This is a genomic window from Mesorhizobium sp. M0598 (genome assembly GCF_040320865.1).
Classification (GTDB): domain Bacteria; phylum Pseudomonadota; class Alphaproteobacteria; order Rhizobiales; family Rhizobiaceae; genus Mesorhizobium.
This window is the reverse complement of sequence record NZ_JAMYQL010000009.1, coordinates 1-114135: the sequence shown is the minus strand read 5'-3', so window position 1 is coordinate 114135 and position 114135 is coordinate 1. Positions and strand designations below refer to the sequence as shown.

Sequence of the window (114135 nt, the reverse complement as noted above, 5' to 3'; positions counted from 1 at the left end):
ACGCCTGATGCGATCAAAGGCATTCCAATCGGGCCGGCGGTGCGCGAGGGACTATCGGAACTGAAGTCGACGCTGGCCGAAGTGCGCAAGCGCAGCGGTATTTTTCGCTTTCTCGTCGCCCGTATGATCTATCAGGACGGCGTCAACGCACTGCTGGCGCTAGGCGGAACGTTTGCGGCGGCAATGTTCCATTGGTCGATTACCGAGATCGGCCTGTTCGGCATCATCCTCAACGTCGTTGCCATCGTCGGCTGCCTGGTTGCCGCACGCCTCGACACAGCGCTGGGTTCCAAGACCATAGTGATGATTTCGCTGGTCATGCTGAGCATTGCCACGATCGGCATCGTTTCTACCGGGCCGGGCTATACGCTGTTCGGCGCCTGGGTGATGCCCGGACTGGATGGTGGCGGATTGTTCGGCACGGCGGCGGAAAAAGCCTACATTTTCTACGGCCTGCTGATCGGGCTTGCCTTCGGGCCGGTGCAGGCATCGTCGCGCTCCTACATGGCGCGCAGCGTCTCCGCTGCCGAATCGGGCCGCTATTTCGGCATCTATGCGCTGGCCGGCCGGGCAACCAGTTTTGCCGCACCCTTCATGGTGGCCACGATCACCCTGGCTAGCGGCTCGGCGCGGCTCGGCATGGCGGCGATCGTGCTGTTCCTTGGCGCCGGCATGGCGATCCTGATCGGCACGCCCTATCCGGCGGATCGGCCGGCGGAGTGAGCTGCTCTTGCCTTCTCCCACAGCGGGAGGGTAACGCGTTCAATGCCGGAAATGCCTGACTCCGGTGAAGACCATGGCAATGCCGTGAGCGTCGGCGGCGGCGATGACATCGTCGTCGCGCATCGAGCCGCCGGGCTGGATGACGGCTGTGGCGCCGGCTTCGATTGCCGACAAAAGCCCATCCGCGAACGGGAAAAAGGCATCCGAGGCGACGACCGAGCCCCTGGTCAAAGGCTCCGTCAGGCCGGCAGCCTCGGCCGCGTCGAGCGCCTTGCGCGCCGCGATGCGCGAGGAATCGACCCGGCTCATCTGGCCGGCGCCGATGCCGACTGTAGCGCCATCCCTGGCGTAGACGATGGCGTTCGACTTGACGTGCTTTGCCACGCGAAAAGCGAATTTCAGATCGGCCAATTCGGCCGGCGTCGGAGCGCGCCTGGTCACCACTTTCAGCTCGAGGTCATCCACCACCGCGTTGTCGCGGCCCTGGACCAGCAAACCGCCAGCAACCGATTTCAAGCCAAGGCCCGCCGCGCGCGGGTCGGGCAGGCCGCCGGTGACCAGCAGGCGTAGGTTCTTCTTGGCGGCAATGATGCGCACTGCTTCTTCGGACGCCTCCGGTGCGATGATCACTTCGGTAAAGGTCTTGACGATCTCTTCGGCGGTTCCGGCATCGAGGACGCGGTTCATGGCGACGATGCCGCCGAAGGCCGAGACCGGGTCGCAGGCCAGCGCCTTGGCATAGGCCGCCTGCAGCGAAGCGTCCTCAGCGACGCCGCACGGGTTGGCGTGCTTGATGATGGCAATTGCTGCGGAGCGCGACGGGTCGAACTCGCCGACCAGCTCGAAGGCAGCGTCGGTGTCGTTGATGTTGTTGTAGGAAAGCTGCTTGCCCTGAAGCTGGCGCGCCGTGGCGACGCCCGGCCGCCTGTCGCCGTTGACATAGAAGCCGGCGCCCTGATGCGGGTTTTCGCCATAGCGCATTACCGACTGCAGCTTGCCGCCGAAGGCGCGCCATGTCGGATGCTCGATCTCAAGCGCCTCGGCGAACCATCCCGAGATCGCCGCATCGTAGGTGGCGGTGCGGGCAAAGGCCTTGGCTGCCAGCTTCTTGCGGAAATCCAGCGACAACGAGCCGAAATTCATCTCCAGCGCGTTGAGCACCGAGGCATAGTCATCGGGATCGGTGACGATGCCGACATAGGCGTGGTTCTTGGCCGAGGCACGGATCATCGCCGGGCCGCCGATGTCGATGTTCTCGACGATCGCCGCGTAGTCGGCGCCGGAGCGACGCACCTCTTCGAACGGATAGAGATTGGAGACGACGAGATCGATCGGCTCGATGCCGTGGTCGCGCATCGCTGCGGCGTGCTCGGGATCGTCGCGCACGCCAAGCAGTGCGCCATGCACCGACGGGTGCAGCGTCTTGACGCGGCCGTCCATGATCTCGGGAAAGCCGGTGAGCTCGGACACGTCGCGCACCGCCATGCCTGCCTCGGCAAGGGCCCTTGCGGTGCCGCCGGTCGAGACTAGCTCGACGCCGACCGAAGCCAGCGCCCTGGCGAAATCGATCAGGCCGGTCTTATCAAAGACGGAAAGGAGCGCGCGACGGATGGGTACAAGGTCGGGCGCGGGAATGTTCTTGGCGGCGACGGCCATGGGCTGGCGGCCTTTCCAGTTTCTGGTTGGAGAGCGTCCGCGGGCCGTAGCATATGAGGCCCGGAAATCAAGCCGCAAGACTTGATCAGTGTCTGCCGTTGCCACCGGCTTCAGCTTTTTCCGGACGGCCGGCGATGATGGTGCGCGTCAATTGCCAGTGGACCTCCGAAATTTCCGAGGCCTTGAACGCAAGCACGATCTGGCGGCTGCGGCGCGGGCCGCCAAGCCCTGCGAAATAGATCGATTCCTCGACCTCGGGCACCACTTCGGTAGAGGTAAACACCCAGGTGTCGGCATGGTCGGCGGCCAGCACCAGACGGTCATGCTCATCCTGGAGCAGGCTTATATCGGGATGGACATGGAAACGCACCGTGACGAAGTCACGGCCATTGTTGCGGATAGAAGCGCCGCCCGGTCGCAGGAAACGGTCCCTGCCGGCAAGCACATTGCCTTCGGTCGATAATTTCAGCTCGCGCTCATGCAGGAAGCTGAAGCGCGCCCCATAGCCGTCATGGCGGGCGATGAAGCCCTGGCTGCCCTTCTGGTCGGTGCGCTTGCAAGGCACATGCTGAGGCCCGCCGATCAAAGGCGTGCCGAGCAGGTCGTTGACGCGCAAGGAGTGATTGAAGCGCGCCGACGACGTGTCGTTGATGGTGGCGGTCGAGTGGGCGGCGGTGGCTCGGGCAAGCGGCCGGAACTCGGCGGCGCCATAAGTGTCTATTCCGGCGTTGACGATATAGTGCTGGCGGCCCGACGACAATTCGAAGGCGAGGCATCCGGCGTGAGCGGCATTGGATACGTCGACGGGGGGCGGCGGGCCGGTATCGGCGATCACAGTGACACCGCCCATCGACAGGCGCTCATAACCCGAATGCGGCGCGTGCAGCAACGGTGCGCCGGCGGTGTCGTCGTGATGCAGGATGCTGGCGATACGGTCGTGAATGGTGGCGCCCATGCCGTTGAAGCGGGCAAGGCTGCCGTCCTGATGGCGAAAGAAGCGCAGTGCCGGCAGCATCCGGTCGATGGCGCCGATCAGGGCGGCCGGCGGCGTCTCGGCCTGATTGGCGTATGTCTGGCGCAACGGGAGAAGGTCGGCGAGGATTTCAAGCACGGTCATCGGATTACGCGAGATATGGCCGCCGTCAGGCAGGATCTGGCGGTCGAGCTCCTCGGCGAGATTGCGGGTAGCACCGCGTAGCGCCGAGGCCGGCGCCGGCAGCGACAAAGCGGCAAAGGCCAGCGCAATGCGGGCGCGCAGCCTGTCCTTGCCGTCCGGCATCTCGCGCACCATGGCGCGCAGATAGCGGATCTGGACGGCGAGCGATTTCAAGAACGCGCGGTAGAACGGAAATTCGGCGCCCTGCAACACGATCGAGGAATGCTGCAGCCAGGCAATGACACGCTTGGCCGTCGTGCCGGGCTCCCACGCGACGCCGGAAATATGGCTGCCATGGATTGCAATCCAGTCGGAAACCAACGCCCGGGCGTTGGCGGCGGCGAGCTCGGTACCGGCGGCACGCATATGGCGCAGCCAGCGAAAGCCATGCAGCGTTTTTTGCCAGCCGGGATTGGGCACGTCGATCTGGAAGGGCGATTTGCCGCCGGTCTCGACCAGATGCCCCGAAAGCGGATAGCGGCCGTAATAGATCTCGAGCGCGATCTGAGGATCGGCGAGCCGCAGGTCCGGTGGGGCGATCAGGACGCGCTCCGGCGTGCGGCCTGAGTAGCGCCAGCGATAGAGTGGCCCGGCGCGCAAGCGCCGGCGCGTCTTGCGCCAGAACTCCCTCGCGACAAGCGTCCACAGACGCGTCGTGTTACCGGCAGCGATTGCCAAAACCCCTCCTGATCGTCCTCACCCAAGCACAAGTTTATATGATTCAAGAACTTGTGCGAAGGCGAATTCCGCGGCAGTGGGGCCGTTCAGCCTGTTTTCCATGCCTCCTCGCCCCAAGAAGCCGGACGGCGCTTCAGGATCGGCCCTTAGCCGGCTCTGCGCATGCGGGCGGCGAAGAAGCCGTCCAGCCCGGAGCGGCCCGGCGAGCCTAGCTCCAGATCGGCAGGCGTGGTGCGCAACGTGCCTTGCGGCGTCAGAAACGGGTCGATGCCGGCGATCTCACCCGGCCGAAGCGGGTCGTCGACAATCTCCGCATTGCCGGCGAGAAAGTCGCGATAGAGCTCTTCGCCTTCCAGCGGATCGAGCGAACAGTTGGAAAAGACGATGCGTCCACCAGGCTTGACCAGGGTGACGGCGCGGGCAAGCAGCCGGCGTTGCAGGTCGGCCAGTTTTTCGACGTCGGCCACCGTCTTCGTCCAGGGGACGTCGGGATGCCGCCGCACCGTGCCGGTCGAAGAGCAAGGTGCGTCGAGGAGGACGGCGTCGAAGAGGTCCTTCGGCTCGTATTTGAGCAGATCGGCCTGGACGATCTCGGCGGCCAGACCGAGCCGTTCGAGGTTCTGCGTCAGCCGTGCCAGCCGCGTTTTGGACATGTCGAGCGCGGTGACGTGGGCGCCGGCGAGGATCAGCTGGGCGGTCTTGCCGCCCGGCGCGGCGCAGAGGTCGGCGATTCGCAAACCATTGATGTCGCCGAACAGCCGGGCCGGCAGGCTGGCCGCTGCATCCTGAACCCACCAGGCGCCTTCCCCAAAGCCGGGCAGTTCGGTCACGGAAGCGCTGAGCTTTTCCACCCGCACCGTGCCGGTCGGCAAGACAAAGCCGCCGAGCCGTTCGGCCCACAGCGCCGGGTCCGACTTGACCGAGAAATCGACCGGTGCCTCATGGCGATGGGCGAGCAGTATCTGCCTGGCCTTGTCGAGGCCGTAGACCGTTTTCAAACGGTCGGAAAACCATTTTGGCGCCTCGTCGTTAGCGGCAAGTGCTGCCGCGAGCTCGTCCTGCTTGGCCCGCGCCAGCGTGCGCAGCACGCCGTTGACGAGGCCGGAAAAGCGCGCCGTGCGCGGATCGGACTTGGCGTGTGTCACGGCGAGGTCGACGGCGGCGCTGTCGGGAACATCGAGGAACAGGATCTGCGCTGCCGCCACATGCAAAATGTGCGAAAGCGCCGTGGCGTTGGGCGGCAGCGGCTTTCCCAGGCGACGGGCCAAAAGGCCTGATATGGTGATGCGGTAGCGCAGGGCGGTGACCAGAATGGCGCGCACCAAAGCGCGGTCGCGCAGGTCGAGCGCCTTGTATTGTGGATGGCCGTTTTCATGGTCGGTCAGCCCGTCGAGCGGCGTTTTCGCGTCAATGACGGCGGCAAGCAGGCGCGCGGCTGCCTTGCGCGCGGCGAGACCGCGAGCTTCTGAAGCCTCACTGTGAGTTGGCCTCATTGTATCGGCGATCGGTTGACTAGTTTAAATATGGCGCTGACAAAATCTTCTTTGCTTCCTAGGGGGGAGATCACCTGAATGTAGTCTTTCTCAACCGTGCCGACATAGTCCGCGACTTGCTTTGGAGATGCACCATCCCCGACAAGTCGGACGATGTGGCGGAGATAGGTGTCATATTCATCTTCAGGAAGTGGGCGAAAGCCCAGGTCACCTGATGTTGCTATGCTCGCCATCGGTATGCCGACAGGGTTCCAGTGCCTTGCACAAAGATCGCGCATTTCCGCCAGCGAGATCCCGCCTTTTTTGTCTGTCGCGCTCGTCACGACCACGGACCTTTGGGTCCGGTCGGATTGCGTCCCCAGGGATTGGGTCTCGGCTTGGCCGGCTCAGCCGGCCTCTCGGGCCGGGCGGCCCTGTCCCACGGACCAGACGGCTGCTGCCCGGTCCCTTCCGGCGCCGGCCTTGGCGTCGCGGCCGCTTCGGGTGCGCCGGCCATTTCGCTCGCCATCCTCTGCAACGCGGCGATGCGGTTTTCTGTGCTCGGGTGAGTGGAAAACAAACTGTCCATGCGCTCGCCGGAAAGAGGATTGATGATGAAGAGATGGGCGGTTGCCGGATTGCGCTCGGCATCCGGGTTGCGGATGCGTTCGGCGCCCCGCGCGATCTTGTCAAGTGCCGAGGCGAGCCACAGCGGGTGTCCACAGATTTCGGCACCGCGCCGGTCGGCCTCGTATTCGCGGGTGCGGCTCACCGCCATCTGCACGATCATGGCGGCCAGGGGCGCAACGATCATCGCCACCAGCACGCCGACGATGCCAAAGGAATTGTTATTGTCGCGGTTGCCGCCGAAAAAGAAGGCGAAATTGCCGAGCATCGAAATTGCGCCGGCAAAGGTGGCGACGATCGTCATGGTCAGCGTATCGCGGTGCTGCACATGGGCGAGCTCGTGTGCCATCACCGCCGCGACTTCTTCATGCGATAGCCGCTCGAGCAGGCCGGTGCTGGCGGCGACAGCGGCATTTTGCGGATTGCGGCCGGTGGCGAAGGCATTGGGCTGCGGATTGTCGATGAGATAGGTTCTCGGCATCGGCAGGCCGGCACGTTGCGCGAGACCCTTCACGATGGCGTAATATTCAGGCGCGTTGCGTTCGTCGACTTCGATCGCACGGTGCATCGACAGCACCATCTTGTCGGCGTTCCAATAGCTGAACAAATTGGTGCCGGCGGCGATCAGCAAGGCAATCATCATGCCGCCGGATCCGCCGACCAGATAGCCGACGCCCATGAACAGGGCCGTCATTGCGGCCAAAAGCATGGCGGTGCGAAGGGTGTTCATCGTCTGCTCCATTTTGGCCCGACAAAGGGGTCGATCCTTGTGGGCCCATCGCTATATGATGGGAAACAGCGGTTCCCGTTTCAATCGGGGCCTGTTTCAATCTAGCGGAAGATCGCATGATCGACAAAACCAGCCAAACGTATGCTAACGGCTCGCCGCAAAAGCCGCTGACCCCGGCAGCCAGGCGCGCCTTGGTCGAGGCCGAGGCCCGGCGGGAGAAATATCGCGAGCAGGAAGCCACACTGCCGAGGGAGATCGGCGGGCGCGGCGGCAAGGAGCCTGGCCGCTATGGCGACTGGGAGGTCAAGGGCCTGACCAGCGACTTTTAGCGCAAGCAGGGTGCTAGTTAAGCAGGCTGTGCGGTCCGTTCCGCTTCGATGGCAATCCAGCCGTTGTCATCGACGACGATGCCGATCGCGCCATAGCCGGTGATGGCGGCATGCGGCGTCTCCAACGGATGCCGGTGCGTGGCGCTGATCACCACGACCGCAGCGCCCGCGGCTTCGGCCGCCGCTATGCCGGCCGGCGCGTCCTCGAAGACGAGGCAGTCGCCCACATCGACGCCGAGCCGTTCGGCCGCCAGCCGGAAGCAGTCGGGCGCCGGCTTGCCGCGCGATACATCCTCCGCCGCAACAATCACGGCGGGAGCCGGAATACCCGCGGCCTGCAGGCGCAGCAGGGCGAGCTCGCGCGGTGCCGAAGTGGCGATCGCCCAGCTTCCAGGCGGCAGCGACGCCAGGAAGGCCGCGGCGCCGGCAATCGGGCGAATGCCCTCGACATCGGCCGCCTCGGCCTGCAAAAGCGAATCGGCTTCGCGGGCAGGATCGACGCCTGGGAGCGCCAGCCGGCCGATGGTCTCGATCGCCCGCACGCCGTGGATGGTCGGCAGGAATGCGGCGACGTCAAGACCTTGCCGATGCGCCCACGCTGCCCAGACCCTTTCCGCAGCTGCGATCGAATTGAGAATCGTGCCGTCCATATCGAACAGGAAGGCCGCGAATTTTCTGCCTGCAAACATCGGTTTCCCGGGGTTATCTTGGAGGGATTATTTCGAAAGACGCGTGTCAATCGACCGTAACGTTGCCGCGTCCGTATGGGAAGCCGCGAGGCGTCGTTTTTGACGACCACAAGGAACCGCCACGCACTGTCCCGCGTTGATCGGCACTATCTTCCATGACGATCGTAGGGGAGGGCGATGCTGATTCGGCTCGGCTATGAAATTGCCATTGAATGCGTTGCAGCAACGCCGGTCGTTTCATTGCTCGATATCCACAGGGATCGCCAGGCCGACATCAAGCGGCAGACGCGCGTGCTGACCTCGCCGTCGGTCCCGACCAGGGTCTACCACGACCTTTTCGGCAATAGCTGCCGCCGCTTCACGGCGCCGGCCGGAAGCTTTCGGATCCTTTATGACGCGGTGGTCGAGGACAGCGGCGAGACGGACGAAGTCAACACGCTGGCGAGAGAAGTCCCGGTTGCCGAATTGCCGGACGAGGTGCTCGGCTATCTGCTCGGCAGCCGTTACTGCGAAACCGACCATCTCGGCGACCTGGCCTGGCAACTTTTCGGCCAGCTTCCGCCGGGCTGGGCGCGGGCGCAGGCCATCGTCGACTATGTCCACAACCGCCTGTCCTTCGGCTACGGCTATGCGCGCTCGACCCGCACGGCGGCGCAGGCGCATGAGGAACGCGTCGGCGTCTGCCGCGACTTTGCCCATCTGGCGATCACGCTCTGCCGCTGCATGAACATCCCGGCCCGCTACGTGAACGGCTATCTCGGCGATATCGGCGTGCCCGCCGATCCGGCGCCGATGGATTTCTCGGCGTGGGTGGAAGTGTTCCTCGACGGCAGGTGGTACACTTTCGATCCTCGCCACAATGTGCCGAGGATCGGCCGCGTCGTCATCGCCCGCGGCCGCGACGCCACCGACGTGCCGCTGCTGCACAGTTTTGGCCCGCATCGGCTCACCCTGTTCAAGGTCTGGACGCACGAGCAGGAAGGTAATCTGTTCAAGCCGCCTTATCGTGGCGTCGACAAGACGGTCAGCGCACGGATGCTGAGCTAGTCTTTCGGGACACATTCACAGTCCGTGTTTCCATTTCCCGCCACCGCGATCGTGCTGAACCGGTTCGATACATCTCGTCTGTACCGGATTGGGACGCAGTCCAGTCGTCCTGAATTGCGAGCCTGTTCGTGGTAAGCGCTTTGTCAACAAAGCCGTGCCGGCGCAGCTTTCGTTTACCCGCTGTTTACTCTGCCGCCGTTCGAAACCGTTTGGAAACAATGACCTGATCGCGGGCCGGTCGCTTTCCCGGGCCTGGCGGCGCGATCCGGCCGGATTCCTGCAATGCGCGTTCGGACAGCTGCAGGCTGTAGCGAATGGAGGCGGAAGGAATGCGGCGTTTCGGGGGTCTTGTTCAGACGATCGGCGGCTTTGCCGCCGATCGCAGCGGAAATTTCGCGGTCCTGTTTGGGATAATCGGCTCAGTGCTGGCACTGAGTGTCGGCTTTGCGGTCAACGTGTCCCAACTCTACAATGTAAAATCGAGCCTGCAAGGCGTGGTCGATGCAGCGGTCACCTCGACGGCCCGCGACCTGACAACCGGCGTCATCAGCGAGGCCGACGCCAGCAAATCGGTGCAGGCCTTTCTCGATGCCAACAGCACGGCGGGTATCCTCCAGGACAACCAGATCGTCCTCGACAATCTGGTTGTCGACAGGACAGCCAAGACTGTCCAGGCGGACGTCCATGTCAACGTCAACTACTATTTCCCGCTTTTCAGCACGGGTGGCATGCAACGCGTCCCCGCATCGACGACGGCGCTCTATTCGGACAAGCAGATCGAAGTCGCTATGATGCTGGACGTGACCGGGTCGATGGCCGGCCAGAAAATCATCGATCTACGGGCGGCCGCGGCGAATGCCGTCGACAGTTTCCTGGGCGGCCAGGACCCTGCCAAGCCACGTGTGCGGGTTGCCATCGTGCCTTACGCGAATTCGGTGAATGCCGGCGCGCTTGCCGCCAGCAGCGTCTATGTGGAAACCACCGCCAGTCAACGCAAACAGGCGCCGGCCAATGACGCCGTGCAGTATGTCTCGGGCCTCATCCGTCCTGACAATTGCGCCACCGAACGCAAGGGGACCTACCAATATTCGGACGCAGGCCCCGACGCCAGCATGGTCAACCGCGACTACCTGCTGTCGTCCTTCGCCTGGCAAACCGGCACCGCCGCCTGCCCGGCCGCCACGCTGATGCCGCTGACGGCGGATGCGACGGCGCTCAAGACGGTCATCAAGAATTTCGTCGCCTCCGGCGGCACCGCCGGCCATATCGGCGTGCAGTGGACCTGGTACATGCTCTCGGAGAACTGGGGGAGCATAATGAGGACTTCGCAGCGGCCGGCCAAGATGGATCCAAAAAAGGTCGCCAAAATCGCGATCCTGATGACCGACGGCGAATTCAACCTGTCCTACTTCGATGCGAGCACGGTGAGCGACGTCTACAATGACGCCGGTAAGGAGCCGACCCGCACGGCCGCCAAGAAACTTTGCGCTGCCATGCGCGACAACGACATCGAGATCTTCACTATTGGGTTTGACCTGAACGAAACGAATGCCAAGGCGACGCTCCAGGATTGCGCGAGCCCGGACACCGCCAAGATCAAGCACTTCTACCAAGCTGCCAATGGAACCGAACTCAACCAGGCTTTCCAGGACATAGCGCGCAACGTCGAGATGTTGACCGTAACCAAATAAGGGACAACAGCCCAAAAAGGAAAAGGCCGCCGCTTCTTGCGAAGTCGGCGGCCTTCCGTGTTTCCGTCCATGGCGCGGCTCCTGGCGGCGACGGTTGGTCGCCAGCCGCGCATCTCGCGCCTTAACGGGAAGACTGCTTCCCGAAAGTGCGATCCGCTGAGGCCACGTTCTGGAAAACGAAATCACTCGACATCGGATCACCTCCTTTCGATTTGTTGAACACTTCCTCATGATGGGGTGTCATCCAGCAAATGGCAAGGCGCGGCACTCGAAAATCCTGAACAAGCGTGCTTGTGCACCCGGGCGGCTTGCGGCCGGCCGATCGGGCAGGCAAGATCGAGCCGCGATTGTTCCGGGCCGTTATTTGCCGGGTAAGGGAGGACGGGGATGGAGGCAGCCGAGAGAGCGGCCCGGATTGTCCGGACGGTCATCGAGACGCTGAAGCCGGGTTTCGCGGTGAGGCTGTGGACAGGCGAGCGGATCGGCCCGGCTACCGGCCCGGTGCTCACTATCAACGACCAGGACATCGTCTGGCAGATCGTACGTCGGCCCTCCTTATCGACGCTGATCGAGATGTGGATTGCCAAGGCGGTCGACGTCGAAGACGGATCGCTGTTCGATTTCTACGCCTTGCCCACGCACGGCAAGCTCAGGACGAAGCTCAAGACATTGCCGAAGCTGGCGATCCTGCGCGACCTGCCGGCGGTGCTGTTTTCGCGAAAACAGATGACGACGCGAACCGATCTTTCCGGCCGCAATCCTTTCGTCAGCGGTTCGAGCAAGGAGGCGATCCAGCATCATTACGACATTTCCAACGCATTCTACCGGCTCTTCCTCGACGAGCGCTTGGTCTATAGCTGCGGCTACTTCAAGGATTTCGCCAACGATATCGATCAGGCCCAGAGAGACAAGCTCGACCATATCTGCCGCAAGCTTCGGCTGAAGCCCGGCGACAGATTGCTCGACATCGGCTGCGGCTGGGGAGCGATGCTAATCCATGCGGTGAAGAATTATGGCGTCGTCGGCCACGGCGTTTCGCTATCGGAAGCACAGACCGAGCTCGCCCGTGAACGCATCCGCGCCGCGGGGCTGGAGGACCGCATCACCATCGAGATCAAGTCCTATGCCGAGCTGTCCGGCTCCTTCGACAAGATCTCGTCGATCGGCATGTTCGAGCATCTGGGGCTTGCCAACCATGCGGCCTATTTCTCGAGGATCCATCGCCTGCTCAAGCCGGGCGGCATTTATCTGCACCACGCCATCACCCGGCGCGACAAGGGCAGCTTGAAGAAGACGCTGCGCAAGGGGCCGGAATTCAAGGCGCTGATCAAATACATTTTTCCGGGCGGCGAACTCGATACGATCGGCATGACGCTCGGCAATCTCGAGGCGCACGGCTTCCTCGTCTACGACGTCGAAAATTTGCGCGAGCACTATGCGCGCACCTGCAGGCTATGGGCCGAGCGCCTCCGCGCACGCTTCGACGAAGCTATCGCCGAGGTCGGCGAAGCCAAGGCGCGGCTCTGGCTGCTTTATCTCACCGGCTGCTCGATTACCTTCGAACGCGCCTCGGCGCAGGTTTTCCAGACCGTCGCCACAAGGCGCGCGCGTGGGCCGAGCGGCCTGCCGCCGACGCGGGCGGATTTGTACCGATAGCTACAGGAGGCGCATCGTGGCGCCGATCTCGACGCGGGCCGGTCGATCGACGGTGCAGTAGACGCCGAGGTTATGGGCGTTGTGGCGGACCAGGCTGCGCAGGATTGCCGGGTCGTGGTCGAACCCGTCCTGGCCAATGATGGTGAAGCCGCAGCGGCGGCACGGCTCGGAGATGGTCAGGAGCAGGTCGCCAATCGCCAGCTTGCGCCCGATCCATTCCGTCTCGGGGAACGATCCCTCGACCTCCGGCATATCGACGACGATGTTGGGGCGGAAGCGGCGCGCGTCGGCGGTGCCCTCTGGATGCAGCACTTTCAAACGCGCCAGTGAGGCGGTGGTCAGCAGATGAATAGGGGCTTTGACGTAGCGTTCCGTCAGCAGAGGGCCGGCGTAATCCGGAGCCGCATTTTCCCGACGGAACGGCCGGATGGAAGCCGCAAAGCCGAGATAGGCGCAAATGGCGCGATCACTTTGCGCGCCAGGTGCCGAAAGCCAGCGTCCGTCGGGGATGGCGACCTCCAGCCTGCCGGCCTGCGACAGCCGGGTGCGGATGCGGGGCACCTTGTGCCATTTCGCTTCGCGGTCGGGCCGTGCGATTTCATCGGTCGAGGTATCGACAAGACCAAACAGGCGGTCGCCTTCGACGGTATGCCAGTCGACGGAGATCGCCTGCTGAAACTCGCCGGCGAGCGAGCTCGCGGGATAGCGCCAAAGCTCGGTGACGGCGCCCAATGCGGGTTGCATCAGCCCTTCTTGTTTTGCCGGTTGGCGATAAGGTCGTCGACGACCGCCGGATCGGCCAGCGTCGAGGTATCGCCGAGCGCGGCAAAATCATCCTCGGCGATCTTGCGCAGGATGCGTCGCATGATCTTGCCGGAACGCGTCTTCGGCAGGCCGGGCGCGAACTGGATCTTGTCGGGCGAAGCGATGGCGCCGATCTCCTTGCGGACATGGGCGACGAGCTCCTGGCGCAATTCCTCGCTTGGCGTCTCGCCGGCCATCAGCGTGACATAGCAGTAGATGCCCTGGCCCTTGATATCGTGCGGGTAGCCGACGACGGCGGCCTCCGAGACCTTCCCATGCGAAACCAGCGCCGATTCGACCTCGGCGGTGCCCATGCGGTGGCCGGAGACGTTGATGACGTCGTCGACGCGGCCGGTGATCCAGTAGTAGCCGTCAGCATCGCGGCGGCAGCCGTCGCCGGTGAAGTATCTGCCCTTGTAGGTCGAGAAATAGGTCTGCACGAAGCGGTCGTGATCGCCATAGACGGTGCGCGTCTGGCCCGGCCATGAGTCGGCAATACAAAGATTGCCGCTGGCTTCGCCTTCGAGCACCTTGCCGTCGGTATCGACTAGCTGCGGCTTGACTCCAAAGAAGGGCCGCGTCGCCGAACCCGCCTTGAGGTGGGTGGCGCCCGGAACCGGCGTGATCATGATGCCGCCGGTCTCGGTCTGCCACCAGGTATCGACGATCGGCACCTTGCCGTTGCCGACGACGTTGAAATACCACTCCCAGGCTTCCGGATTGATCGGCTCGCCGACGGTGCCGAGCACGCGCAGCGACTTGCGCGACGTTTTGGTGACATGGGCATCGCCGGCGCCCATCAGCGCGCGCAACGCCGTCGGCGCCGTGTAGAAGATGTTGACCTTGTGCTTGTCGATCACGTCCCAGAAACGCGACTGCGACGGGTAGTTCGGCACGCCTTCGAATATCAGCGTGGTGGCGCCGTTGGCGAGCGGCCCGTAGACGATATAGCTGTGGCCGGTGACCCAGCCGACATCGGCGGTGCACCAGTAGATATCGCCGTCATGATAGTCGAAGACATATTGGTGGGTCATCGAGACATAGACGAGATAGCCGGCGGTGGTGTGCAGCACGCCCTTCGGCTTGCCGGTCGAGCCGGATGTGTAGAGGATGAACAGCGGGTCCTCGGCGTTCATCTTCTCGGGCTTGCATTCGGCCTTAACCGTGGCGACCTCGTCATGGTACCAGACGTCGCGCCCGGCGGCCCAGCCGGTCTTGCCGCCGGTCCGGCGCACGACCAAGACCTTTTCGACTTTCGTTCCGGCCTTGGCGGCGATCTCGATCGCCTTGTCGGTGTTCTCCTTCAGCGGGATAGGCTTGCCGCCCCGCAGGCCTTCGTCAGCGGTGATGACGAAGGTCGACTTGCAGTCATCGATGCGTCCGGCCAGCGCATCCGGCGAAAAGCCGCCGAAGACGACCGAATGAATGGCGCCGATGCGCGTGCAGGCGAGCATCGCATAAGCGGCCTCCGGGATCATCGGCATGTAGATGGTTACGCGGTCGCCCTTCTTGACGCCCTGCTTTTTCATCACATTGGCGAGGCGGCAGACATGCGCGTAAAGCTCGTTATAGGTGATCTTCCTGTCGTCGTAGGGATTGTCGCCTTCCCAGATGATGGCGGTCTGTTCGCCGCGCTTCTTCAGATGCCGGTCGATGCAGTTCCAGGAAACGTTGGTCTGGCCATCCTCGAACCATTTGATCGAGACCTGGCCGTCGAAGGACGTGTTCTTGACCTTGCTGTACGGCTTGAACCAGTCGATGCGCTTGCCGTGCTTGCCCCAGAACTTGTCCGGGTTCTTGACGCTGTCGGCGTACCATTTCAGGTAGGTGTCATTGTCAATCAGCGCGTTCTTCTTCCACGCCGGCTGGACGCGATGGACATGAACATCGGACATTTCTTCGCCTTCCTCCCCAAAACCAAAACCGCCGGCTTGACTGCCGGCAGGATCGCGGCGATGCGGCCGCGAATTCGCGCGCATTATTAACAGTTCGGCGGTGACGGCAACATTAGACGTTGGATTCGCGCGGCGGGATGCCACAGGTGCCTTGCCGGGCGGTGTCAGCACTCTCGTGAGGCGGCTGCTAAGCGCATGTTTTTGCGGGAGGAATCTAGTTTGATCGCAGAAATATCAATAGACGAATAAGTAAATGGGGTGCACAATTTCAGGCTGGGAGGAAGGAGAATCAACCAGGGGACCGCAATGCGCGACCATTCAGAAATGGACCTGATGCTCAAGGGCTATGGCTTGACCACGGCCAAGATTCTTTATCACTTTCCAGATCATCCGCATCTGCTGCAGAGCTTCATCTGGCAGGATTACGACATCGCCCCGAAATTCCCGGTGCTGATCCGCTTCATCGAGTTCTGGAAGGCCAAGCTCGAAGGCCCGCTGCATTCGGTCAGCTACACGCACCAGAAGCTGATCGCGCCGAACGAATGGCGCAAGGTCGACGGCGAGTTCGTTCTGCATTAGCCGGGCGGGCGGCAGCCTGGGAGCCGCCGCCCAGCTTTTGGAGCGTCAGACTGCGGGCGGGTTCAGCCGGGCAAAACCCTCCTGCCGGCGATAGGGAAAATACGGATAGGGTGCGGTGACCTCACTTGCCGTGTCGAGCTTCTTCATCTGCTCGGCTGTCAACGACCAGCCGACGGCGCCGAGATTCTGGCGCAACTGCTCCTCGTTGCGCGCGCCGACGATGACGGAGGCGACGGTCGGCCGCTGTAGCAGCCAATTGATGGCGATCTGCGGTATGGTCTTGCCGGTTTCCTCGGCGACAACATCAAGCGCGTCGACGACCCGATAGAGATGCTCATCCTCGACGGGCGGTCCGAAGCTTGCCGTGTCGTGCAGCCGGCTTTTCTCAGGCAGCTTCTGGCCACGGCGGATCTTGCCGGTCAGGCGGCCCCAGCCGAGCGGGCTCCACACCAGCGCACCGACACCCTGGTCGAGGCCGAGCGGCATCAACTCCCATTCATAGTCGCGTCCGACCAGCGAGTAATAGACCTGATGGGCGACGTATCGGGGATAGCCGTATCTGCCCGCCAGGCCGAGCGATTTCATCACTTGCCAGCCGGAAAAATTGGAGACGCCGACATAACGCAGTTTGCCGGCGCGCACGAGACTGTCCAGTATCGACAGCACCTCCTCGATCGGTGTTGCAGCGTCGAAGGCGTGCAGTTGCAGCAGGTCGATGTAGTCGGTGCCAAGGCGCCCCAGCGCGTCTTCGACGGCCTTGATCAGGCGTGAACGTGACGAGCCGGCATCGTTGGGACCGTCGCCCATCGGCAGCGAGGTCTTGGTCGAGATCAGCACGGCGTCGCGGCGGCCCTTGATGGCAGCGCCGAGCACTTGTTCGGAAGCGCCATTCGAATAGACATCGGCGGTGTCGAACAGGTTGACGCCGGCCTCAAGGCAGATGTCGACCAGCCGCCGTGCTTCCGTCGCATCGCTGTTGCCCCAGGCGCCGAACAGCGGGCCTGAACCGCCGAAGGTTCCAGCGCCGAACGAGAGCGCCGGGACCTTCAGGCCTGATGCGCCAAGATTTCGATAATCCATGGGTTTGCTCCTTGTGGAAGGATGGCTGTTTCAAAGATTGGTTGAGGTTTGCCGTTCTATGACCGTGCGATTTCCGGTGTGGCGAGGACAGGATCTCGGTCGAGGCGTAGCGCAAACGCCGCCACGGCAAGCGCTGAAAGCGGCAACAGGGCCGCGACCCAGGTGACGGCATCGAGGCCGGGACCATGGGCGATGACCACGCCGCCGAGCCAGGCGCCGGCAGCATTGCCGAGGTTGAAGGCGGCGATGTTGAAGGATGAGGCGAGGCTCTGGCCGGCGCCTTGCGCCTTTTCCAGTACCCACATCTGCAGCGGCGCCACGGTGGCGAAGGCGGCGGCGCCGAGCAGGCCGACATAGATAACGGCCATGACCTGGCTGTGCAGGGCGAAGGTCATGGTGCCGAGCACCATCGCCAGCACGACGAGACTGCCGAGAACGGACGGTACCAACCAGCGGTCGGCGAACTTGCCGCCGGCGAGGTTGCCGGCGATGAGGCCGCCGCCGAAGACCAGCAGGATCGGCGACACCGCTGCTTCGTCAAAACCGGTGATCTCGGTCAGCAACGGGGCGATGTAGGTGAAGACGGCGAAGACGCCGGCATAGCCAAGCACGGTGGTAGCAAAGCCAAGCAGGACCGGCGTGCGGCCGAGCACGGCGAGATCGGCGCGCAAATTGCTCTTCTCAGGCTCTGTTCGGCTGCGCGGCACCAGCAGCAGAATGATGGTAAAGGCGGCGATGCCGACCAGGGTCACCGCCCAGAAGGTCGCGCGCCAGCCGAAGGCTTGGCCGAGCCATGTGCCGAAGGGCACGCCGAGGATGTTGGCGATGGTCAGGCCGGTGAACATCAGGGCGATCGCCGAGGCTTTCTTGTTGGGCGCCACCAGTCCGGTCGCCACGACCGAGCCGACGCCGAAGAAGGTGCCGTGGGCGAAGGCGGTCAGCACGCGCGCACCCATCAGCGTCCAGTAGTCTGGGGCAAGCGCACAAGCGAGGTTGCCCAGCGTGAAGATCGCCATCAGCGCCAGAAGCACGGTTTTGCGCGGCCAACGGCCGGTTGCGATCGTCAGCAGCGGCGCGCCGATGACAACGCCGAGCGCATAGCCGGAAATCAGCTGGCCGGCAGCTGAGATCGAGACGCCGAGATCGGTGCTGACGTCGAGCAGCAGGCCCATGATGACGAATTCGGTGACGCCGATGCCAAAGGCACCGGCGGCAAGAGCGTAAAGAGCAAGGGGCATGGCGGTTCCCACTTCGATGACGACCAGTTTTGACGACGGGCGCCGTGTCCTCCCACGCCCCGATCCGGAAGATCGTGCCGCGATGTGCTGTGAACCAGCCTTGCATCGGGCACATCGTCTGTGAAATAGATTCACCAATGGCCAGGCCCGACATCAATCGCTCCGGCGAGATCGAAGTGTTCGTCCGCGTCGTCGAGGCGGGCAGCTTTTCAGCCGCTGCCCGCGCGTTGCGGATGACGCCGTCGGCGGTGAGCAAGCTGATCGCGCGGCTGGAGGCGCGGCTTGGTGCGCGGCTGGTCAGCCGTTCGACGCGCAAGCTGCAACTGACGCCGGAGGGGGCGGCGTTCTTCGACAGCGGCGTGCGCGTCCTTGCCGACATGGCGGCGGCCGAGCGCGAGGCAGCGGCGGGTGCCGCGCCACGTGGCCGGCTGCGGATCAACAGCTACGTGCCTTTCGGGCAGCATCGGCTGATCCCGCTTTTGCCGCGTTTCCTAGAGCGCTACCCCGAAATCTCGGTCGATCTGGTGTTGACCGACGATGTCATCGACCTGATGGAGGAGCGCGCTGACGTCGCCATCCGCGCCGGGCCACTCGGCGAATCACGGCTGGTGGCGCGCAAGCTCGGGCAGAGCCGGGTGGTCGTCGTTGCGGCGCCATCGTATCTCGAAGCGCGTGGCACGCCCAAGACGCCCGCCGACCTCGATCGTCACAACCGGATGGGATTCCGTTTCGTTCGTCACCTCGAGGGCTGGCCTTTTATCGACGCGGCCGGCAAACCGATCACCCTGTCGATCATCGGAAATACGCTGGTCAGCGACGGCGAGGCGATGCGGCTGATGGCGCTCTCGGGGGCGGGCATCGCCCGGCTGGCACGCTGGCATGTGGAGGCCGACATTGCCGCCGGCCGGCTTCTGCCGCTGCTGGAAGATTTCAATCCCGGCGACGAGGAACTCACCCACGCCGTCTATGTCGGCCAAGGCAAGTATCTGCCGGCGCGGGTGCGGGCGTTTTTGGACTTTTTGGTCGAGACTGTTCGGCTGACTTGAGCCCAAAAAAGATAGGGAGCCTGCCGGCTCCCGAAGCATCAAATCGAAGGTAAATTGAACTACTTTTTCGGCACAAAGGGCGCCGGCCGCCGGCCGGCCGCCTGACGCTCCAGCATCCAGCCCGGGTATTCGGCGGGCAGGGCACTGACTTCGTCGAGGCGAACAAGATCATCGGCATCGAGCTGCAACTCGGTGGCTGCAAGGTTCTGTTCCAGCTGCTCCATGCGGCTGGCGCCGATGATGACGCTCATCACGAATGGCTTGGCCAGGACATAGCCGAGCGCCACCGTGGCGACGCTGACGCCGTGCTTGACGGCGATCTCGCGCATGACAGCGACCGCTGCCCAGGCACGGTCCTCATTGACCGGCGGGAAATTGAAGCTGGCGCGACGGCCCTCGCCATTGCCGGGGGCGCCCGGTCCGTATTTGCCGGAGAGCAGGCCGCCAGCCATCGGCGACCAGACCATCAGCCCGAGTTTCTCCTCGTTGAGCAGCGGCACGATTTCGCGCTCGAGATCGCGGCCGGCGATCGAATAATACGACTGCACGGTCTCGAAGCGGGCAAAGCCTTTGCGCTCCGCAATACCCAGCGCCTTGGCGATGCGCCAGGCCTGCCAGTTCGAGACGCCGACATAGCGGACCTTGCCGGCGGCAACCAGGTCGTCGAGCGCCCGCAGCGTTTCGTCGATCGGCGTCACCGTGTCGGTGCCGTGCAGCTGGTAGAGATCGATGTGATCGAGCTGTAGCCGCTCGAGGCTGCTCTCGACCGAATCCATGATGTGGCCGCGCGAGGAACCGCGCTGGTTCGGGCCGCCGCCCATGGCGCCATGAACCTTGGTGGCGATGATCACGTCCTGACGGTTGACGCCAAGGTTCCTGAGCGACTGGCCGAGAAGCCGTTCCGAGGCGCCGAAGGAATAGACATCCGCCGTGTCGAAGAAATTGACGCCGGCGGCGAGGGAGCGGGCAACGATCTCGTCGACGCCCTTCTGGTCGAGGCTGGCGATCAGGCCCCATTGGGCATTCTCGCCGGCCGCGCCGAACGTCATCGTGCCGAGGCAAAGTTCGGAGACGAACATCCCCGTATTTCCAAGTTGATTGTAACGCATGGTGGCTCCAGACGGGTTGAGAATAACTCGACCCATATAGGAACGAAACGTTCCGTTTCTATACGCTGGCTTAGTCAATGTCAGCCTGTGGCCTAAGGTCGGCTGCGCCTCATCTGGCGCCGAAAATCGCCGATCCAACCCTGACACTGGTCGCGCCGAAGGCGATCGCGGTTTCGTAGTCGCCGGACATGCCCATGGAGAGCTTGTCGACGCAGGCCTCGAGCCCAAGCTTTTCCAGCAGCGCGAAATGCGGACCGGGGTTCTCGTCGGCCGGCGGAATGCACATCAGCCCTTCGATGGCGAGGGCGTGAACCGAGCGGCAGCGGGCGACGAAGGCGACAGCCTCGCGTGGCTCGATGCCGGCCTTTTGCGGCTCGGAGCCGGTGTTGACCTGGACATAGAGCCTTGGCGTCCTGCCCTGCCTGGCGATTTCCTTGGCCAGCTCTGCGGCGATCTTTTCACGGTCGATGGTTTCGATGACGTCGAACAATGCCACCGCTTCCTTGGCCTTGTTCGATTGCAGCGGACCGATCAGATGCAGCTCGACGTCGGGAAACGCCGTCCGCAGTGCCGGCCATTTGGCTTGTGCTTCCTGGACGCGGTTTTCGCCGAAGACGCGCTGGCCGGCCTCGATGACGGGGCGGATATCGGCGGCGTCGAAGGTTTTCGAGACCGCGACCAGCGTCACCGCTCCGGCCTCACGGCCTGCCTCGCGCTCGGCGGCAGCGATCCTTGCCTTGACCGTGAAAAGCTGTTCGGCGGCGCTCGCCATGCCTATATCCTGCCTGTGTTTGGCTTTTCGCCGGATCGCCGCAGTTGACGGGTCCGGCAATCCATGGTGAACACCGCGACGACATTTCCTGAGCCGCCCGGGCATTGTCCGGCGGCTCGCGCATGCTTTTAAGTGAAAAACACCCGATGGCAACCGAACGATACAATCCGCGCGCGTCAGAGCCCAAATGGCAGAAGGCCTGGGACGCCAAGAAGCTGTTCGAAGCCGACAATGACGACCCGCGCCCGAAATACTACGTGCTGGAGATGTTCCCCTATCCGTCGGGGCGCATCCATATCGGCCATACCCGCAACTATACGATGGGCGATGTGGTGGCGCGCTACAAGCGGGCCAAGGGTTTCAATGTGCTGCACCCGATGGGCTGGGACGCCTTTGGCATGCCAGCCGAAAACGCGGCGATGCAGAACAAGGTCCATCCCAAGGACTGGACCTATCAGAACATCGCCGCCATGCGCGAGCAGCTCAAGGTCATGGGCCTGTCGCTCGATTGGGCGCGCGAGTTCGCCACCTGCGATGTCGACTACTATCACCGCCAGCAGATGCTGTTCCTCGATTTCGTCGAGAAGGGGCTGGTGACGCGCAAATCCTCCAAGGTCAACTGGGATCCGGAGGACATGACGGTGCTTGCCAACGAGCAGGTCATCGACGGACGCGGCTGGCGCTCAGGCGCGCTGGTGGAACAGCGCGAGCTGACGCAGTGGTTCTTCAAGATCACCGATTATGCGCAGGATCTGCTGGATTCGCTCGATCAGCTCGACGACTGGCCGGAGAAAGTGAAGCTGATGCAGGCGAACTGGATCGGCCGTTCAGAAGGGCTGCTGATCCGCTGGCCGCTGGTCAAGCCAATCGCCGGCGAGCATGAGCTCGAAGTCTATACGACAAGGCCCGACACGATCTTCGGCGCGTCCTTCATGGCGATTGCGGCCGACCATCCGCTGGCCAAAAAGGCCGCCGAAGACAATCCGGCACTGGCAAAGTTCATCGACGAAGTCCGCCATATGGGCACTTCGGCGGCGGCCTTGGAGACGGCCGAGAAGAAGGGTTTCGATACCGGCACTCGCGTCGTCCATCCGTTCGACGAGAGGTGGACGCTACCCGTCTACGTCGCCAATTTCGTGCTGATGGACTATGGCACCGGCGCCATCTTCGGCTGCCCGGCACATGACCAGCGCGACCTCGACTTCGCCAACAGATACGGCCTTCCGGTCATTCCGGTGGTGATGCCGGAAGGCGAGAATCAAGGAAGCTTCCAGGTCATCGACGAGGCTTACGTCGATGATGGCGCGATGATCAATTCGCGCTTCCTCGACGGCATGAAGCCGGATCAGGCATTCGACGAGGTGGCGAAGCTGCTGGAACAAAGGACCATCGGCAACCGGCCGATGGCCGAGCGCAAGGTGAATTTCCGCCTGCGCGACTGGGGCATTTCGCGCCAGCGCTATTGGGGCTGCCCGATCCCGATGATCCATTGCGAGGATTGCGGCGTGGTGCCGGTGCCGAAAGCCGACCTGCCGGTCAAGCTGCCGGACGACATCGAGTTCGACCGGCCGGGCAATCCGCTCGATCGCCATCCGACATGGCGGCACGTCAAATGCCCGCGTTGCGGCAAGGATGCGCGGCGCGAAACCGACACGATGGACACATTTGTCGATTCTTCGTGGTATTTCGCGCGCTTCACCGCGCCGTGGGCAAACGATCCGACCGATCCCGAGGCCGCGACTGAATGGCTGCCGGTCGACCAGTATATTGGCGGTATTGAGCATGCGATCCTGCATTTGCTCTATTCGCGCTTTTTCACCCGCGCCATGCGCGAGACCGGCCATGTCGATCTCGCCGAGCCGTTCAGGGGCCTGTTCACGCAAGGCATGGTGGTACACGAGACCTATCGGGTTGGCGGCGCCTCGAACGGCCGCTGGCTTGCGCCAAGCGAGGTCAGGCTGGAAGACGCCGACGGCAAGCGCCGCGCCTTCGAAATCGCCACCGGCGAAGAGGCGGTGATCGGTCCGCTCGAAAAAATGTCGAAGTCGAAGAAGAATACGGTGAGTCCGGAAGAGATCACCGACGGCTACGGCGCCGATACGGCGCGCTGGTTCATGCTGTCGGACTCGCCGCCCGAGCGCGATGTCGAATGGACCGACGAGGGTGCGGCCGGCGCGCATCGCTTCATCCAGCGCATCTGGCGCCTGGTGTCGACGGCTGCCGAATCGCTCGCCGGAGTCCGGCCAGAGGCGGCGAAGGACGGCGAGGCCGGGACAGTGTCCAAGGCCGCGCACAAGATCCTGAAGTTGGTCGGCGAGGATATCGAAAAGCTCGCCTTCAACCGCGCCATCGCCCGCATCTATGAGCTCGCCAATGCCTTGACCGTACCGCTCAACGAGGCGGCAGAGGGCAAGGCCGGTCCGGCCCTGCAAGCGGCCTGCCGTGAGGCCGTCGAGATCCTGGTGCACCTGATCGCGCCGGTCATGCCGCATCTGGCCGAGGAGTGCTGGCAGACGCTCGGCGGCACCGACCTTGTCGCCGAACGGCCCTGGCCGGACTACGATGCCTCGCTTGTCGTCGACGCCGAGATCGTGCTGCCGGTCCAGGTCAACGGCAAGAAGCGCGGTGATTTGACAATTGCCCGCGACGCGGACCAAGGTGCGGTCGAAAAAGCGGTTCTGGCTCTCGAGTTCGTGCAGAAAGCGCTCGAAGGTAAGGCGCCGCGCAAGGTGATCATCGTGCCGCAGAGGATCGTCAATGTCGTTGCCTGATCCGAAAAAAGCGGAGCTGACGCTGCGCCGTGTCGTGCTTTACGGGCTGCTCGCCTCGGTGGCGCTGGTTTCCGCCTGCACGGTGCGGCCGCTCTATTCGAGCGCGCCGCTGATCGCCGGCTCGCAGGTCGGCGCCGCTGCCGAGCTGGCATCGATCTCGGTCAAGCCGGTCAAGACCCGCTACGCCCAGCAGGTCCGCAACAATTTGATCTTCGCGCTTGGCCAGGGCGCCGGCGAGCCGGCTTCGCCGGTCTATTCGCTTGATCTCGGCGTCTCCGAACTCGTCGAATCGGCGGCAATCGAGCAGGTCACGACCGACGAGGACGAGCCGACCGCCGGCACTGTGACGCTGACTGCCAACTATGTGCTCAGCGATGCCAAGACGGGCACGGTCATAGCGAGGGGCAAGCGCTCGATTCCGTCGTCATACGACAGGCCGCGCCAGGAATTCGCGTCATACCGGGCCCAGATCGACGCCGAGAACCGTGCGGCGCGCGAGCTGGCAGATGTGCTGCGGCTGTCGATTGCCCAGGATCTGATCAAGCACGGCAGGCCGGCGGCAAGCTAGGTCTTTCCAGAGTGCGCAATCTGCAAAAAAAGGCCGATTGCTCGGCCTTTTTTGTTCGTAGGACAGTCGCTTCAGCCGATCTTCTGCCCGGTCTTTGCCCAGTCGGCGAGGAACAGTTCCAGGCCCTTGTCGGTCAGCGGGTGCTTGACCAGCGCCTTGAGCGTCGCCGGCGGCGCGGTGATGACATCGGCACCGATCAGCGCCGCCTGCTTGACATGGTTCACGGTACGCACCGAAGCGGTCAGGATTTCAGTCTGGAAGTCATAATTGTCGTAGATGGTGCGGATATCGGCAATCAGCTCCATGCCGTCCCAGCCGCTGTCGTCGATGCGGCCGACGAAGGGCGAGATGAAGGAGGCGCCGGCCTTGGCGGCGAGCAGCGCCTGGGTGGCCGAGAAGCACAGCGTGACGTTGACCATGCGGCCGTCCGACCGGATGTCCTTGCAGGCTCTCAGGCCGTCGAGCGTCAGCGGCACCTTGATGCAGACATTGTCGGCGATCCTGGCCAGGATCTTGGCCTCCGCCATCATGTCCTTGTATTCGGTGGCGACGACTTCGGCCGAGACTGGGCCCTTGACGATCTCGCAGATCTCTCTTGTGACGTCGGCGATCTTGCCGCCGGATTTCAGGATCAGCGACGGATTGGTGGTTACGCCGTCGAGCAGCCCCAAATCGTTCAGCTCGCGGATTTCCTTGACATCGGCGGTGTCGACAAAAAATTTCATGGCGGTCTCCTGAAGATTTTTCATGTGCACGTCATGCACATTTGGGGTCGGACTTTGATCTAGACCAAAGTCGGGGCAAGGTCACGCCTCATGATCGAAGATTCGCCCTTTGTCGCGGCCGCACCGGTGCTGGTGCCGATGCCCGCCGAGCGCCCCTACACCTATGCCGTGCCGGCTGGCATGCGCGTCGTGCCGGGCTCGATCGTGCGCGTTCCGCTTGGGCCCCGCCAGGTCGCCGGCATCGTCTGGGACGGCGCCGTCGAAAAGGTTGACGCGAAGAAATTGCGGCCGATCGAGCAGGTTTTCGACTGCCCGCCGATCGACCGCGCGATGCGGCGTTTTGTCGATTGGGTGGCGCAGTACACACTGTCGCCGCCCGGCATGGTGGCGCGCATGCTGCTCAGGGCGCCGGAGGCGTTCGACCCGGAGCCGTGGATCGAAGGGCTGCAGCGCACCTTCGCCAAGCCCGACCGGATGACGGAGGCGAGGACGCGCGTGCTGGAGACGGCCGAAGGCGGACTTGCCTGGACGCGATCCGGCCTGGCGCATGCGGCAGGCGTGTCGTCGTCGGTGGTGGACGGGCTGCGGGCGCAGGGCGTATTCCAGACGGTGATGATCCCGCCGCGGCCGGTGGTCGCAGCACCCGATCCCGGCTACGCCGTGCCTTCACTGATGCCCGACCAGAGCGATGCCGCCGAGACGCTGCGCGCCAATGTCGCGACCGGTACATTCGGGGTCACCCTGCTCGACGGTGTAACCGGATCCGGCAAGACGGAGGTCTATTTCGAGGCGGTCGCGGCCGCGCTCGATCGTGGCAAGCAGGTGCTGATCCTGCTGCCGGAAATTGCGCTGACCCACGCTTTCCTCGAACGCTTCCAGGAGCGGTTCGGTGCCAAGCCGGCGGAGTGGCACTCGGACCTGCCGCCAAGAATGCGCGAAAAGGTCTGGCGACAGGTGGCGGAAGGCGGCGTGCGGGTCGTCGCCGGCGCGCGCTCGGCGCTGTTCCTGCCGTTCAGGGAGCTTGGACTGATCGTCGTCGACGAAGAGCACGATCCCGCCTACAAGCAGGAGGATCGCGTCTTTTACAACGCGCGCGACATGGCCGTGGTGCGCGGCCATATCGGCGGCTTTCCGGTCGTGCTCGCCTCGGCGACACCGTCGGTCGAAAGCCGGGTCAATGCCAGCCAGGGCCGCTACAGCAGGGCGGTGCTTTCGGCGCGCTTTGCCGAGGCGGCACTTCCCGATCTCAAGACGATCGACATGCGCCGCGCGCCGCCGGCACGCGGCGGCTTCCTGTCGCCGGTGCTGCTCGGCCATATGCGGCAGACGCTGGAAAGAAAGGAACAGTCGCTGCTGTTCCTCAACCGGCGCGGCTATGCGCCGCTGACGCTCTGCCGGGTCTGCGGCCACCGCTTCGGCTGTCCGGTCTGCTCGGCCTGGCTGGTCGAGCACCGCTTTCGCGGCCAGCTCGTCTGCCACCACTGCGGGCACAATGAACGCCGGCCCGAAGCCTGTCCGGAATGCGGTACGCTCGATCATCTGGTCGCCTGCGGGCCGGGCGTCGAGCGCATCGCCGAGGAGGTCGTCGCGCATTTCCCCGATGCCCGCACTATCGTACTGTCGTCCGACCTGATGGGCGGCGTGCGCCGGCTGCGGCTCGAGCTTGAAGCCATCGCCAATGGCGAGGCCGACATCGTCATCGGCACGCAACTCGTCGCCAAGGGCCATAATTTCCCCAACATGACGCTGGTCGGTGTGGTCGATGCCGATCTCGGCCTTGCCAATGGCGATCCGCGCGCCGCCGAGCGCACTTTCCAACTGCTCAGCCAGGTGACCGGCCGCGCCGGCCGCACCGGCAAGAAGAGCCTTGGCCTGCTGCAGACTTTCCAGCCCGACCATCCCGTAATGCGGGCGATCGTCTCCGGCGATGCCGAGGCCTTCTACGAACGTGAGATCGCCGAACGCGAGCGGGCGGGGCTGCCGCCCTTCGGCCGGCTGGCCGGCGTCATCGTCAGCGCGGCGACACGGGCGGAAGCCGAAGGGCACGCCCGCGGCCTGCGCCGAGCCGCGCCGCAGGCCAGCGACCTGTTCGTGCTCGGCCCGGCCGAGGCGCCGCTATCATTGATCGGCGGGCGCCATCGCTTTCGCCTGCTGATCCAGGGCGAACGGCGCGCCGACATGCAAGGATTCATCCGCACCATGCTGGCTGAGGGACCGAAGATACGGGGTTCGGTACGCGTCCAGGTCGACATCGACCCGCAGAGCTTTTTGTGAAGGGGCTCAGAGGATAGGCTTCCGTAAATTGCCGATGCCCATCTGGCGTATGTCTCTTGCTTCGTTAGAATGCCCGAAATTTTGAATATCCATTTACGAGGGGAAACATGGAATTTGCGTTTCCGTGGCCGATGAGCCAGGGCGAGTGGCTGGCATGGTCGAGCGCCGTGGTGACCTTGCTGTTCGGCCTGCTGCTGTTCCTGGCGCCAGGGTTGGCCTTCCGGATCCTGCGGCTGCAGGTCAGACCGGAGAAGGCAGCGGCGATCGCCGAGGGGCGCGGCCGGATGTCGGGCTTCTATCTCGGCCTCAGCCTGTGCTGCATCCTCCTGGCGCAGCCGCTGCTCTATATGGCGCTCGGCTTCTCCTGGCTGTTCACCGCCTTCGGCCGTCTGCTGTCGATGATGTCGGACGGCGCCAACACGCCGTTCAACTGGGCATCCATCGTCGTCGAGCTGGTGCTGGCGGCGCTGCCTCTGGCCTTCGCCTTCGGCTTTTTGCCCTGAATCAGGGATCAATCCGGGGTTGGTTGCTGAACTCGGCCACCGGATGCGACAATAGTGCCTGAAAACCATGCCGGACGACGCATTGCGGTCTGAAAATGCCTGTGCTAGACGGCAATCGACTTTCGACCGGGGATAGCGGAAGCCGCGCCTCCGTGCTTGGAAAAATGCAGTAAGGTCAAAGATTTAGCCAGAGTTTTTGCTCGCGCCAACAATCTGCGGCCTGTCAGACAAGAGAAAAGACGGTCCGTGGCCCAATCGTCATCGCCAATCTCAGGTGTCGCAGAACGCTATGCGGGTTCGCTGTTCGAACTCGCGCTGCAGACCAATTCGGTCGCCAGCGTCGAGGCCGACCTCAACAGTTTCGAAGCGATGCTCGAAGGCAGCGCTGACCTTTCGCGGCTGATCAGGAGCCCTGTCTTCTCCAGCGAGGACCAGGCCAAGGCGATCGCCGCGATCGCCGACAAAGCGGGGATCACCGGCCTCACCGGCAATTTCCTGCGCGTCGTTGCCCAGAATCGCCGGCTGTTTGCCGTGCCCGGCATGATCAAGGCGTTCCGCCAGATCGCCGCCGAACACCGCGGCGAGACCGCCGCCGAGGTCACCTCGGCGCATGCGCTGACGCCTGCCCAGGAAACCGAGCTGAAAGCAGCGCTGAAAAGCGTCGCCGGCAAGGACGTGGCGATCACGGTCACCGTTGATCCGTCGCTGCTCGGCGGACTGGTGGTCAAGATCGGCTCGCGCCAGATCGATACGTCGCTCAAAACCAAACTCAATTCGCTCAAGCTTGCACTGAAAGAGGTCGGCTGATGGACATCCGCGCCGCGGAAATTTCCGCAATTCTGAAAGACCAGATCAAGAATTTCGGCAAGGAGGCCGAGGTCTCCGAAGTCGGCCAGGTGCTGTCAGTCGGTGACGGTATCGCCCGCGTCTACGGCCTCGACAATGTCCAGGCCGGCGAGATGGTCGAGTTCCCCGGCGGCATCCGCGGCATGGCGCTCAACCTCGAAGCCGACAATGTCGGCGTTGTCATCTTCGGCGCCGACCGCGACATCAAGGAAGGCGACACCGTCAAGCGCACCGGCGCCATCGTCGATGCGCCCGTCGGCATGGGCTTGCTCGGCCGCGTCGTCGACGCGCTCGGCAACCCGATTGACGGCAAAGGCCCGATCCAGGCCACCGAACGCAAGCGCGTCGACGTCAAGGCGCCCGGCATCATCCCGCGCAAATCGGTGAACGAGCCGATGTCGACCGGCCTCAAGGCCATCGACGCGCTGATCCCGGTCGGCCGCGGCCAGCGCGAGCTGGTCATCGGCGACCGCCAGACCGGCAAGACCGCGATCATCCTCGACACCATGCTCAACCAGAAATCGGTGCACGACAACGGCCCTGAGAAGGAAAAGCTGTACTGCGTCTATGTCGCCGTCGGCCAGAAGCGCTCGACGGTGGCGCAGTTCGTCAAGGTCCTGGAAGAGCGCGGCGCGCTCGACTATTCGATCATCATCGCCGCGACCGCCTCCGATCCGGCGCCAATGCAGTTCCTGGCGCCGTTCACCGCCTGCACCATGGGCGAATATTTCCGTGACAACGGCATGCACGCGCTGATCAGCTACGACGACCTGTCGAAGCAGGCCGTCGCCTATCGCCAGATGTCGCTGCTGCTGCGCCGTCCGCCGGGCCGCGAAGCCTATCCCGGCGACGTTTTCTACCTGCACTCGCGCCTGCTCGAGCGCGCCGCCAAGCTCAACGACGAAAACGGCGGCGGGTCTCTGACGGCGCTGCCGATCATCGAAACGCAGGCCAACGACGTTTCGGCCTATATCCCGACCAACGTCATCTCGATCACCGACGGCCAGATCTTCCTGGAAACCAATCTGTTCTTCCAGGGCGTCCGTCCGGCGGTCAATGTCGGCCTTTCGGTGTCGCGCGTCGGCTCCTCGGCGCAGATCAAGGCGATGAAGCAGGTTGCCGGGTCGATCAAGGGCGAGCTCGCGCAGTACCGCGAAATGGCTGCTTTCGCGCAGTTCGGCTCCGATCTCGATGCCGCCACGCAACGCCTGCTCAACCGCGGCTCGCGTCTGACCGAGCTGTTGAAGCAGCCGCAATTCTCGCCGCTCAAAGTCGAGGAGCAGGTCGCGGTGATCTTCGCCGGCGTCAACGGCTATCTCGACAAGCTGGCGGTCAACCAGGTCGGCAAGTTCGAGCATGGTCTGTTGTCGCATATGCGCTCGGCCGGTAAGGACGTGCTCGACGGCATCCGCAAGGAGAAGGCGCTGTCCGACGATCTGCGCGCCAGGCTGAAGGCAGAAATCGACGCCTTCGCCAAGACCTTTGCTTGAGCAGGACGGACGGGATCAGGTTTGAAGCATGCCTTCGTTAAAAGACCTTCGTAACCGTATCGCCTCGGTCAAGGCGACGCAGAAGATCACCAAGGCGATGCAGATGGTCGCCGCGGCGAAGCTGCGTCGCGCGCAGGAAGCGGCGGAAGCGGCGCGTCCCTATTCGGAGCGCATGGGCGCGGTGCTGGCCAACATCACCCAGGCGATCGGCGGCGGCGGCGATGCCCCGGCACTGATGACCGGCACCGGCAAGGACGACGTGCATCTGCTTGTCGTCTGCACGGCCGAACGCGGTCTGTGCGGCGGGTTCAATTCGCAGATCGCCCGCTTTGCCCGCGACCACATCCGCAAGCTTCTGGCCGACGGCAAGCAGGTCAAGATCATCTGCGTCGGCAAGAAGGGGTTCGACATATTGCGCCGCGACTACGGGGCGCTGATCATCGAGCGTGTCGACCTGCGCGAGGTCAAGACGCTGGGCTTCGTCAATGCCGATGCCATCGCCAAGAAGGTGATCCACCTGTTCAACGAAGGCGGCTTCGACATCTGCACGCTATTCTATTCGCAGTTCAAGTCGGTGATCAGCCAGATCCCGACGGCGCAGCAAATTGTCCCGGCGGGCGCGCCTTCGGCTGCCGCGGAAGTGAAGGACGGCGGCAGCGCCGTCTACGAATACGAGCCGGAGCCGGGCGAAATCCTCTCCGATCTCATCCCGCGCAACATTTCCGTGCAGGTTTTTCGCGCGCTGCTCGAGAATGCCGCCGGCGAGATGGGCGCCAAGATGAGCGCCATGGACAATGCGACGCGCAACGCCGGCGACATGATCAACAAATTGTCGATCACCTACAACCGCCAGCGGCAGGCGCAGATCACCAAGGAATTGATCGAAATCATTTCGGGCGCCGAGGCGCTCTAGGCACGCCCACAAGGAGGTCATCGACCTCAAGCGTGTGAGAAACAAAGAGACGAAAAGGGTAAAGACGATGGCGAAAGCAGCGACCCCCAAGACGGCAGCCCCTAAGGCCGCGGCACCAGCGAAGGCTCCGGCAGCAGCAAAGGCCGCTCCGGCCAAGAAGGCGGCAGCAACCAAGGCCGCCGCTGTGAATACGCCGGCCGCCACCATCAAGAAAACCGGCCTGGCAGGCAAGGTTCGCCAGGTCATCGGCGCCGTTGTCGACGTCCAGTTCGGCGAACATCTGCCGGCGATCCTGAACGCGCTTGAGACGATCAACGTCGGCAATCGCCTCGTGCTCGAAGTGGCCCAGCATCTGGGCGAGAACACCGTGCGCTGCATCGCCATGGACTCGACCGAAGGTCTGGTCCGCGGCCAGGACGTCTATGACACCGGTGCACCGATTACCGTGCCGGTCGGCCCGGGCATGCTCGGCCGCATCATCAACGTCATCGGCGAGCCGGTCGACGAGGCAGGCCCGGTCGACGGCATCGAGATGCGCTCGATCCACCAGCCGGCGCCGACCTATGTCGAGCAGTCGACGGAAGCGCAGATCCTGGTCACCGGCATCAAGGTGCTCGACCTGCTGGCCCCCTATGCCCGCGGCGGCAAGATCGGCCTGTTCGGCGGCGCCGGCGTCGGCAAAACGGTGCTAATCCAGGAACTGATCAACAACGTCGCCAAGGCGCATGGCGGCTTCTCGGTGTTCGCCGGCGTCGGCGAGCGCACCCGCGAAGGCAACGACCTCTATCACGAGTTCATCGAGTCCGGCGTCAACAAGAAGGGCGGCGGCGAAGGCTCCAAGGCCGCGCTCGTCTATGGCCAGATGAACGAGCCGCCGGGCGCGCGCGCTCGCGTCGGCCTGACCGGCCTGACGGTTGCCGAGTATTTCCGCGACCAGGGCCAGGATGTGCTGTTCTTCGTAGACAACATCTTCCGCTTCACGCAGGCGGGCTCGGAAGTGTCGGCGCTGCTCGGCCGCATTCCTTCGGCCGTGGGCTACCAGCCGACACTTGCCACCGACATGGGCGCGCTGCAGGAGCGTATCACCACAACGACCAAGGGCTCGATCACCTCGGTGCAGGCGATCTATGTGCCGGCCGACGACCTGACCGACCCGGCACCGGCGACCTCGTTCGCCCACCTCGACGCGACGACCGTGCTCAACCGCGCGATTTCGGAAAAGGGCATCTATCCGGCCGTCGATCCGCTCGATTCGACCTCGCGCATGCTTGACCCGATGGTTGTCGGCGAAGAGCATTACCAGGTCGCCCGCCAGGTGCAGTCGATCCTTCAGCGCTACAAGTCGCTGCAGGACATCATCGCCATCCTGGGCATGGACGAGCTGTCGGAAGAGGATAAGCAGACCGTGGCCCGCGCCCGCAAGATCGAGCGCTTCCTGTCGCAGCCCTTCTTCGTCGCCGAAGTGTTCACCGGCGCACCGGGCAAGCTGGTCGACCTCGCCGACACCATCAAGGGCTTCAAGGGCCTTTGCAACGGCGATTACGACCATCTGCCGGAGGCCGCCTTCTACATGGTCGGCGGCATCGAGGAAGCGGTCGAGAAGGCACAGCGCCTGGCCGCTGAAGCGGCCTGATGGTGAATGGTCAATAGTGAATTGTGAATGGGGAGTAGCGGATAGGAAATCGGGGCTGAGTGAAGGTCATTCTTTCTGACCGTTCACCATTCACCATTCACCAGTCGCTAAATTGATCATGCCTGAAGCTTTCAAATTCGAACTGGTCTCGCCGGAGCGCCTCTTGGTTTCCGAGCAGGTCGAATCCGTCGTCATCCCGGGCGCCGAAGGCGAGATGACTGTCATGGCGCATCACGCGCCGGTCATGACCACAATCAAGCCGGGCGTCGTTACGCTGAAGACCGCGCAAGGCAAGGAAGAGCGCTATGTGGTGTTCGGCGGCTTTGCCGACATCGTTCCGGCCGGCTGCACGCTTCTCGCGGAATCGGCTGTGGCCGTCGGCGACATCGACCGCGCCGACCTTGCCCGCCGCATCCAGGAGGCGAGGGAAGACGCCGCCGACGCCAAGGACGACCAGACCCGCAGCAAGGCCGAGCAGTTCCTCAACCAGCTCACCACGCTCGAAGGCGCCATCCTGCCGGCGTGAGTTCCGCTCAAATGACTAACTGAAAAAGCGGGCTTGCCCCGCTTTTTTGTTTGGTGGACAGTCTGGCTGGCTTGGCGTGGGGGGTGGCCGATGACAGAACAAGCAGTGCAACAAGAAACTATCTCGCGATCCAGATGGTCGACGGCCCTCGTTTCGGCCTTTGGCGGCCCGTTTGGCGGGTTCCTCTGGATCGGCAGCGGCAAACTGGCGGTCGCCAGCCTGGTGGTGATCAGCGTCGTCGTTTTCGCGCTTGTTTACATTGGCTTTCCGGTATTGCCTGGCGTCGATCTTGCTTGGTGGGCCAATTTTTCAGGGATCGGTTTGATGGCCCTGTGGGCATCGATCGTTGTTCCCTTCGCGCACCGGTTCAAGCCGGACAGATGGTACGCGCGTGGGCTTTCGGTGCTGGTGCTCGTCTTTCTGACCTCGTATCCGGCTGCATTCGCAATACGCGCGTTCCTGCTCCAGCCTTTTTCGATTCCCTCCAGCAGCATGGTGCCGACGTTGCAGGAAGGCGACTATCTCTTCGTCTCCAAAATGGCATACGGCTACAGCCGCTACAGCGAGCCGTTCAACTTGCTTCCCGTTGATGGACGTATATTCGGCGCGGAACCCAAAAGGGGAGATGTGGTTGTCTTCAAGTTCCCGCCCGATCCGAGCGTGGACTACATCCAGCGGATCGTCGGCCTTCCCGGCGAGAAGATCCAGATCATCGACGGGGTGCTTCACATCAACGATGTCGCGGTGGGACTCGACGATACCGGCACTTTTTCGTCCGAAGAGTTCTCGAAAGCCAAACTTCAACGCGAAACTCTGCCGGGGGGCGTCACCCATTCCGTCCTCAACCTCACCGACAACTCGATCGGCGACAATACGCGCGTGTTTGAGGTGCCCGAAGGTCACTACTTCGTGCTTGGTGACAATCGCGACAATGCCTCCGACAGCCGGTTCAGTGTCGGGTTTGTCCCCTATGAAAATCTGGTCGGCAAGGCCGTGCGGCTGTTCTGGAATTCCAAAGGCGTCGACTATTCGTCCCGACAAATATTGGATCCGTCAGGCAAATAGCTCAAACTGTCAGTGCCTCTACTGCTCGCATGACGCCGCGCAGTTCGGCGAGGCCCTTCAGCCGTCCGATGCAGGAATAGCCGGGGTTCACCTTCTTGCCGATGTCGTCGACGATGGCATGGCCATGGTCGGGACGCATCGGCATCTGCCAGTCCGCCCTGCCTGCCGCCTTGCGCCGCCGCTCTTCGCCAATCAGCGCCGACACGACCGCCACCATGTCGGTGTCGCCGTCGAGGTGCTCGGCTTCGTGGAAAGAGCCGTCTGGCTCCTTGGTGACATTGCGCAGATGGGCGAAATGGATGTTTTCGGCGAAGGCCTTGGCCATCGTCGGCAGATCGTTCTGCGCGCCCGCGCCGTAGGAGCCGGTGCACAGTGTCAGCCCGTTGGCCGGCGAAGCGACCGCGTCGAGCAGCGCGCGGGCATCGGCTGCCTTGGAAACGATGCGCGGCAGGCCAAACAACGAAAAAGGCGGATCGTCGGGGTGGATCGCCATCCTGACGCCGGCCTCTTCGGCCACCGGCACGATCTCGCGCAGGAAGGCAAACAGGTTTTCGCGCAGGCCTTCGGTGGAGACGTCCTTGTAGAGGTCGAGGGCGCGGCGGAAGCTTGCCCGATCGAAGATGAATTCGCGCGCCGGGACCCAGCCGATCAGGTTGCGCTCCAGCCTTGCCTTGTCGCTGTCGCTCATCCCTTGCAGTCGCACACGCGCGGCCTCGATACGGGCCGGTGGGTGATCGGCCTCCGCCCCTTCTCGCTCGAGGATGAAGACGTCATAGGCGCAGAGCTCGACGACATCGAAGCGCAGCGCCGTGCCACCATGCGGCATGGGATAATCGAGGTCTGTGCGCGTCCAGTCGGTGATCGCCATGAAATTATAGCAGACGGTGTTGATACCGGCGGCGGCGACGGCGCGGATCGAGGCCTTGTAATTGTCGATCAGGCTGCGCCAGTCGCCGCTGCGGGTCTTGATGTCCTCGTGCACGACGATGCTCTCGACCACGTCCCAGGTCAGGCCTGCTGCCTCGATGTCGGCCTTGCGCCTGGCGGTCTCGTCCGCCGGCCAGGCGCGGCCGTCATTGAGGTGATGCAGCGCGCTGACGATGCCGACGGCGCCGGCTTGACGGACATGGGCAAGCGTCACCGGATCGTCCGGCCCGAACCAGCGCCAGGTTTGTCTCATGGCTTCTCACTCCCTATGCCAAGCGCCGCGAAGGCAGCGGCAGGTCCGCCCCGCCGCAGGCGCTCGAGATGGGCTGCCGTCAGATCGATCAGTGTCATGCGGTGGGAATGGTCCTTGGCGAAGCCGGCGAGATCGAATATCGCTGTCACCGTTTCATCAGCCGGCCGGCTGCCGAGCGCCGTAAGCCGAGCGTCGATCGGGTCGGTAAAATGGGCTTCCGGCAAGGTTTTGCCGCGCGCTTCGCAAGCGGTGATCCAGGCCGCCACCACCAGCATGAGATGCGCGGGCGGGTCACCGGCACCCAGCCGATCGAGGGCCGAGGCGACGATGCGCTGCGGCAGCTTCTGGCTGCCGTCATTGGCGATCTGCGCAGTGCGATGGGCGAGCGCGGTGTTCGAATAGCGTTCGGCGAGCTGGGCCGTGTAGCCGGCCGTATCGAGCCCGGCGTCCTGCGGCAGTGTCGGGATGGCCTCGGCCCATAGTCCGTCGACGAATTGCCGGATCGCCGGATTGGCAAAGGCGCGGTCGACCGTGTCGTAGCCGCTGAGCAGGCCGAGATAGGCGATTGCCGAATGCGAACCGTTGAGCAGCCGCAGCTTCATGTCCTCGAAGGGCCCGACGTCGCCGACCATGGTGACGCCGAACTTTTCCCAGGCCGGCCTGCCTGCCGGGAAATCGTCTTCGACCACCCATTGGCAGAACGGCTCGGTCATCACCGGCCAGGCATCCTCGGCGCCGAGCTCGACGGCGATACGCGCCCGGTCGGCATCGGTGGTCGCCGGCACGATGCGGTCGACCATGCTCGACGGAAAGGCGACGCCGTCGGCGATGTGTGCGGCGAGCCTGGCATCCCCTGAAGTGGCGAGCCTGGCATCGCCTGAAGTGGCGAGCCTGGCATCGCGCAGCGCGGCGAATTCGACCAGCAGGCGGTGCAGCGTGGCGCCATTGGCCGGAAGGTTGTCGCAGCAGAGCACGGTGAAAGGCTGGATGTCGGCGGCACGGCGGCGCGACAGCGCCTCGGTCAGGAAACCATGCGCCGTCCGTGGCATTTGCGGGTTGGCCAGATCATGGACGATGTCGGGGTGGGTATTGTCGAGGCCGCCGCCGGCTGCCCTCAAATAGGCCTTTTCGGTGATCGTCAGCGTGACGATGCGGGTGCGCGGATCGGTCAGGGCGGCGAGCACCGCAGCCGGATCTTCCGGCGCCACCAGCAGCGACAGGATCGAGCCGACGACGCGCAGCTCTTCGCCGATGCTGCTCCTGATCGCCAGCGTATAGAGGCCATCCTGCGGCTCCAGTGCGTCGCGCGTGTCAGGACTGCGCAAGGACACGCCGACAATGCCCCAGTCCGCCTCGCCCGCCGCCAGGCAGTCGTCGACATAGGCCGCCTGGTGGGCGCGATGGAAGGCACCGACGCCGAGATGGACGATGCCAGGTGCGACGCCGCCGCGGGCGTAGCGCGGGACCGCGACCGAAGCCGGCAGTGCCTTCAGCGTGCTGTTGGAAAGGCGTCTATTGGTCATTGCGCCACGTGTCTGATCGAGATTGTTGTGTCACTGCTGGCAGGCGGCGTAACACCCGATGCCGTCACGCACAATGGGCAATGGCCGACGAAAAGTCATCATACAACAACCCAGTTTTTGTATGTTGACATTATTTCTTTCCAACCCTACCGATGTCCGGATTGGGAGGATTTACGTGGCCGCATTGACGGATCCGGATTTGCTGTTTGCCGCCGAGGCGCGCCCGCTTTCGCTGGCCCGCGATCTCTACGCCACGGTCAAGGACCTGCCGATCGTCAGCCCGCACGGCCACACCGATCCGCGCTGGTATGCGCTCAACGAGGCGTTTCCCGATCCGGCGCAGTTGCTGATCGTGCCGGACCACTACATTTTCCGCATGCTGTTCAGCCAGGGCGTTCGGCTTGAGGAGCTTGGTGTGCCGACGCTTGACGGCTCGCCGGTGGAAACCGACGGCAGAACGATCTGGCGGTGCTTCGCCGAGCATTATTACCTGTTCCGCGGCACGCCGACCCGGCTGTGGTTCGACCATGTGCTTGCCCATCTGTTCGGCATCGACGAGCCGCTGACGGCAGCAACCGCCGACCGCCATTACGATATGATCTCGACCTTGCTGCAGTGGGAGAATTTTCGCCCGCGAGCGCTGTTCGAGCGCTTCAACATTGAAGTCATCGCAACGACCGAAGGCGCGCTCGACGATCTCAGATGGCACCAGATGATCCGCGACAGCGGCTGGGAGGGCCGCGTCGTCACCGCCTATCGGCCGGATGCGATCGTCGATCCCGACTTCGAAGGGTTCTCGGCCAATCTCGACCGGCTTGGCGAGATCACCGGCTGCGACACCGGCAATTGGGCCGGCTATCTCGATGCGCACCGCCAGCGGCGCGCCTTCTTCAAGAGCTTTGGCGCGACTTCCTCCGATCACGGCCATCCGACGGCCGAAACCGCCAATCTCTCGGATGCCGCCGCGCAGGAGCTGTTCAACCGCATCCGCCGGGGCTCGGACGACGAGCGCGAGCGAAAACTGTTCCGCGCCCAGATGCTGACCGAGATGGCCAAGATGAGCCGCGACGACGGGCTGGTCCTGCAGATCCATCCCGGCTCCTGGCGCAATCATTCGCCTTCTATCTTTCACAAGTTCGGCAGGGACAAAGGCTTCGATATTCCGACCCGAACCGACTATGTGACGGCGCTGAAGCCGCTACTCGACTGCGTCGGGCTGGAGCGCGACCTCACCATCATCCTCTTCACCCTCGACGAGACCAGCTATGCGCGTGAGCTGGCGCCGCTCGCCGGCGTCTACCCGGCATTGAAGCTCGGGCCGGCCTGGTGGTTCCACGACAGCCCCGAAGGCATGCGCAGATTCCGTGAGATGACCACCGAAACGGCCGGTTTCTACAACACCGTCGGTTTTAACGACGACACCCGCGCCTTTCCATCCATACCGGCCCGCCATGATGTGGCGCGCCGGGTCGATTGCGCTTTTCTGGCGCGTCTCGTCGCCGAGCATCGGCTCGGCGAAGACGAGGCGCACGAGCTGGCGCAGGAACTTGCCTATACGCTCGCGAAAAAGGCGTACCGGCTCTAACGGCGCTTGCCGCCATCGTTCAAAAAGGGAGGAAACCAATGCTGCATTTTTCGAGACTGGCGGGAGCTACGCTACTTGCCGCCGCACTGCTGGCCGGCTCGGCAAGCGCCCAGACGGTCCTGCGGTCGTCCGACACCCACCCGGATGGCTATCCGACGGTCGAGGCGGTCAAATATTTCGGCGAGCTGGTGAAGGAGCGCACGGCTGGCCGCTATGTGGTCGAGATCTATCCTTCCGCGCAACTCGGCGAGGAAAAGGACACGATCGAGCAGGTGCGTACCGGCGTGATCGATCTCAACCGCGTCTCGATGGCGCCGTTCAACGGGCTCATCCCGGAGACCACCGTGCCCTCGCTGCCCTACATCTTCCGTTCGGAAGAGCATATGCACAAGGTCATGGACGGGGCGATCGGCGACCAGATCGCGGCGGCGTTCGACCAGGTCGGGCTGGTGCTGCTCGCCTTTTACGACGGCGGCTCGCGCTCCTTCTACAATTCGAAGAAGCCGATCAACACCGTGGCCGACATGGCCGGGATGAAGTTCCGCGTCATCCAGTCCGACATCTTCGTCGACATGGTGGCGGCACTCGGCGCCAACGCGACGCCGATGCCGTATGGCGAGGTGTATTCGGCGATCGAGACCGGAGTGATCGACGGCGCGGAGAACAACTTTCCGAGCTACGACACCGCCAAGCATGCGGAAGTCGCCAAGTACTATTCGCTCGACGAGCATACGATGGTGCCGGAAGCCTTCGTCATGGCGAAGTCGAGCTGGGACAAGCTGACGCCGGAAGACCAGGCGATCTTCAAGGCGGCCGCCAAGGAGAGCGTCGCCAAGCAGCGCGAGCTGTGGACCGCCAAGGTCAAGGAATCGCGCGCCAAGGTCGAGGCGGCCGGTTCGCAGATCACGACGCCGGACAAGCAGCCCTTCATCGACGCGATGGGGCCGGTCTACGAGAAGCACGTCAAGGACGACAAGCTGAAGGCCATGGTCGAAGCCATCAAGGCCGTGCAGTGATAAAGCGGCGGCGCGGACATTCCGCGCCGCCATCCTCCTGGGGAGAAAACCGGTGACTTCCAGCCCAAAACCAAGACCGCTTCTGTCCGGCGTCGCGCAAGTGATGTCGCGCGTCAGCACGGCGGCGCTGTCGATCGCCGGCATCGGGCTGGTGCTGATGACCGCCTTCGTCGCCTGGCAGGTGTTCGGCCGCTATGTTCTGAACCGTTCGCCGAGCTGGACCGAGCCGGGCTCGGTGATGCTGATGAGCTGGTTCATTTTCCTCGGCGCTGCCGTCGGCGTTCGCGAGAACTACCATCTTGGCTTCGACGTCCTGCTCTACGTGCTGCCGAAAGGCGGCAAGCGCTGGCTGCGGATGATTTCGGATCTTGTCGCGCTCGCCTTCGGCATCGGCATGATCTGGTATGGCAGCCAGCTGGTCGCATTGACCTGGGGCTCCGTCTTGCCGTCACTCGGCATATCGGGGGGCTGGGACTATGTCCCGCTTGTCGCGGGAGGCGCGCTCATCGTGCTCTTCACGCTGGAGCGCATCGTGCTTCGCCTCTCCGGCGCGCCGATCGACGATGCCCTCGATGAACTGCCGCCGGCCGAAGTCGCGGCCGAACTCGACACCGCCAACGTAAAGGTCTGACGCCATGGAACTGTGGATTCTCTTCGGCGTCTTCACCCTGCTGATGCTTATCGGCACGCCGATCGCTTTCTGCCTGGGCGTCGCAAGCCTCGCCACCGTCCTCTATATGGGCCTGCCGCCGCTGATCGTGTTCCAGCGCCTGAATTCCGGCATGAGCGTCTTTTCGCTGCTGGCCATTCCGTTTTTCATCTACGCCGGCGACTTGATGGTGCGCGGCGGCATCGCCAGCAAGATCGTTGCATTCGCCGGCTCGCTCGTCGGCCATTTGCGCGGCGGCCTCGGCCAGGTCAACATTGCAACCGCTACACTGTTCGGCGGCATTTCGGGCTCCGCGGTGGCGGAGGCAGCGGCGGTAGGCGGCCTGATGATCCCGCAGATGAAGGCGCGTGGATATGGAGCGGACTACGCCGTCAACGTCACGTCGATGGCGGCACTGATCGCGCTGCTGCTGCCGCCGTCGCACAACATGATCATCTACTCGATCTCGGCAGGCGGAAAGATCTCGATCGCCGATCTGTTCACGGCCGGTATCATCCCGGGCCTGCTACTGGCCCTGTCGCTGATGGTCACCGCCTATATCGTGGCGCGCTCCCGCGGCTATCCGACCGAGGCGTTTCCGGGCTTCACCGCGGTCGCGCATCTTTTCGCCGTCGCCGTGCCCGGCCTGCTGCTGATCGCGATCATCTTCGGCGGCGTGCGATCGGGCGTCTTCACCGCCACCGAGAGTTCCTGTATCGCCGTCATCTATGCGCTGCTCGTGACCGTCTTCGTTTACCGGCAGATGACCTGGGAAGGGTTCGTTCATGCTACCCATGGCGCCGTGCGCACCACGGCCATGGTGCTGCTCATCATCGGCATGGCGGCGGCGTTCTCGTGGCTGATGGCCTTCCTGAAAGTGCCGGCAGCGTTGATAGCCTCCATGAACGCGATCTCGGACGATCCGCTGGTTGTGCTTCTCCTGCTCAACCTCTTGATGCTGTTCCTCGGCACGTTCATGGACATGGGGCCGACGATCATAATTTGCACGCCGATCTTCCTGCCCGTGGCGCAGGCCTACGGCGTCGATCCGGTGCATTTCGGCGTCATCATGATCCTCAATTTCGGCATCGGGCTGAACACGCCGCCGGTGGGCGCAGTGCAGTTCGTGGCGTGTGCCGTGGGCAAGATATCCGTCTGGGAATCGATGCGCTCGATCTGGCCATTCTATGGCGCAGGCCTCGTGGTGCTGGCGCTCGTCACTTACATTCCGGCCATTTCGCTATGGCTGCCGAGCGTCTTCAAGTAGGGGGTGCGACATGGCATCGGACACTGCAGTCGGGCTCCGCGTCGAACGAAGACCGAAGCTTTCGGAAACCGTTGTCACGGCGATCCGCAAACAGCTGCAGGCGGGCGAGATCCAGCCGGGGCAAAAGCTGCCGACCGAGGGCCAGCTGACTGAAACCTTCGGGGTCAGCCGCACCGTAATACGCGAGGCGCTGGCCAAGCTTGCCGCGGACGGCCTGGTCGAGCCGCGCCAAGGCGCCGGCGTTTTCGTCACCGAACATATCTCGACAGCGTTCGGTGCTCTGGCAGCGGAGATGGGCAGCAAGGATTCGATTGCCCTCAACGTGCTCGAAGTCAGGTTGGCGATCGAGATCGAATCCGCCGGGCTCGCCGCCATCCGGCGCAACGCCGCGCAGGAAGCGGCAATCCAGGAAGCCTTCTTCGAGTTCGAACGGCTGCTCCTCAACAGCGAGCCGACTGGACCGGCAGACCTTGCCTTCCACCGCGCAATCGCCAGCGCCACCAACAATCCGTTCTATGTCGAGATGCTCGACGTGCTCGGCCGGCGCGCTATTCCTTGCGATGTGACCTCGCCCTGGTCGACCGAGTTCGCACAGTCCGACGCCTACCAGCGCGGCCTTCAGCGCGAACACCTGATGATCCTCAATGCCATCTCGGCAGGCGATGCCGAAGCGGCGCGGGAGGCGATGCGCGCGCATCTCGGTGCCAGCCAGCAGCGCTATCGCGAGCGCCTGCACGCGCGCCAGGTTTTTTATGCCGACTCGGTCAAGGCCGCGGCAACTGAATAAGCAATTGAGGCAGCCCCATGGGACAGCAATGAATCACACTGACAGTCATACGGATTTCACCTCCCGCTTCGCCATCGATCCTGTTTCTGCCGCAGCCATGGGAACGGACGAGCTGCGACACAATTTCCTGATCGAGGACTTGTTCCAGCCCGGCCGCATCGGCCTGACCTACACCCATTACGACCGCATGATCGTCGGCGGCGCCATGCCCGCCGGTACACCGCTGCCGCTGCAGGCGATCAAGCCGACCGGGACCAAGAATTTTCTCGACCGCCGTGAGATGATCATCGTCAACATCGCCGGTGCAGGCGTCGTCAAAGCCGGCGGCCAATCCTACGAGCTGCAGGCACGCGACATGCTCTATCTCGGCATGGGCACCGATGAGGTGTCGTTCGCTGCGACCAATCTGGCTGAGCCGGCTAAGTTCTACCTGCTCAGCGCGCCGGCGCATCAGAGCCATCCCAACCGGCTGATCCGCATCGGCGATGCCAAGCGGCTCGATCTCGGCAGCCAGGCAACCTCCAACGAGCGCTCGATCTTCCAGTTCATCCATGCCGATGGGGTAAAGACCTGTCAGCTTGTCGTCGGCATGACGCAGCTTGCCTCCGGTTCGGTCTGGAACACCATGCCATGCCATGTGCATGACCGGCGCATGGAAGCCTATCTTTATTTCGATCTGCCGGAGGCGGCGCGGGTGTTTCATTTCATGGGCGAGCCGGACGAAACGCGCCATCTCGTCATGCGCAACGAGGAGGCGGTGCTGTCGCCGGGATGGTCGATCCATTCGGGCGCCGGCACCTCCAACTACGCCTTCATCTGGGCGATGGCCGGCGATAATGTCGACTACACCGATGTCGACCTGGTGGCGATGGAGGAGCTCAAGTGAGCGATCTCTCGGCCTTCAGCCTTGCCGGCAAGCGCATCCTCGTCACCGGCGCCAATACCGGCATCGGCCAAGGCATCGCCGTGTCGATCGCGCGCGCAGGCGGCGCGGTCGTCGGCGTCGGCCGGTCGGCGATGGACGAGACGGCGGGGAAGATTGCGGCTGTCGGCGGCCGCTTCGAGGCGGTCCGCTGCGATCTTGGTGATGATGCAGCTGCCCAGGCGATGCTTGACCGCGTCTGGGACGGCACCGGACCGCTCGATGGCCTGGTCAACAATGCGGGCATCATCCGGCGTGCCGATGCGGTCGACCTGACCGAAGCCGACTGGGATGACGTCTTGGGCGTCAATCTGAAGACGGTGTTCTTCCTCAGCCAGAGTTTTGCCAGGCGCGTGCTTGCCGAATCTGGACGGCGTGGCAAGATCGTCAACATCGCTTCGGTGCTGAGCTTTCAGGGCGGCATTCGCGTCGCCTCCTACACCGCCTCCAAACACGGCGTGCTCGGCATCACCCGCCTGCTGGCATGTGAATGGGCGGCAAAGGGCATCAACGTCAACGGCATTGCGCCGGGCTATATCGAGACCAACAACACCGAGGCGCTGCGCACCGATCCCGACCGCAGCGCTTCGATCCTGGCGCGCATTCCGGCCGGCCGCTGGGGCGCGCCGGAAGACATCGGCGACGCAGCCGTCTTCCTGCTGGCGCCGGCGTCCAACTACATGCACGGCGCGGTGGTGCCGGTGGACGGCGGCTGGCTGGCACGATGAACAACAAAAGGTGAGAGTTTGGCGATGACCGGAACCAAAATCTTCTCGCATGCCGGCGAGGCTGCGTGGACGCCGACGCCGGATGGCAACCGCAGGCGCGTGCTCCTGCACACGGATGAGCTGATGATGGTCGAATTCGATTTCGACAAGGGTGGCGTCGGCGCGCTACACTCGCACCCGCACGTCCAGGCGAGCTATGTCGCCGAAGGCCGCTTCGAAGTCACCATCGACGGCAGGACCGAAATCCTAGAGACCGGAAGCAGCTTCATCGTCCCGTCCAACCTTGTCCATGGCGTCAAGGCGCTGGAGGCGGGACGACTGGTCGACAGCTTTACGCCGCACCGCGCCGATTTCCTCGACTGAGCTGCGGGCCCGAAGATCAGGCAGCCGGTTTTCAGAACGAAAAAACCCGCGCCTCCGGAGAGACGCGGGCGTGTTGCCTGGGCGCTTGTGGCGCCGCGGTACTCAAAACATCACCGCAGAACCTGAACCTGCCGAATGATGGTGAAGATAGGATTAACCGAGGCGGTGCGATATTCACAGCCAAAGCGAATAGGGGCTGGAACGACGGTCTGATATCGGCCAATGAGAGAGAAGTTCGCCTCAGGCGGTGCCGCGGACAAGACCAGAGGGGTCGATAAATGTTCGAATCTGCTGTCCAGGCAATCACCTGGCGATTCGCCGGGGAATTTCGGCAGGTCGTATCCCCGAAAGTTCTGTAATGCAGGTAGCAGCGAGCATCCCGACAGAGGATTCCAAGCGGCGCGTCCTGAAGGATGTATTCGGCTTCGATGACTTTCGTCTCGGCCAGGCGGCCGTGATGGAGGCGCTGCTGGCCGGGCATCATGTGCTGGCTGTCATGCCGACCGGCGCCGGCAAATCGCTCTGCTACCAGGTCCCGGCGCTGGTGCTGGGCGGGCTCACCATTGTCGTTTCGCCGCTGGTGGCCCTGATGCAGGATCAGGTCGCCGCATTGCGCCTTGCCGGCGTGGCGGCCGATACGATCAATTCCTCGCTCGACCGCGATGCCAATGTCGCTGGATGGCGCCGTGTCGCGGCAGGCCAGACGCGCCTGCTCTATCTTGCACCGGAGCGGCTAATGACGGTGCGAATGCTCGAGGCGTTGACCAAGCTCGATGTCCGGCTGATCGCCATCGACGAGGCACATTGCATCTCGCAATGGGGACCGGCGTTCCGGCGCGAATACGAAGAATTGTCGAGACTACGTGATATCTTCCCGAAAGTGCCGATCATTGCGCTGACGGCGACGGCGGACGAGACGACGCGCACCGACATTGCCGCGCAACTGTTCGACGGGCGCGTCGATACCGTGGTGCTCGGCTTCGACCGGCCGAACATCAAGCTAGGCATTGAGCCCAAGCAGGACAGCAAGCGCCAATTACTAAACTTCGTGCAGCGCCATGCGGGCCGCAGCGGGATCGTCTATTGCCTGTCACGCAAAAAGACCGAAGAGATGGCGGCGTTCCTCGAGCGGAACGGCGTACGCGCGCTCGCCTATCACGCCGGCATGAGCAAGGACGCGCGTGAAGCGAATCAAAACGCTTTCATGACCTTGTCCGGCGTGGTGATGGTGGCGACCATCGCCTTCGGCATGGGGATCGACAAGCCGGACGTCGCCTATGTCTTCCACACCGACCTGCCGGGCAGCTTGGAGGCCTATTATCAGGAAATCGGGCGGGCGGGCCGCGACGGGCGGGCGGCCGAGGCACATATGCTCTTCGGTCTCGGCGATATACGCATGCGCCGGCTTTTCATCGAAGACGAGGATGCGCCGGCTGAGCACAAAAGGCGCGCGCATGGCCGGCTCGAAACGCTGATCGATTATTGCGAGACGACGCAGTGCCGGCGCCAGATCCTGCTTGGCTATTTCGGCGAAAACGCCTCGCCTTGCGGCAATTGCGATAATTGCCTTGATCAGGCGCCGCATGCGGATGGCGAGGCGGAGGCGCGGATCATCCTGGCGGCGATCGCACAGACCGGCGAGCGCTTTGGTGCTGCCCATGTCGTCGATGTGCTGCTCGGCCATGAAACCGAGAAGGTCCTGGCCAGGAACCACCACAGGCTTGCCAGCTTCGGCACCGGTGTGGCGCATAAGAAGAATCTCTTGCTGTCGTTGCTCCGCCAACTCGTCGCGGGAGGGTTCCTGACATTGGACTCAGCCGGCCATGGCGGCCTCGCCATTGCCGAGAAGGGCCGTGCGTTGGCCCGGGGCGAGGCTTCGTTCCGGTATCGCGTGGACGCGCGCCAGTCATCGCGAGGCAAGATACGTCCTGAGGATACCGCAGCAGGCATGGAAGGTCTGGATTCGGCGCTGCTGGCCGCGCTCAAGGCTGTACGGCTGCGTCTTGCCCGGGAACGCCAGGTGCCGGCCTTCGTGATCTTCTCCGATCGCACGCTGATCGATATGGCCGAACGCTGCCCGCGTGATCTGGACGCCTTCGCAGCGGTCAACGGCGTCGGCGCCGCCAAGCTCAAGGATTTCGGCGAGATATTCCTCGGCGCGATCGCTGCGCATCAGCCCGGTGGATCGGCGTGAGGGTAGCCAAAAATCAAACTCGCAATTGAGCGACACTGCAACAGGTTAGTTTGCCAGGCAGCATTTCTTTGCTTTCTTGCCGCTTCCACAGGGACACGGATCATTGCGTCCGACATGGCGCCAAGGATTTGTGACCGGCGCTGTCAATCTCGACAACTCGTCGAGCCAAGTTTGTTCCGGCAAGGGCGATTGCCAATCTTCCTCGCCAAAATACTCAAGGTGGCTGGTCCATTCCAACGCTTCAAGCACGTCGTCGATATAGCCGAGAGCGGCGCGCTCGAATCGATCCATGTCGTTTGGGCTTTGCTCGGCGGCCAGGAGATCGTCTTCGAAATCGCGGCGCTCGATTACCCCTTCGGGGATGCGGCCGTCGTCCCATGCGCTGTGAACAAGTGACGCCAGATCGCGCAAGCCAAGCAGGGCGATCGCCCCCAGCCAGGCGATCCAGGCGAAATCGTCGTCATCGGCCAGCCTCTCGGTGTGGAATTGCTCGAGAAAATCTCGCATTCGATCACGCTCGATGCGGCCTTCCCAGGTCAGGAAGGTCGCTGCGCCCAAAACTGCATCGCGGACGAATTCATCGACGGAGCGGTCGCTGATCAAGCTGAACAAAGCGTCGGCGTCGCCATCAAATACGCCGGCGACGATACGCGCCATGCTCTCGGTCACCACGTCGCCGAGCAGGTCATCAAGGTCGCGTCCCGGCCGGCGCAGCAGGCGCAACAAGGGCCCGAACGTTCTAGTGTCGCGAGCGCCGCCCAGAATGTAGATGCCTCGCAAGAGCAGCATCTGATCATCCCGCGACAGAGCCTCTCCTTCGGCCGCTCTTGTGACGACGGCACGCAGCGCGGGAGCCGATTCTTCAATCCTCGCTATGCAGTGAATGATTGCGACATCCGGCAATTGCTGCTCGTTTGCCACGTCATGTAGTTGATCTTCTATCGGACCGAGATCGAAGCCGGGCTTGCCCCGGCCAAGGACGGAGTCCAGTTCTTCCTTCTTCATGGCATCCTCGCTGCCGTTCGCGCTTGCCAAATCTACGACAGGCCGGCCGCCTTTCAACGGTTCATCCGCACAAACGGCAAATTCCTGTGCAGAAAATACCAGACGGGGCGAGTTCGATCTCGACACAGCTCTATCCTGAACTGACCTGTGGGACGAGGATCGGCCAGCAGCCAAGCAACCATGAGCGAATATCAATACTACGAGTTTCGGGCGGTCGACCGCCCACTCAGCGAAGCGGATCGCCGGGACTTGCGCGATGTGTCGACGCGGGCGCGGATTACGGCCACGAGCTTCACGAATTTCTACGAGTGGGGCGACTTCAAAGGCGATCCGCTCGCGTTGATGCGGCGTTGGTTCGATCTTCATCTCTATTTGGCGAATTGGGGCACCCACCGGCTGATGATCCGGTTTCCAGCGCGATTAATCGACCGGCAGCGTCTCGAGGGATTCCTGCATGCGGTCGATTGCCTCGAGATCAGCACGTCCGGCGAGAACCTGATCGTCGACATCCTGTGCGAAGAACTGGAACCTGCGGACGATTGGAATAATTGGGACGACGACTCGCACTGGCTCGAAGCACTGGCGCCGCTGCGCGCCGACGTGCTCGGCGGCGATCTGAGGCTTTTCTACCTGCTGTGGCTGAAGGCGGCCGAGATCGGTTCCGTCAAGCCGGACGAGGCGGAGCCTTTGCCGGGGATCGGCCCGATGACGCCCGCGCTCGACGCTTTCGCGCGCTTCTTTCAGCTCGACGCCGACTTCGTCGCTGCGGCGGCCGAGCGTCCCGCCGGCACGACAACGGAATTGTCGCCGGATATGGTCCGGCGTTCAGTCGGCGCCTTGTCCGATCATGAAAAGACGACGCTGCTCGTTCGTCTTGTCGACGGCGATCGGCATGTTGAAAACGAGCTTCGGGCGTTCGTCCGGAATCGCTCGATGTTGAAAGTCTCTGTTGGAAGCCCCATGGCCACTGTTCCGCGCTCGGCCGGCGAACTGCGAGCCCGTGCCGAGGCGATCCGTCAGGCCCGCGAGCGCGCGCAGGAGGAGCAACGAGAGGCTGAAAGAAAACGGCAGGCGGCGGAAGAGGCGCGCGCCCGCCGTATTCGGCTCGATGCGCTCTCGCGGCGCGGCGAGAGCGTCTGGCGTGAGGTGGAGAGCGAGATCGAACGCCGCAACCCTCCCGGCTACGATGAGGCCGCCAGCCTTCTGCTCGACCTCAAGGCAATCGCCGAGGAATGTGGCACGACCCACGATTTTGCTCGCAGGCTGCAGGCGATCCGCGATCGGCATATCCATAAGAGGCGTTTTATCGAACGGCTAAGAGACGATTAGCACCGGCTTCGTCTCGCCGCGGCAATCGCAGCCTCCTGCTGCCGCAAGCGCTCGATCTTCGCACTCTGGCGGGCAGCCACGGTCGAGGCGACACGCTGCCCTCCCAACAGCCAGCCCGGAATGTTGGTGTGGACGACTTTGCCACGAGCGATGGCTGTCGCCGACATTTCGTCGGCGACCGCGCCTATCGCCACGTTGAGCTCGACGCAACTCATCTTGTCGTATTTCGCAGCATCAAAGGATGCCGGCAAAGGCGATGCGCAACTTCCGACAAACATGAGGCTGCATATCAGAGGCGTGGCCGTGGAGATCGCCTTCATTCCCTTATCAAGCACGTTGATGCCGGACAGGCGGATTTCCGGAGGGTTCTCGATCTAGGCCGCGAAGCACTCGCGAGGTTCCGCGTAACTGAAGCATGTGACCTCTACAATACTCTGTGCTGACCGACCTGTTTGTCTTCCAAGAATTCCGAGAGAGCCGCTGCCGTCTTGTCGGGGTGCTCTTCCGGGAAAAAGTGCCCGCCTTGGACAGCGCGTCCTGCCACTCTGTCGGCCCATTTCCTCCAGATGGCCAGCGGCCCGCCTTCTTGCGCATACCAGTTCTCCAGGGCGCCTTCGCCACTCCATAGCGCCAGTAGCGGACAGTCGATGCGACGACCGTTTGCGTGGTCCAGCGCGTCATGTTCACGATCGATCGTCGCAGCGGCGCGATACTCTTCGCAGATGGCATGAATATGCGCGGGATCGCGAAGCGCATCAACATAGGCGTTCCTGACCTCTTTGGAGACCGTTTTCGCCGACGATCCCCACTGCGTTATTGCATCGTCGACGACAGCATCGGGAGCCGCGCCGATCAGACGCTCCGGCAGTGGCTCCGGCTGGGCAAGAAGGCTCCAGGGCCAGAAGCCAAGCGCCAGTCTGGCATCCGCCCGATCCCATGTTGCGGCGGTGGGGATGATGTCGAGGACGGCGATTTTGAGCACGTTGTCGGGATGGTCGAGCGCCAGGCGATAGGCAACCCGCCCGCCACGATCATGCCCGGCAACCATGAACCGCTCAAACCCCACTTGCTTCATGGCCTGAACCATGTCGCCGGCCATGGCGCGCTTGGCGTATGGGCTATGATCGGCAGAGGAAACCGGACATCCGCTTTGCCCATAGCCCCGAAGGTCGGCGGCGACCACCGTGAAGCGGGGCGCCAAGGCTGCGGCTATATCCCTCCACATCAGATGCGTTTCTGGAAAACCGTGAAGAAGCAGCAGCGGCGGACCGGTGCCTCCGACCTTTGCGAAAATCGTCGTATCGTCCAGTCGTAGGCTGGTGGCTCTGAAACCTGCAAACACCGTCAGCCTCCTCCGCGCCCTTAGGAAAGCTCCCTAAGGGCGCTAACGGCCGCCTGAGGCGAAAACCCCGGCCGCGATGGCCAGGGTTCAAGCCGGCCAGTTGCTAGAATCGAAACCAGACCCAAACGCGCCTGCGGAAGCACCGCCTGCGCCGATAGCCATTTCGCCAGTAAACGCGACAGACCCTTCTCCAAGCGCGCCGGCGGCGCCGGCGCGGCCGGTGCCACCGGCGATGATAGACTGGTTGCAACTCTGCTTGAGTTTCGTCGTCGTCGAAGGTCTCGACATCCGGCGCCTCGAGTTCATCGAGAATGCCGCTTCTGGCAGTTGGAACGCCGGCCACTGCGTTGATTGGCCGAACTGTGCTTGCAAGGGCCGCGGCCCCGGCAATGCCAAACATTCCTGTCAAAAATAGTCGCCGATCCATGGAAACCTCCCAGTCTTCAACCAGCGATAGAACAAGCTAACGATGGGGAGATAGCGCAGTCGGTGCAAAACGCCTAGTGCCGCACGGCGATTAGCGGTGGTCCGGTCGGCCGGAGGGTGTTGCCTCGTCCTCGAAGTGGGATGGCTACCTCGATCGACAAACACCCGGAGCTTTTTGAATTGGACGGCCGTGAACGACGAAGATGGGACCTACGTCTACGCCATAGCTACCTAATTCCACGCTACTGCTCTCTGTTCGTCGCTCGCGTTGCAATAAGGCTTGACTGCCATCCTACCAGAAGGTAGGTAAAGGCATGAGCAACTTGTCTACCACCTCTGATGACATCCTGGCTTGTGCACGTTCACTGATCGTCGCTGGCGGCTACAACGGTTTCAGTTATGCCGACATTGCTGATGTGGTCGGGATCCGTAAGGCGAGCATCCATCACCATTTCCCAAGCAAGGTCGATCTGGTTCGGACGCTGGTTGCGCGGTACCGCGAAGAAACTGAAGCGGGGATGGCAAATGTCGAACTTCACGAATCCGATCCGCTCGAACAGTTGCGGATCTATGCCGGGTATTGGGAAGCCTGCATCGCGAACGCCAGCGCCCCATTTTGTATCTGCGCGCTGCTGGCAAGCGAGCTCCCCGTGCTGCCCGAGGAAGTTGGCCTTGAGGTCCGGGCGCATTTCCGCTCGCTGTCGGCTTGGCTGACGTCGGTGCTGGAGCGCGGTGCGCGGCACGGCCAATTTCGACTGATGAGTACCCCTCGTGCCGAGGCTGAAGCGTTCATGGCGACCGTTCACGGCGCGATGCTTTCGGCACGGGCCTATGGCGATCCGAAGGCATTCGCCGTCGTGACGGGCCCGCTCCTGGAGCGGCTCCGCGCTTCCCCCCGGATGCGGGCCTAGATCTCAACTAACCATAATAGCAATCACTCTGCGACGTTCGTCGAGAGTCCCTACCTACTAGTCGAAAGGATGATCCAATGACGATTCACAGTGGCGATCTTTCCCGCTCCAGCCAGGAACAATGGCTCAAGCTCTATTACTTCGCTCGGACGGCATTCTCGGCTGTCTGGGTGGCGGCTGCCTTTACGGTGGGACAGCATTCCGGGGTGGTCGCGGCGGTTTTGCTCGTGGCTTATCCTGCATGGGATGCCCTGGCCAATTTTGTCGACGCATCGCGCAGCGGAGGATTGGGACAGAATCGCACCCAGACCATCAACGTCGTGGTCAGTGTGGCGACAACGCTCGCGGTCATTGTTGCGCTGAAGATGAGCATGAATTGGGTGCTCGGCGTGTTCGGCCTATGGGCGATCCTGTCCGGCCTGCTTCAACTCGGCACCGCCGTCCGCCGTTGGAAGAGCTCTGGTGCGCAGTGGGCGATGATCCTGAGCGGAGGGCAATCAGCACTGGCAGGCACGTTTTTCATCGCGCAGACGCGGATGCCGATGCCGCCATCGATCTCCAACGTGGCCGGCTATGCCGCAGTAGGCGCCCTGTATTTCCTGGTTTCGGCGGTGTGGCTGAGCGTGAGCCAATTGCGGCGGAAGGCTGCATAGCGTGCCATCTTAAGCCATTACCGGCGCGATGAGAGATGCTGTTACCTATGGGTCCGGAATGGACACATTCCGAAGTGGCGGAGAGGGAGACCTTCGCTGGCAATAGGATGCTAATGATTTCAATGACTTAGCTGTTTTATAAGAGCTAAAACCAGAGCTAAAACCAGAGCTAAAACCAGAGCAAGGGTTGGCTCACAACCTCGCGCTTTGCTTGGTGTGACGCCGGTTCCTGTACGTTTGGTGCTAACAGCCGTGTAGTCAACTGTCCCGCAGCGACTTGCCCCGGAATGCCAAGCTCTTGCGCGGTTGGCCGCTTTTTTGTTCGCTGGTGCCGCAGTTTGGTTAATTGGGGGGCTTCGTGGTTTAGATCGATGCCGCCCGTTCCCCCAAAACGGTTGTCTCATGCGGGGGGCGGGTGCGTGCAGGTCTGTAGCAAAATTTCGGAGCAAGCCGGATTTCGCTGAGCCGGCGCCACAAGCGCTCGCGATGGGCGGTCAGCACTCATGCGGCTCAGGCAGACATTTCGCCGTCATCCTCATCCTTGTCGGCGTGATCTTTTCTGTTTCCTCACGAAAATGTCGTGGCATAACCAGTGCGGAGAAGCTTCCTCCTAATCGACAGGCGGAGCGGTGCCGAAGCTTCGAATAGGCTCCACCACCCCACCGTCGTCTTCAGAGTGTTCCGCCAGAGACTTCGCTGCCACGAGGACATTCATCGGCAACATAGTGCGACGGACTAGCCGGCTAAGATCAAGCGCACCGCCTGTTCGCGTGCTCTGTTTAACTGCCTCACGCATGTAACTCACCACCCAGTCAGGAATGCTGAGAATTGTGTTGGCCTGACTGGCGGCATCGAAATTTCGGGGACGGTGACCTTCCGGGCGTATTGCCCGAAGCTTGCGCAAGCTGCCAGCCTGCGTCGATTCCACTACAAAGCCATCTCTGCGCCACAGTTTCTCGATCGCTTTCACCCTGCCAATCGATTCGCTTTCCAAATGGAAGGTAGTGTGTGGTGTCGGATAGAGGCTCCAACTCGCGGAAACGCTGCTGGTCCTTGCAGGCCGCCACAACGTCCATGGCGAATTCCCGTCGAGGCCAAGCGCGACGTCGTCGAGCCTGCTGTCCATCGCTGCGTCAGACGATGCCGTCGCCTCTATGAAAGCTTGGAAACCGACATTGAACAGCGGCAAGTGCCCAGCTAAAGGTTCCCTCGGCCACTCTTTGGAGATCAGTTGCCTCCAAAGGCGCAGAGCAACGACGTCGGGCGCATCCGCACCAAGCAGCTCACCCAAATTTTCGACCACGATCGCGAGACGTTGGAGATCGTTGGGATCCGGTTTGGGATCGCGTCGAAGCTTGCGAATCAAAAAGTGCGCGCCTAGCAAGCCGAACAGTGGGTTTCGATATTTGCCCCAGAGCAAATAGTCGAGAATTTCAGGGTCGGGTCCAGGGCCGCCGGTCACAAGGTCTGCAATGCCCCGTTCGTAGGCATCAATCAACGCATCGGACGGATCGAAGCCGACCCCAGAAGGCCGCATAGATATAGAAGCGGTCGGAAGCTGGGGGCGACCCTCATAAGTCAGAATAAATACGTGTGTGTCCCACCCTTTCGCGATGGGGATCGGCAGGATTGAAATGTCTCCTTCAGAGCCAAAGTAAAGCAGGTCAGAGGTCCCCGGCTCCACGAGATGCAGTGAGTTTCCCTCGTAGATGGGGATATTCTTGCCTCGGTTGTTTAGCGACAGCGATAGCGATCCTGCCATCGGCGTCGCATCGCCCGGCTGCTGCGAACGCACAGAAACGAAAATAGCCTGGCCGCCCTGCGAAGCATCCCATTTGCTTGCATCGACTACCGGATCGGTCAGCCACTCGTGCTTGTCTATTGTGCTGGATAGCAGAGTCGCAGAAGCGCGTCGGGGAAGGTCGAACTGCTGCTCAACCGGTTGCTCGCCCACATCAATGTCGTAAGTGATAGATGCCTCCGCATGATCAATGCGGACCTGATAATGTCCCGGAATAAGCTGCTTGCTGACAAAACCAACGCCGCGAGCGATAAGAAAATCGTCGCGAATTATGCTAATGTCGCCGGGCCGGGGTGTGGGCGCGTCCTGCTCAGTGTTGCTGCCGGTCAGGTTGCTCTTCACCGAGATTGAAACCTGCGTGCCGACTCCTTTCCCGTCGTCAGCATATTTCTCCAGCAGTGGTTTGCGATCTGGAGGACCAAGATAAATCTTTGTGTCTGCGGGGACTGCTCGAACTGTCTGCTCTTTGGGTCTTGCAAGATCCGGGACTATGATCCTCAGTCGGTCGAGGAGGTCGCTAAGTTCGATCGTCCCCTGTTTGAGCACTGTCAGCAGACCGGCGGTAAAGTGACCCCGAATCTCCTCATTGACCTCTCCTTCAAATGTGGGCTCGTACTGATCACTCCCAAAGAGAATCGCGGAATAGCGGTTTCTTGCGTCCGGGTCCCCGCACTCCAACTCGCTTTGCTGCCCCAGCGGAACCACGGCTCGAACGCGGCAGCAGTCGAGAAAAAAGACGCTTTCCGAAAATTTCAAACAGCCAATCGAGGCCTTTATGTAGCTTTCCAAATGAAGAGCAGCGCCAGCATCGAGTGGTGACCAGTTCGCGAGACAGAGCGACTGTTGCTGCCACGAACCGGCACGGCTATGGCCGTGCCCAGTGAAATAAAAATAAAAGCGCCGCCGCAACTTTCCCTCGGACTGATTACGGATCGCGCGAAAGGCATCGTCGATCATCCATTGCCGCGGGCCTAATGGCTCAACAGTCGAAACGACGAGCTTTGCATTCTCCGGCGCGAGGCCGCCGCCGTCCTTATGAATTAGCCAATCGCGAAAATCAGTCGCGTCCTTGACCGAACCCTTGAGCGATTTCGCGCCCTTGTTCCACTCCGGATAATCGTTGACGCCAATAACCAAGGCATAGTCGTCCGGTGCGTGGGTCATGGTGTTGCTCCCACTATGAAGCGGAGGCTAGCAAGGGTAGCCGGATCGTCGTCGAAACTGCCGTGGTGAAGGGAATTCGTTTGGAGGCCCTGCGCGGTACGGGCGGGGCTTGGAGAATAAGCAAGCCGGTTACCCTCCTGCAACCAAAGGCGCACATCGTCATAGTCACGTCCGGCTGAGGTCACCGCGCGTCGAAGGTAACGATCCATGCCGACAATGGCCGCATCGGGGCGATCCTCGAAGCAACCAGAGACCATGTAGAGGAGCGATCGAGGATAGATCGGGCCGGCGATACGATCCTGCTTTTCCGCGGCATCGGTCATCGTGAACATTCGGAAGCGTTTGAAAATCTGCGGCCCGCGAGGAATCCAACGGGCGAAAAGGTCCAGACGGACGGCGGGCGCCAGGAAAAGGATATTGCGCAACCGGATTGTGCGCCGAGGCGGCCAGGCTGGATGCGGCGCCCGTGTTGCTCTCGCGCGGCATTTCACTGAAATCAGTCGCGGCGGAGGTCGGACTCTACTCGCCCAGGCGGCTTCCGAAGCATTCGAACGGCGCTTCGGCATCGACCCTAGGCTCTTCCGCGACATGCACGCCGGCCCCTAAAGGTCCGCTTCTGAATCGACGTCTCTGAGCCGCCAGTCCGCAACCGGACCTAAAGCTGTCTGTCTGAAAAGCGCCGCAATCTCGGCCGTTGCGGTCAGCTTGCCACTGCCTGAAAGCGGACGTTAGCGGCGACCACGCTGGAGGTCGCGGTTGCGCCAAGGGCGGTCATTGCCGAACCACTACTCAGACGTCGCGTTTGGGCCGGAAGCGGAATGGCAGCTCTCGTGCTACTGACCCTAGAGAGCGGACCGTAGGTTGGGCTGGACGTCGTCACCACCTGACTCTTTCTGGCATTGAATTCCAGCCGGTCTGCGACATAAGCGGAACCCGATCATGCGGCCGCGCTACTAAATGCGATTTGATTAATCGGCCTGGCAATCTGACGATCAATGCCATCGCTTTGCACGCATGTCGAAGATTTTCACGCTGGTCGACCACGTTCGTGGCTTGGCGGCAAAGAGCGCCCGCCTCGAGCGCGCATATTATCCTGAAAAAACTTCTTCATCTCTCGAAAAGCAGTGAATCCAAAACAGCGGGCAAGCCTTGTCAGAGCGGTAGTGCCGACGCCACAACGGCGGGCGATTGCCTCAGCGCTTTCAAATGCAATGATCTCCGGTTTTTCGAGTGCTTGCCGAGCTACCTTCTCGAGAGCGGGGGTCAATCGAAGCTCGCGCTTCGCGATCGCAGTTTTGATCTCATCAAGACATTTCGGTCTGTGTGCAAGTACAGGCGATTTCATCCGAAAACCTCCAGAACTTCGAAGAACCGGCAGCCAGACGGTCCTGAGATCCAGCCCATGACGGCAAGGCTTTCAAGAGCCACGTCAGCCCAAGCGCTCGGAGGCGAACGATCCGGGCGAGGCAGGGAAAACGACGGTCTTGTTGCCGTTGAGGAAAACCCGTCGGTGGATATGGGCGTGAATTGCCCGGGAGAGCACCTGTGCCTCGACGTCGCGGCCGAGGCTGACATAGTCCTCATTGGACTGCGCATGCGTCACACGGATCGTGTCCTGCTCGATGATCGGGCCCTCGTCCAGATCGGCTGTCACGTAGTGCGAAGTGGCTCCGATCAGCTTCACACCTCGCTCGTAGGCCTGCTTGTAGGGATTGGCGCCTTTGAACGACGGCAGGAAGGAATGGTGGATGTTGATGATCCGGCCCGACATTTTCCGGCACATCTCGTCCGAGAGAACCTGCATGTATCGCGCCAGGACGACCAACTCGGCGCCCGTGTCCTCGACGACACGGATCTGCTGTGCCTCTGCCTCGGCCTTGTTCTCTTTCGTCACCTTGATGAGGTGAAACGGGATGTCGTGGTTCACGACGACCTTCTGGTAATCCATGTGATTGGAGATCACTGCGACGATGTCGATCGGAAGCGCTCCGATACGCCAGCGATAGAGAAGATCGTTGAGGCAATGGCCAAAGCGCGAAACCATTATGATGACCCTGCGCTTGACGCTCTCGTCGAAGAATTCCCACTCCATGCCGAAGTGCGAGGCGATTGTTTTGAAGCCCGAACGGAGTTCTTCCAGCCCCCATCCGCCTTCGGAGCGGAAGCTCACCCGCATGAAGAAGTTGCCGGTGTCGGCGTCGTCGAACTGCGCGCTGTCGGTAATGTTGCAGGTCTGGTCGGCGAGAAAGGTCGAGATCGCAGCGGCGATCCCCCTGGTGGAGCGGCATTTGACGCGAAGTGCAAAGTTCAACATTGGCTCTCTTCCTGAGCGGACTACGCCTGAAGGCTGCGACGAAACGCTGTCAGCGTGTTGGAAAGCAGACAGGCGATCGTCATGGGCCCCACTCCGCCAGGGACGGGCGTTATGGCCCCGGCATGAGCGGCTTCTGCAAACGCGACATCGCCCACAAGCCGCGGCTTGCCTTCTTGCGTCACGCGATTGATGCCGACATCAATCACGACCGCGCCTGGCCTGATCCAATCGCCCCTGATCATCTCAGGCTGTCCCACGGCAGCCACCAGGATGTCGGCTGAACGGCAAATGGTGGCAAGGTCGCGCGTTCGAGAGTGCGCAATGGTGACGGTGCCGTTTTCCGAGAGCAGCAGCTGGGCCATTGGCTTGCCGACAATATTGCTGCGGCCGACGATGACGGCGTGCAGTCCGGAGAGGTCGCCGAGCCTTTCCTTCAGGAGCATCAGGCAACCGAGTGGTGTGCACGGCACGAGGGCCTCCTGGCCGGTCGCCAGGCTGCCTGCATTAAGAACATGAAATCCGTCGACGTCCTTGCCCGGCTCAATGGCGTTGAGCACGGCACCTGCATCGATTTGCGGCGGCACCGGGAGTTGCACGAGGATGCCGTGCACGGCGGGATCGCCGTTCAGCCTCTCAATCAACGCGAGCAGATCGTCTTCGGTCGTCTCCATGGGCAACCGGTGCTCGAAGGAGGCCATCCCCGCGGCAACCGTCTGGCGGTGCTTGGAGGAGACATAGACGGCGCTCGCCGGATCGTCGCCCACCAGCACGACCGCAAGGCCGGGCACCAACCCGGTCTCCCATCTGAGTTCAGCAACATCAGCGGTGATCTTGTCTGCCAGGATAGCCGCAGCGGCCTTCCCGTCGATGATCACTTCAGGACGTGGATTTCCCATGGCAATCCTGCTTTCCAAAAAGTACTTTGATGCCTGCACTGGCGCTGAGCTCGCAGGCGCGACGGACCCGGAGGAGGTGCCATCAATTCAGCCAGTCTGGTAACGGCGTTGCGATCGCCGCTCAGCCCAGCACGCTTGCCGGGCTGACAGGGGCACCGGTCTTTGCTGATGTTGTCGCGGCCTCGGCCATGGCCAGGGCGGCAATGCCATCGTCCAAGGTAACAGGAGGAGCCTTGCCGTCAGCGATCGCCTGGACAAACGCTGCCCACTCGGCCGCGTAGGCCGGCATGTAGCGCTCCAGGAAGAAGTAGGTGGGCTTGGCCCCGATCACGCCGGCGACAGTGGATTTTACCACCGTGTTTTCCAACTTGTTCTGAGCCTGCAAGAGGCCTTCCGAACCCAGAAGTTCCACGCGCTGATCATAGCCGTAGACGGCTCGGCGCGAGTTCTTGATAACTGCAATCCGGCCGTCAGCGTAGGTCAACGTGACGACAGCCGTGTCGACGTCACCCGCCGCCCCGATCTCCGGATCGACGATAGAAGATGCCACTGACGTAACCACCACGGGAGCAGTTCCCATGATGAAATTCGCCATGTCGAAATCGTGGATCATCATGTCCCGGAACAGGCCACCAGATACCTTGATGTAGGCAACCGGGGGCGGCGCTGGGTCGAAAGACGTGATCGACAGGAGTTCGGGCTTGCCGATCTCACCCTTGTCAGTAGCTGCCTTCAGAGATGCAAAGTTCGGATCAAAACGGCGGTTGAAACCTATCATCACCGGGCGGCCAGTTCCGGCGGCCACTTTCTGGCAAGCGCGCGCGCGGGCAAGGCTCAGATCCACCGGCTTCTCGCAAAGCACGGCCTTGCCGGCGACAGTCGCCCGCTCGATCAGGTCGGAGTGAGTATCGGTCGAAGTCGCGATCAGCACCGCGTCGATCGACACATCATTGAGTATCGCGTCAGTGGTCCGAGCTTCGGCACCATATTGGGAGGCGAGTTTTTCCGCGGCTGCGGTGTTGATGTCCGACACCGCGGCGAGCGTGCTGCCGGAATGCGACGAGATAGCCGTGGCGTGAACGCCGGCGATACGCCCGGCACCGAGAAGGCCGCCTTTGAGCATGGTTGTCCTCTGGCTTTGCTGTGTCTGGTTGATCTGTTGAATCAGCGAGAGCCTTGCTTCCCCCGCCGATGTGTAACGAGGTCGTCCCTCCCTTTTGGAGGGATGCCTCTGAAGCTGGTTCAGGCTTTCGTCTGCTCCAGGAATTGGCCGTATTCCGCGTCCGCGATAGCGACATTGTGCTGTGGCTGCGGGTAGGCGCCGGAACCAACGTCGGCGATGAATTCCTTGAACGCCGCAATCCGCTCTTGTTGGAGTCGCGCAAACTCGGCCGCGAAATTGCGATAGGTCTTGGCGTGGCGCGGCTTATGGCCTTCGGTGTGGCCCAGCACGTCCTCCGCGAACAGGTATTGCGCATCGGCTCCCGGACCGGCCCCCATACCGAGCATGATCATCGACGTGTTCTTCGAAATGAACTCGCCGATCCGGTCCGGCACGACCTCGAGTTCGGCTCCGAAGCAACCGATCGCTTCAAGCTGCTTCACCTGTTGCCAGACGCTCAAGGCTTCCGGGGCAGTCTTGCCCACGGCGCGGAACCCGGTCCAGGTGATGTATGAAGGGACAAGCCCGACATGCGCGACGATCGGCACGTAGTTGTCACAGAGTGCCTTTTGAATGTCGTAGGCGGCCGCGCAATAGAAGCAGTCGCCGCCCATGGCGGCAAAATGGAAGGCTGCGCGCAGATAATCCTCGGCCGTCGCCAGGGGGCGGCCGTTGAAGGTCCCCCAGCCGCCGTATGGCAGTCCCACTTGGACGAAGCAACGCCCAGCCGCCTCGCGCATTTCGGGAGAGAAGAACCGGCCCTCGATGGAGAGCATGTCGATGCCCGCCGCGTCGGCCGCTGCCGCCTCTTCAAGCGTCGTCACGTAAAGCATCGAGATTTTCTGCCCGCGCGCCTTCATGGCTCGGATGTCGGCGACGGTAGGACGGGTGTTCCTGTGGACCATTGTCTTACACCGTGAATGCGTTGCGGAATGCTTCGAGCGCGGCTTCCGGGTCGCCGGAGGCGAAGGCTTCCATCCCGACGGGGCCGGCGTAGCCCATCGCCTTCAGCGCCTTGGCTATGCCATGCCAGTTGACCTCGCCGGTGCCAGGCTCCATGCGGCCCGGCACATCCGCGACCTGGACCTCGCCGATCCACGGCAGGCAGGCCCGGCAGAGTTCGATCAAGTTCCCTTCGCCGATCTGCGCATGGTAGAGATCGAGGTTCAGGCGCAGGCGCGGATGGTCGACCGACGAAACCAGTGCCAATGCGTCTTCCGCGCGTCCGAAGGGCACGCCCGGGTGATCGACAGGAAGATTGAGGTTTTCCAGCGTGAAGGTCACGTCCTCCTTCTCGGCCATGTCCGCGACACGGCGCAGCGTATCGCGCGCCTTCAGCCACATGGCGCCAGTGACCACCTCGACCGGCGTAGCAGGCAAGCCACCTTCGCCAAGCCCTGTTCCATGGAGGTTCAGCCGCGCGACGCCGAAGCGTTTTCCCACCTGGGCGGTCAGTCGCGCCGTTTCCAGCAACTCCGCAGCGCCCTCCTCATCGGTCAGGCGCCCACGGAGGTAGCCGTTCATGATGGAGAAAGTCGCCCCCGATTTCTCCAGCTTCGTCAGATCATGGTCGGGCCAGTTCCAGAGGCCGACCTGGAAACCCATCTCGTGCAGGCGAGCTGCGCGCCATTCGATTGGCTTGTCGCGCCACAGCATCTCGGCGCAGGCGGCTAGCTGGAAGAGTTGGCCCATGATGACTCAAACCTCGATCATGATGCGGCCATTCTCGACCTTCGTCTTGTAGGTTTTGAGGTTCTCGCAGGCCGGTGGCGTCTCTACTTCGCCGGTCGTGAAGTCGAAAACGGAAGCGTGCTTGGGGCATTCCACCGTATTCCCCATGACAAGACCGTCGGCCAGGTGGATCTTCTCATGTGTGCAAAGCCCGTCTGTACAATAGTATTCGTCCGCGTCGTTGCGGAAGATGGCGAAGGTGCGGCCGCCATTCTCGAAGCGTTTGGCTTCCTCGGCTTCGATTTCATCAGCGGCACAAGCGTCAACCCAGGGCATTGAGTCTCTCCTCAGATATTTTGTGGTTTGAAGTCTGCGGGAGCTGACGGCATCACGCCCTGGAGCAGCGCGACGGACTTTTCGAGCCCCTCCAGCGAATTCAGAAGTACGTCTTCGTGCTCGATGGAAAGCCAGCCGTCATATCCAGCCATCTTCAGTCGATAGCAGAACTGTCGCCACCACTCCTCGCCATGGCCGAACCCAAGCGTTATGTAACTCCAGGACCGGGCCGGAATGTTCATCAGGCTGCCATTCTCAAGCAGCGAGGTCGTGGCCTGAACGGGCTTGTTGAGCATCGTATCCTTGGCGTGAACGTGATACAGGGCCTCGCCCAGCGCCTCGGCGGCGACCAGGGGGTCGGCCCCCATCCAGAACAGATGTGAGGGATCCAGGTTGGCGCCCACGACGGACCCCACCGCTTCTCGCAATTTCAGCAGCGAGGGCACGTTGTACACGCACTGATTGCCATGGAGTTCGAGCGCGACGCGATCAACGCCGTTTGCCTTCGCCAGGGCCGCGATCTCGGTCCAGAAGGGTATCAGCTTATCTTCCCATTGATATCTAAGGATGGTCTGCGTCTCGGGTGGCCAGGAGGAGACAACCCAGTTCGGCATGACATCGCTGGCACTACCCGCCGGCAGACCGCTCATGGTGCAGACGGTGCGAATGCCCATCTCGCCGGCGACGCGGATCGTGTTTTTCAGGCCTTCACCCTGAGCTGGGTCCGTTGGGTGCAACGGGTTGCCGTTTGCGTTCAGGCTGATGATCTCCAGCCCACGTTCTTCGAACGCTCCAGTAAACCGCTTCTGCGCTTCGCTGTCGCCGAGCATGGACGGAAGCCGGAAATGAGGGGCGGTCGACCAACCGCAGGTATTCACCTCGATGCCAGATACCCCCATGCGCTTTGCATGGTCCAACAGCGCGTCGAAAGGCAAACCGCCGAGACTGTCTGAAACGAAACCCAGCTTCACGCGTAAAACTCCGGCTTAGCAATCATTTTGACGGGTGTTCTACGGGCTTCCTTCAACGCCACCACGCCAGCCTCGGCAACGACGGCGGCGCAGTAGCCGTCCCAGCAATCCGAGGCGGTCATCGGGAACTCGCCTGTCATGACGAAGCGAAGGAAATCACGGTTCTGGCGGCGATAGGCATCGTAATAGCGGGTCCGCCAGTCGACGTCATAGCTTGTGCTTTGGGCAAGCGCCGACTCCCTGCGGGTGTAGGCAACGTTGTTCGTCGCCACGGCTCCGCGCTCACCGATCAGCTCGGCGCGGACGTCATAGCCGTAGGCGGCGTTGTTGTTGATCTCGATGTTGACGAGCTGCCCGTCCACCGTTTCCAACATCATGACAACAGGTGCGACACGCGCGTCCGAGCGGCGCGGCTGGAACGCGGAAATAGAGGCGTATTCCGTCCCGAGCACGTAACGCACGATGTCGAATTCGTGCGGTGCCGAATTGGTGATGGCCATAGCGCCGGTGAAATCGGCCGCAGGTGTTTCAACATTTCGATGGAAATTGTGTATCATCAGCGCTCGCCCGAGATGGCCATCGTCGAGCGTTTGCTTCATCTCCTGATAGGATTGATCGTAACGCCGCATGAAGCCGAGCTGGACGAATTTCGCCCCTGCCTTCTGTTCGGTTTCCATCACGGCGATGCAGTCAGCGGACGATTGTGAAAGGGGCTTTTCGCACAGAACGCGCTTGCCCATGGCAATACAGGCCATCGAGAGCGGCGCATGCGTGAAATCGGGGCTCGCAATGATCACGGCGTCCACGTCGTGCCGCGCGATGGCGCCGTTGGGGTCGGTGGCAATGTCGACGGCACCACATGCATCGGCGACCAGGCGAGCGCGCTGCTCGTCCATGTCGCAGATCAATTGGAGCTTTGCGCCTGGAAGCTCCTCGGCGACTATCTTGGCATGATCCGCGCCCATCAGGCCGGCGCCGATCACCGCAATGCGGATTGTCATTTCAGTCCTATTTTTTGCGTTCTAAATTTATGGGCAGCTGCGCGCCGTGACGTGCAGCCGCCTTGCTGGAGCTCTGGAGTGGGTCTAAGCGGTTGGTTCCTGCACCACTTGGAGGGATGATGGTGGATGCCCCTCATGCGTTTCCATGTAGCCCTCGACCTGGGCTTCGAGGTCGGCCATGGTCTCGCCGCCAGCCATCAGATCAGTGATCTCCTCGCGGGACTTTTCGCCCTTGCGGAAATCGACAGCGATGGCGCCGCGGATCAACACCGCGAAATGATCGCCGACGGCCATGGCGTGCATGACCTGGTGGGTGATGAAGACCACCGCGAGGCCGCGCCTCTTGGCCTCGTTGACAATGCGCAACACATGAGAGGCCTGCTTGACGCCGAGCGCCGCAGTGGGCTCGTCCAGGATCAGTACACGCGCTCCAAAATAGACGGCGCGGGCAATGGCAAGCGACTGGCGCTCGCCGCCCGACAGGCCCCCAACCAAGCGGTCACCGTCATCAATGCGGGTGATTCCGAAATCGCGTACCGCTTTCACCGCGATCTCGTTGGCGCGCTTGCGGTCGTAGATCTTGAACGGCCCCCAGCCTTTGGTCGGCTCTACGCCCACAAAGAAGGACCGCCCGATGCTCATCAGCGGGAAGGTGCCGCCGAACTGGTGCACTGTGGCTATTCCTTGTGCCTGGGCCTCCCGAGGTCCAGAGAAGGTAACCGGCTGACCGTCCATCAGTATCTGGCCGCTGGTGGGTTTGTGGACTCCGGCGAGCGTTTTGATGAGGGTGGACTTGCCGGCGCCATTGTCACCGAGCAGACAAAGCACTTCGCCGGCGCGTACCCTCAGCGAAATATCGTGCAGGACGTCGATTGGTCCGAAGGACTTGTTGACGTTTCTCAGTTCGAGAATGGCAGGTTTATCGTTCATGGCGGGCTCATCTCCCATCTGCGATCCGGCTGGCCTGACACTGTTGATAGGCGAGGAAATTGAAGGTCGATGCTCGTTGATCGGTGCGAGCCCATTGCTTGGCTGCTGTAGCAGATCATTTTTCATGGGTTTGCTGGCTCCCGCGGCACGCTTCGCTCGCGCCGCGGCCTGAAATACAGAGCCAGGTCGCGGAAGGACTGGTTCATCATCACCGCCACCAGAAGCATCACGCCGATGATCAGGTTCGACCAGTTCCGGTCAATCTGGGTGAAGTAGATGCCCTGGCTGACGATGGCGAAGGTGATGGTGCCGACGAAGATACCAACAACCGACCCGAAACCGCCGGTCAGCAATACGCCGCCCACGACCACGGACACGATGGCGTTGAAGATGAAGTTCATGCCGCCGGAGACTTGGGCGGAATTGAACAGGATCGCCTGGCAGATGCCAACAAAGGTGGCGCTGACTGCGGACAACACAAACAGCGCAATGGTCATGCGGTCTGTCGGAATTCCGGCGTTGCGGGCGCTGACACGATCGCCGCCCATTGCAAACAGCCAATTGCCGTAACGGGTCTTGTGCAGAACGAAGCCGATGATCACGGCGAATGCGATCCACCAGATGATGATGACTTGGTGGCTGCCACCGATCAACTGGCCGAACAGGAATTTGGCCCAGCCCGGCGCGGTCAGGGCAACGCTGGCAGTCCCGGTCAGAAGCACCGAAGCACTGAGCACCACCCCCTGCATGGCGACCAGCGTGGCCAGAGTAATGATGAGCGAGGGCACGGAGGTGCGGATCGTCAGCAGGCCGTTGACCAGGCCGACCGCCACGCCGACTGCCAGCGCCCCAGCAATTCCCACCCCAATGGGCAGTCCGTAATAGCCGGTGAGTATGGCGGTTGTCATGGAACCCGCGGGGATCAAAGCGCCGATGGAGATGTCGAGTTCGCCTGAGATCATCAGTAACCCGACTGGAATTGCGACAATGCCCAGATTGGCCGCGAAATTGACCCAACTCGCTGCGCCAACGAGCGTGCCCAAACTGGCGCCGCCGAACAGAACGAAGAACATTACGACGCCCAGAAGACTGAGGATCGAGCCGGCTTCGGGACGGCGCAGCACCGATTTGATTGCGTCCATCATGACTGCGGCCCCTTCTTCGACGAATAGCTGAGCGCCAGCTGCCGGAAGGTGTCGTTGGTCAGCACCGCGATCAAAAGAAGCGCGCCAATTATGACGCTTCCGATGTTGGGATCCATGCTCGTGAAGTAGATGCCCTGGTTCACGATCGAGAAGGTAATCGTGCCAAACACGATGCCAACGATCGAGCCGAAGCCGCCCGTGAGCAGAACGCCCCCGATGACCACACACATGATGGAATTGAAGATGAAGGACTGACCGGCCAGAACCTGCGCACTCTGGTAAACCATCACCTCGCTGACCCCGACGAAAGCGGCGCTGAAGCCGGACAGCATGAACAGACCGATGGTCAGCCGTTTGGTTGGGATGCCAACGTTGCGCGCGCTTTCCTTGTCGCCGCCGAGTGCATAGATCCAGTTGCCCATCGGGGAGATATGCAACAGCCAGAACAGGCCAATCACGAACACCACCCACCACAGGATCGTGACCTGGAACATGCCGCCGAGATAGTCGCCGAAAATTGCCTTGGTGAGCGGGTCCGGCACAAGCGAGACGCCGGTGCTGCCGGCGATCTTGACGGTGAGACCTAACGTCAGGCCCATCGTGAGGAACATGGTGCCAATGGTGATTATGAGCGACGGGATGGTGGTTCTCGTCACGAGCAGCCCGTTGAGGAAGCCGACAGCGAGGCCAAGGCCAAGCGCGGCCGTTATGCCAAGCCAGTCGGGCAGGCCATAGTGACCCGAGATGATGGCAGCGGTAAGCGACGCTGCGGGGATCACGGCGCCGACCGAGATGTCGAGTTCCCCGGCGATCATCAGCAACCCTATCGGCAGCGCGATGATCCCGATCTCAGACGCGATGTTCAACCAGCTGGCCGTGCCGGCTGCCGACGTGAAGGCACTTCCGCCGAACAGGCCAAAGAAAAGCAGAACTGCGACCAGCCCGAGGAACGAGCCCGCCTCTGGTCGACGCGCCAGCCGGCCGAGGGCTAGTCCGGACCGCGTGCGGTTCGGCGCCGGGGTTAATGTGGACGTCACGGGATGTGCCATTAGGGTAATCCGCGATCACGCGGCCGGCCGCGATGTGGCCGCCGCAGAGAGAGGGAAAAAGGGCCGCCCGCTGTAAAGCGAGGGCGGCCCAGGCGGGAGGATTATCGCGTCCCTGCTTTCACACCGGCGATGGTGGCGTCGACGTTTGTCTTGTCGATGATACCTGGTCCCGTAAGGATCTCGCGGGTGGGCACCGCCAAGCCGTAATTGACGTGGCCGTTCAGGATCGCTACAGCCAGGTATCCCTGCAGGTAGCCTTGCTGGTCGATCGCGCAGGCTTGCTTGCCATCCTTGATGTTGTTCAGGATGGTTTCGTCAAAGTTCATGCCGCAGAGTTGCACTTTCCCAACCTTGCCGGCCTGGGTAAGGCCGTTCATGGCCGAGTTGGCGTCAACGTTGCCGATGGTAAAGACGGCATTCACGTCCTGGTGCTGCAGCAGATAGGCTTTGACCGCCTGGGCGACGGCCGTTGCCGAGCCGAAGGATGTAGCGGGCAATGGCAGGACGTCGGCTTCGCCACCGCCGTTCTTCATCCCCTCCTTGAAGCCGCCGCAGAAGGCCTCAATATTGGCGGCGCCGGGCAGCGTGTTGATGCAGACGCCCTTCTTGTTGCCGGCCTTGGTGAGGTACTCGCCAGCCGCGACACCGCCTTTGTAGTCGTCTGAGCCGACATAGTTCATGGCGCCAAGACGATCGGCCGCTTTCAGCCCGCCGGCGTTGTAGATGATCAGGGGAATGCCAGCATCCCTCACTGCCTTGAACGCCGGGTCCATCGCTTCCGGCACCCAGTCCGGGCCAACGATGGCGTCGGCCTTCTGATCGATGGCCTGACGGATCAATTCGGCGGCGTCCACGCCCAGATTGTCATAGTTCTGCGGCCCGAGCCAGGTGACCTTGCCACCTTGGGCCTCGACGACCTTGCCAGCGTCTTCAGCACCGCGCTTTACGATCGACCAAAACGGATCGTCCGGCTTGCCGCCAACCACGAAGATATTGGCAGCGAGCGTCGCGCCGGCGCTGAATCCAATCAGCACCGCTGTCGACACGAGTGTCTTGAAAAGCTTCATAGTCTTCCTCCCAATTTACCCCGTGGGGTCTCAACAAAAAAAGTCTTGCTGTCCCGGGCCCACTCCTCTCAGGCGCAGTCGAAACAGCGTTTGGATCGTTATTCCGCCGGCATTCCAGACGTGGGATCGCTGCGGCCTTCCTGCTGGCCACGCATTTTTTCCTTCTTCTTGCGGAAGCGGGCCTTCATGACCTCATCGGCTTCTTTGCTGCCATCGTGCCAAGTGCCGAACAGCTTATCGAGGGGTACCAGCCCATCACCGCCGTAGTTCACCTCGAAATACTTGTGGTGCAGGTAGTGCACGTACGAATGGCTATCGAGTTTAACCTTGTCGGTGATTTCGAATGTCTCGAAGCCGAGGTGGCCGTTCACCGCTCCAAATCCCGCTCCGTGCAGCGTGAAGTAGGCGCAGACCGGATTAGAAGGGATCAACAGGTGCAGCCAGGCTTCAGCATGATAGAGGAAGCCTTCGACTGGGTGCATCGACAGCGACGACCAGGGACTTGGATTGATCGAGTTATGATGGACCGAATGCACCCATTTGTAGAGCGGCGGCCAATGGATCGCCCGGTGAAGGAAGAAGAAATAGACCTCATGCACGGCCGGCGCGAAAAGCACCAGGAACGAGAGGTAAAGCCAATTCGTCGTCCATGGCAGCCAGACCGCCCAGCTGTTTGCATAGACCCACAGCATCACGATCTCGACCACTGTCCATAGTGGAATCGTGACGAAAAACGAGCGCGTGAAATTGTCGATGTTCTGGTTTTGAAACCAAAACACGTCAGACGGCGCGTCCGAAGGGAATTTTGGATTATATTTGAAGCGGTTCTGTTGCTTGCGCTGGAAGTAATAGCGCAACTCGAAGAAGCCGTAGAAAAGGAATATGCCGGCGGCGTTTAGGCCGTATAGCCAGAAGTAGTTGAGAACTGAGAAGGTCGCGAGGCTCTGCCAGCTTGGGATAAGGAAGTTCACCCAAATAATCGACGTGGCAATATGAAAGGCGTTCCACGGCCAAAGAAATTCAGGAATCCACGCCACCACCTTCTTTGCATTGAACGGACGATGCCAGATTGGCGCCGGCTCGGCCCGGCGATGCGGAGCCCAGTTACCGCGTTTATCGCGCGTTCCATACTGAAGGTCATCCATCCTAACAGCGCCTCCCTGCGGAGCTATTCCCAACTGGGCTCGTCAAAACATCGGCCCTCTATTGGGTGGGATTCATATCGGAGGCTTGATATTTCTAGAAGGCGAAAATAGTATCAAAGCGACATTTGTATCATTTGATATCAGTCATGATGATATAGCTGGGATGGAGCTCATGAGGCGACCGACAATCCACGATCTCGCTACTGCGGCAGGCGTTTCGGTGGCGACCGTGAATCGAATTCTAAGTGGCACCGTTTCAGTACGCCCGAAGACCGTCCAACGAGTACAAAGCGCAGCGGAGGAAATTGGGTTTTACGGAATCGGAGCCATTGATGATCGGGCTCGTAAAATATCTCCACACTACCGATTGGGCTTCCTGCTTCAGCAGTCGACCCGTGATCTCTACCAATTGTTCGGGAAGAAGATTATTGCCGCCTGTCGCGAGCGTCGCGACGAGGTCATCGATCCAATAGTCGACTTCGTGGATCTGCTGACGCCGGAGACAATCGCGAGCCGTCTGATTGCGCTGGGCGATTCATGCGACGCCGTTGCGGTGGTCGCGGCAGATCATCCCATCATTGGCCAGGCCATCCGTTCGCTGAAGGAGATGGGCAAACCGGTTGTCTCCTACATCACGGATCAGTCCGCGCCGGAAAGGGCCGCATATGTAGGCACCGACAACTGGAAGCTGGGGCGCACTGCAGCCTTCCTGATTACCCAAACCACTCACGGACCGGGTCGTATAGCGGTTTTCATAGGCAACCACCGGTATCAATGCCAGGATGTGTCAGACGCCAGTTTCCGTTCCTATTTGCGCGAGCACGCTCCACGGCTAGCGGTAGAGGAAAGCCGTCCGACCCACGAGGAAGCCAGTGAGGCCTATCGAATGGTGACTGAGCTTCTGAAATCGACTGACGATCTTGTCGGAATTCTGATCGTCGGAGGCGGAATAACTGGTGTACTTCGTGCCTTGAGGGAGGTGTCTCCTGAGCGGCGGTCGGGTATCAAAGTAGTATGCCGTGACATTGGACCCGAAACTCGAAAGGGACTGTCTGAGGGCCTGATCACTGCAGCTCTTTGCCATCCGCTCGAATCGACCTCGGCCCTTCTTGTCCAAACGATGATCGATGTCATTGGACCGCAAGCACCATTTGCCACCCTTCAGCGATCCATACCTTTTGAAATCGTCACGCCGGAGAATATCTGACGCAGATGTCAGCTGCGGGCGCGGCATCCTGGACCCGATAGGATGTCCGCTTGCAGATGACGCACTAACGGACCTCAACGGCTGGTTTGAGGCGCAAAGCTGTCGTGCACTGCTCGGTTTGCGAGAGTCTGCTTCGGGTCAGGTCACGACGATGCCCACACCAACCTGAATGTCCGCTGTTGAATATCGCGGCGAAGCTGCCGGTCTGCTCTCGGCCCATTTCGACCAGAACGCGACCTTAGAGTATCTGCTCGGCAATGACCGCTCCTGGCGGATTTTGTTGAAAAAGTCTGGTGCTCCGGAGGGCATACCTCTGAAGTAGAAAGGCATTTCTCGCTGGGCGTACTGCTGGAATCGAGATTCACAGGCAATTCATTTGCGGAACGAAATTCTATCCGCGCAGCCCTACGGCCTCGGTGGCGGACTTTTCAACACTATCGGCGCAATTGAGCCGTCCGCCACAAAGTCTGTGTAGGGGTGAAATCTTCGAGGCCTGAGCTAACCGCTAAACCTGCCTTTGCGTCGAGAACAGGACGGTTGACTGAAGGGAAAAGCCGCTGGCCGGCAAAGCTGATTGTTAAGTCCCGCACGGTAGAAGAGTCGCCGTGAGACAGTCAGTTGAAACATTTCGAACGTCTAACGGGCTTTCGCCGAAGGGTTGCACATCATAGTGTGCGCGAATGAACGAGGGGGCATTTCATCCGGAAGACAGGGCGCGATCCCAGATTGATCGGCGCCTGTTGCTGTGCGGATGGGTGGTGCAGACTCGCGACGAGATGAACCTGGGAGCGGGCGTTGGCGTGGCTGTCCGGGAATTCCAGACCGCTACCGGTCCCGTCGACTATGCCCTGTTTGTCGGACGAATCCTGTGCGGCGTCGTGGAAGCCAAGCCGGAAGGATCGACGCTTTCAGGTTTCGCCGAGCAGGCGGCACGGTACATGGCGGGCGCGCCAAGCCATCTGGTGCGGTCGGATGGACAGGTACGTTTCGAGTATGTTGCCTCCTCCTCGGAAACGCTTTTCCGGGACCACGCCGATCCGGATTCCACATCACGTATCGTCTTTTCGTTTCACCGTCCGGAGACCCTTGACCGCTGGATCAAGGATTCCGCGACGCTTCGTGCCCGGCTGCAGTCAATGCCCCCGGTCGATCCAACTGGCTTGCGCACCTGTCAAGTAGACGCCGTAACTGCACTTGAGCAGTCGCTGGCGGCGAACAAACGGCGAGCGCTCGTTCAGATGGCGACGGGGGCCGGGAAGACATTCACTGCCTGCACGCTGAGCTATCGGCTGCTGGCGCGTGCCGGCTTCCGGCGCATCCTCTTCCTGGCGGACCGCGCGAACCTGGTCCGCCAGACCCGGGACGAGTTTCTCGCTTACCGCCCGCCGGGAACAGGCAGATCATTCTCGGAGATCTACAACGTCCAGAAGCTCGGCGCGGCGGGGCTGGACAAGGATTCACAGGTAGTGGTCGCGACTATTCAGCGCATCTACTCAGTGCTGACCGGCAAGGAGCTTGCGGAAGAGGCCGAAGAGATTTCGTCCTTCGAGCAGTCTGGCCCGGCGACCGAGCGCCTGATCAGCTACAATCCCTTGATACCGATCGAGAGCTTCGATCTGGTCATCACCGACGAATGCCACCGGTCAATCTATGGCACGTGGCGGCAAGTGCTCGAATACTTCGATGCCTTCACGGTCGGTCTCACCGCCACTCCCTCGCTTCACACGCTCGGCTTCTTCAACAAGAACCTCGTGGCTCAGTATCCCTATGAGCGGTCGGTGGTCGACGGCGTCAATGTCGGCTTCGAAATCTTCCGCATCCGGACGGAAATCGGTGAACGCGGGTCGACCGTGAAGGCAGGCTACGACCTTCCGGTCCGCGATAAGCGAACGCGAGCCGAACGCTACGAGACCCTGTCGGAAGATTTCGCATACACGCCGGACCAGATCGACCGGACTGTCCTGGTCCCGAACCAGATCCGCACGGTTCTCGAATCCTTTCGTGACACACTCTTCACCGAACTATTCCCCGGCCGTCACGAGGTTCCGAAAACTCTGATATTTGCCAAGGACGACCACCACGCCGAGGAGATTGTTGGGCTGGTCCGGGAGGTGTTCGGCAAGGGAAACGACTTCGCGAGGAAGATCACCTACAAGACTGACGGCGCCGATCCCGAACAGCTGATCCGCGCCTTCCGCAACGACTACAACCCGCGCATCGCCGTCACCGTCGACATGATCGCGACAGGAACGGACGTCAAGCCGATCGAGGCGCTGATCTTCCTTCGAGATGTCCGTTCGGAGCTTTATTTCGAGCAGATGAAAGGACGTGGCGCCCGCACCATATCGCCGGAGAAACTGCGCGAGGTCACTCCGGACGCCGAAGCAAAGACGCGTTTCGTACTGGTCGACGCGGTTGGCGTTTCCGAAAGCCTCAAGACGGTATCGCAACCTCTCGATCGTGACCGGGTCATAGGATTCGATCGGCTGATCGACGAGATCGCCGCCGGACGACGGGACGATGACGCCTTCGCAACCCTTGCGGCCCGTCTGGCCGCTCTTGACCAAAGGATCGGCGACAAGGATCGCGCGGCAATCACAAAAGCGACGGGCGGCGTCGATCTCGCGGGTTTGGCAGGGCGCCTACTCGATGCCGTCGACCCGGATGCGCTTGCAGCCCGCGTGGGCCAGGACGCGCCGGAGCTGGAGCAGCGCAAGGCGCGAGAGGCGGCCAAGGATAAGGCAGTGGAAATCTTTGACGACCCGGCTCTGCGCAAGCTGCTGAAGGACGTGAAGGCGGCAGCAGATATCCGGATCGATACGATCTCGACGGACGCTGTCGTCTCATCAGGGTGGGACGAAAAACGCGCCGAAGATACGGTCGAGAGGTTTCGACGATTCCTGGATGAGCGTCGCGACGAACTTGCCGCCCTGCAGATCCTGTATCGGCTCCCTTATGTGCAGAAGCGGCTGACCTACGAGGCCGTAGACGATTTGCGCGAAGCGCTGAAGCGGCCGCCATGGCTGCTGGAGCCTGTCGACATCTGGCGGGCATACAAGCGTATCGCCGCCGAAAAGGTGCGCGGTAATCCTGCCGGAACGCTGGCCGACATCGTCATGCTGGTCCGCTACGCGCTCGGGCAGAACGAATCCCTGGAACCGCTGCCCGCCGTGACCGCCGGACGGTTCAATCTGTGGCTGGGGCGTGAGGAGAAAGCAGGGCGGGTCTACTCCGAGGAGCAGAAGGCATGGTTGGCTGCCATCCGCGACCACCTCGCCGTGAACATCGAAATCCGGCCGGAGGACATGATGGACGCGCCAGAGTTTGCCGCCAGGGGTGGAATCGTGCGAGCGCGGGGACTGTTCGGCACAAGGTTTCCGAATATGCTCGATGAACTGACGGAAGTGCTGGTGGCGTAATGGAAGCAGTGGCGGCGTGGGGCGATCGGCAGGGAGCCGCTGAGGGATCCTGGGAACTGCCAGAGGGGTGGGTCTGGGCGCCGCTTGAAGCGGTTGCACCAGTAAACCCTCCAACTGCGTTCCAAGGTACCCCGGACAAAGAAGAACTCGCGTTCGTTCCGATGGCGGCCGTCTCGGAAGAGACTGGCCGCATTGCTTTGGATCAGCGACGGCCCGCGAAAGACGTCGCAAAAGGGTATGTTCGCTTTATGGAGGGAGACGTGATCTTCGCCAAGATCACGCCTTGCATGGAGAACGGAAAAGTCGCGCCAGTTTCGGGACTACCGAGCCAATTCGGTGCAGGCTCGACCGAATTCCACGTGCTGCGTCCGAAATCCATCGATCAACGCTATCTCTGGTACTGGCTAGTTAGCCGCCGATTCCGTCAACAGGCTCAGCGACATATGAGCGGCTCCGCAGGCCAGCTTCGCGTGCCTGTTGACTACCTCCGTCGTTCCCTGATGCCTGTTCCTCCGCTTCCGGAGCAACGACATATCGTCACCCGTATCGACGAGTTATTCGCCGAGATCGAGGAAGGCGAGGCTGCGCTGGCCGACGCGCGCAAGGGGCTGGAGAAATTCCGCCGCGCGCTGCTGAAAGGTGCCGTCACAGGTGCATTGACAGAGGACTGGCGCGCCGCGAACCCGGTGGGTGAAACCGGTCACGATCTCCTAGCCCGCATCAAATCGGATCGCGCCGCGCATGATCCGGCCAACCGCCGTGGCCGCCGCGCGGCTGAAGCGCGGCCGCTGGATGCTCCCGCGCTGCCAGCGATTCCCAAGGGCTGGGTTTGGGCGAATGTCGATGAAGCCAAGTCCGGGGATCAACGCAACGGGATTTCGATCCCCGGCTCACCGACTCCGCCGGGTACGAAGGCGTTGCGCCTTGATGCGCTTACAGTCCACGGGTTGGACCTTAAGGCCGTCCGTTACATCCCGCTTCCATACGAAAGAATTGCCGACTATCGCGTGAACAACAGTGATTTGCTTATTTCCCGGGCTAATGGGTCAGCGGAATTTGTCGGCCGCGCCGTGTATGTCAGCCAAATTGGCGAAACGGTCGTGTTCCCCGATACGATCATTCGTTACCCCCTTGGACCAGATCGACAATTTGGGCGCTGGCTGGAAATGGCATGGAACAGCGCCTTGGGAAGGAGCCAAATTCACCGCTTGGCTAAAACGACAGCAGGAATCCTTAAGATTTCCCAACAGGACATTTCTCAAGTTGCTCTGCCCATCCCCCCGCCTTCCGAAGTTGCCGAAATCCTCCGTCGTATCTCTGACGCGCTTTCCACTCACGAAGACACGCTCACCATTCTGGACGCCGAAGCCGCCGACGCCATGCGGTTGAAACAATCGATCCTAAAGGCCGCCTTCCAAGGGCGTCTCGTGCCGCAGGACTCAAACGATGAACCGGCTGTGGCGATGCTCGCACGGCTCAAGTCCACCCATTCAATTACCGAGCCCGCACGTCGCAGGCGCCGGTCAAAGTCATAATCAAGGACGCCAGAATGCAATTTGAACCGATGGAATTGGAGCCGATCAAGGCCGGTCAGGAGCGCTTGAGCCGCGTGTTCAGCGATGAGTTCGCCTTCGCCATTCCGACCTATCAGCGTCCCTATGCCTGGGAAAAAGAGCAGGCCGAAGCGCTGCTCGACGACATCCTCGCCGCGCTTAAGGACGCAACTGATACGCGCGGAGCCGTGACCTATTTCCTCGGCAGCATCGTGCTCATCAAGCAACCTGGCTCGCCTGAAGCAAAAGTCGTCGATGGCCAGCAACGGCTGACGACGCTGACGATCTTGCTCTCGGTCTTGCGGGATCTCTCATCACTGGAAGTAGCGATCAAGCGCCACGATTACATCTGTGAGGAAGGTGATCCGGACAAGGGTACCAAGAGCCGATATCGCCTCACCCTACGCAAGCGCGACGAGGAATCCTTTCGCGAGACGATCCAGAAGAAGGGAGCCACTAAGGCATTACCCGGCGCCAAGGGTCTGACCGATAGCCGCTTGCGGATCGTTGAAAATGCGACGCTGTTCTATGAGCGCGCGAAGGCCATGACACCGGAGGCGCGTGATCGGTTGGTCGCGTTCTTGCTGCAGCGCTGCTATCTGGTCGTCATCGCGGTTGCCAATGTCGACATGGCGCATCGAGTCTTCACCGTTCTCAACGCGCGCGGCCTCGATCTGACACCAGCGGATATTCTGAAGGCCGATCTACTCGATCGTGTGCCCGCCGATGACGAGAAAGACTATTCGGATTCCTGGGAGACCATCGAGGAACAGCTTGGAAGAGAGCGTTTTGTCGAACTGTTTCAGCACATTCGGATGATCTACCAGCGAGAGAAACCGCGTGAGCGCCTGGAAGTTGGATTCAAGAGGTTCGTGTCCGACTTTGCCGATCACAGGCTTTTCATGAAGGACGTATTGCAGCCGCTGGGCGCAACCTACGCCAAGCTGTTGTCGCCTCCCGCATTCGCCACGCTCTACGGCGACGAAGCCACCAAACGGCTACGTTATCTCAGCAAGCTCGACAACAATGATTGGCTACCGGTTGCACTCAAGTTCTTCGCCCACACGAGTCCTTCAGCCGAGGACGCTGCTCTTTTCATGCGACGGCTGGAGACGCTCGCCTATTTCCTGTTCGTGACCCGGGCCGATATCAATGAGCGGATCAGGCGCTACGCAAACGTCCTTACCGACCTCGTCGGTGGCGCCTGGAAGGGCAAGTCGATTGAATTGACCAAGGAAGACAAGATGGCGTTCCGTGTCCACCTCGACGGCCCTATCTATCAGGTCACGCGGGTGCGGTTGCCGCTCCTCCTGCGGCTTGATGCCGAGCTCTCCTCTGGCGGCGCGGCCTACAGTCACGACATCGTTTCGGTGGAACACGTGCTGCCGCAAACGCCTGATGCCGCCAGCCAGTGGCTGAAGGACTTCCCCGATCAGGCGAAACGCGATGAGTGGACCCACAAGCTGGCCAATCTCATGCTGCTGACGCTTCGCAAGAACATTCAGGCAAGCAACTGGGATTTCACAACCAAGAAAGATCGCTATTTTTCCGAAAGCGGTGGCGTATCCCCCTTCGTCATTACCACCCAGGTGCTCGGTGAAATGGGGTGGACGCCGGCCGTGCTGGAAACTCGCCAGAAGGCCCTGCTCTCGAAGCTCTACGCCACTTGGGATATTGCGCCCGAGGTGCAGGCATGAACGCTCAAACCCTCGTCGCCAAGGTCTGGAACTTCGCGCATGTGCTGCGCGACCAGGGCGTTTCCTACCAAGCTTATATCAGCCAGATCTCCTATCTGCTGTTCCTCAAAATGGACGAGGAGCGGGTGACGCAGATCGGTGAGGCGTCCATGCTTCCAGACGGCGCGCGCTGGTCCGACATCAAGGACCTCACTGGCGAGGCGCTGTCGCTACACTATACGCGCCTTCTCGAAACGCTGTCGAAGCAGGGCGGCATAATCGGCGCTATCTTCCTGAAGGCCCAGAACGAAATCCAGGATCCCGCCAAATTGCGGCGCCTGGTTGGGCTCATCGACAGCGAGGTTTGGCTAGGCCTGCCGGTCGACGTAAAAGGCGACATCTACGAGGGGCTCCTCGCCCGCAATGCCGAGGACGTAAAATCCGGCGCGGGACAGTACTTCACGCCGCGCTCCGTCATCGAAGCGATGGTCGAGGTCGTCGATCCGCAGCCGGATCAGACGGTGCATGATCCCGCCTGCGGCACGGCAGGATTCCTACTGGCCGCCTGGGAGCACATGAAGGAGAATCCGAAGGCCCGCGATCGCGCGGTCTATTCCGCACTGAAGAACAAGTTTTCCGGCGTCGACATCGTCCCGGAGGTCGTACGCCTGGCGGCAATGAACCTGTATCTGCATGGCATTACCGGTGTCGATTCCATCGTGGAGGCAAAGGATGCACTGCTCGGCGCGGGCGGCAAGAGCTACGAAATCGTCCTGACGAACCCGCCCTTTGGCAGGAAGCAGAGCTACCGGATCGTCCGCGATGACGGTGAAATCGACAGCGAACGCGAGGATTACGATCGCCAGGACTTCTTCGTCACGACGTCGAACAAGCAGCTGAATTTTCTGCAGCACATCATGACGGTGCTCGCGCCCGAGGGCGAAGCCGCTGTCGTGCTTCCGGATAATGTCCTGTTCGAGGGTGGGGCAGGTGAGACCATCCGGCGACGGTTGCTCAAGAACTTCGATTTTCACACCTTGCTGCGCCTGCCGACGGGAATTTTCTACAAGCAAGGCGTCAAGGCGAACGTGCTGTTCTTCGACAAGAAGCCGCCCTCGGAGACGGCCGCCACGAAGGACCTCTGGATCTACGATCTCCGCACGAATAAGCGCTTCACGCTGAAAGAGCGGCCCATGACGAAGGGCGACCTCTTGGACTTCATCGAATCCTACAGATCCAGGCGCCTACGTGAGCGGGAGGAAGCCGAGCGCTTCCGCCGCTTCCCCCTGGAAACTCTGCTCGCCCGCGACAAGGTCAACCTCGACATCTTCTGGCTGAAGGACGATACGCTCGACGATCCAGACCTGCTGCCGCCTCCGGACGAAGTGGCGGCAGAAATCCTCGAAAGCCTTCAGACAGCGATCGATCGGTTTCGCGGAGTGGCGGCGGCGCTGAGGCAGCAAGGCTGATCCGAGCATTTGTAAACGTCTTGACATGTAGAGGTTCGATCGCCTTTCGGGAGGCGGCAGAGGCATCTGCCAGTACAGCGGGAGAAAGTCCGCGGATACGGGACTAATAGGGCGGCCGCGGGTCGAACGACGTCGAGGATCAGTCATCACTGCCATGTCCGGCACGTCGCCTAAATTCCGCGGAGGCGTCCGGTTTTCGGGAAGGGAAAAGGTTCCCGAAGGTCTCGAATGGTGTAGGCACAATCGTTGTGCGGAAATGAATGTCTGCTCTGCCAATCGGGAAATGTGAACTCGCCAGTCTGCTTGCGGCGCCTGTTCGTACGTTCGAGGCCTCGGTGCTAAGCGTCGGCTCCTGGCGCAACCGGCTTGTTCCGATGACCAGCGCCAAGGTCAAAAATCCACCCCGAGCTGCGCTACGCGTCGGGTACCAAGCGTCAGGCTTTCACCACTAGCGGGAGGCGAAGGCATCGTCATATTTTGTCAATTCATGCGCAAGGTAATAGGAGAAATAGATGCAGTCGTTCGTTGCAGTACTATTTTCCCTTGAGAGCATCGGGGAAGCGCTCGTCGATATCTCCATTAGGCAGTGAGACGCCGAAGTATCTACGCACCTTAAGGATCTCGACGTCTCGGCACCAAGGCGATAGCTTCAGTGCGCTGATTTATTGCTTTGGGCGAGGCCGATTTCTGATGCCTTCAAACGGATAAGCGCATCAAGCCCAAGCACTCGCGTACCGATCTTCTCGAGCACGGTAGTTTGCAGGAACTCAGTTGGAGCAAACACTAACGGTATGTCTGCCTGCCATTCGAACGGCGAACGGCTACCAGCGGTCTGCGCCTGAAACTGGTGAAGGGCGGCCTCACCGTCCAGAAAACGGCCGCGCATGGTCTGACGAACTGTCCTTTAAGAGCGATGAATACGTTGCTGTTTTGAGGCACAGGGGAAGGGCCGCGCTGATAGCGTTTAGTTCGGCAACTACCGCTTGCCGTTGTTGATTCCTGCTGATCATGCTGGGCACCCACGCACCGAAGTAGGGGACCGCCATAGCACCAACCAAGGCGACGAGGACTGGAGGTTTCACCACCTCGCTAAGAAATGGCGCTAGCCAGTCCGCAGTTTCCCCGAGAAGGCCGACGCCCTTACTCACGGTTTGAAGCTTCATCAGGGACGAAGTCGAGAGGATAGCAGGCGAGGCGGTGGCCGTCGGTGGCGACAACGCCGCTCTTGCCGTAGGCCGGCGCTGTCCTATGCAAGGAAGTCGCACGGAACGAAGCCGAGGCGGGGCAAGGCGCTTCATCTATTTCCTGCACCTCGCCGGCAACCGGGTTCCGAAAGACGAGGTCGAAGGATTGCTCCGCCTTGGCATGATCGAGGCGGGCGGCGCCAGCTTTTCCCCCGGCGACGGCCAGAAGTCCCGGCCAATCGGACCCGAGTTCAAAAACGGCTAAAGGCTCCCATGCCAAAGCAGGCATATGAGAAGATCGAATACCTCGACGACCCGGAGACGCCGGACAACACCGGATGGTGGATCGTCTACTACAATCCAGATGGCACGTCATATGACGCGGTTGGCCCCTATGAGGGCGAGCAAGAGGCCACCAAAATCCAGCAAGTTGCGGCGGCGAGCCGGACCTTTGCCGCGCGTTGATAAGAGGGATCGCCGGCGGCGCGGATGATTCGCACTTCGGCGAGCCAGCGGGAGTTCATGCGCCTACTGATGCCGCGCGAGCCGGTCCATGGGTGCGTTTGCCTCGGGCAAACTAGCCAGCGCTTGCTCGACTTTTTGAGCCGAGGCGTCAGTGCGCTTGATATGCCGGATCATTTGCTGCCTCAGCCGCGCGAGCCTTGCGGCGCGATATACATCGCCGTATCTCGCAGTTTCAAGGTGGAGGGTCGCGAGCCTCATGGGCAACGATTCCGATTATCTAGCAGTAGAATTCGCGAATCCGCCTTTCGTTCCGATGTCCGACCTTGCCCTCGCAAAAGCTGGCCGGACGGCCGCGACGAATGAGCCGCATCCCTGCCAAAAGAGAGATCGTCCGCTGATGCTGCTCAGTCGACCGCGGGGCCAACCAGACGGTAGCGGAAGTGATTGCGGATGTGGTCGTTGAAGAAGCGGCCCTTGGCGAAGGCGGCTTTTGAACGCGGCGAAGGTCTCCGGCGGCACGTCCTCAAACTGGTAGCATTTTCCGCTGGCCACGAACCACACCGAGAGGATTCTGTGTTCCGGATCGTATTCCGTTTTGCGTATGGAGGTGGACGGCATGACGTTCACGCCTTACTCCGATCACGGAAAGAGTCCATCTGGAGTCGTCCGCGCCCCGCCGGATGGGAAGAGGACGTGGGCTGATCGGAGGGGGACGGTCCGATCCGGTACAAGGATGAACTGAAGAAACTTGATTGCGGTTACTTCCGGGCGTTCTATTATAGGCATCCGGGGGAATATCATGAAATGTGAAATTGAGTTTTTGCCGGTAGGTACCGGGTCGAAGGCGGGCGACGCCATAGTGGTCCGTTACGGAGATGTGGCGGGCTATAGCCTGATGTTGATAGACGGCGGTCATGTCGAAACGGGTGACAATATAGTTGCCCATCTTAAAAAGAACTTTGGTCCATTTCCGGTTCTCGAGCACGTTGTATTAACGCATTCCGACGGCGACCATGCGTCAGGATTGAGAACGGTTTTGAGCGAGATACCAGTACGAAACCTTTGGATGCACATTCCATGGTTCCACGCTGAAGACACTCGCCTGCTCTTTTTCAACAAGGGGATCGCCGCCGAAGCTTTGGCGAAGGCGATAAAGGCAGAGTACCCAGTAATCAGCGAACTCTATGATCTCGCCGTAGCAGGCGGTACCAAGATATTTGCACCCTTCCAAGGGGAAGCCATTGGGCCTTTTCGCGTGTGTTCCCCTGCTCGAGAAGCCTACAACTACCTGATGCCGCAGTTTGAGAAGACGCCGGAGCCAGACCAAACAACGATCGAGGCCGCGTCGATGTGGCTCGGGAAAGAGTCACTTGCTCGCAAGCTTATCGAAGCCGCAAAGGCTGCCCTGCAGGGGTGGGTAAAAGAGACATGGGATGGTGAACTATTGAAAGACGGTGGCATAACAAGTGCCAGCAATGAATCGAGCGTCATTCTCTACGGTTCATTCGAAAATGACGAACGTGTTCTGTTCACAGGGGACACGGGAGTCAACGGACTGCGGTGGGCTGCCATCTATGCTGAGAGTGTTGGCCTGCCGCTTCAGCAGTTCACTTTCATCCAGATACCCCATCACGGAAGTCGACGAAACGTTGGGCCAACGATTCTAAATCGGCTGCTGGGGGAGACGAAACCTCAGTTCACACCGCCTCGCTTCCACGCCTTCGTGTCCGCGCCGCAAGATGATGCAAGGCATCCGCGGCGCATCGTCCTGAACGCATTCGCGCGACGAGGTGGCAGCGTTATGGCAACGCAGGGACAGGGAATCGTTCATTGGGGGGGCTTTCCTGCCAGACCCGGTTACAATGTTGGCGAAACGCTGCCATTCTACACCGATGTCGAGGAATACGCTTGACCGATGGTGCTCCGCCCCGATCTCTCAAGGATCAGACAAGGTGGCATCTCTGGCTCACCATAGCTGCCAATTTTGTTGTCTTCTATGCTGTGGCTCAATCTGACGCTTTGGCCGTATCCGGTATCAAGGGCCTTCTGGTTGGCGCGGTAAACTTACTGCCTGTTGGACTTGCCCTCGTGGTGACGTCGGTAGCGAACGGGCTCTTAAGTGCTAGCATGAAGGCGCGATTGGTGTTTTTGCGATGGCACTTCGCTTTGCCTGGTCACCGGGCGTTCAGTCGCTATGGCTCTGCGGACCCTCGGATCGACATGGATCCGTTGAAACGCCTCCTGGGCGGCAAACTCCCAGCTACGCCGGCAGAGGAGAATCGCGTTTGGTACCGACTCTACAAAGATGTTGAGTCGGAGCAGGCCATACTGCAGATCCATCGCGAGTTTCTATTTACTCGTGACTATGCGGCATTCAGTTTTCTATTCCTTGTAGGATTCGGTACAGCGTCTCTCTTTTTGGTTCAGTCGCCAAAGGTATCGCTTACGTATTGCGCGCTGCTCTTGCTGCAATTCTTGGTAGTTCGCCAGTCCGCAGCGACATACGGAATCCGGCTGGTTACCACAGTGCTAGCTCGCAAAACTGAAAAGCGGAGATAACGGGCGCCCCGGAATCGAGTCGGTGTGGATCATCCCCGGAACCGTTCGGTGTGCCAGTGGATCTTGCCGTCGATCTTCATCGGCTTGTGGATCATCAGGCGTTTCGGCAGATGCTCTGGGTGAACCTCGAGGAGCGTGATTGTCACAGTCGGCTTGCACCGACTGCAGTCGAATTTGAGCTTCAGCGGATCGACCCCGCCGCCATAGACCATCATGAGGAACGGCAGTAGCGAACGTGGCCGCAACTGCATTCTGCCTTGACGAGCATGTTGTGCCGGGTCGCCTTGCCCAGCGTGTCGATCGGATCGTGCGCCATTAGAATAAAAAGGAAAATTTTCCTCGCCGGTCAAGGCGCTCTTGACAATTTTGTTCTCATTTCGTTCAACGGTGGTGGCGAGCTGTTCATCTAGCGCGCCGAGCAACGCGATACGCAGGCGGTGCACGCCAAAACTGGACGAACTGCTTCGCGCGGCTTTAATTGATCCTGAGCCTAGACCCACGGAACGGCAGGATCAGCAATTGATGAAGTTTCGAAGAAAGTAGCGATCTACCCCGACTGTCCCGTGAGCCACAAACAGAAAAACTTTGACAGATCGCTCTCGTTAAGAGATCATTTCTCTATCGTCGGCGGGGTCGACGAAAACCCCCGCATCTCAAATATGAGGAATGTCATGATCAACAATCATGGTTCGGCGACTGCCTATTCAGAAGACAAGCTTGCGAGATTTCGCTGCTCTCTTGATCCAGAGAAGCTCAGACGCGCTTCCCCGGATGCGAGAGAAGCCATTCTTGCTTACGCTGGGATGATTGCCGAGTACCGCGCCAGGCTCGGCGATATCGACGCTGCAATCGCAGGTACCCCGGACGGCCCTGGCAAGCGGCGGTTGATCGATGAGGCGGACTCGATTCGTGAAGCTGCCCGACTCTTGTATTTTTCGGTTCAACCATACCAGACGTACTGATTCAGCTGTTGGCCGGCGGCCAGCAGCACAGGTGTCCAGGCATCCTTGGCGGTACATCGGCATAGTCCAACAACTTGCGGCAGCTCCAGTCCAATCCTTTCGTGGAATGGACCGCTAAGCGGTTGAAAGTTCGATCGCTCGAGTCCAATTGAAGGCCGCTACGTGGTTCGTCTGGCGTTCCGAGCCAAGAACCGAGCCGGGAGACGCGGCTTGCCGCTTGTCGCCGTCCTACGTCCTGCATGGACCGGAGGACACTATCCATCTTGTCTATCTGGTCACCGAAGCCGAGCGGAAGCGCCTTCAAGGCTCTCGTTGATTGAGATTCGGGCTGACGACGACGCGGGGGTATGCGTATAACATCGCCTACGACAACGGAGCCCTCCAGTATGGATGTCTCAAGATCGATGACGTGTTCGGAGACGTGAGACGAGAGGGCCGTTGTTCGCTACATTGGCAATAACCTTCTCGACACCTACACCCTCACGAAATCGGGAACGGATGAAACGATTTCGGTCGAACTTGTGAAGGGTAAACGGCAGAAGGACGGTGCCCGGTGGTGCTTCTACGAGGTGCCCATCGAGGCTGGTGAGTCTGGATGAGGTCGGTGAGGTCTGCTTCTGTCGGGCATCGTCACCCAAAAAAATCGTCATGTGTTGGGTAGCTGGTTCTCACCGTCTCTCTAACCTTGAAACGCTGCTGGCTGGAGCCTCCGGCGTCCGCGAATGCCTATCGCCCCGATAATCGACCGCGCCCGCTACCGCCCGCCCTTCAATGGCGCATGCGGCGAACAATCGTTACGACCACAACTGCAAAAATCAGAGCCAGCACAAACCACGGTGCAATATCGAATAAAATTCGAAGGCCACCCCACATCTGTGCTCGATCCTTTGGTTATGCCGGAAGCTAGTGAATTGGTCGTCAACTTTCCACCTCAGCAGGCATCAACTCAACCTGATATCGACCGACCACAAGGGCATGCCGTCTGCCTCACGCCAGCACATGAAGCCGGTGGCTTTGCACCCAACCTGCGCGCCGTGACATCGCGGACGATATAGAGCGTGCCGCCCCTACCGCGCCGCCTGAGTTTGATTTGTTTGCCCATACTCCTACAAGAGCCACTGGCGGACCTTTCTCCGCCAGAAACCAGAGCAGATTCCAGAGCTAGAACCAGAGCTAAAAAGTGAAAATAGTCACCGGTGCCTCAAACTAAAACCGCGAATTATTCAGCGAATTCAACGAGTTAAGTGCAGATTTGAGAGGCGAAAATGTGGCGGAGAGGGAGGGATTCGAACCCCCGATGGGCTTGCACCCATGCCGCATTTCGAGTGCGGTGCATTCGACCACTCTGCCACCTCTCCGCGGTCATGGTCCGCCGTTGCCGGCGCGGCGCACTAGATAACGGCTGGACAGGCAGGTTACAAGGGCCAATCTGCCCCGGCGCCGCAGCTTCTGTCGGTGCTTCCTTCGAGCCTCCGGCAGCCGCTGCTCGATATTTGCAAGGACTGGGCTCAACCCGTTCGCAGCTTGCCCGCGGCGCTTGCCTTGACTCAGGCCGAACCTTCGGTTAGGGACAGCGCGCAATCGGCGTGGAGGGATCTTCCGCGCCGCTTGTTTTTGAACCCGCAGACTGACAAAAAGACGGCCGAACCGCCTGAAGCGGTTCATCAAGGCCGACCGAACAGCGAAAGGCAAAAAATGTTCGCAGTCATCAAAACGGGCGGCAAGCAGTATCGCGTTGCCGCCAACGATCTCCTGAAGATCGAAAAACTCGAAGCCAATGTCGGCGACATCGTCGAGATCGGTAATGTGCTCGCGCATGGCGAAGGCGAGAACGTCACATTCGGCGCGCCGTTCGTGGATGGTGCGATGGTCACCGCCGAAGTCGTCGAGCAGGGCAAGAACCGTACCGTCATCGCCTTCAAGAAGCGCCGTCGGCAGAATTCGCGCCGCAAGATCGGCCATCGCCAGCTTTTGACCACCGTCAGGATCGCCGAGATCCTGCTGGGTGGCGCCAAGCCGGCGAAGAAGGCCGCCGCCAAGACCGAAGCGAAGGCCGAGGTCGCCGCCAAGACCGAGGCGAAGGCTGAAGCTGCGCCGAAGGCCGAAGCGAAGGCAGAGGCTGCGCCGAAGAAGGAAGCCAAAGCCGAGGCTGCCGAAGCCGCCGCGCCGTTGTTCAAGGCGCCGAAGGGCGAGCCGGACGACCTGACCGTGATCAAGGGCATCGGCCCGGTCGCCGCCGGCCAGCTCAACGAACAGGGCATCACCACCTTTGCCCAGATCGCCAAGCTGTCCGACAAGGACGTCGCCAAGATCGACGAGCACATGCCGTTCAGCGCCGACCAGATCAAGGACTGGCGCGAGCAGGCCAAGGAATTGGCGAAGAAGTAGAACGAACCGGCGCAATCGTCGCCGGATCGGACTTGAAATGGAACGCGAACGCGTTCATAAGATCGTTTAGGCGCCTCGCGGCGCATCGGAGTAGTTAGATGGCACACAAGAAAGCTGGCGGATCGTCGCGCAATGGTCGCGACTCCCATTCCAAGCGGCTCGGCGTGAAGAAGTTCGGCGGCGAAGCCGTGATTCCGGGCAACATCATCATTCGTCAGCGTGGCACGACGTGGCATCCCGGCACCAATGTCGGCATTGGCACGGACCACACGCTGTTTGCGCTCGAAGCTGGCGCAGTCACCTTCAACAAAAAAGCCAATGGCCGAACCTACGTATCGGTGAACCCGATGACGAAGGCAGCGGAGTAGCCGGTTCCGCACGAGAACACCGGCACCCATCTCGGGAACCGGTGTCTGGCCAAGCCAGGAAATGGATCAGGGGAGATGGGTTTCCATCTCCCCTTTTTCTTGTGCCTGGAGGACTTTGATATGGTTGCCGAAGCGGAAGACTCAGACGACGAAAGTTACACGATAGATTGCCCGGTCCTGGTCACCGAGCGGCTGGTTATTCGTGCCCCGCGTGAAAGCGACATCGAGCAATTGGTGGCGCTCGCCGACAACCGCCATGTCGCGGAAATGCTGGCCCGCATGCCGCATCCCTATGGCGAGGCGGAGGCACGCGCTTTCCTGGCCATGACGGCATCGCGCCGGGCCGGAATCGCCTATGCGCTGACGCTGGCCGGCACCGAGACCTTCGTCGGCTGTGCCGGGCTCAACACTACGGATCGTGGGCTGGAGCTCGGCTACTGGATCGGCGAGCCGCACTGGAAACGCGGCTACGCGACGGAAGCAGCGCACGCACTGGTCGACCTTGCCTTCCAGAGAACCACGATCCAGGTGCTGCACGCCTCGACGCGGGTTATCAATCCGGCTTCGCGCCGGGTCATCCACAAATGCGGCTTCCAGTATGCCGGCCAGGGCATGCTGAATTCGATCGTTGCAGGCCAGGTGCCGGTCGAGCGCTACCGCCTCGATCGCAAGACCTGGACCAGCCTGCGGAACTGGGTGCATTTTTGATGGATGCGGCTCACGTCATCTCGAGCCAGACCGGCAAGTGATCCGAACCGGCCGCTTGCCGGTCGACCCACAGGCGCCTCAGCGATTTGGCAAGCGAGGCGCTGGTGAAGATATAGTCGATGCGCTTGTAGCGGCTGGTATCGCCCGGCCGCTTGGGGTCGACCCAGGTGACGAGATCGGCGCCGGCGGCGCCGAGGCGTGCGGCGGCATCGACGGCGAGGTCGGCGGTCACCGGCATGCCGAATTCATGGTCAGGCTGGCCGGCGAGTTCGACATGTTCCGGCGATCCGGCCAGCATGTTGAAGTCGCCCATGACGACGAAGGCTTCGGGACAAGGCAGGTCCGGCAAGCCGATCTCGGCGACGCCGGAGAGCCCGCCGCCCTCGAGCGGGTATTTCAACAGACGCTGGCGCAGAAAGCGGATCTGGCTCAGCCGTTCAACCGGGCTGCGGTGGTCGAGATGGGTGGAATAGAAGCGGATCGGACCAAGCGGCGTTTCGATCAGCGCCTCCAGCGCGCCGCGCTGGAAGTTCATCGCCTCGACACTGCGGCTGCGCGGCAAAAGGAGATTGCGCGACAGATGGATCGGCGTCCTCGACAGCACCGTGTTGCCGAGCTGGAAGGTGGTCGTGATGGCGCGGCCGTTCTCCAGGCGCGAGCCGGCGTCGGCTTCGAAATTACTGCCGTAGACGGCAAAATAGTCGGGCAGCGCCTCGCCGAGGTCGGCCACCATGTCGCGGCCGCCATTCTTCGGGTTGGCGCGGGTGACCTCCTGCAGCGCGATCACGTCGGCGCCGCGCACGGCATCGGCGATACGGCCGACATCGTAGCGGCCGTCGAGACCGACGCCGTAGTGGATATTGTAAGTTACCAGCTTCATTCCGACATCTCGCGCTTGGAAGGCCGAAGATCGATTTTCGGCAAGGGTCAACCAAATGGTACGCGTTCAGAGCTACGCGCGACGTTACAGTAGCAAAAACGGCCCTCGCCCTTCGACCCGCCTTGGTTTAGAGCAATCCCGCAAAGCCAATAGCAGAAACCATACAATCCGATGAAATTTCTCGATCAAGCCAAGGTCTACATCCGCTCCGGCGACGGCGGCGCCGGTTCGGTGTCGTTCCGGCGCGAAAAGTTCATCGAGTTCGGCGGCCCGGACGGCGGCGACGGCGGTCGCGGCGGCGATGTCTGGGTCGAGGCGGTCGATGGGCTGAACACGCTGATCGACTATCGCTACCAGCAGCATTTCAAGGCCAAGACCGGGACGCACGGCATGGGCCGCAACATGACCGGCGCCAAGGGTGCCGACGTAACGCTGAAAGTGCCGGCCGGAACACAGGTCTTTGCCGAGGACAATGAGACGCTGATCTGCGATCTGACGGTCGTCGGCCAGCGCTTTCTGTTGGCTAAGGGCGGCAATGGCGGTTTCGGCAACCAGCACTTCAAGACCTCGACCAACCAGGCGCCGCGCCGCGCCAATCCCGGACTGCCGGGCGAAGAGCTCAACATCTGGCTCAGGCTGAAGCTGATCGCCGATGCCGGCCTTGTCGGGCTGCCCAACGCCGGCAAGTCGACCTTCCTGGCGGCGGTCACCGCGGCCAAGCCGAAGATCGCCGACTATCCCTTCACCACGCTGCATCCGGGCCTTGGCGTGGCCCGCATCGACGGTCGCGAATTCGTCATTGCCGATATTCCGGGCCTGATCGAAGGCGCGCATGAAGGTGTCGGCATCGGCGACCGCTTCCTTGGCCATGTCGAGCGCACGCGCGTCCTTCTGCACCTCGTCTCGGCGCAGGAAGAAAATCCGGCCAATGCCTACAAGACCGTGCGTGCCGAGCTCGAAGCCTACGGCAATGGGCTGACCGACAAGGTCGAGATCGTCGCGCTTTCCCAGGTCGACATACTCGATGCCGACGCACGCAAGAAAAAGACCGCCTCGCTGAAACGTGCCGCCGGCCGCGCGCCGATGCTGCTTTCGGCGGTCACCGGCGAAGGCGTCGAGGCGGTGTTGCGCGCGCTGATGTCTGTGGTGGCGGAGGCGCGCGAAGCTGTCGCTGCGCCGGTCGAGACGCGCTGGAACACATAGCCATGGCCGCGCAATCGCTGAAAAATTATCGGCGCATTGCCGTCAAGATCGGCTCGGCGCTGCTTGTCGACCGCACGACGGGCCTGAAGCGCGACTGGCTGGCCTCGCTTGCGGACGACATCGCCGTGCTGGCCAATGGCGGCGCCGAAATTCTCGTCGTGTCTTCCGGGGCGATTGCACTCGGCCGCACCATCCTCGGCCTCGGCAAGCGGGCGCTGAAGCTCGAGGAGAGCCAGGCTGCTGCTGCCGTCGGGCAGATCGCCTTAGCCGGCGCCTGGTCGGATGCGCTCGGCAGGAATGGCTTGAAATCGGGCCAGATCCTGCTGACGCTCGGCGACACCGAAGAGCGCCGCCGCTATCTCAATGCGCGGGCGACGATTTCGACACTGCTCAAGATGAAGGCGGTGCCGGTCATCAACGAGAACGATACGGTGGCCACCTCCGAAATCCGCTATGGCGACAACGACCGGCTGGCGGCGCGTGTCGCCACTATGATGGGCGCCGATCTTTTGGTGCTGCTTTCCGACATTGACGGGCTCTACACGGCGCCGCCGGCGCGCGAGCCGCTAGCCCGGTTCATTCAGGTCGTCGACCGCATCACCCCCGACATCGAAGCGATGGCGGGTGCCGCTGCTTCGGAATTGTCGCGCGGCGGCATGCGCACCAAGCTCGACGCCGGCAAGATCGCGACCGCCGCCGGCACCGCCATGATCATCACATCGGGCACGCGGCTGTCGCCGCTGCTGGCAATCGAGCGCGGCGAGCGTGCCACCTTCTTCCGGCCGAGCGCCAATCCGGTCAAGGGCTACAAGACCTGGATCGCCGGGCAGCTCGAACCGGCCGGCCGGCTGACCGTCGATGCCGGCGCCATCGGCGCGCTGCTCTCCGGCAAGTCGCTGCTGCCGGCCGGGGTCAAACTGGTCAGCGGCAATTTTGCGCGTGGCGACACGGTGGCGATCCTGTCGCCCGAGGGCCGCGAGATCGCGCGCGGGCTGGTTGCCTATGATGCCGCCGATGCCGTAAGGATCGCTGGCCTGAAGACGGCCGAGATCGAAACCGTGCTCGGCTACGAGGCGCGTTCGGCGATGATCCACCGCGATGACCTTGTGGTGAGCCATGCCGGTGGCGAGCAAGTAGTCGGTGACCAGGTTACATAGCGGAGGATGAGCCATGCTGACGCTGCATGAAAAATCCCGGGATGATACCGTGGCGCTGATGGCCGATATCGGCCGCCGCGCGCGTGCCGCGGCCCGCCCGCTGGCCATAGCTGCGGCCGAGCGCAAGCACGCGGCGCTATTCGGCATGGCTCAGGCGATCCTTCGGCATGAGCAGGACATCCTCGACGCCAATGCCATCGACATCAGAAATGGCAGGGAGGCTGGCCTATCGGCAGCGTCGATGGATCGGCTGAAGCTCGATCCCGCCCGCATCCGCGCCATGGCAGACGGTATCAGCGAGATCGCCGGGTTACGCGATCCGGTCGGCGATGTCATTGCCGCATGGGACCGGCCGAACGGGTTGCATATCGAACGGGTGCGCACGCCGCTCGGCGTCGTCGGCGTCATCTATGAGAGCCGGCCTAACGTGACCGCCGATGCCGGCGCGCTTTGCCTCAAGGCGGGCAATCCGGTGATCCTGCGCGGCGGCTCGGATTCGGCGAATTCTTCCGCCGCTATCCATGCCTGCCTGGTCGAGGGGCTGAAGGCAGCCGGGCTGCCGGAGGATGCCATACAATTGGTGCCGACCACCGATCGCGCCGCCGTCGGCGAAATGCTGAAAGGACTTTCCGGCAATCTCGAGCTCATCATTCCGCGCGGCGGCCGCAGCCTGGTCGAGCGTGTGCAGAACGAGGCGCGGGTGCCGGTCTTCGCGCACCTCGAGGGCATCTGCCATCTCTATATCGACCGATCGGCCGATCTCGACATGGCGGTCAAGATCGCGGTCAATGCCAAGATGCGGCGCACCGGGGTGTGCGGTGCTGCCGAGACGCTGCTGGTCGACCGTGCCGTCGCCGGCACGCATCTGGTGCCGATACTCGAGGCCTTGCGGGCGGCAGGCTGCGAGATCCATGCCGATGCCGAGGCGCTGAGGCTTTATGCCGATGCCCAGCCCGCGACCGATGCAGACTGGGTGACCGAATATCTGGACGCGATCATTGCGGTGAAGCTGGTCGACGGCATTGGCGGCGCCATCGAGCATATCGAGACGTTTTCCTCGCATCACACCGAGGCGATTATCGCCGAGGATGCAAAGGCCGTCGAACGGTTCTTCAACGAGATCGATTCGGCGATCCTTCTGCACAACGCCTCGACCCAGTTTGCCGATGGCGGCGAGTTCGGCATGGGCGCCGAGATCGGCATCGCCACCGGCAAGATGCATGCACGCGGGCCGGTCGGCGTCGAGCAACTGACCTCGTTCAAATACCGCGTACGCGGGTCGGGACAGGTGAGGCCTTGAAGCTGTTCGCCGTTAGAGCCTGAAGCTTTGCGCCCAGCCAAGCCCCTCTGTCCTGCCGGACCCGGCCCTTCGCTGTCGCTGCGGGCGTTCGTCGTTCGGAAAGCCAAGCAATTGGCTTTCCGTCCGCTACGCGGACCACGCCTCACCCCCCGCAAGGGGGGAGATTGGCTGTCATTTCTGATTTCGCCAATCGGCGGCGTTGCAAGATTTGCGCCTGCGATGAAGCTGACAATCTCCCCCCTTGAGGGGGAGATGCCCGGCGCGGCAGAGGGGGGTGCCTGACGCATGCTTGCCTTGTCCGAACATGCCATATCCTCCCGCTATCTCAAGATGCCGCATGCCGGGAAAGGCGTGGCGGTCGGGCTGTTCGGCGGTTCGTTCAACCCGCCGCATGCCGGCCATGCGCTGGTCGCCGAGATCGCACTCAGACGCCTTGCGCTCGATCAGCTGTGGTGGATGGTGACGCCCGGCAATCCGCTCAAGAATGCCGGAGACCTGGCGCCGCTGGCCGAGCGGCTGCAGCTATCCGAAAAAATCGCGAAGAACCCGAAGATCAAGGTCACCGCATTCGAGGCAGCCCACCGCGTCCGCTTCACCGCCGACACGCTGGCGCTGGTCAAGGCGCGTAACCCCGGTGTCGATTTCGTCTGGATCATGGGAGCCGACTCGCTTCGCGACTTCCACCGCTGGCAGCGCTGGCGCCGCATCGTGATGACGTTCCCGATCGCGGTGGTCGACCGGCCAGGCGCGACGCTGTCGTTCCTGTCGTCGGTGGTCGCCAAGACGTTCGACTATGCTCGCGTCGACGAGGGCGACGCACCGCGGCTCGCCCGCATGACGGCGCCGGCCTGGACCTTCATCCACGGCCCGCGTTCGTCGCTGTCGTCGAGCGCGATCCGCAAGGTGGCAAAGGGCTGAACCGGCGCGGAAGGCAAGTCCGGTGATGTCGCTTTTGCCGCTGCCTTGACCTGCTTGATGGGCGATCCTCGGTCATGACGATTCTCGGGTGCGACCAGGACAAGAACGGTCTAGGGCAGCCGGCGCCGTCGATCGCCATTGCCAGCATCCTTTTGTCGATGGCGCTGATCGCCGTCGGCAATGGGCTGATGTTCGCCTATATCCCAGTCCGGCTCGGCGCCGAGGGCTTCGATCCGACATGGGCGGGGCTGATCGTCACCGGCCTTTCGGCTGGCGGCCTTGCCGGCTGCATCCTGACCGGGCCGCTGGTGCGGCGTGTCGGCCATGCCCGCGTGTTCATGGTGCTGTCGGCACTGATCGTGCTGTCCAACGCCGCGGTCGGCGCCGGGCCGCACCCATTGCCATGGATCGCTGCACGGGCGCTCTACGGCTTTGCCATATGCGGCCTGTTCATTGTCGCGCAGAGCTGGCTGAACGATGTCGTCGCCAACGCCATCCGCGGCCGGGTCATGGCTATCTTCTACGTTGCCTATGTCGCCGGACTCGGCGTCGGCTATTCGACGCTGGCGTTGATCGATATCCGCGCGGCCGACGCGCCGCTGATCGGCATTGCCTTCACCGCGCTGTCGATCCTTCCCGTCGGGCTGACGCGGCTTGCGCAGCCACCGGCGCCGCAAGCGGCGTCCGTGGCGCTTGGCCGCGCCTGGCGGATCTCCCCGGTCGGAGTTGCCGGCATGCTTGCCGTCGGCGGCCTGTCGATGACGATCTCGGGTTTTGCGCCGATCCATGCAACGGCCAAGGGCTACAGCCAGGCCGACGTCGCCTTGCTGCTTTCGGCAATGCCGGCCGGCACGCTGATCCTGCAGATTCCGCTCGGCTGGATTTCCGACCGCACCGACCGGCGCTTTGTGCTGATTGCGGCGTCGGCGCTTGCCGCCGCGGCGGGCCTGTTTGCCCTCGGTTTCGACGGCGGCGCGCTGGCGGCGCTGCTCGTCATCTATGTGGTCTGGGACGGCGCCTCGGAATCGATCTATTCGCTTGCCAGCGCCCATGCCGGCGACCGCGCCGGCAAGGACGACATGGTGGCGTTGTCGAGCTCGCTTTTGTTTGCCTGGTCGCTGTCCGGCTTCGTCGTACCCGGCATTGTGACCGGACTTTCCGCCGTCTACGGCACGCAGGCCTTCATCTATGTGGCAATCGTCATTGCCACCGCCTACTGCCTGTTCGTTCTCTGGCGCGTCGTCATGGTGCGGCCGGTGCCCGCCACCGAGACCGGCAGTTTCGCGCCAATGACGGCGCAGGCGCCGTTGCCTGTCGATCTCGCCTTCGCGCCTGAAGATCAGCGCCGGCGCGAAGGACTTTGAACACCCTCCAGCTGGTTTCAAATCCTCTATTGCCGCGTGGCTGAGGCATCCGGCTGAGGCGCTTTCGGTGCCGGCGCCGGGACCGAAAGGCCTTCGGCATCGAATGCCTGCTTGACGCTCTTGGTGAGGTCGATCTGGGCGGCGAAGAAATCGGCAGCCGCCGTCCAGTAGCGCAAGGTGATGGCGACGGTGCTGTCGCCGACAGTCGCGACAAAGGCGATCGGCGCCGGCTGCCGCCTGACGCGCCGGTCGGCGGCGGCGACACCGAGCATGGTCTTCTGCGCAAAATCGATGTCGTTCCAGGAGCCGATGCTGAGCGTGATGTCGCCGCGGCGCACACCGTTGCGGGTGAAGTTGCGGACCGGCTGGTTCCACAGGGTCGAGTTGGGTGCAAGCACGTAGACGCCTTCGACCGTCCTCAGCGTTGTGGCAAACAGCCCGATCTCCTCGACGGTGCCGGATATCGCGCCGACTTCGACATATTCGCCGATGCGGAACGGCCGCAGCGCCAGGAGCATGATGCCGGCGGCAATGTTCTGCAGCGTGCCTTGCAGCGCCAGGCCGATGGCCAGGCCGGCGGCACCGATAGCGGCAATGATCGAAGCCGTCTGCACGCCGAACTGGCCGAGAACCATGATCACGACCAGTCCCAGGATGGCGTAGCGGACGACCTGCGAGAAGAAATGGCGGAGCGTTTCGTCGAAGCCGCTGATATGGCCGAGGCCGGCATAGATCGAACGCTCGGCGAGGCCGGCGACGATGTAGCCGACGACCAGCAGGATGACGGCGCCGACCGCCGAAAGCGAGTAGGAGACGATCAGCGTGCTGAGTTGCGCCAGGCCGGATTGCACGGTGAGGAGGGCGTTCTGGGGATCGATCGGCATGTCGGGATTCCGGTTCGTGGATGAGCCGATAACCGCTGCGGGGCGAGGCGGTTCCGATTTTCTGGCCCGAAAAGCCGGATATTCGGCGGCTGCCGGGCGCCTGCTTGCGAGCGGTGTCTTGAAACTGCAACCTAACTCTGCCTATCTAAGCAGTGTCACCTGATTTCAGAGGTGATTTGGTTGTTCTTGCTGCGAAAGGAAATACACTGAGAACAGCACTGCGGAAGAAGGCCGACATCGTGCCTTCGCCGGCCGGGATCAGCGTAAACGACGCCGTGTCCCGCGCCATCAAGACAGTCCTTGCCAGTCTGGAAGACTCCAAGGCCGAAAACATCGTCTCAATCGACATTCAGGGGAAATCGAGCCTCGGCGACTACATGGTCGTCGCGTCGGGCCGATCGCACCGTCATGTCTCGGCTGTTGCCGATCATCTCCTCAAGGCGCTGAAGGATGCCGGGCTCGGCACAGCGCGCGTCGAGGGGCTGGCTGGCGCCGACTGGGTCCTGATCGATTCGGGCGACATCATCGTCCATGTCTTCCGTCCCGAGGTCCGCGACTTCTACAATCTCGAAAAGATGTGGCAGGCGCCCGATCTCGAGGAGGAGACCCTCCACTGAGCCGTATTCGTCTTGATGTATGTCGTTGTCCGACATGCATCAGCGGCTCTTCGAGGCAGGGATGAAGATTACGGTTCATGCCGTGGGCCGAATGAAAGCCGGCCCCGAGAAGCAGTTGGCCGACCGCTATTTCGAGCGTTTTGCCAGGAGCGGTCCTGCCGTAGGCCTCGAATTCGCCGGGATCGTCGAGATTGCGGAAGGTCGCGCGCAGACGGCCAATGAGCGCCGGCGCGAGGAAGGCCAGAAGCTGCAGACGCACTTGCAACCGGGCACGGCGCTGATGCTGCTGGATGAGCGCGGCAAGAACCTTTCCTCCGAGGATTTCGCCGGCCGCATCGGTTCGCTGCGCGATGGCGGGCGCAAGGCGCTGGTGATCGCCATTGGCGGCGCCGACGGCCATGACCAGTCACTGCGCGACCTGGCTGATCTGACGGTGTCGCTCGGCGCGCTGACCTGGCCGCATCAGCTGGTCCGCGTGATGCTGGGCGAGCAGCTTTACCGGGCGGCCACGATCCTTTCCGGCCACCCCTACCATCGTTCATGAAGTCGGCTCCGTCGGCGAATTGATGCCAGCCGCCCGGATTTTTGCCCCAATGCTCATCGACAGTTTGGGCTCATGGGGTTTGCGGATGGCGGCCGGCTCGAACATGGTTGATGGTTCGTTAACGAAGCCGCGCATAGAGTTGGGCTTCAATGTCTGAAGACTGGAAATCACGAACGGGCTCCCGGCGCGTGCGCTGCGGCATCGCCGTGGCGACGATCGCGCTTTCGCTCGGCGTCGCGCGGGCCGAGAACACGCTCGACCTGGCGCCCGACCCGGACCAGAGCCGCGCCGAATACGAAAAAGTATCGAAAGAGATCACGCTGTCGTCCGAGCGGCTGGCCAAGCTCGCCGCCGACATAGCGGCTGTCAAGAAGGACCACGCCTCGATCACCGCGGCGCTGATCCAGTCGGCGATGACCGAGCAGAAGCTCGGCCAGGACATCGAGGACATTGGCGGCAAGCTGGAAGGGCTGAAGGCGCAGGGGCAGAAGATCCGCGCCTCACTGGCCGCCAGACGCGACGTTCTGGCCGAAGTGCTCGGCGCGCTGCAGCGCATGGGGCTCAACCCGCCGCCGGCGATCCTGGTCAAGCCGGAGGACGCATTGTCGTCGGTGCGCAGCGCCATCCTGCTCGGTGCCGTGGTGCCGGAACTGCGCCAGCAGACCGACATGTTGCTGGCCGATCTCAAGGAGCAGTCGCGGGTGACGGCCTCGATCGAGGCCGAGCGGGCGCGGCTGACGGCAGCTGTCGGCGAGCAGGCGGCGGAAAAAAAGCGGCTCGGCATGCTGCTCGAAGCCAAGCAGAAGCTCGCCGCCGATACGCAAACCGCGCTGGCCGCCGAAAAGCAGCGGTCCGCGACACTGGCGGCCAAGGCCGGCAGCCTGAAAGAGCTGATCACATCGCTCGAGGCCGACAGGGCCCGCAAGGCGGCGGATGCGGCCAAGGCAGCCGAGCAAAAGACGGCCGACGCCGACAGGGGCCCGGCATCAACCCCGGCTCCGACGGAATTGGCCTCGCTGCCGGTGCCGGAGAGCAACAGGCTCACCGCTGCCGCGCCGTTTTCCGCGCTTCAAGGGCAGATCGCGCTGCCGGTCACCGGCAGGATCAAGCGGCGCTTCGGGGCCGACGACGGTAACGGCGCGGTGATGCTCGGTGACATGGTTGCGACACAATCGGGAGCCATCGTCACAGCGCCGGCGGATGGAAATGTGCTTTATGCGGGGCCTTTCCGCTCTTACGGTCAACTCTTGATCCTGAATGCGGGTGACGGCTATCATGTCGTCCTGGCGGGGATGAGCAGAATCAGCGTCGCGTCTGGCCAGTCGGTGCTCGCAGGTGAGCCGGTCGGCGCGATGGGAGAGGCCCGGGTGGCGAGCACCTCGGCATCGAAGAATGGAAATGCCACGCCGGAGCTCTATGTCGAGTTCCGCAAGGATGGAAAACCCGTCGATCCGGCCCCATGGTGGGCGGACCGTTTTTCTGGAAGGACGTGAATGATGCGGAAACTGTCGCTTCTGTTTGCCGGTGCGCTGATGGGTGCATCGGCGATGAGCCTGGTCTATGGCGCGCCCGGCTCGACAGCGAAGGCTGCGGGCTCCGAGACCTATAAGCAACTGGCGATCTTCGGCGATATCTTCGAACGGGTACGGGCGAATTATGTGACGCCGCCCGACGACAAGTCGCTGGTTGAAAATGCCATCAACGGCATGCTGTCGTCGCTCGACCCGCACTCCTCCTACATGAATGCCGAAGAAGCGCAGGACATGCGCGTGCAGACCAAGGGCGAATTCGGCGGCCTCGGCATCGAGGTCACCATGGAGAACGACCTGGTCAAGGTGATCACGCCGATCGACGATACGCCGGCCGCCAAGGCAGGCGTGCTCGCCGGCGACTATATCGCCAAGATCGACGGCGAGGAGGTCCGCGGTCTGACGCTCAACGACGCCGTCGAGAAGATGCGCGGGCTGGTCAATACGCCGATCAAGCTCACCATCCTGCGCCAGGGCGCAGACAAGCCGATCGAACTGACCGTCGTGCGCGACATCATCAAGGTCAAGGCGGTCAAGTTCCGGGTCGAAAACGACATCGGCTACATGAAGATCACCTCCTTTACCGAAAAAACCTATGACGACCTCGAGAATGCCATCGACACCATCAAGAAGCAGGTGCCGAACGACAAGCTCAAGGGCTACGTGCTCGACCTGCGCCTCAATCCGGGCGGTTTGCTCGACCAGGCGGTGAGCGTGTCGGATGCCTTCCTCGACCGTGGCGAGATCGTCTCGACGCGCGGCCGCGACCCGAAGGACGTCACCCGCTTCGACGCGCGGGCCGGCGACGACATCGGCGGCAAGCCGCTGATCGTGCTCGTCAATGGCGGCTCGGCCAGTGCCTCGGAAATCGTCGCCGGCGCGCTGCAGGATCTGCGCCGCGCCACGGTGGTCGGCACGCAATCCTTCGGCAAGGGTTCGGTGCAGACCATCATCCCGCTTGGCGAGAACGGGGCGCTGCGGCTGACGACGGCGCTCTATTACACGCCGTCCGGCAAGTCGATCCAGGGCAAGGGCATCACGCCCGACATCAAGGTCGACCAGCCGCTGCCGGCCGAACTGCAGGGCAGGGACCTGACGCGCGGCGAATCGGACCTCAAGGGCCATATCAAGGGCGCCGACGAAAGCACGACCGGTTCGGGTTCGGCAGCCTATGTGCCGCCGGAACCGAAGGACGATTTGCAGCTCATCTATGCCGAGCAGCTGCTGCGCGGCCAGAAGACGGATCCGGCGTTCCCGCCGAATCCGCAAAAGGCCGTGTTGAACCAGTAAGGGCGGGCAAGCCGGGCCAAACAGGTCTGGCTGCCTGAGCGAAGCGATGCGATGCTGCCGGGGCCGCGAGGCTCCGGCAGTTTGATTCGGGGGCCGCGGCCGGCATGCTGCGCGTCCAGTGAAGCAAGGGGACGCGCCGACATTTTGGATTTTGCGCCTCCGGAGAAGGTTTACTTCGGGGATGCGCGCCGGGGGGTGCGGGCTTGGCTGATATCGGCAAGGACATAGAACGACCTCTCGGACAGGCGATCCGGCTGCCGCGCTCAGGCAGCGGGATCAGCGCCGGTGCGGTCGCGGCCGCGCTTGTCGTGCTGTCCGTGGTCGGCGTCTCCAGCGCGATCGCCTTGCGAGACAAGCCGTTCCGGAAGCTGCAAGAAGTAGCCGTTTTGACGCCGAAGACGCCGGCGGCGGATACCGCCGCCGCGCCCGCCAAGGCGACGCCCGAAATGGCTGCGCCAGGCAACGCAAGCGGGGCCAACATAAGCGGGCCGAAGACGGGCGGTCCGCAGATCATCCATGTCCAGACCGAGGGGGGCGACGCTCCACCCGAGGCGGCCATAGTCATTCGCGACCCTTCGACGATCGGCCAGAACCTCAGGATCGCGCACATTCCCGACAAGGCGCTGGTCGAGGCCAGCGAAACCGGTCCGTTGCCGATCCGCGCCGCCGACGGCAGGCGCCCGTTCGATGTCTATGCGCGGCCGTGGTCCGGGGCTCGCGGTGCACGCGTCGCGCTCGTCATCGGCGGGCTTGCCGTGTCGCAGACCGGCACGCAGGCAGCCATAGCCAAGCTGCCGGCGGAAGTGACGCTGGCCTTCGCGCCGCAAGGCAACAGCATCGGCCGCTGGATGCAGGTGGCACGGCAGAGCGGCCATGAGGTCATCATGCAGGTACCGCTTGAGCCGTTCGACTATCCGAACGTCAATCCCGGCCGTAACACGCTGACCGTGGCTGCAACGCCGGACGAGAATTTGAAGAATTTACGCTGGGCGCTGTCGCGAACGACCAACTACACCGGCGTCATGAACTATATGGGCGCCCGCTTTTCGGCCGACGCGACGGCGATGGGGCCGTTGATGGCCGAGCTTGGCAAGCGTGGTCTGGCCTATGTCGACGACGGTTCGTCGGCGCGCAGCCTGGCACCCGAACTGGCGCTGAAGGACGGCGTGCCGTTCGTCGGCGGCGATACGGCGATCGATGCGGTGCAGGACCGCGGCGCCATATTGAAGAAACTGGATGGGCTGGAAGCGACGGCACGGGCGAAAGGGTTTGCCGTCGGCATCGGCTCGGCTTTCGACCTGACGGTGGATACCGTGTCTTCCTGGGTGACCGAGGCCAAGAAGCGTGGCATCGAGATCGTGCCGGTTTCGGCGGTGGCCATAGATCCGGAAAAAGGCTGAGATGGCAAAGAACAAGCTCGTTGAGCCCGAGACGCTGCCCTACCGGCCCTGCGTAGGGGTGATGGTCCTCAATGAGGCCGGCCTGGTCTGGGTCGGCCGTCGTATTGCCGAGCCGGACAGCGAATTCGCTGGAACGACGCAGCTCTGGCAGATGCCGCAGGGCGGCATCGATGATGGCGAGGAGCCGCTGCCCGCGGCGGCGCGTGAACTTTACGAAGAGACCGGCATGCGCTCGGTGTCGCTGCTGGCCGAGGCGCCGCACTGGATCAAATACGACCTGCCGGCGCATCTGGTCGGCGTCGCCTTCAAGGGACGATATCGCGGCCAGACGCAGAAATGGTTTGCCTTCCGTTTCCACGGTGACGAAACCGAGATCGCGATCAATCCGCCGCCGGGTGGCCACAAGGCCGAGTTCGACCGGTGGGCGTGGCGGCCGATGCTGGAATTGCCGGGCCTGATCGTGCCGTTCAAGCGCAAGGTCTACGAAGACGTGGTGGCGGCGTTCCGGCACCTGGTGGCGTAGCCGCCGGCCTTCCGTTAAAACAGGTGGCATGAACGACATCTCCAGCAAATCTCTTCCGCCGACCGTCACCCTGGGCGAACCGATCAGCGAAGCCGCGGCAGGGGCGATCCTGACCATCGATCTCGGCGCCGTCCGTGAGAACTACCGGCGGCTGAAGGCGCGGCTGGGCGGCGTCGGCTGTGCTGGAGTGGTCAAGGCCGACGGCTATGGGATTGGCGCGGCGCCGGTGGCGGCGGCGCTGATGGGTGAGGGCTGTAATACTTTCTTTGTTGCGCATTTGGCCGGCGGCATCTTGCTGCGCAAGGCGCTCGGCTCAGACCCGGCCATTTATGTGCTGAACGGCATTCCGCCGGGTGCGGAAAGGGAAGCGGTTGCGGCAGGGCTTTGCACCGTACTCAACAGCGCCAGCCAACTCGCGGCATGGCGCGAGATGGCCGGGCGGGTGGGCCGTAGGTTGCCGGCCGCACTCCAGGTCGACAGCGGCATGTCGCGGCTCGGCATGACGCCATCCGAGGTGAAGGCAGTCGCGCAGGATCCGCAGGCTTTCGACGGTGTCGAACTGACGTTCGTGATGAGCCATCTCGCCTGCGCCGATGAACCCGAGCAGCCGGCCAACGAGCGGCAGCGGCTGGAATTCGAACGGCTGCGCCGGATGCTGCCGGAAGCGCCGGCTTCCCTTGCCAATTCATCAGGCATTTTTCTCGGGCAGCGCTATCACTACGACCTCGTTCGTCCGGGTGCCGCTCTCTATGGCGTCAATCCGATGCCGGCGAAGGACAATCCGATGCTGCCGGTGGTGCGATTGCAAGCCAAGGTCATCCAGACGCGGATATTGGAGGCCGGCGCCGGTGTCGGCTACGGTCACACTTTCCACACCAAGGCTCCGCTTGCCGCGGCGACGATTTCGCTCGGCTATGGCGATGGCTGGCATCGACGCGCCGCTTCCTCCGCCTGGCTCGAAAATGTGCGGCTGCCCTTCGTCGGCCGGGTTTCGATGGATTCGATCATCCTCGACATTTCCGCATTGCCGCCCGGCAGGCTGAAGGCCGGCGACCTCGTCGAACTCATCGGACCGTCGTCGCAGACGGTGGACCAGGTAGCCGGCCAAGCCGGCACCATCGGCTATGAGGTCTTGACCAGTCTCGGCCACCGTTTCCACCGGCGCTATGTGAGTGGCTAGGACGCAAGGTTGTTGTCCTCACGCATGTCTTTTCCCTAAGCATCGGCACTTGGCTGACGCCACAGAATCCGGCAGACATGAGGCGGCGATGATCCCGGTCTCGAATCCCGACGAGATGCCGCCGCGGAGAACCAAACGATGAAGATCTTCGTGCTGGGCGGCGGCGTGATCGGGGTCACCACCGCCTATTTTCTTGCCGAGGCCGGTCATCAGGTGACGGTGATCGATCGCCAGAAAGGCCCGGCGCTGGAAACCAGCTTTGCCAATGCCGGCGAGATCTCGCCCGGCTATGCCTCGCCCTGGGCCGGGCCCGGCGTTCCGCTGAAGGCCATCAAATGGCTTTTGATGAAGCACGGTCCACTGGTGGTGCGACCGGCCCTCGATCCGCATATGTGGATATGGCTGGTCAAGATGCTGCGCAATTGCACGGCTGAACGCTACGCGCTGAACAAGGCGCGCATGGTGCCGCTGGCCGAGTACAGCCGCGACACGCTGAAGGCTCTGCGCGAGGCGACCGGCATCGCCTATGACGAGCGCGCCAAGGGCACGCTGCAGCTCTTCCGAACGCAAAAGCAGCTCGACGGCGTCGGCGGCGATGTCGAGGTGCTGAAGGCCTATGGCGTCCCCTACGAGGTCCTCGACCCCGACGGCTGCATTGCGGCCGAGCCTGGACTGGCCGGCGTGCGCGAAAAATTCGTCGGTGGCCTGCGGTTGCCCGGCGACGAAACCGGCGACTGCAAGATGTTCACCGACAGGCTTGCCGAGCTTTGCGCGGCACGCGGCGTCACCTTCGAATACGACACGGAGATACGGCGCGTCGTCAAGAAGCGCGATCGCATCACCAACGTCAGCACCAGCAAGGGCTGGATGGTCGCTGATGCCTATGTGATGGCGATGGGCAGCTATTCGGCACGGTTCATGCGCATGCTGAAGCGGCCCATCCCGGTCTACCCGGTCAAGGGCTATTCGATCACCCTGCCGATCAAGGACGCCGCCGCCGCACCGGTCTCGACCGTGATGGACGAGAGCTACAAAGTAGCGATCACCCGGCTCGGCGACCGTATCCGGGTCGGCGGCACGGCGGAGATTTCCGGCTTCGACCTGCGGCTGCACGAATCGCGGCGGCGCACGCTCGAACATTCGGTCGGCGACCTGTTTCCGGGCAGCGGCGACATGCGATCGGCGACCTTCTGGTGCGGACTGCGGCCGATGACACCGGACGGGCCGCCGCTGATCGGCCGCACCGATTTCTCCAATCTCTATCTCAACACCGGCCATGGCACACTCGGCTGGACCATGGCCTGCGGCTCGGCCAAAGTTCTGGCCGACATCATCTCCAGCCGGGTGCCCGACATCGACGTCGGCGATCTCGGGCCCGGACGGTACGCCAAGTAAGACGCCCACCAGCTAAGACAGCCAGCGGCCGGCAGGCTCACGCGAACAAACCCCTGTCCCGTTCGACGGCCTTGGTAATGAAGCTCGCGACGACCTGGACGCGGCGCAGCGGCCTGACCGATTCGTGGTAGACCAGCCAGTAGGCGCGGCGGATGGGCGCAACGATATCGAGAGGCACCAGCTCCGGCATCGAGCGGGCAACGAAGGTGTGCAGGATGCCGATGCCGGCGCCGGAACGCACTGCTTCGGCTTGGCCGAGCGCCGAGGAAATGGCGAAGCTGGTGCGCCAGTCGGCGCTGAATTCGGCCGCGTAATCGAGCGAGCGACTGACGATCAGGTCCGGCACGTAGCCGATCAGCGTGTGCTGGCCTAGCTCGGCGGCGGTTCCGGGCAGCCCCTGCGTGTCGGCATAGGCCCGCGACGCGAACAGGCCGAGCGTGTAGTCGACCAGCTTTCCCGCCACCAGGCGGCCTTCCGTCGGCCGTTCGACGGTGATGGCAATGTCGGCCTCGCGCCGGGACAAAGAGAAGGAGCGTGGCACCGGCACCAGCTGGATGGTGAGCTCACGGTGCAGAGCGGTCAGCGCGCCGAGGCGCCTGGCCAGGAAGGCGACGCCAAAGCCGTCCGGCGCGCCGATGCGCACAGTGCCCGAGACGTCGTCGCCTTCGCCTGAAACGGTCGAGCGCGCGGCGATCATGTCGCCCTCCATGCGTTCGGCAATCTCGAGGAAACGCTCGCCCGCCGGCGTCAGCTCGCTGCCGGTGGTAAGCCGGCGAAACAGTTTTGTCCTGAGCGCGTCCTCGAGGGCGGCAATGCGGCGCGAGACGGTCGCGTGATTAAGCTCCAGCCGCCTGGCGGCGCCGAGGATCTGGCCGGCCCGCGCTACGGCAAGGAAGATACGGGCATCATCCCAGTTCATGAGGGTGGTCCTGGCGATAACGATCAAAACCGCGTTCCTTCGCGCCCCCCTCTGTCCTGCCGGACATCTCCCCCTCAAGGGGGGAGATTGGCAGTTTCGCCGCAGGCGTCTTTCTTGCCGCGGTGAAGATTTCCGAAGGCGGGCGTGACAGCCAATCTCCCCCCTTGAGGGGGAGATGTCCGGCAGGACAGAGGGGGGCGGTGAAGGAACTCAATCTCAATCCTTGCTGCTGGGGACCTGCATTCTTCCTATTTGCGAGAATTGATGCTCTGCCGTCAACCGCTATCTATTCTCCGCACAACGGTTGCGTTTTCGCTCGCGTTGCCATCGCTCCCGCAAAGGCGGACAATGCCTCATCACGAACCAGGGAGAGAGACCATGATCGAATACGGTCATTTCATCGGCGGCAAGCGCGTCGCCGGAACCAGCGGCCGCAAGCAGGACGTCATGCAGCCGATGGACGGCACGGTGCGCGGCACGGTGGCGCTGGCTTCGCAGGCGGAATTGCGCGCGGCGGTCGAAAACGCCAAGGCCGCACAGCCCGGCTGGGCGGCGACCAATCCGCAGCGACGCGTACGCGTCCTGATGCGGTTCCTCGAGCTGGTCGCCAAGGAGTATGACGCGCTGGCCGAGATATTGGCGCGCGAACACGGCAAGACCATCGCCGACGCCAAGGGCGACATCCAGCGCGGCCTCGAAGTGGTCGAGGTCTGCATCGGTGCGCCGCATATGATGAAGGGCGAGTTCACCGATGGCGCCGGCCCCGGCATCGACGTCTATTCGATGCGCCAGCCGCTCGGCGTCGTCGCCGGCATCACGCCGTTCAATTTTCCGGCGATGATCCCGTTGTGGAAGATCGCGCCGGCCATCGCCTGCGGCAATGCCTACATCCTCAAGCCGTCGGAGCGCGATCCGGGCGTGCCGATGCGGATTGCCGAACTGTTCATCGAGGCCGGTCTGCCGGCGGGCATCCTTAATGTCGTCAACGGCGACAAGGAAGTGGTCGACGCCATCCTCGACGATCCCGACATCAAGGCCATCGGTTTCGTAGGCTCGACACCGATCGCCCACTACATCTATTCGCGCGGCTGCGCGGCCGGCAAGCGCGTGCAGTGCTTCGGCGGCGCCAAGAACCACATGATCATCATGCCGGATGCCGACATGGACCAGACCGTCGACGCGCTGATCGGCGCCGGCTACGGCTCGGCCGGCGAGCGCTGCATGGCGATCTCGGTCGCCGTCCCGGTCGGCAACGACACCGCCAACCGGCTGATGGAAAGACTGGTGCCGCGCGTCGAGAGCCTGAAGGTCGGTCCGTCGACGGATTCTTCCGCCGATTTCGGCCCGCTGGTGACGGCGCAGGCGCTGGAGAGGGTCAAGTCCTATGTCGACACCGGCGTCAAGGAAGGCGCCAAGCTGGTCGTCGACGGTCGCGGCTTTTCCATGCAGGGCTACGAGAACGGCTACTATATGGGCGGCTGCCTGTTCGACAATGTGACCGCCGACATGCGCATCTACAAGGAAGAGATCTTTGGGCCGGTGCTGTCGGTGGTGCGCGCACCGACCTACGAGAACGCCATCAAGCTCGCCAACGAGCACGAGATGGGCAATGGCGTCGCCATCTTCACCCGCGACGGCGACGCGGCGCGCGACTTCGCCTCGCGGGTTCAGGTCGGCATGGTCGGCATCAACGTGCCGATCCCGGTGCCGATCGCCTACTACACCTTTGGCGGCTGGAAGGCGTCCTCCTTCGGCGACCTCAACCAGCACGGGCCGGACGCGTTCCGCTTCTACACCAAGACCAAGACGGTAACGTCGCGCTGGCCGTCCGGCGTGAAGGATGGTGCCGAGTTCGTCATCCCGACGATGAACTGACCGAACGGTTTCCTGTCAGCGCGTCCTCGCCTTCGGCTGCGGGCGCGCGGGCCGGCGTCATAGACGGCGCCGAATTCGTCACCCCGACGATGAACTGATCCAGATCGCAAACACTGAACGAGGCCTGGGCTCGGACCCGGGCCTTTTCGTTTGAACGTTAATGTGATGGAACCAAGAAGGCAGCAATCTTCTTAGGTTGCAGTCCTGCCGCGAAGGAGATGCTGGCAGATCAACCAACGGCGCTGGTGACGGCTCCGGGGGATATGTCCGGCGCAAAGGAGGTGTCAGATGACACGTCTCATGGCGACTATAGCTTGCGCTGCGATGGCCCTTTCCGCCGTCCCGGCAATGGCTGCCGAGCAATGTGCGGCACGCGCCGATATGGTCAAGGCGCTCGGTGAAAAGTTTCATGAAAACCCGAGCGCGGTCGGCGTCGTCAATCCGAATGTGGTGCTTGAAGTCTTCGTTTCCGACAAGGGCACATGGACCATCCTCGCCAGCGACACAAAAGGTCAAAGCTGCGTGATTTCAGTCGGCGAAGGCTGGGAGAGCGCGATGACGACAGCGGCGCTGCCAGGCACCTGAACGATTTATCACGGGTCTGCGCGCCTCGGCATGGCCGCGCGGCCTGTGGCCCATTCTTTCGGCGACAACCGTAAAACGGATCTGCAGGCGCCCGCTTGGGCGCCTGCTTGCGCTTTTCCATTGCCGATACCATATATCGAGAACATAATGGGAACATCTGGAATCGTTCCCACCAATGGCAGACCGGAACACAGAAAGGAACGACGCGATGATGATGACGTCGGAACCGGCCTGGATCGCTCCGGCAAAATGAGGCCGTCAAACCCCTCCTTTGCCGGAACGTGATGGCAAAGGAGGTGCCCTATGGCACGCAAATCGCTGATGAGATGGGTGAAAACCCTGGTTCTTGCTGGCGCATTGGCGGTGGGTACGAACACCGCAGGCGCGCAATATCAATACTGCGTTGAACATGGCGAGCTCGTCGCCCATTTGAGCGAGAAGTTCCAGGAAAGGCAGTTTGCTTTGGGGCTGATCGGTCATGAGGCGGTCATGGAAGTCTTTGTCGCCGAGACCGGAACCTGGACCATCGTCGTCACCGATATCGCCGGCAGAAGCTGCATCGTCGCGGCCGGCGACAATTGGGAAAACGTGATGCCCCTGCCTGGCCAGGGCGCATGACGAAATGGCAGGCTCAGCGCGTAGCAGCCGCCTCGGCATGGCCGCGCAAAAGCGCCATCAGCCGCTTGGCGTCCTTGGCCGCGGCCTCTTCGTCGCTGGCGAGGATCGAGCGGATCAGCGCGACATGGTGCTCGGCGGATTCGGCCAATCCGGTATCGGCCTTGTAGCGGAACCAGAAGCGACGGCTGTGGGTTTGCAAGGGTGCCGCCAGGCGCGCGGCGAACGGGTTGTCGGCAGCCAGCGCCAGCGCCTCGTCGAGCGCCTTGTCGGCCTGGATGAAGTAGAACACATTTTCCGAAATCACCGCTTTCTGCATGGCCAACGCTGCGTCATGAAACAGGTCGGCGGCCTCGCGGGTGACGAAGCGGGCGGCCGAGCGGGCAAGCACCACCTCGACGCCACGGCGGGCGTCGAGGACACGCAGCCAGTCGCCAGGGTGAAGCGGGGCAATGGCAATGCCGGCACGCGGCCGGACCTCGAGCAGCCCCTCCCAGGCCAGCCGCTGGATCGCTTCGCGCACCGGGGTGCGGCCGAGGCCGAGCCTGTCGATCAGCGCCCCCTCGGTGATGAAGCTCGCCGGCGCCAGTTCGAGAGTTACGATCATATGCTCGAGCCTGCGGTAGGCCTTCGCGGTCGCCGGCTCGGAGCCAGGTCTGTCATATACCAATGTGACATCTCCTGATATATTATTGATATATCATATCAGATTCAACGTTGACAGCCGGCTTCTTAAGAAATATACGACTGATATATCAGATGGAGCGATCGACATGTGGGCCGGAGTCTTCCCCGCCGTTACGACCAAATTCACCGAGGACGACGGCCTCGACCATGCCGAGATGGAGCGCTGCTTTGCGCTGCAGATGGAGGCCGGCTGTGACGGCATCATCGTCTGCGGGTCGCTCGGCGAAGGCCCGATGCTGTCGCACGACGAGAAGATCGCGGTGCTGAAGACCGCGCAGAAGATCGCCGGCAACAAACCGGTGCTGTTGACGGTCAACGAGGCCGGTACACGCGAGGCGGCGGCGATCGCGCGCCGCGCCGCCAAGGAAGGCGCCAATGGTTTGATGGTGGTGCCGAGCCCGATCTACCATACCAATGCCGAGGAGACGGTCGCGGCACTCAGCGCCGTCGCCGCGGCCGGCGACCTGCCGGTGATGATCTACTCCAACCGGCTTGCCTACCGCGTCGACGTCACCGTCGACCAGATGGAGGAGTTGGCGAAGGACCAACGCTTCGTCGCCATAAAAGAGTCCTCCGACGACATCCGCCGCTCGACCGAGATCATCAACCGCCTCGGCGACCGCTACGACCTGTTCACCGGCGTAGACAATCTCGCCTTCGAGGCGCTGTCGGTCGGCGCCATCGGCTGGGTGGCGGGCCTGGTCACCGCGTTCCCGCGCGAGACCGTCGCCATCTACCAGCTGATGAGACAGGGCCGCCGCGAGGAGGCGTTGAAGATCTACCGCTGGTTCCGGCCGCTGCTCGACCTCGACGTCTCGACCTATCTGGTGCAGAACATCAAGCTCGCCGAAGTGTTGGCGATCAACACCAACGACCGCGTGCGCATGCCGCGCCAGCCATTGTCGGGCGAGCGGCGCAAGGCAGTCGAAAAGATCGTCAGGGATGCGCTGGCGGTGCGGCCAGAGCTGCCGACATTCTGATCCAGTCACTTTGAAGGCATTTGCAGATGTGCAGCGCGGCGCAAGGCAATGAATGATAATGCTACGCTCGATGTCGCCATCATTGGTGGCGGCATCATCGGCATCTGCGCCGCCGCCTTTCTGGCAGAGGCGGGCCAAAATGTCACGATCTTCGATCGGACGGGGATCTGTGAGGAAACCAGCTCCGGCAATGCCGCTGCCTTTGCCTTCTCCGATGTGCTGCCGCTCGCCCACAAGGGCATGATCAAGCAGTTGCCGAAATGGCTCGCCGACCCGCTCGGCCCGCTCAGCATCCCACCCGCATATCTGCCGAAGCTGCTGCCTTGGCTGGTCCGCTTCTGGCGCGCCGGCCGAAGCGACCGCTATGAAGCCGGCCTTGCCGCGCAGGCCGGGATGATGAAGCTCGCCGAGGCGGAATGGATGGGCTTGCTGGATCGTTCCGGCACACGGCCGATGCTGCATGAGGACGGCTCGCTCGAACTCTACGACAGCGAGGCCGAGTTCAAGGCCTCGCTGACCGGCTGGGCGGCAAGGCAGCGCTTCGGCATCGGCTTCAGCCATGTCGAGGGGAGCGCTCTCACAGCCCTGCAGCCCGGTCTGTCGCCGCGCTTCGTCAAGGGAACGTTCGTGCCGGGGTGGAAAACCGTTGCCGATCCCAAGCTGCTTGGAAAGGCCTTGTGGGCCTATGCCGAGAGGTTGGGCGCCGGGTTCGAAAGGGCCCGGATCGAGCGTGTCAAGGCGGGACAGGACGGCGCGATCCTGACCACGGCCGACGGCACGCGGCGACGGGCGAAGCACGTCGTCATCGCTGCCGGGGCCTGGTCGCATCTGCTGGCGAGACATCTCGGCGACGGAATCCCGCTGGAGACCGAGCGTGGCTACAACACGACGTTGCCGAAGACTGCCTTCGACGTAAAGCGGCAATTGATCTTCTCCGGGCATGGCTTCGTCATCACGCCGCTCGAGACGGGCCTGCGCGTCGGCGGCGCGGTCGAACTCGGCGGCCTTGAGAGGCCGCCCAATTATGCGCGCTCGAAAGCGCTGCTCGAAAAGGCGCAGAAATTCCTGCCGGGACTGGATCCTGCCGATGGCCGCGAATGGATGGGGTTCCGGCCGTCGCTGCCGGATTCGCTGCCGGTGATCGGGCGGTCGCAACAAACGCCGTCGGTGGTGTATGGTTTCGGCCACGGTCACCTCGGCCTGACCCAGGCTGCGGCGACCGGGCGCTTGATCCGCGAGCTCGTTCTCGGGCAGAATCCATCGCTCGATCTCGGCCCGTTCAGCCCGCAACGGTTTTGAGTTCGAAGACATTCAGTTGGGAGCCGGCATGGCCAAGAATTCCTTCTTCTGCATAGACGGCCACACCTGCGGCAATCCGGTGCGGCTGGTCGCCGGCGGTGGGCCTTTGCTCAAGGGCTCAACGATGATGGAGCGGCGAGCGCATTTCCTGGCCGAATATGACTGGATCCGCACCGGGCTGATGTTCGAGCCGCGCGGCCATGACGTGATGTCCGGCTCGATCCTCTATCCGCCGACGCGTGAAGATTGCGACATCGCCATCCTGTTCATCGAAACCTCGGGCTGCTTGCCGATGTGCGGCCACGGCACCATCGGCACGGTAACTTTTGCCGTCGAGCATGGGCTGATCAAGCCGAAGACACCGGGCGTGCTCAGGCTGGATACGCCGGCGGGCGTGGTCGTGGCGGAGTACAGCCAAGTCGGCGACTATGTCGAGGAGGTGCGCATCACCAATGTGCCTTCCTTCCTCTATGCCGAGGCACTGACGGTCGAATGCCCCGGGCTCGGCGAGATCAGCGTCGATGTCGCCTATGGCGGCAATTTCTACGCCATCGTCGAACCGCAAAAGAACTATCGCGACATGGCCGACCATTCGGCCGGCGAACTGATCGCCTGGAGCCCGGTGGTGCGGCAGCGGCTCAACGAGAAATATTCCTTCGTCCACCCGGAGAATCCCGGCATCGACAAGCTGTCGCACATATTGTGGACCGGGGCGCCGACCAACCCGCAAGCCGATGCCCGCAACGCCGTCTTCTACGGCGACAAGGCAATCGACCGGTCGCCCTGCGGCACCGGCACCTCGGCGCGTATGGCGCAGCTTCACGCCAAGGGCAAGCTTGGGATCGGCGACGACTTCGTCCATGAATCGATCATCGGTTCGCTGTTCAAGGGCAGGGTCGAGGAAGAGGTCACCGTCGCCGGCAAGCCGGCAATCATTCCGTCGATCGGCGGGTGGGCGCGGATGACCGGATTGAACACGATCTTCATCGACGACCGCGACCCGTTCGCGCACGGCTTCGTCGTCAAATAGAGAAAACGCTGACGCAGGGGAAGAAAGAGAGCGCAAACGGATTGCCTTCGACGGCGCAACGATCCCGCTCATCAACTTATTTTGACGGCGATTTCTTCGAAATGGAGCGCATGCTGCGATTGAATCGTCAAAGACATTGCGTTAGGCCAATGGTAGGGTCCGCGATGGTCCAGGGGCCGGATAGGAAAAAACGGGCAATCCGATGGCGTGCGACGAAAACACCCATGGCGATTGAAAAATCACGTTGCAATCCGGGCTCGAAACTTTACGACTAGGGGCAATACGAAAAGGAATGCGTCTGCATGGGCGACATTCCAGGGGAGCCACGACAGCATGCAGTATTTTGTCCAGCAGCTTATCAATGGGCTGACGCTGGGATCGATCTATGGGTTGATTGCGATCGGCTACACGATGGTCTACGGCATCATCGGCATGATCAATTTCGCCCATGGCGACATCTTCATGGTCGGCGCTTTCACCGCCCTCATCGTTTTCCTTATCCTCGGTGCGTTGTTCTATTCGGTGCCGATCGTCGTTGCGCTGCTGATCATGATGATCGTGGCGATGCTTTTGACCGGCCTCTACAACTGGACGATCGAGAAAGTGGCTTACCGGCCGCTGCGCGGTTCGTTCCGGCTGGCGCCGCTGATCACCGCCATCGGCATGTCGATCGCCCTGTCCAATTTCGTCCAGGTCACGCAAGGGCCGCGCAACAAGCCCGTCCCGCCGATGGTCTCCAAGGTTTATTCGATCGCGGGCATCAGCGTGTCGCTGAAGCAGATCATCATCGTCCTGGTCACCATAGTCCTGCTGGCGCTGTTTTGGTATCTGGTCAACAAGACCTCGCTCGGCCGGGCGCAGCGCGCCTGCGAGCAGGACCGCAAGATGGCGGCACTGCTCGGCGTCGACGTCGACCGCACCATCTCTATCACCTTCATCATGGGCGCCGCGCTTGCCGCCGTCGCCGGCACGCTGTTCCTGATGTATTACGGCGTGGTGGTGTTTTCCGACGGTTTTACGCCCGGTGTGAAGGCGTTCACCGCCGCGGTGCTCGGCGGCATCGGCTCGCTGCCCGGCGCCGTGCTCGGCGGGCTGATGATCGGCTTCATCGAGAGCATGTGGTCGGCTTATTTCTCGATCGACTACAAGGATGTCGCCGCGTTCTCGATCCTGGCGATCGTGCTGATCTTCCTGCCTTCCGGCATTCTCGGCCGGCCAGAAGTCGAAAAGGTCTGAGATCATGGCGGTTACCGTGTCTCCGGAAAGCACCGTCGTCGCCACCCCGGTCCAGCGCGCTTTTCGCGAAGCGCTCTATGCCGGCGCCGTCGCGCTTGGCCTGTTCGTGCTGTTCATCGGCCTGAAGACCGACCAGAACATCTCCAACGAGTTGATCCTGGTGCAGCGCTGGGGCCTGCTCGCCGCCGTGGTGATCGCCACCATGATCGGCCGGTTCCTCTACGTCGCCTATGGCCAGCCTTTCATGGCCAACCAGAAGATCGCCGATGTCGCCACCGGCCTGCTGCCAGACAGTGTGGCGACGCGGTTCTTCCGGTTACCATATTTCTTCGCGGCGATCGGTATTGCGGTCGTTCTGATTCTTCTGGCCAGCTCCCTTGACGGGCTGGTGGGGCCGGATCTTGCAGGTTATGCACGTTTCGTGCGAGCGCTAGCGATCATCTATGCGCTGGCTTGGGTGATCTACTATTTCCGTGCCTTCATCCATGCCCATTTTTCGGCGCTCGGCATAACCGCGCTGGCGCTCTATCCGATCATCGTCGTGCTGGTGCTTGCTCTCTATACGGGCTCGATGGTGGGCGGCTTCCAGGGCTCGCTGAAATGGGTCGACAATTTCGGCATCCAGATCCTGATCTACGTGATGCTGGCCTGGGGACTGAACATCGTCATCGGCCTCGCCGGCCTGCTCGATCTCGGCTATGTCGCTTTCTACGCCGTCGGTGCTTACGCCTACGCGTTGCTCGGCACGCATTTCGGCCTGTCGTTCTGGATCCTGCTGCCCGCCGCCGGCCTGATGGCTGCGTTCTGGGGCGTCATGCTCGGCTTCCCGGTGCTGCGCCTGCGCGGCGACTATCTGGCCATCGTGACGCTCGCCTTCGGCGAGATCATCAGGCTGGTGATCATCAACTGGCGCGAAGTGACCAACGGTTCGGCCGGCATATCCGGCATCCCGAAGGTTTCATTCTTCGGCCTGATATCGTTCAATGTCTCGGACCCCAACTACATCGCCAAGGTGTTCGGCATTGCCCAATCGGGCGCCTATTACAAGATCTTCCTCTATTACCTGATCCTCGGGCTCTGCCTGCTGACCGCCTTCGTCACAATAAGGCTGAGGCGCATGCCGGTCGGCCGCGCCTGGGAAGCGCTGCGCGAGGACGAGATCGCGTGCCGCTCGCTCGGCATCAACACCACCACCACCAAGCTCACCGCCTTTGCCACGGGCGCCATGTTCGGCGGCTTCGCCGGCTCGTTCTTCGCCGCACGGCAAGGCTTCGTCAGCCCGGAATCCTTCGTCTTCCTGGAATCGGCGATTATCCTCGCCATCGTCGTGCTCGGCGGCATGGGCTCGCTGGTCGGTATCGCCGTCGCCGCGCTGGTGATGATCGGCGGCACCGAAGCGCTGCGTGAACTCGATTTTCTGAAGCGGATATTCGGCCCCGACTTCACCCCGGAACTCTATCGCATGCTGTTGTTCGGCATGGCGATGGTCATCGTCATGCTGTGGAAGCCGCGCGGCTTCGTCGGCAGCCGTGAACCGACAGCCTTCCTCAAGGTTCGCAGGGCCGTGTCGGGGTCCTTCACCAAGGAGGGGCACGGCTGATGAACGCGAGCCCCTCCGTGACCGACGCCATCCTCCAGGTCGAGCATCTGTCGATGAAGTTCGGCGGTCTCGTCGCCATCGGCGACCTGTCCTTCCAGGCCAAGCGCGGCGAGATCACCGCGCTGATCGGTCCGAACGGCGCCGGCAAGACCACTGTGTTCAATTGCATCACCGGTTTCTACAAACCGTCCGAAGGCATGATCACGCTCAACCGGCGCGACGGCTCCAGCTTCCTGCTCGAACGTCTGCCGAACCATGAGATCCCGGCGCGCGCCAAGGGGGCGCGCCCCTTGCCGCACAACCGCATGTTCTCGGGCGGTGTCTTTTAAACAACTGCGAGCCCA

General features: G+C 62.2%; 103 protein-coding genes, 1 tRNA gene and 2 pseudogenes (1 of these 106 only partly in view). 64 read left to right on the top strand and 42 right to left on the bottom strand.

From position 1 onward, the window contains the following. Positions 1-723, top strand: partial view of an MFS transporter gene (locus tag NKI59_RS14215; protein ID WP_352451235.1) — the 3' portion only. 654 nt of this gene lie to the left of the window's left edge; only the last 723 of its 1377 coding nucleotides appear in the window; its start codon lies beyond the left edge, outside the window; its stop codon occupies positions 721-723. A 39-nt stretch (positions 724-762) separates the two neighbouring features. Here the strand turns inward: NKI59_RS14215 and purH are convergent, their stop codons facing one another. The 5 genes from purH to htpX all read right to left on the bottom strand — a co-directional run bounded on the left by purH (position 763) and on the right by htpX (position 7042). Beyond that, the gene (purH, locus tag NKI59_RS14210; protein ID WP_352704867.1) at positions 763-2379 is read right to left on the bottom strand and encodes a bifunctional phosphoribosylaminoimidazolecarboxamide formyltransferase/IMP cyclohydrolase; all 1617 of its coding nucleotides are present in this window, start codon (positions 2377-2379) and stop codon (positions 763-765) included. Positions 2380-2464: 85 nt separating this feature from the next. Continuing rightward, on the bottom strand, positions 2465-4213 hold the full coding sequence (locus NKI59_RS14205; protein ID WP_352704865.1) for a heparinase II/III family protein: 1749 nt from the start codon (positions 4211-4213) through the stop codon (positions 2465-2467). A 146-nt stretch (positions 4214-4359) separates the two neighbouring features. Beyond that, positions 4360-5706: an RsmB/NOP family class I SAM-dependent RNA methyltransferase gene (locus tag NKI59_RS14200; RefSeq protein ID WP_352704863.1), complete on the bottom strand. Its 1347-nt coding sequence runs from the start codon at positions 5704-5706 to the stop codon at positions 4360-4362. After that, on the bottom strand, positions 5703-6029 hold the full coding sequence (locus tag NKI59_RS14195; protein WP_352704861.1) for a hypothetical protein: 327 nt from the start codon (positions 6027-6029) through the stop codon (positions 5703-5705). Before NKI59_RS14195 ends, NKI59_RS14200 begins: the two co-directional genes overlap by 4 nt. After that, positions 6026-7042, bottom strand: coding sequence for a zinc metalloprotease HtpX (gene htpX / locus NKI59_RS14190; protein WP_352704859.1), 1017 nt, complete (start codon positions 7040-7042; stop codon positions 6026-6028). The genes NKI59_RS14195 and htpX overlap by 4 nt, the downstream gene beginning before the upstream one ends. Before the next feature lie 116 nt (positions 7043-7158). Between htpX and NKI59_RS14185 the strand changes: the two genes are divergently transcribed. Continuing rightward, positions 7159-7371 carry a DUF1674 domain-containing protein gene (locus tag NKI59_RS14185; RefSeq protein ID WP_352704858.1) on the top strand — a complete coding sequence of 71 codons (213 nt, stop codon included), beginning with the start codon at positions 7159-7161 and terminating at the stop codon, positions 7369-7371. 17 nt (positions 7372-7388) lie between these two features. On the opposite strand, the gene NKI59_RS14180 is transcribed toward NKI59_RS14185, so the two are convergent. After that, complete coding sequence (locus NKI59_RS14180; RefSeq protein WP_352704856.1) at positions 7389-8060, bottom strand: HAD-IA family hydrolase; 672 nt, start codon at positions 8058-8060, stop codon at positions 7389-7391. 177 nt (positions 8061-8237) lie between these two features. Here NKI59_RS14180 and NKI59_RS14175 point away from each other — a divergent pair, with 177 nt between their 5' ends. The 3 genes from NKI59_RS14175 to NKI59_RS14165 all read left to right on the top strand — a co-directional run bounded on the left by NKI59_RS14175 (position 8238) and on the right by NKI59_RS14165 (position 12454). Then, complete coding sequence (locus tag NKI59_RS14175; RefSeq protein ID WP_352704854.1) at positions 8238-9107, top strand: transglutaminase-like domain-containing protein; 870 nt, start codon at positions 8238-8240, stop codon at positions 9105-9107. Positions 9108-9436: 329 nt separating this feature from the next. Continuing rightward, positions 9437-10798, top strand: a complete 1362-nt coding sequence (locus NKI59_RS14170; protein ID WP_352704852.1) for a pilus assembly protein TadG-related protein — start codon at positions 9437-9439, stop codon at positions 10796-10798. Between the two features lie 387 nt (positions 10799-11185). After that, positions 11186-12454: a class I SAM-dependent methyltransferase gene (locus tag NKI59_RS14165; protein ID WP_352704850.1), complete on the top strand. Its 1269-nt coding sequence runs from the start codon at positions 11186-11188 to the stop codon at positions 12452-12454. Here NKI59_RS14165 and NKI59_RS14160 read toward each other — a convergent pair whose 3' ends face one another. Both NKI59_RS14160 and acs read right to left on the bottom strand, forming a co-directional pair. Continuing rightward, the gene (locus tag NKI59_RS14160) at positions 12455-13198 is read right to left on the bottom strand and encodes an MOSC domain-containing protein (protein ID WP_352704848.1); all 744 of its coding nucleotides are present in this window, start codon (positions 13196-13198) and stop codon (positions 12455-12457) included. Then, on the bottom strand, positions 13198-15153 hold the full coding sequence (gene acs, locus NKI59_RS14155) for an acetate--CoA ligase (protein WP_352704846.1): 1956 nt from the start codon (positions 15151-15153) through the stop codon (positions 13198-13200). Before acs ends, NKI59_RS14160 begins: the two co-directional genes overlap by 1 nt. Before the next feature lie 306 nt (positions 15154-15459). On the opposite strand from acs, the gene NKI59_RS14150 reads away from it, so the two are divergent. Continuing rightward, positions 15460-15732, top strand: a complete 273-nt coding sequence (locus NKI59_RS14150; protein ID WP_023678111.1) for an usg protein — start codon at positions 15460-15462, stop codon at positions 15730-15732. A gap of 45 nt (positions 15733-15777) precedes the next feature. On the opposite strand, the gene NKI59_RS14145 is transcribed toward NKI59_RS14150, so the two are convergent. Both NKI59_RS14145 and NKI59_RS14140 read right to left on the bottom strand, forming a co-directional pair. Then, complete coding sequence (locus NKI59_RS14145; protein WP_352704844.1) at positions 15778-16812, bottom strand: aldo/keto reductase; 1035 nt, start codon at positions 16810-16812, stop codon at positions 15778-15780. 56 nt (positions 16813-16868) lie between these two features. Next, positions 16869-18050 carry an MFS transporter gene (locus NKI59_RS14140; protein WP_352704842.1) on the bottom strand — a complete coding sequence of 394 codons (1182 nt, stop codon included), beginning with the start codon at positions 18048-18050 and terminating at the stop codon, positions 16869-16871. Between the two features lie 137 nt (positions 18051-18187). On the opposite strand from NKI59_RS14140, the gene NKI59_RS14135 reads away from it, so the two are divergent. Further along, positions 18188-19096 (top strand): LysR family transcriptional regulator, encoded by a 909-nt coding sequence (locus NKI59_RS14135; RefSeq protein ID WP_352500794.1) that lies wholly within the window; start codon positions 18188-18190, stop codon positions 19094-19096. Positions 19097-19155: 59 nt separating this feature from the next. Here NKI59_RS14135 and NKI59_RS14130 read toward each other — a convergent pair whose 3' ends face one another. Continuing rightward, a complete protein-coding gene (locus tag NKI59_RS14130; protein ID WP_352471289.1) occupies positions 19156-20205 on the bottom strand; it encodes an aldo/keto reductase in 1050 nt (349 codons plus the stop codon). A 109-nt stretch (positions 20206-20314) separates the two neighbouring features. After that, the gene (locus NKI59_RS14125; RefSeq protein WP_352471288.1) at positions 20315-20977 is read right to left on the bottom strand and encodes a YggS family pyridoxal phosphate-dependent enzyme; all 663 of its coding nucleotides are present in this window, start codon (positions 20975-20977) and stop codon (positions 20315-20317) included. A gap of 146 nt (positions 20978-21123) precedes the next feature. Here NKI59_RS14125 and leuS point away from each other — a divergent pair, with 146 nt between their 5' ends. Both leuS and NKI59_RS14115 read left to right on the top strand, forming a co-directional pair. Beyond that, positions 21124-23748: a leucine--tRNA ligase gene (gene leuS, locus NKI59_RS14120; RefSeq protein WP_352471287.1), complete on the top strand. Its 2625-nt coding sequence runs from the start codon at positions 21124-21126 to the stop codon at positions 23746-23748. After that, complete coding sequence (locus NKI59_RS14115; RefSeq protein ID WP_352613270.1) at positions 23735-24316, top strand: LPS assembly lipoprotein LptE; 582 nt, start codon at positions 23735-23737, stop codon at positions 24314-24316. The genes leuS and NKI59_RS14115 overlap by 14 nt, the downstream gene beginning before the upstream one ends. 71 nt (positions 24317-24387) lie before the next feature. Here the strand turns inward: NKI59_RS14115 and fsa are convergent, their stop codons facing one another. Then, a complete protein-coding gene (fsa, locus tag NKI59_RS14110; protein WP_023678103.1) occupies positions 24388-25041 on the bottom strand; it encodes a fructose-6-phosphate aldolase in 654 nt (217 codons plus the stop codon). A gap of 90 nt (positions 25042-25131) precedes the next feature. Here fsa and NKI59_RS14105 point away from each other — a divergent pair, with 90 nt between their 5' ends. The 8 genes from NKI59_RS14105 to lepB all read left to right on the top strand — a co-directional run bounded on the left by NKI59_RS14105 (position 25132) and on the right by lepB (position 34291). After that, entirely contained in the window at positions 25132-27315 is a 2184-nt protein-coding gene (locus NKI59_RS14105) for a primosomal protein N' (RefSeq protein ID WP_352704840.1), read from the top strand. A gap of 107 nt (positions 27316-27422) precedes the next feature. Continuing rightward, positions 27423-27818 (top strand): AGROH133_08824 family phage infection protein, encoded by a 396-nt coding sequence (locus NKI59_RS14100; protein WP_023678101.1) that lies wholly within the window; start codon positions 27423-27425, stop codon positions 27816-27818. A gap of 246 nt (positions 27819-28064) precedes the next feature. Further along, complete coding sequence (locus tag NKI59_RS14095; RefSeq protein ID WP_352636906.1) at positions 28065-28625, top strand: F0F1 ATP synthase subunit delta; 561 nt, start codon at positions 28065-28067, stop codon at positions 28623-28625. Next, positions 28625-30154, top strand: a complete 1530-nt coding sequence (gene atpA / locus NKI59_RS14090) for a F0F1 ATP synthase subunit alpha (RefSeq protein ID WP_352450899.1) — start codon at positions 28625-28627, stop codon at positions 30152-30154. Before NKI59_RS14095 ends, atpA begins: the two co-directional genes overlap by 1 nt. A 28-nt stretch (positions 30155-30182) precedes the next feature. Then, entirely contained in the window at positions 30183-31067 is an 885-nt protein-coding gene (locus tag NKI59_RS14085; RefSeq protein ID WP_352450898.1) for a F0F1 ATP synthase subunit gamma, read from the top strand. Between the two features lie 67 nt (positions 31068-31134). After that, positions 31135-32700 (top strand): F0F1 ATP synthase subunit beta, encoded by a 1566-nt coding sequence (gene atpD / locus NKI59_RS14080; RefSeq protein WP_023678097.1) that lies wholly within the window; start codon positions 31135-31137, stop codon positions 32698-32700. 118 nt (positions 32701-32818) lie between these two features. Continuing rightward, on the top strand, positions 32819-33226 hold the full coding sequence (locus tag NKI59_RS14075; protein WP_352489184.1) for a F0F1 ATP synthase subunit epsilon: 408 nt from the start codon (positions 32819-32821) through the stop codon (positions 33224-33226). A 90-nt stretch (positions 33227-33316) separates the two neighbouring features. After that, positions 33317-34291, top strand: a complete 975-nt coding sequence (gene lepB / locus NKI59_RS14070) for a signal peptidase I (protein ID WP_352704838.1) — start codon at positions 33317-33319, stop codon at positions 34289-34291. A 1-nt stretch (position 34292) separates the two neighbouring features. On the opposite strand, the gene uxuA is transcribed toward lepB, so the two are convergent. Next, positions 34293-35471, bottom strand: coding sequence for a mannonate dehydratase (gene uxuA / locus NKI59_RS14065; RefSeq protein WP_352704836.1), 1179 nt, complete (start codon positions 35469-35471; stop codon positions 34293-34295). Next, the gene (locus NKI59_RS14060) at positions 35468-36994 is read right to left on the bottom strand and encodes a mannitol dehydrogenase family protein (RefSeq protein WP_352704834.1); all 1527 of its coding nucleotides are present in this window, start codon (positions 36992-36994) and stop codon (positions 35468-35470) included. Before NKI59_RS14060 ends, uxuA begins: the two co-directional genes overlap by 4 nt. A gap of 175 nt (positions 36995-37169) precedes the next feature. On the opposite strand from NKI59_RS14060, the gene uxaC reads away from it, so the two are divergent. From uxaC to recQ, 9 genes are all read left to right on the top strand, one after another. Then, on the top strand, positions 37170-38579 hold the full coding sequence (gene uxaC / locus NKI59_RS14055) for a glucuronate isomerase (RefSeq protein ID WP_352704832.1): 1410 nt from the start codon (positions 37170-37172) through the stop codon (positions 38577-38579). A gap of 38 nt (positions 38580-38617) precedes the next feature. Continuing rightward, the gene (locus tag NKI59_RS14050) at positions 38618-39595 is read left to right on the top strand and encodes a TRAP transporter substrate-binding protein (protein ID WP_023678091.1); all 978 of its coding nucleotides are present in this window, start codon (positions 38618-38620) and stop codon (positions 39593-39595) included. 103 nt (positions 39596-39698) lie between these two features. Further along, positions 39699-40226 carry a TRAP transporter small permease gene (locus NKI59_RS14045; RefSeq protein ID WP_023719697.1) on the top strand — a complete coding sequence of 176 codons (528 nt, stop codon included), beginning with the start codon at positions 39699-39701 and terminating at the stop codon, positions 40224-40226. A gap of 4 nt (positions 40227-40230) precedes the next feature. Beyond that, positions 40231-41511 carry a TRAP transporter large permease gene (locus NKI59_RS14040; protein WP_023678089.1) on the top strand — a complete coding sequence of 427 codons (1281 nt, stop codon included), beginning with the start codon at positions 40231-40233 and terminating at the stop codon, positions 41509-41511. 10 nt (positions 41512-41521) lie between these two features. Then, positions 41522-42298 (top strand): FadR/GntR family transcriptional regulator, encoded by a 777-nt coding sequence (locus tag NKI59_RS14035; protein ID WP_352704830.1) that lies wholly within the window; start codon positions 41522-41524, stop codon positions 42296-42298. Positions 42299-42326: 28 nt separating this feature from the next. After that, a complete protein-coding gene (kduI, locus tag NKI59_RS14030) occupies positions 42327-43184 on the top strand; it encodes a 5-dehydro-4-deoxy-D-glucuronate isomerase (RefSeq protein WP_352704828.1) in 858 nt (285 codons plus the stop codon). After that, positions 43181-43948, top strand: a complete 768-nt coding sequence (gene kduD / locus NKI59_RS14025; protein WP_352704826.1) for a 2-dehydro-3-deoxy-D-gluconate 5-dehydrogenase KduD — start codon at positions 43181-43183, stop codon at positions 43946-43948. The genes kduI and kduD overlap by 4 nt, the downstream gene beginning before the upstream one ends. 24 nt (positions 43949-43972) lie before the next feature. Beyond that, a complete protein-coding gene (locus NKI59_RS14020; protein ID WP_352704824.1) occupies positions 43973-44311 on the top strand; it encodes a cupin domain-containing protein in 339 nt (112 codons plus the stop codon). A 358-nt stretch (positions 44312-44669) separates the two neighbouring features. Continuing rightward, the gene (recQ, locus tag NKI59_RS14015) at positions 44670-46505 is read left to right on the top strand and encodes a DNA helicase RecQ (RefSeq protein ID WP_352704822.1); all 1836 of its coding nucleotides are present in this window, start codon (positions 44670-44672) and stop codon (positions 46503-46505) included. A 45-nt stretch (positions 46506-46550) separates the two neighbouring features. Here the strand turns inward: recQ and NKI59_RS14010 are convergent, their stop codons facing one another. Beyond that, the gene (locus NKI59_RS14010; protein ID WP_352704820.1) at positions 46551-47684 is read right to left on the bottom strand and encodes a DUF1186 domain-containing protein; all 1134 of its coding nucleotides are present in this window, start codon (positions 47682-47684) and stop codon (positions 46551-46553) included. A 6-nt stretch (positions 47685-47690) separates the two neighbouring features. Between NKI59_RS14010 and NKI59_RS14005 the strand changes: the two genes are divergently transcribed. Further along, positions 47691-48839, top strand: coding sequence for a hypothetical protein (locus NKI59_RS14005; RefSeq protein WP_352704818.1), 1149 nt, complete (start codon positions 47691-47693; stop codon positions 48837-48839). Here NKI59_RS14005 and NKI59_RS14000 read toward each other — a convergent pair. Further along, positions 48836-49090, bottom strand: a complete 255-nt coding sequence (locus tag NKI59_RS14000; protein WP_352594357.1) for a hypothetical protein — start codon at positions 49088-49090, stop codon at positions 48836-48838. The two genes, NKI59_RS14005 and NKI59_RS14000, sit on opposite strands and share 4 nt — an antisense overlap. A 173-nt stretch (positions 49091-49263) precedes the next feature. Further along, the gene (locus tag NKI59_RS13995) at positions 49264-50181 is read right to left on the bottom strand and encodes an alpha/beta fold hydrolase (RefSeq protein WP_352704816.1); all 918 of its coding nucleotides are present in this window, start codon (positions 50179-50181) and stop codon (positions 49264-49266) included. 740 nt (positions 50182-50921) lie between these two features. Here NKI59_RS13995 and NKI59_RS13990 point away from each other — a divergent pair. Further along, complete coding sequence (locus NKI59_RS13990) at positions 50922-51518, top strand: TetR/AcrR family transcriptional regulator (RefSeq protein ID WP_352704814.1); 597 nt, start codon at positions 50922-50924, stop codon at positions 51516-51518. A gap of 77 nt (positions 51519-51595) precedes the next feature. Further along, positions 51596-52171 carry a DUF308 domain-containing protein gene (locus NKI59_RS13985; protein WP_352704812.1) on the top strand — a complete coding sequence of 192 codons (576 nt, stop codon included), beginning with the start codon at positions 51596-51598 and terminating at the stop codon, positions 52169-52171. A 610-nt stretch (positions 52172-52781) separates the two neighbouring features. On the opposite strand, the gene NKI59_RS13980 is transcribed toward NKI59_RS13985, so the two are convergent. From NKI59_RS13980 to NKI59_RS13905, 16 genes are all read right to left on the bottom strand, one after another. Then, on the bottom strand, positions 52782-55136 hold the full coding sequence (locus tag NKI59_RS13980; protein ID WP_352704810.1) for a caspase family protein: 2355 nt from the start codon (positions 55134-55136) through the stop codon (positions 52782-52784). Then, positions 55133-55561 (bottom strand): hypothetical protein, encoded by a 429-nt coding sequence (locus NKI59_RS13975; protein WP_352704808.1) that lies wholly within the window; start codon positions 55559-55561, stop codon positions 55133-55135. Before NKI59_RS13975 ends, NKI59_RS13980 begins: the two co-directional genes overlap by 4 nt. Positions 55562-56163: 602 nt before the next feature. After that, positions 56164-56481 carry a MurR/RpiR family transcriptional regulator gene (locus NKI59_RS13970; RefSeq protein WP_352704806.1) on the bottom strand — a complete coding sequence of 106 codons (318 nt, stop codon included), beginning with the start codon at positions 56479-56481 and terminating at the stop codon, positions 56164-56166. 84 nt (positions 56482-56565) lie between these two features. Next, positions 56566-57450 (bottom strand): formyltetrahydrofolate deformylase, encoded by an 885-nt coding sequence (gene purU / locus NKI59_RS13965; RefSeq protein WP_352704804.1) that lies wholly within the window; start codon positions 57448-57450, stop codon positions 56566-56568. Between the two features lie 20 nt (positions 57451-57470). After that, positions 57471-58346 (bottom strand): bifunctional methylenetetrahydrofolate dehydrogenase/methenyltetrahydrofolate cyclohydrolase FolD, encoded by an 876-nt coding sequence (folD, locus tag NKI59_RS13960; RefSeq protein ID WP_352704990.1) that lies wholly within the window; start codon positions 58344-58346, stop codon positions 57471-57473. Positions 58347-58467: 121 nt separating this feature from the next. Continuing rightward, entirely contained in the window at positions 58468-59469 is a 1002-nt protein-coding gene (iolG, locus tag NKI59_RS13955) for an inositol 2-dehydrogenase (protein WP_352704802.1), read from the bottom strand. A 119-nt stretch (positions 59470-59588) separates the two neighbouring features. Then, positions 59589-60413 (bottom strand): 3-methyl-2-oxobutanoate hydroxymethyltransferase, encoded by an 825-nt coding sequence (locus NKI59_RS13950; RefSeq protein ID WP_352704800.1) that lies wholly within the window; start codon positions 60411-60413, stop codon positions 59589-59591. 4 nt (positions 60414-60417) lie between these two features. After that, positions 60418-61200, bottom strand: a complete 783-nt coding sequence (locus tag NKI59_RS13945) for a TIM barrel protein (RefSeq protein WP_352704798.1) — start codon at positions 61198-61200, stop codon at positions 60418-60420. 6 nt (positions 61201-61206) lie between these two features. Continuing rightward, entirely contained in the window at positions 61207-61515 is a 309-nt protein-coding gene (locus NKI59_RS13940) for a MocE family 2Fe-2S type ferredoxin (RefSeq protein WP_352704796.1), read from the bottom strand. Between the two features lie 11 nt (positions 61516-61526). Next, positions 61527-62486, bottom strand: coding sequence for a sugar phosphate isomerase/epimerase family protein (locus NKI59_RS13935; protein WP_352704794.1), 960 nt, complete (start codon positions 62484-62486; stop codon positions 61527-61529). Further along, positions 62483-63487 carry a Gfo/Idh/MocA family oxidoreductase gene (locus NKI59_RS13930; protein ID WP_352704792.1) on the bottom strand — a complete coding sequence of 335 codons (1005 nt, stop codon included), beginning with the start codon at positions 63485-63487 and terminating at the stop codon, positions 62483-62485. The genes NKI59_RS13935 and NKI59_RS13930 overlap by 4 nt, the downstream gene beginning before the upstream one ends. Before the next feature lie 84 nt (positions 63488-63571). After that, on the bottom strand, positions 63572-64417 hold the full coding sequence (locus NKI59_RS13925; RefSeq protein WP_352704790.1) for an ATP-binding cassette domain-containing protein: 846 nt from the start codon (positions 64415-64417) through the stop codon (positions 63572-63574). 122 nt (positions 64418-64539) lie between these two features. After that, positions 64540-65562, bottom strand: a complete 1023-nt coding sequence (locus tag NKI59_RS13920; RefSeq protein ID WP_502901057.1) for an ABC transporter permease — start codon at positions 65560-65562, stop codon at positions 64540-64542. Further along, positions 65559-66599, bottom strand: a complete 1041-nt coding sequence (locus NKI59_RS13915; RefSeq protein ID WP_352704788.1) for an ABC transporter permease — start codon at positions 66597-66599, stop codon at positions 65559-65561. Before NKI59_RS13915 ends, NKI59_RS13920 begins: the two co-directional genes overlap by 4 nt. Positions 66600-66712: 113 nt before the next feature. Continuing rightward, entirely contained in the window at positions 66713-67678 is a 966-nt protein-coding gene (locus NKI59_RS13910) for a sugar ABC transporter substrate-binding protein (protein WP_352704786.1), read from the bottom strand. Positions 67679-67776: 98 nt separating this feature from the next. Continuing rightward, entirely contained in the window at positions 67777-68823 is a 1047-nt protein-coding gene (locus tag NKI59_RS13905) for a sterol desaturase family protein (RefSeq protein ID WP_352704784.1), read from the bottom strand. Between the two features lie 172 nt (positions 68824-68995). On the opposite strand from NKI59_RS13905, the gene NKI59_RS13900 reads away from it, so the two are divergent. The 6 genes from NKI59_RS13900 to NKI59_RS13875 all read left to right on the top strand — a co-directional run bounded on the left by NKI59_RS13900 (position 68996) and on the right by NKI59_RS13875 (position 78147). Then, entirely contained in the window at positions 68996-70030 is a 1035-nt protein-coding gene (locus tag NKI59_RS13900) for a LacI family DNA-binding transcriptional regulator (protein WP_352704986.1), read from the top strand. A gap of 169 nt (positions 70031-70199) precedes the next feature. Beyond that, positions 70200-70352, top strand: a complete 153-nt coding sequence (locus NKI59_RS13895; protein ID WP_352590059.1) for a hypothetical protein — start codon at positions 70200-70202, stop codon at positions 70350-70352. Between the two features lie 436 nt (positions 70353-70788). Then, positions 70789-73449 carry a type I restriction endonuclease subunit R gene (locus NKI59_RS13890; RefSeq protein ID WP_352704782.1) on the top strand — a complete coding sequence of 887 codons (2661 nt, stop codon included), beginning with the start codon at positions 70789-70791 and terminating at the stop codon, positions 73447-73449. Beyond that, positions 73449-74984, top strand: a complete 1536-nt coding sequence (locus tag NKI59_RS13885; protein ID WP_352704780.1) for a restriction endonuclease subunit S — start codon at positions 73449-73451, stop codon at positions 74982-74984. Before NKI59_RS13890 ends, NKI59_RS13885 begins: the two co-directional genes overlap by 1 nt. 14 nt (positions 74985-74998) lie before the next feature. Beyond that, a complete protein-coding gene (locus NKI59_RS13880; RefSeq protein WP_352704778.1) occupies positions 74999-76699 on the top strand; it encodes a DUF262 domain-containing protein in 1701 nt (566 codons plus the stop codon). Continuing rightward, a complete protein-coding gene (locus tag NKI59_RS13875) occupies positions 76696-78147 on the top strand; it encodes a class I SAM-dependent DNA methyltransferase (protein ID WP_352704776.1) in 1452 nt (483 codons plus the stop codon). Before NKI59_RS13880 ends, NKI59_RS13875 begins: the two co-directional genes overlap by 4 nt. A gap of 649 nt (positions 78148-78796) precedes the next feature. On the opposite strand, the gene NKI59_RS13870 is transcribed toward NKI59_RS13875, so the two are convergent. Then, complete coding sequence (locus tag NKI59_RS13870) at positions 78797-79033, bottom strand: hypothetical protein (protein WP_352704774.1); 237 nt, start codon at positions 79031-79033, stop codon at positions 78797-78799. 571 nt (positions 79034-79604) lie between these two features. Between NKI59_RS13870 and NKI59_RS13865 the strand changes: the two genes are divergently transcribed. Further along, positions 79605-79796, top strand: a complete 192-nt coding sequence (locus NKI59_RS13865) for a hypothetical protein (RefSeq protein ID WP_352704772.1) — start codon at positions 79605-79607, stop codon at positions 79794-79796. 273 nt (positions 79797-80069) lie between these two features. Here the strand turns inward: NKI59_RS13865 and NKI59_RS13860 are convergent, their stop codons facing one another. Beyond that, entirely contained in the window at positions 80070-80414 is a 345-nt protein-coding gene (locus NKI59_RS13860; RefSeq protein ID WP_352704984.1) for a KTSC domain-containing protein, read from the bottom strand. Positions 80415-80595: 181 nt separating this feature from the next. Between NKI59_RS13860 and NKI59_RS13855 the strand changes: the two genes are divergently transcribed. Further along, positions 80596-81708 carry a ComEC/Rec2 family competence protein gene (locus NKI59_RS13855; RefSeq protein WP_352704770.1) on the top strand — a complete coding sequence of 371 codons (1113 nt, stop codon included), beginning with the start codon at positions 80596-80598 and terminating at the stop codon, positions 81706-81708. 676 nt (positions 81709-82384) lie between these two features. Here NKI59_RS13855 and NKI59_RS13850 read toward each other — a convergent pair. Beyond that, positions 82385-82798 carry a hypothetical protein gene (locus NKI59_RS13850; protein WP_352704768.1) on the bottom strand — a complete coding sequence of 138 codons (414 nt, stop codon included), beginning with the start codon at positions 82796-82798 and terminating at the stop codon, positions 82385-82387. Between the two features lie 228 nt (positions 82799-83026). Here NKI59_RS13850 and NKI59_RS13845 point away from each other — a divergent pair, with 228 nt between their 5' ends. Both NKI59_RS13845 and NKI59_RS13840 read left to right on the top strand, forming a co-directional pair. Beyond that, on the top strand, positions 83027-83317 hold the full coding sequence (locus NKI59_RS13845) for a hypothetical protein (RefSeq protein ID WP_352704766.1): 291 nt from the start codon (positions 83027-83029) through the stop codon (positions 83315-83317). Between the two features lie 722 nt (positions 83318-84039). Continuing rightward, entirely contained in the window at positions 84040-84372 is a 333-nt protein-coding gene (locus NKI59_RS13840) for a hypothetical protein (RefSeq protein WP_352704764.1), read from the top strand. Between the two features lie 213 nt (positions 84373-84585). On the opposite strand, the gene NKI59_RS13835 is transcribed toward NKI59_RS13840, so the two are convergent. After that, a tRNA-Ser gene (locus tag NKI59_RS13835) sits at positions 84586-84675 on the bottom strand. A gap of 337 nt (positions 84676-85012) precedes the next feature. Between NKI59_RS13835 and NKI59_RS13830 the strand changes: the two genes are divergently transcribed. From NKI59_RS13830 to NKI59_RS13820, 3 genes are all read left to right on the top strand, one after another. Continuing rightward, positions 85013-85705, top strand: a complete 693-nt coding sequence (locus NKI59_RS13830; protein ID WP_352704762.1) for a 50S ribosomal protein L21 — start codon at positions 85013-85015, stop codon at positions 85703-85705. 98 nt (positions 85706-85803) lie between these two features. Then, a complete protein-coding gene (gene rpmA / locus NKI59_RS13825) occupies positions 85804-86073 on the top strand; it encodes a 50S ribosomal protein L27 (RefSeq protein ID WP_023678077.1) in 270 nt (89 codons plus the stop codon). A gap of 120 nt (positions 86074-86193) precedes the next feature. After that, complete coding sequence (locus tag NKI59_RS13820) at positions 86194-86781, top strand: GNAT family N-acetyltransferase (protein ID WP_352704760.1); 588 nt, start codon at positions 86194-86196, stop codon at positions 86779-86781. 10 nt (positions 86782-86791) lie between these two features. Here NKI59_RS13820 and NKI59_RS13815 read toward each other — a convergent pair whose 3' ends face one another. Further along, positions 86792-87661 carry an endonuclease/exonuclease/phosphatase family protein gene (locus tag NKI59_RS13815; RefSeq protein ID WP_352704758.1) on the bottom strand — a complete coding sequence of 290 codons (870 nt, stop codon included), beginning with the start codon at positions 87659-87661 and terminating at the stop codon, positions 86792-86794. A 171-nt stretch (positions 87662-87832) separates the two neighbouring features. Here NKI59_RS13815 and obgE point away from each other — a divergent pair, with 171 nt between their 5' ends. From obgE to NKI59_RS13790, 5 genes are all read left to right on the top strand, one after another. Continuing rightward, positions 87833-88864 carry a GTPase ObgE gene (gene obgE / locus NKI59_RS13810; protein ID WP_352704756.1) on the top strand — a complete coding sequence of 344 codons (1032 nt, stop codon included), beginning with the start codon at positions 87833-87835 and terminating at the stop codon, positions 88862-88864. A 2-nt stretch (positions 88865-88866) separates the two neighbouring features. After that, positions 88867-90021 carry a glutamate 5-kinase gene (proB, locus tag NKI59_RS13805; RefSeq protein ID WP_352704754.1) on the top strand — a complete coding sequence of 385 codons (1155 nt, stop codon included), beginning with the start codon at positions 88867-88869 and terminating at the stop codon, positions 90019-90021. Positions 90022-90034: 13 nt separating this feature from the next. Beyond that, the gene (locus NKI59_RS13800; protein WP_352704752.1) at positions 90035-91321 is read left to right on the top strand and encodes a glutamate-5-semialdehyde dehydrogenase; all 1287 of its coding nucleotides are present in this window, start codon (positions 90035-90037) and stop codon (positions 91319-91321) included. A gap of 330 nt (positions 91322-91651) precedes the next feature. Then, complete coding sequence (locus NKI59_RS13795) at positions 91652-92239, top strand: nicotinate-nucleotide adenylyltransferase (protein WP_031212055.1); 588 nt, start codon at positions 91652-91654, stop codon at positions 92237-92239. 74 nt (positions 92240-92313) lie between these two features. Continuing rightward, complete coding sequence (locus tag NKI59_RS13790; RefSeq protein WP_352704750.1) at positions 92314-93603, top strand: MFS transporter; 1290 nt, start codon at positions 92314-92316, stop codon at positions 93601-93603. 26 nt (positions 93604-93629) lie between these two features. On the opposite strand, the gene NKI59_RS13785 is transcribed toward NKI59_RS13790, so the two are convergent. Then, complete coding sequence (locus NKI59_RS13785) at positions 93630-94487, bottom strand: mechanosensitive ion channel family protein (RefSeq protein ID WP_352704748.1); 858 nt, start codon at positions 94485-94487, stop codon at positions 93630-93632. A gap of 239 nt (positions 94488-94726) precedes the next feature. Between NKI59_RS13785 and rsfS the strand changes: the two genes are divergently transcribed. The 8 genes from rsfS (at position 94727) to NKI59_RS13745 (ending at position 102965) form a co-directional block, all read left to right on the top strand. Then, on the top strand, positions 94727-95104 hold the full coding sequence (rsfS, locus tag NKI59_RS13780; protein WP_023678068.1) for a ribosome silencing factor: 378 nt from the start codon (positions 94727-94729) through the stop codon (positions 95102-95104). Positions 95105-95165: 61 nt separating this feature from the next. Beyond that, a complete protein-coding gene (gene rlmH, locus NKI59_RS13775) occupies positions 95166-95648 on the top strand; it encodes a 23S rRNA (pseudouridine(1915)-N(3))-methyltransferase RlmH (protein ID WP_023678067.1) in 483 nt (160 codons plus the stop codon). A 149-nt stretch (positions 95649-95797) separates the two neighbouring features. Beyond that, complete coding sequence (locus NKI59_RS13770; protein WP_352704746.1) at positions 95798-97141, top strand: murein hydrolase activator EnvC family protein; 1344 nt, start codon at positions 95798-95800, stop codon at positions 97139-97141. Continuing rightward, entirely contained in the window at positions 97142-98467 is a 1326-nt protein-coding gene (locus NKI59_RS13765; protein WP_023678065.1) for a S41 family peptidase, read from the top strand. Positions 98468-98670: 203 nt separating this feature from the next. Next, positions 98671-99867, top strand: a complete 1197-nt coding sequence (locus NKI59_RS13760) for a divergent polysaccharide deacetylase family protein (protein WP_352704744.1) — start codon at positions 98671-98673, stop codon at positions 99865-99867. A 1-nt stretch (position 99868) separates the two neighbouring features. Continuing rightward, complete coding sequence (locus tag NKI59_RS13755; RefSeq protein WP_023678063.1) at positions 99869-100390, top strand: RNA pyrophosphohydrolase; 522 nt, start codon at positions 99869-99871, stop codon at positions 100388-100390. Positions 100391-100418: 28 nt separating this feature from the next. Continuing rightward, a complete protein-coding gene (alr, locus tag NKI59_RS13750) occupies positions 100419-101570 on the top strand; it encodes an alanine racemase (RefSeq protein WP_352704742.1) in 1152 nt (383 codons plus the stop codon). A gap of 138 nt (positions 101571-101708) precedes the next feature. After that, positions 101709-102965 (top strand): D-amino acid dehydrogenase, encoded by a 1257-nt coding sequence (locus NKI59_RS13745; RefSeq protein ID WP_023678061.1) that lies wholly within the window; start codon positions 101709-101711, stop codon positions 102963-102965. Between the two features lie 37 nt (positions 102966-103002). Here NKI59_RS13745 and NKI59_RS13740 read toward each other — a convergent pair whose 3' ends face one another. Continuing rightward, positions 103003-103884 carry a LysR family transcriptional regulator gene (locus NKI59_RS13740; RefSeq protein ID WP_352704740.1) on the bottom strand — a complete coding sequence of 294 codons (882 nt, stop codon included), beginning with the start codon at positions 103882-103884 and terminating at the stop codon, positions 103003-103005. Positions 103885-104262: 378 nt separating this feature from the next. Between NKI59_RS13740 and NKI59_RS13735 the strand changes: the two genes are divergently transcribed. The 3 genes from NKI59_RS13735 to NKI59_RS13725 all read left to right on the top strand — a co-directional run bounded on the left by NKI59_RS13735 (position 104263) and on the right by NKI59_RS13725 (position 106962). Continuing rightward, positions 104263-105759, top strand: coding sequence for a CoA-acylating methylmalonate-semialdehyde dehydrogenase (locus tag NKI59_RS13735; RefSeq protein ID WP_352704739.1), 1497 nt, complete (start codon positions 104263-104265; stop codon positions 105757-105759). A gap of 288 nt (positions 105760-106047) precedes the next feature. Beyond that, the gene (locus tag NKI59_RS13730; RefSeq protein WP_352704737.1) at positions 106048-106344 is read left to right on the top strand and encodes a hypothetical protein; all 297 of its coding nucleotides are present in this window, start codon (positions 106048-106050) and stop codon (positions 106342-106344) included. Positions 106345-106647: 303 nt separating this feature from the next. Then, entirely contained in the window at positions 106648-106962 is a 315-nt protein-coding gene (locus tag NKI59_RS13725) for a hypothetical protein (RefSeq protein ID WP_352618050.1), read from the top strand. A 13-nt stretch (positions 106963-106975) separates the two neighbouring features. Here NKI59_RS13725 and NKI59_RS13720 read toward each other — a convergent pair whose 3' ends face one another. Continuing rightward, complete coding sequence (locus NKI59_RS13720) at positions 106976-107629, bottom strand: GntR family transcriptional regulator (protein WP_352450869.1); 654 nt, start codon at positions 107627-107629, stop codon at positions 106976-106978. A 103-nt stretch (positions 107630-107732) separates the two neighbouring features. Between NKI59_RS13720 and NKI59_RS13715 the strand changes: the two genes are divergently transcribed. From NKI59_RS13715 to NKI59_RS13685, 6 genes and pseudogenes are all read left to right on the top strand, one after another. Then, entirely contained in the window at positions 107733-108626 is an 894-nt protein-coding gene (locus NKI59_RS13715) for a dihydrodipicolinate synthase family protein (RefSeq protein ID WP_352704734.1), read from the top strand. Between the two features lie 48 nt (positions 108627-108674). Then, positions 108675-109925, top strand: coding sequence for an NAD(P)/FAD-dependent oxidoreductase (locus NKI59_RS13710; RefSeq protein WP_352704732.1), 1251 nt, complete (start codon positions 108675-108677; stop codon positions 109923-109925). A gap of 28 nt (positions 109926-109953) precedes the next feature. Beyond that, positions 109954-110955, top strand: a complete 1002-nt coding sequence (locus NKI59_RS13705; RefSeq protein WP_352704730.1) for a 4-hydroxyproline epimerase — start codon at positions 109954-109956, stop codon at positions 110953-110955. A gap of 333 nt (positions 110956-111288) precedes the next feature. Continuing rightward, complete coding sequence (locus tag NKI59_RS13700; protein ID WP_352450865.1) at positions 111289-112191, top strand: branched-chain amino acid ABC transporter permease; 903 nt, start codon at positions 111289-111291, stop codon at positions 112189-112191. An 82-nt stretch (positions 112192-112273) separates the two neighbouring features. After that, a pseudogene (livM, locus tag NKI59_RS13690) lies at positions 112274-113791 on the top strand (high-affinity branched-chain amino acid ABC transporter permease LivM); the annotation flags it as partial. Next, a pseudogene (locus NKI59_RS13685) lies at positions 113791-114108 on the top strand (ATP-binding cassette domain-containing protein); the annotation flags it as partial. The pseudogenes livM and NKI59_RS13685, both read left to right, overlap by 1 nt. Between the last annotated feature and the right edge of the window lie 27 nt (positions 114109-114135).

What these genes read in the sequence shown, in the direction of transcription:
- fsa (WP_023678103.1), bottom strand. Translation starts at nt 25,041, where the DNA reads ATGAAATTTTTTGTCGACACCGCCGATGTCAAGGAAATCCGCGAGCTG.
- NKI59_RS13715 (WP_352704734.1), top strand. Translation starts at nt 107,733, where the DNA reads ATGTGGGCCGGAGTCTTCCCCGCCGTTACGACCAAATTCACCGAGGAC.
- NKI59_RS13730 (WP_352704737.1), top strand. Translation starts at nt 106,048, where the DNA reads ATGACACGTCTCATGGCGACTATAGCTTGCGCTGCGATGGCCCTTTCC.
- NKI59_RS14020 (WP_352704824.1), top strand. Translation starts at nt 43,973, where the DNA reads ATGACCGGAACCAAAATCTTCTCGCATGCCGGCGAGGCTGCGTGGACG.
- rlmH (WP_023678067.1), top strand. Translation starts at nt 95,166, where the DNA reads ATGAAGATTACGGTTCATGCCGTGGGCCGAATGAAAGCCGGCCCCGAG.
- NKI59_RS13705 (WP_352704730.1), top strand. Translation starts at nt 109,954, where the DNA reads ATGGCCAAGAATTCCTTCTTCTGCATAGACGGCCACACCTGCGGCAAT.
- uxuA (WP_352704836.1), bottom strand. Translation starts at nt 35,471, where the DNA reads ATGAGACAAACCTGGCGCTGGTTCGGGCCGGACGATCCGGTGACGCTT.
- NKI59_RS13770 (WP_352704746.1), top strand. Translation starts at nt 95,798, where the DNA reads ATGTCTGAAGACTGGAAATCACGAACGGGCTCCCGGCGCGTGCGCTGC.
- alr (WP_352704742.1), top strand. Translation starts at nt 100,419, where the DNA reads ATGAACGACATCTCCAGCAAATCTCTTCCGCCGACCGTCACCCTGGGC.
- acs (WP_352704846.1), bottom strand. Translation starts at nt 15,153, where the DNA reads ATGTCCGATGTTCATGTCCATCGCGTCCAGCCGGCGTGGAAGAAGAAC.
- NKI59_RS13910 (WP_352704786.1), bottom strand. Translation starts at nt 67,678, where the DNA reads ATGAAGCTTTTCAAGACACTCGTGTCGACAGCGGTGCTGATTGGATTC.
- NKI59_RS13920 (WP_502901057.1), bottom strand. Translation starts at nt 65,562, where the DNA reads ATGATGGACGCAATCAAATCGGTGCTGCGCCGTCCCGAAGCCGGCTCG.
- NKI59_RS14050 (WP_023678091.1), top strand. Translation starts at nt 38,618, where the DNA reads ATGCTGCATTTTTCGAGACTGGCGGGAGCTACGCTACTTGCCGCCGCA.
- NKI59_RS13830 (WP_352704762.1), top strand. Translation starts at nt 85,013, where the DNA reads ATGTTCGCAGTCATCAAAACGGGCGGCAAGCAGTATCGCGTTGCCGCC.
- NKI59_RS13885 (WP_352704780.1), top strand. Translation starts at nt 73,449, where the DNA reads ATGGAAGCAGTGGCGGCGTGGGGCGATCGGCAGGGAGCCGCTGAGGGA.
- NKI59_RS14115 (WP_352613270.1), top strand. Translation starts at nt 23,735, where the DNA reads ATGTCGTTGCCTGATCCGAAAAAAGCGGAGCTGACGCTGCGCCGTGTC.
- NKI59_RS13985 (WP_352704812.1), top strand. Translation starts at nt 51,596, where the DNA reads ATGACGATTCACAGTGGCGATCTTTCCCGCTCCAGCCAGGAACAATGG.
- NKI59_RS13700 (WP_352450865.1), top strand. Translation starts at nt 111,289, where the DNA reads ATGCAGTATTTTGTCCAGCAGCTTATCAATGGGCTGACGCTGGGATCG.
- NKI59_RS14145 (WP_352704844.1), bottom strand. Translation starts at nt 16,812, where the DNA reads ATGGATTATCGAAATCTTGGCGCATCAGGCCTGAAGGTCCCGGCGCTC.
- NKI59_RS13865 (WP_352704772.1), top strand. Translation starts at nt 79,605, where the DNA reads ATGCCAAAGCAGGCATATGAGAAGATCGAATACCTCGACGACCCGGAG.
- NKI59_RS14085 (WP_352450898.1), top strand. Translation starts at nt 30,183, where the DNA reads ATGCCTTCGTTAAAAGACCTTCGTAACCGTATCGCCTCGGTCAAGGCG.
- NKI59_RS14045 (WP_023719697.1), top strand. Translation starts at nt 39,699, where the DNA reads ATGTCGCGCGTCAGCACGGCGGCGCTGTCGATCGCCGGCATCGGGCTG.
- proB (WP_352704754.1), top strand. Translation starts at nt 88,867, where the DNA reads ATGGCCGCGCAATCGCTGAAAAATTATCGGCGCATTGCCGTCAAGATC.
- purU (WP_352704804.1), bottom strand. Translation starts at nt 57,450, where the DNA reads ATGTTGAACTTTGCACTTCGCGTCAAATGCCGCTCCACCAGGGGGATC.
- NKI59_RS14170 (WP_352704852.1), top strand. Translation starts at nt 9,437, where the DNA reads ATGCGGCGTTTCGGGGGTCTTGTTCAGACGATCGGCGGCTTTGCCGCC.
- NKI59_RS14130 (WP_352471289.1), bottom strand. Translation starts at nt 20,205, where the DNA reads ATGCGTTACAATCAACTTGGAAATACGGGGATGTTCGTCTCCGAACTT.
- kduI (WP_352704828.1), top strand. Translation starts at nt 42,327, where the DNA reads ATGAATCACACTGACAGTCATACGGATTTCACCTCCCGCTTCGCCATC.
- NKI59_RS13840 (WP_352704764.1), top strand. Translation starts at nt 84,040, where the DNA reads ATGCCTATCGCCCCGATAATCGACCGCGCCCGCTACCGCCCGCCCTTC.
- NKI59_RS13815 (WP_352704758.1), bottom strand. Translation starts at nt 87,661, where the DNA reads ATGAAGCTGGTAACTTACAATATCCACTACGGCGTCGGTCTCGACGGC.
- NKI59_RS14160 (WP_352704848.1), bottom strand. Translation starts at nt 13,198, where the DNA reads ATGCAACCCGCATTGGGCGCCGTCACCGAGCTTTGGCGCTATCCCGCG.
- NKI59_RS14075 (WP_352489184.1), top strand. Translation starts at nt 32,819, where the DNA reads ATGCCTGAAGCTTTCAAATTCGAACTGGTCTCGCCGGAGCGCCTCTTG.
- NKI59_RS13785 (WP_352704748.1), bottom strand. Translation starts at nt 94,487, where the DNA reads ATGCCGATCGATCCCCAGAACGCCCTCCTCACCGTGCAATCCGGCCTG.
- NKI59_RS14185 (WP_352704858.1), top strand. Translation starts at nt 7,159, where the DNA reads ATGATCGACAAAACCAGCCAAACGTATGCTAACGGCTCGCCGCAAAAG.
- NKI59_RS13745 (WP_023678061.1), top strand. Translation starts at nt 101,709, where the DNA reads ATGAAGATCTTCGTGCTGGGCGGCGGCGTGATCGGGGTCACCACCGCC.
- NKI59_RS13800 (WP_352704752.1), top strand. Translation starts at nt 90,035, where the DNA reads ATGCTGACGCTGCATGAAAAATCCCGGGATGATACCGTGGCGCTGATG.
- NKI59_RS14005 (WP_352704818.1), top strand. Translation starts at nt 47,691, where the DNA reads ATGAGCGAATATCAATACTACGAGTTTCGGGCGGTCGACCGCCCACTC.
- NKI59_RS14165 (WP_352704850.1), top strand. Translation starts at nt 11,186, where the DNA reads ATGGAGGCAGCCGAGAGAGCGGCCCGGATTGTCCGGACGGTCATCGAG.
- rpmA (WP_023678077.1), top strand. Translation starts at nt 85,804, where the DNA reads ATGGCACACAAGAAAGCTGGCGGATCGTCGCGCAATGGTCGCGACTCC.
- NKI59_RS13855 (WP_352704770.1), top strand. Translation starts at nt 80,596, where the DNA reads ATGAAATGTGAAATTGAGTTTTTGCCGGTAGGTACCGGGTCGAAGGCG.
- NKI59_RS13900 (WP_352704986.1), top strand. Translation starts at nt 68,996, where the DNA reads ATGAGGCGACCGACAATCCACGATCTCGCTACTGCGGCAGGCGTTTCG.
- NKI59_RS13990 (WP_352704814.1), top strand. Translation starts at nt 50,922, where the DNA reads ATGAGCAACTTGTCTACCACCTCTGATGACATCCTGGCTTGTGCACGT.
- NKI59_RS13880 (WP_352704778.1), top strand. Translation starts at nt 74,999, where the DNA reads ATGCAATTTGAACCGATGGAATTGGAGCCGATCAAGGCCGGTCAGGAG.
- NKI59_RS13710 (WP_352704732.1), top strand. Translation starts at nt 108,675, where the DNA reads ATGAATGATAATGCTACGCTCGATGTCGCCATCATTGGTGGCGGCATC.
- NKI59_RS13790 (WP_352704750.1), top strand. Translation starts at nt 92,314, where the DNA reads ATGACGATTCTCGGGTGCGACCAGGACAAGAACGGTCTAGGGCAGCCG.
- NKI59_RS14135 (WP_352500794.1), top strand. Translation starts at nt 18,188, where the DNA reads ATGGCCAGGCCCGACATCAATCGCTCCGGCGAGATCGAAGTGTTCGTC.
- obgE (WP_352704756.1), top strand. Translation starts at nt 87,833, where the DNA reads ATGAAATTTCTCGATCAAGCCAAGGTCTACATCCGCTCCGGCGACGGC.
- NKI59_RS13925 (WP_352704790.1), bottom strand. Translation starts at nt 64,417, where the DNA reads ATGAACGATAAACCTGCCATTCTCGAACTGAGAAACGTCAACAAGTCC.
- NKI59_RS13820 (WP_352704760.1), top strand. Translation starts at nt 86,194, where the DNA reads ATGGTTGCCGAAGCGGAAGACTCAGACGACGAAAGTTACACGATAGAT.
- NKI59_RS14180 (WP_352704856.1), bottom strand. Translation starts at nt 8,060, where the DNA reads ATGTTTGCAGGCAGAAAATTCGCGGCCTTCCTGTTCGATATGGACGGC.
- NKI59_RS13895 (WP_352590059.1), top strand. Translation starts at nt 70,200, where the DNA reads ATGTCCGCTGTTGAATATCGCGGCGAAGCTGCCGGTCTGCTCTCGGCC.
- NKI59_RS13970 (WP_352704806.1), bottom strand. Translation starts at nt 56,481, where the DNA reads ATGAAATCGCCTGTACTTGCACACAGACCGAAATGTCTTGATGAGATC.
- NKI59_RS13870 (WP_352704774.1), bottom strand. Translation starts at nt 79,033, where the DNA reads ATGCGCGGCCGTTTTCTGGACGGTGAGGCCGCCCTTCACCAGTTTCAG.
- atpA (WP_352450899.1), top strand. Translation starts at nt 28,625, where the DNA reads ATGGACATCCGCGCCGCGGAAATTTCCGCAATTCTGAAAGACCAGATC.
- NKI59_RS13930 (WP_352704792.1), bottom strand. Translation starts at nt 63,487, where the DNA reads ATGACAATCCGCATTGCGGTGATCGGCGCCGGCCTGATGGGCGCGGAT.
- NKI59_RS13740 (WP_352704740.1), bottom strand. Translation starts at nt 103,884, where the DNA reads ATGAACTGGGATGATGCCCGTATCTTCCTTGCCGTAGCGCGGGCCGGC.
- NKI59_RS13940 (WP_352704796.1), bottom strand. Translation starts at nt 61,515, where the DNA reads ATGCCCTGGGTTGACGCTTGTGCCGCTGATGAAATCGAAGCCGAGGAA.
- purH (WP_352704867.1), bottom strand. Translation starts at nt 2,379, where the DNA reads ATGGCCGTCGCCGCCAAGAACATTCCCGCGCCCGACCTTGTACCCATC.
- NKI59_RS13725 (WP_352618050.1), top strand. Translation starts at nt 106,648, where the DNA reads ATGGCACGCAAATCGCTGATGAGATGGGTGAAAACCCTGGTTCTTGCT.
- NKI59_RS14125 (WP_352471288.1), bottom strand. Translation starts at nt 20,977, where the DNA reads ATGGCGAGCGCCGCCGAACAGCTTTTCACGGTCAAGGCAAGGATCGCT.
- atpD (WP_023678097.1), top strand. Translation starts at nt 31,135, where the DNA reads ATGGCGAAAGCAGCGACCCCCAAGACGGCAGCCCCTAAGGCCGCGGCA.
- recQ (WP_352704822.1), top strand. Translation starts at nt 44,670, where the DNA reads ATGCAGGTAGCAGCGAGCATCCCGACAGAGGATTCCAAGCGGCGCGTC.
- NKI59_RS13755 (WP_023678063.1), top strand. Translation starts at nt 99,869, where the DNA reads ATGGCAAAGAACAAGCTCGTTGAGCCCGAGACGCTGCCCTACCGGCCC.
- NKI59_RS13860 (WP_352704984.1), bottom strand. Translation starts at nt 80,414, where the DNA reads ATGCCGTCCACCTCCATACGCAAAACGGAATACGATCCGGAACACAGA.
- leuS (WP_352471287.1), top strand. Translation starts at nt 21,124, where the DNA reads ATGGCAACCGAACGATACAATCCGCGCGCGTCAGAGCCCAAATGGCAG.
- NKI59_RS14105 (WP_352704840.1), top strand. Translation starts at nt 25,132, where the DNA reads ATGATCGAAGATTCGCCCTTTGTCGCGGCCGCACCGGTGCTGGTGCCG.
- NKI59_RS13875 (WP_352704776.1), top strand. Translation starts at nt 76,696, where the DNA reads ATGAACGCTCAAACCCTCGTCGCCAAGGTCTGGAACTTCGCGCATGTG.
- NKI59_RS14060 (WP_352704834.1), bottom strand. Translation starts at nt 36,994, where the DNA reads ATGACCAATAGACGCCTTTCCAACAGCACGCTGAAGGCACTGCCGGCT.
- NKI59_RS13795 (WP_031212055.1), top strand. Translation starts at nt 91,652, where the DNA reads ATGCCGCATGCCGGGAAAGGCGTGGCGGTCGGGCTGTTCGGCGGTTCG.
- NKI59_RS13945 (WP_352704798.1), bottom strand. Translation starts at nt 61,200, where the DNA reads ATGGGCCAACTCTTCCAGCTAGCCGCCTGCGCCGAGATGCTGTGGCGC.
- NKI59_RS14200 (WP_352704863.1), bottom strand. Translation starts at nt 5,706, where the DNA reads ATGAGGCCAACTCACAGTGAGGCTTCAGAAGCTCGCGGTCTCGCCGCG.
- NKI59_RS13950 (WP_352704800.1), bottom strand. Translation starts at nt 60,413, where the DNA reads ATGGTCCACAGGAACACCCGTCCTACCGTCGCCGACATCCGAGCCATG.
- NKI59_RS14040 (WP_023678089.1), top strand. Translation starts at nt 40,231, where the DNA reads ATGGAACTGTGGATTCTCTTCGGCGTCTTCACCCTGCTGATGCTTATC.
- NKI59_RS14140 (WP_352704842.1), bottom strand. Translation starts at nt 18,050, where the DNA reads ATGCCCCTTGCTCTTTACGCTCTTGCCGCCGGTGCCTTTGGCATCGGC.
- NKI59_RS14035 (WP_352704830.1), top strand. Translation starts at nt 41,522, where the DNA reads ATGGCATCGGACACTGCAGTCGGGCTCCGCGTCGAACGAAGACCGAAG.
- NKI59_RS13980 (WP_352704810.1), bottom strand. Translation starts at nt 55,136, where the DNA reads ATGACCCACGCACCGGACGACTATGCCTTGGTTATTGGCGTCAACGAT.
- NKI59_RS13765 (WP_023678065.1), top strand. Translation starts at nt 97,142, where the DNA reads ATGATGCGGAAACTGTCGCTTCTGTTTGCCGGTGCGCTGATGGGTGCA.
- folD (WP_352704990.1), bottom strand. Translation starts at nt 58,346, where the DNA reads ATGGGAAATCCACGTCCTGAAGTGATCATCGACGGGAAGGCCGCTGCG.
- NKI59_RS14100 (WP_023678101.1), top strand. Translation starts at nt 27,423, where the DNA reads ATGGAATTTGCGTTTCCGTGGCCGATGAGCCAGGGCGAGTGGCTGGCA.
- NKI59_RS13735 (WP_352704739.1), top strand. Translation starts at nt 104,263, where the DNA reads ATGATCGAATACGGTCATTTCATCGGCGGCAAGCGCGTCGCCGGAACC.
- lepB (WP_352704838.1), top strand. Translation starts at nt 33,317, where the DNA reads ATGACAGAACAAGCAGTGCAACAAGAAACTATCTCGCGATCCAGATGG.
- NKI59_RS14150 (WP_023678111.1), top strand. Translation starts at nt 15,460, where the DNA reads ATGCGCGACCATTCAGAAATGGACCTGATGCTCAAGGGCTATGGCTTG.
- iolG (WP_352704802.1), bottom strand. Translation starts at nt 59,469, where the DNA reads ATGCTCAAAGGCGGCCTTCTCGGTGCCGGGCGTATCGCCGGCGTTCAC.
- htpX (WP_352704859.1), bottom strand. Translation starts at nt 7,042, where the DNA reads ATGAACACCCTTCGCACCGCCATGCTTTTGGCCGCAATGACGGCCCTG.
- NKI59_RS13845 (WP_352704766.1), top strand. Translation starts at nt 83,027, where the DNA reads ATGATCAACAATCATGGTTCGGCGACTGCCTATTCAGAAGACAAGCTT.
- NKI59_RS14175 (WP_352704854.1), top strand. Translation starts at nt 8,238, where the DNA reads ATGCTGATTCGGCTCGGCTATGAAATTGCCATTGAATGCGTTGCAGCA.
- NKI59_RS13905 (WP_352704784.1), bottom strand. Translation starts at nt 68,823, where the DNA reads ATGGATGACCTTCAGTATGGAACGCGCGATAAACGCGGTAACTGGGCT.